The sequence below is a fragment of the Nonomuraea sp. NPDC001636 genome, assembly GCF_040298265.1.
In the GTDB taxonomy this organism is placed as follows: domain Bacteria; phylum Actinomycetota; class Actinomycetes; order Streptosporangiales; family Streptosporangiaceae; genus Nonomuraea.
In genome coordinates this window covers 227,946-340,104 of sequence record NZ_JBEOZT010000001.1, presented here as the reverse complement: position 1 = coordinate 340,104, position 112,159 = coordinate 227,946, and the positions used below count along the sequence as shown (strand labels likewise).

102 protein-coding genes and 1 tRNA gene (2 of these 103 only partly in view) are annotated in these 112,159 nt (G+C 72.6%); 45 read left to right on the top strand and 58 right to left on the bottom strand.

What is annotated here, in order from left to right:
* Positions 1-588 carry the 3' portion of a class I SAM-dependent methyltransferase gene (locus ABT158_RS01520; RefSeq protein ID WP_352349718.1) on the top strand. The gene continues 33 nt to the left of window position 1, outside the view, so 588 of the gene's 621 nt are visible here — the last part of the coding sequence; the start codon falls outside the window, past its left edge; its stop codon occupies positions 586-588.
* Here the strand turns inward: ABT158_RS01520 and ABT158_RS01515 are convergent.
* On the bottom strand, positions 548-2,791 hold the full coding sequence (locus ABT158_RS01515; protein ID WP_352349716.1) for a glycoside hydrolase family 95 protein: 2,244 nt from the start codon (positions 2,789-2,791) through the stop codon (positions 548-550). The genes ABT158_RS01520 and ABT158_RS01515 overlap by 41 nt on opposite strands.
* 59 nt (positions 2,792-2,850) lie before the next feature.
* Here ABT158_RS01515 and ABT158_RS01510 point away from each other — a divergent pair, with 59 nt between their 5' ends.
* Both ABT158_RS01510 and ABT158_RS01505 read left to right on the top strand, forming a co-directional pair.
* On the top strand, positions 2,851-3,201 hold the full coding sequence (locus tag ABT158_RS01510; RefSeq protein ID WP_352349714.1) for a hypothetical protein: 351 nt from the start codon (positions 2,851-2,853) through the stop codon (positions 3,199-3,201).
* A gap of 2 nt (positions 3,202-3,203) precedes the next feature.
* Entirely contained in the window at positions 3,204-4,040 is an 837-nt protein-coding gene (locus tag ABT158_RS01505; protein WP_352349712.1) for a universal stress protein, read from the top strand.
* A 155-nt stretch (positions 4,041-4,195) separates the two neighbouring features.
* On the opposite strand, the gene ABT158_RS01500 is transcribed toward ABT158_RS01505, so the two are convergent.
* From ABT158_RS01500 to ABT158_RS01485, 4 genes are all read right to left on the bottom strand, one after another.
* Positions 4,196-4,810, bottom strand: a complete 615-nt coding sequence (locus tag ABT158_RS01500; RefSeq protein WP_352349710.1) for a YbaK/prolyl-tRNA synthetase associated domain-containing protein — start codon at positions 4,808-4,810, stop codon at positions 4,196-4,198.
* A complete protein-coding gene (locus ABT158_RS01495; protein WP_352349708.1) occupies positions 4,800-5,099 on the bottom strand; it encodes an ArsR/SmtB family transcription factor in 300 nt (99 codons plus the stop codon). Before ABT158_RS01495 ends, ABT158_RS01500 begins: the two co-directional genes overlap by 11 nt.
* 72 nt (positions 5,100-5,171) lie before the next feature.
* Positions 5,172-5,834, bottom strand: coding sequence for an AIM24 family protein (locus tag ABT158_RS01490; RefSeq protein WP_352349706.1), 663 nt, complete (start codon positions 5,832-5,834; stop codon positions 5,172-5,174).
* Between the two features lie 122 nt (positions 5,835-5,956).
* The gene (locus ABT158_RS01485) at positions 5,957-6,343 is read right to left on the bottom strand and encodes a response regulator transcription factor (protein ID WP_352349704.1); all 387 of its coding nucleotides are present in this window, start codon (positions 6,341-6,343) and stop codon (positions 5,957-5,959) included.
* A 114-nt stretch (positions 6,344-6,457) separates the two neighbouring features.
* Between ABT158_RS01485 and ABT158_RS01480 the strand changes: the two genes are divergently transcribed.
* A tRNA-Arg gene (locus ABT158_RS01480) sits at positions 6,458-6,529 on the top strand.
* A gap of 567 nt (positions 6,530-7,096) precedes the next feature.
* Here ABT158_RS01480 and ABT158_RS01475 read toward each other — a convergent pair.
* Complete coding sequence (locus tag ABT158_RS01475) at positions 7,097-7,825, bottom strand: hypothetical protein (RefSeq protein WP_352349702.1); 729 nt, start codon at positions 7,823-7,825, stop codon at positions 7,097-7,099.
* An 843-nt stretch (positions 7,826-8,668) separates the two neighbouring features.
* On the opposite strand from ABT158_RS01475, the gene ABT158_RS01470 reads away from it, so the two are divergent.
* The 4 genes from ABT158_RS01470 (at position 8,669) to ABT158_RS01455 (ending at position 13,015) form a co-directional block, all read left to right on the top strand.
* Positions 8,669-9,328: a Crp/Fnr family transcriptional regulator gene (locus ABT158_RS01470; RefSeq protein WP_352349700.1), complete on the top strand. Its 660-nt coding sequence runs from the start codon at positions 8,669-8,671 to the stop codon at positions 9,326-9,328.
* 69 nt (positions 9,329-9,397) lie between these two features.
* On the top strand, positions 9,398-10,156 hold the full coding sequence (locus ABT158_RS01465; protein ID WP_352349698.1) for a hypothetical protein: 759 nt from the start codon (positions 9,398-9,400) through the stop codon (positions 10,154-10,156).
* On the top strand, positions 10,153-12,240 hold the full coding sequence (locus ABT158_RS01460; RefSeq protein ID WP_352349696.1) for a hypothetical protein: 2,088 nt from the start codon (positions 10,153-10,155) through the stop codon (positions 12,238-12,240). The genes ABT158_RS01465 and ABT158_RS01460 overlap by 4 nt, the downstream gene beginning before the upstream one ends.
* A 4-nt stretch (positions 12,241-12,244) precedes the next feature.
* Positions 12,245-13,015: a hypothetical protein gene (locus ABT158_RS01455; protein ID WP_352349694.1), complete on the top strand. Its 771-nt coding sequence runs from the start codon at positions 12,245-12,247 to the stop codon at positions 13,013-13,015.
* 38 nt (positions 13,016-13,053) lie between these two features.
* Here ABT158_RS01455 and ABT158_RS01450 read toward each other — a convergent pair whose 3' ends face one another.
* Positions 13,054-13,626, bottom strand: a complete 573-nt coding sequence (locus ABT158_RS01450) for a Pycsar system effector family protein (protein WP_352349692.1) — start codon at positions 13,624-13,626, stop codon at positions 13,054-13,056.
* A 429-nt stretch (positions 13,627-14,055) separates the two neighbouring features.
* Here ABT158_RS01450 and ABT158_RS01445 point away from each other — a divergent pair, with 429 nt between their 5' ends.
* The 4 genes from ABT158_RS01445 (at position 14,056) to ABT158_RS01430 (ending at position 18,178) form a co-directional block, all read left to right on the top strand.
* Complete coding sequence (locus tag ABT158_RS01445) at positions 14,056-14,469, top strand: hypothetical protein (protein ID WP_352349690.1); 414 nt, start codon at positions 14,056-14,058, stop codon at positions 14,467-14,469.
* A gap of 132 nt (positions 14,470-14,601) precedes the next feature.
* A complete protein-coding gene (locus ABT158_RS01440) occupies positions 14,602-17,076 on the top strand; it encodes an ATP-binding protein (protein ID WP_352350469.1) in 2,475 nt (824 codons plus the stop codon).
* Between the two features lie 384 nt (positions 17,077-17,460).
* Complete coding sequence (locus tag ABT158_RS01435; protein ID WP_352349688.1) at positions 17,461-17,592, top strand: hypothetical protein; 132 nt, start codon at positions 17,461-17,463, stop codon at positions 17,590-17,592.
* Between the two features lie 118 nt (positions 17,593-17,710).
* Positions 17,711-18,178, top strand: coding sequence for a hypothetical protein (locus tag ABT158_RS01430; RefSeq protein WP_352349686.1), 468 nt, complete (start codon positions 17,711-17,713; stop codon positions 18,176-18,178).
* 36 nt (positions 18,179-18,214) lie between these two features.
* On the opposite strand, the gene ABT158_RS01425 is transcribed toward ABT158_RS01430, so the two are convergent.
* The gene (locus tag ABT158_RS01425; protein ID WP_352349684.1) at positions 18,215-19,039 is read right to left on the bottom strand and encodes a hypothetical protein; all 825 of its coding nucleotides are present in this window, start codon (positions 19,037-19,039) and stop codon (positions 18,215-18,217) included.
* A gap of 194 nt (positions 19,040-19,233) precedes the next feature.
* Here ABT158_RS01425 and ABT158_RS01420 point away from each other — a divergent pair, with 194 nt between their 5' ends.
* Together ABT158_RS01420 and ABT158_RS01415 are read left to right on the top strand one after the other, a co-directional pair.
* The gene (locus ABT158_RS01420; RefSeq protein ID WP_352349682.1) at positions 19,234-21,249 is read left to right on the top strand and encodes a CehA/McbA family metallohydrolase; all 2,016 of its coding nucleotides are present in this window, start codon (positions 19,234-19,236) and stop codon (positions 21,247-21,249) included.
* Positions 21,250-21,347: 98 nt separating this feature from the next.
* Entirely contained in the window at positions 21,348-24,494 is a 3,147-nt protein-coding gene (locus tag ABT158_RS01415; protein WP_352349680.1) for an AfsR/SARP family transcriptional regulator, read from the top strand.
* A 19-nt stretch (positions 24,495-24,513) separates the two neighbouring features.
* On the opposite strand, the gene ABT158_RS01410 is transcribed toward ABT158_RS01415, so the two are convergent.
* The 3 genes from ABT158_RS01410 to ABT158_RS01400 form a co-directional block, all read right to left on the bottom strand.
* The gene (locus ABT158_RS01410) at positions 24,514-27,351 is read right to left on the bottom strand and encodes a M48 family metalloprotease (RefSeq protein ID WP_352349678.1); all 2,838 of its coding nucleotides are present in this window, start codon (positions 27,349-27,351) and stop codon (positions 24,514-24,516) included.
* On the bottom strand, positions 27,351-27,911 hold the full coding sequence (locus ABT158_RS01405) for a hypothetical protein (RefSeq protein WP_352349676.1): 561 nt from the start codon (positions 27,909-27,911) through the stop codon (positions 27,351-27,353). Before ABT158_RS01405 ends, ABT158_RS01410 begins: the two co-directional genes overlap by 1 nt.
* Before the next feature lie 143 nt (positions 27,912-28,054).
* A complete protein-coding gene (locus ABT158_RS01400) occupies positions 28,055-28,915 on the bottom strand; it encodes an alpha/beta fold hydrolase (protein ID WP_352349674.1) in 861 nt (286 codons plus the stop codon).
* An 88-nt stretch (positions 28,916-29,003) separates the two neighbouring features.
* Between ABT158_RS01400 and ABT158_RS01395 the strand changes: the two genes are divergently transcribed.
* Positions 29,004-29,948, top strand: coding sequence for an RNA polymerase sigma-70 factor (locus ABT158_RS01395; RefSeq protein ID WP_352349672.1), 945 nt, complete (start codon positions 29,004-29,006; stop codon positions 29,946-29,948).
* Positions 29,949-30,066: 118 nt separating this feature from the next.
* The gene (locus ABT158_RS01390) at positions 30,067-31,263 is read left to right on the top strand and encodes an NAD(P)/FAD-dependent oxidoreductase (RefSeq protein WP_352349670.1); all 1,197 of its coding nucleotides are present in this window, start codon (positions 30,067-30,069) and stop codon (positions 31,261-31,263) included.
* Positions 31,264-31,300: 37 nt separating this feature from the next.
* Here ABT158_RS01390 and helR read toward each other — a convergent pair whose 3' ends face one another.
* The 3 genes from helR to ABT158_RS01375 form a co-directional block, all read right to left on the bottom strand.
* Positions 31,301-33,496 carry an RNA polymerase recycling motor ATPase HelR gene (helR, locus tag ABT158_RS01385; protein ID WP_352349668.1) on the bottom strand — a complete coding sequence of 732 codons (2,196 nt, stop codon included), beginning with the start codon at positions 33,494-33,496 and terminating at the stop codon, positions 31,301-31,303.
* A 238-nt stretch (positions 33,497-33,734) separates the two neighbouring features.
* Complete coding sequence (locus ABT158_RS01380; RefSeq protein ID WP_352349666.1) at positions 33,735-34,730, bottom strand: sporulation protein; 996 nt, start codon at positions 34,728-34,730, stop codon at positions 33,735-33,737.
* A gap of 172 nt (positions 34,731-34,902) precedes the next feature.
* Complete coding sequence (locus tag ABT158_RS01375; RefSeq protein ID WP_352349664.1) at positions 34,903-35,175, bottom strand: GlsB/YeaQ/YmgE family stress response membrane protein; 273 nt, start codon at positions 35,173-35,175, stop codon at positions 34,903-34,905.
* A 266-nt stretch (positions 35,176-35,441) separates the two neighbouring features.
* On the opposite strand from ABT158_RS01375, the gene ABT158_RS01370 reads away from it, so the two are divergent.
* Entirely contained in the window at positions 35,442-36,029 is a 588-nt protein-coding gene (locus ABT158_RS01370; RefSeq protein WP_352349662.1) for a YbhB/YbcL family Raf kinase inhibitor-like protein, read from the top strand.
* An 18-nt stretch (positions 36,030-36,047) separates the two neighbouring features.
* Here ABT158_RS01370 and ABT158_RS01365 read toward each other — a convergent pair whose 3' ends face one another.
* The 3 genes from ABT158_RS01365 to ABT158_RS01355 are packed head-to-tail and all read right to left on the bottom strand — an operon-like array spanning position 36,048 to position 39,471.
* Positions 36,048-37,862 (bottom strand): glycoside hydrolase family 15 protein, encoded by a 1,815-nt coding sequence (locus ABT158_RS01365; RefSeq protein ID WP_352349660.1) that lies wholly within the window; start codon positions 37,860-37,862, stop codon positions 36,048-36,050.
* A 30-nt stretch (positions 37,863-37,892) separates the two neighbouring features.
* Complete coding sequence (locus ABT158_RS01360) at positions 37,893-39,137, bottom strand: RNA polymerase sigma factor (protein ID WP_352349658.1); 1,245 nt, start codon at positions 39,135-39,137, stop codon at positions 37,893-37,895.
* Positions 39,130-39,471 (bottom strand): YciI family protein, encoded by a 342-nt coding sequence (locus ABT158_RS01355; protein WP_352349656.1) that lies wholly within the window; start codon positions 39,469-39,471, stop codon positions 39,130-39,132. Before ABT158_RS01355 ends, ABT158_RS01360 begins: the two co-directional genes overlap by 8 nt.
* 144 nt (positions 39,472-39,615) lie before the next feature.
* Here ABT158_RS01355 and ABT158_RS01350 point away from each other — a divergent pair, with 144 nt between their 5' ends.
* Together ABT158_RS01350 and ABT158_RS01345 are read left to right on the top strand one after the other, a co-directional pair.
* Positions 39,616-39,762, top strand: a complete 147-nt coding sequence (locus ABT158_RS01350) for a hypothetical protein (protein ID WP_352349654.1) — start codon at positions 39,616-39,618, stop codon at positions 39,760-39,762.
* A 55-nt stretch (positions 39,763-39,817) separates the two neighbouring features.
* Positions 39,818-42,112 carry an ATP-binding protein gene (locus tag ABT158_RS01345; RefSeq protein ID WP_352349652.1) on the top strand — a complete coding sequence of 765 codons (2,295 nt, stop codon included), beginning with the start codon at positions 39,818-39,820 and terminating at the stop codon, positions 42,110-42,112.
* Positions 42,113-42,121: 9 nt separating this feature from the next.
* Here the strand turns inward: ABT158_RS01345 and ABT158_RS01340 are convergent, their stop codons facing one another.
* Positions 42,122-42,808, bottom strand: coding sequence for an alpha/beta hydrolase (locus tag ABT158_RS01340; protein WP_352349650.1), 687 nt, complete (start codon positions 42,806-42,808; stop codon positions 42,122-42,124).
* A gap of 11 nt (positions 42,809-42,819) precedes the next feature.
* On the bottom strand, positions 42,820-43,773 hold the full coding sequence (locus ABT158_RS01335) for an alpha/beta hydrolase (protein ID WP_352349648.1): 954 nt from the start codon (positions 43,771-43,773) through the stop codon (positions 42,820-42,822).
* 185 nt (positions 43,774-43,958) lie between these two features.
* On the opposite strand from ABT158_RS01335, the gene ABT158_RS01330 reads away from it, so the two are divergent.
* Positions 43,959-44,684, top strand: coding sequence for an alpha/beta fold hydrolase (locus ABT158_RS01330; RefSeq protein WP_352349646.1), 726 nt, complete (start codon positions 43,959-43,961; stop codon positions 44,682-44,684).
* 42 nt (positions 44,685-44,726) lie between these two features.
* Here the strand turns inward: ABT158_RS01330 and ABT158_RS01325 are convergent, their stop codons facing one another.
* The 11 genes from ABT158_RS01325 to hisG (ABT158_RS01275) form a co-directional block, all read right to left on the bottom strand.
* Complete coding sequence (locus tag ABT158_RS01325) at positions 44,727-45,659, bottom strand: 2OG-Fe(II) oxygenase family protein (protein WP_352349644.1); 933 nt, start codon at positions 45,657-45,659, stop codon at positions 44,727-44,729.
* Positions 45,660-45,707: 48 nt separating this feature from the next.
* On the bottom strand, positions 45,708-46,403 hold the full coding sequence (locus ABT158_RS01320) for a helix-turn-helix transcriptional regulator (protein ID WP_352349642.1): 696 nt from the start codon (positions 46,401-46,403) through the stop codon (positions 45,708-45,710).
* A 58-nt stretch (positions 46,404-46,461) separates the two neighbouring features.
* A complete protein-coding gene (locus tag ABT158_RS01315) occupies positions 46,462-47,187 on the bottom strand; it encodes a GntR family transcriptional regulator (RefSeq protein WP_352323225.1) in 726 nt (241 codons plus the stop codon).
* On the bottom strand, positions 47,184-48,113 hold the full coding sequence (locus tag ABT158_RS01310; RefSeq protein WP_352349640.1) for a PfkB family carbohydrate kinase: 930 nt from the start codon (positions 48,111-48,113) through the stop codon (positions 47,184-47,186). The genes ABT158_RS01315 and ABT158_RS01310 overlap by 4 nt, the downstream gene beginning before the upstream one ends.
* The gene (locus ABT158_RS01305) at positions 48,110-49,021 is read right to left on the bottom strand and encodes a 6-phosphogluconolactonase (RefSeq protein WP_352349638.1); all 912 of its coding nucleotides are present in this window, start codon (positions 49,019-49,021) and stop codon (positions 48,110-48,112) included. The genes ABT158_RS01310 and ABT158_RS01305 overlap by 4 nt, the downstream gene beginning before the upstream one ends.
* A 1-nt stretch (position 49,022) precedes the next feature.
* Entirely contained in the window at positions 49,023-51,125 is a 2,103-nt protein-coding gene (locus ABT158_RS01300) for a N,N-dimethylformamidase beta subunit family domain-containing protein (protein WP_352349636.1), read from the bottom strand.
* A complete protein-coding gene (locus ABT158_RS01295; protein ID WP_352349634.1) occupies positions 51,125-52,345 on the bottom strand; it encodes an ABC transporter permease in 1,221 nt (406 codons plus the stop codon). The genes ABT158_RS01300 and ABT158_RS01295 overlap by 1 nt, the downstream gene beginning before the upstream one ends.
* Positions 52,342-53,433 (bottom strand): ABC transporter permease, encoded by a 1,092-nt coding sequence (locus ABT158_RS01290; RefSeq protein ID WP_352349632.1) that lies wholly within the window; start codon positions 53,431-53,433, stop codon positions 52,342-52,344. The genes ABT158_RS01295 and ABT158_RS01290 overlap by 4 nt, the downstream gene beginning before the upstream one ends.
* Entirely contained in the window at positions 53,430-54,449 is a 1,020-nt protein-coding gene (locus tag ABT158_RS01285) for a BMP family lipoprotein (RefSeq protein WP_352349630.1), read from the bottom strand. The genes ABT158_RS01290 and ABT158_RS01285 overlap by 4 nt, the downstream gene beginning before the upstream one ends.
* Positions 54,450-54,597: 148 nt before the next feature.
* Entirely contained in the window at positions 54,598-55,404 is an 807-nt protein-coding gene (locus tag ABT158_RS01280; RefSeq protein ID WP_352349628.1) for an HAD family hydrolase, read from the bottom strand.
* Complete coding sequence (gene hisG, locus ABT158_RS01275) at positions 55,401-56,267, bottom strand: ATP phosphoribosyltransferase (RefSeq protein WP_352349626.1); 867 nt, start codon at positions 56,265-56,267, stop codon at positions 55,401-55,403. The genes ABT158_RS01280 and hisG (ABT158_RS01275) overlap by 4 nt, the downstream gene beginning before the upstream one ends.
* A 183-nt stretch (positions 56,268-56,450) precedes the next feature.
* Between hisG (ABT158_RS01275) and priA the strand changes: the two genes are divergently transcribed.
* The gene (gene priA, locus ABT158_RS01270; RefSeq protein ID WP_352349624.1) at positions 56,451-57,188 is read left to right on the top strand and encodes a bifunctional 1-(5-phosphoribosyl)-5-((5-phosphoribosylamino)methylideneamino)imidazole-4-carboxamide isomerase/phosphoribosylanthranilate isomerase PriA; all 738 of its coding nucleotides are present in this window, start codon (positions 56,451-56,453) and stop codon (positions 57,186-57,188) included.
* On the opposite strand, the gene ABT158_RS01265 is transcribed toward priA, so the two are convergent.
* Genes ABT158_RS01265 through ABT158_RS01245 form a run of 5 tightly spaced genes read right to left on the bottom strand, consistent with a single transcriptional unit; the run spans position 57,185 to position 63,662 of the window.
* Complete coding sequence (locus ABT158_RS01265) at positions 57,185-57,670, bottom strand: NUDIX domain-containing protein (protein WP_352349622.1); 486 nt, start codon at positions 57,668-57,670, stop codon at positions 57,185-57,187. The genes priA and ABT158_RS01265 overlap by 4 nt on opposite strands.
* Positions 57,667-59,445: an ABC transporter ATP-binding protein gene (locus ABT158_RS01260; protein WP_352349620.1), complete on the bottom strand. Its 1,779-nt coding sequence runs from the start codon at positions 59,443-59,445 to the stop codon at positions 57,667-57,669. The genes ABT158_RS01265 and ABT158_RS01260 overlap by 4 nt, the downstream gene beginning before the upstream one ends.
* A gap of 21 nt (positions 59,446-59,466) precedes the next feature.
* Positions 59,467-61,308, bottom strand: coding sequence for an ABC transporter ATP-binding protein (locus tag ABT158_RS01255; RefSeq protein ID WP_352349618.1), 1,842 nt, complete (start codon positions 61,306-61,308; stop codon positions 59,467-59,469).
* A 28-nt stretch (positions 61,309-61,336) separates the two neighbouring features.
* A complete protein-coding gene (locus ABT158_RS01250) occupies positions 61,337-62,392 on the bottom strand; it encodes a Gfo/Idh/MocA family protein (protein WP_352349616.1) in 1,056 nt (351 codons plus the stop codon).
* Positions 62,385-63,662 carry an aminotransferase class III-fold pyridoxal phosphate-dependent enzyme gene (locus ABT158_RS01245; RefSeq protein ID WP_352349614.1) on the bottom strand — a complete coding sequence of 426 codons (1,278 nt, stop codon included), beginning with the start codon at positions 63,660-63,662 and terminating at the stop codon, positions 62,385-62,387. The genes ABT158_RS01250 and ABT158_RS01245 overlap by 8 nt, the downstream gene beginning before the upstream one ends.
* A 224-nt stretch (positions 63,663-63,886) precedes the next feature.
* Here ABT158_RS01245 and ABT158_RS01240 point away from each other — a divergent pair, with 224 nt between their 5' ends.
* The 5 genes from ABT158_RS01240 to ABT158_RS01220 all read left to right on the top strand — a co-directional run bounded on the left by ABT158_RS01240 (position 63,887) and on the right by ABT158_RS01220 (position 68,997).
* The gene (locus tag ABT158_RS01240; protein ID WP_352349612.1) at positions 63,887-64,606 is read left to right on the top strand and encodes a phosphoribosylaminoimidazolesuccinocarboxamide synthase; all 720 of its coding nucleotides are present in this window, start codon (positions 63,887-63,889) and stop codon (positions 64,604-64,606) included.
* A complete protein-coding gene (locus tag ABT158_RS01235; protein WP_352349610.1) occupies positions 64,593-65,297 on the top strand; it encodes an SDR family oxidoreductase in 705 nt (234 codons plus the stop codon). The genes ABT158_RS01240 and ABT158_RS01235 overlap by 14 nt, the downstream gene beginning before the upstream one ends.
* 42 nt (positions 65,298-65,339) lie before the next feature.
* Positions 65,340-66,227, top strand: coding sequence for an ATP phosphoribosyltransferase (gene hisG, locus ABT158_RS01230; RefSeq protein ID WP_352349608.1), 888 nt, complete (start codon positions 65,340-65,342; stop codon positions 66,225-66,227).
* Positions 66,228-66,298: 71 nt separating this feature from the next.
* A complete protein-coding gene (locus ABT158_RS01225) occupies positions 66,299-67,507 on the top strand; it encodes an MFS transporter (RefSeq protein ID WP_352349606.1) in 1,209 nt (402 codons plus the stop codon).
* A gap of 50 nt (positions 67,508-67,557) precedes the next feature.
* The gene (locus ABT158_RS01220; protein ID WP_352349604.1) at positions 67,558-68,997 is read left to right on the top strand and encodes a cation:proton antiporter; all 1,440 of its coding nucleotides are present in this window, start codon (positions 67,558-67,560) and stop codon (positions 68,995-68,997) included.
* A gap of 8 nt (positions 68,998-69,005) precedes the next feature.
* Here ABT158_RS01220 and ABT158_RS01215 read toward each other — a convergent pair whose 3' ends face one another.
* Entirely contained in the window at positions 69,006-69,809 is an 804-nt protein-coding gene (locus ABT158_RS01215; RefSeq protein ID WP_352349602.1) for a class I SAM-dependent methyltransferase, read from the bottom strand.
* Positions 69,810-69,881: 72 nt separating this feature from the next.
* Here ABT158_RS01215 and ABT158_RS01210 point away from each other — a divergent pair, with 72 nt between their 5' ends.
* Positions 69,882-70,481, top strand: a complete 600-nt coding sequence (locus ABT158_RS01210) for a TetR/AcrR family transcriptional regulator (RefSeq protein ID WP_352349600.1) — start codon at positions 69,882-69,884, stop codon at positions 70,479-70,481.
* Between the two features lie 7 nt (positions 70,482-70,488).
* On the opposite strand, the gene ABT158_RS01205 is transcribed toward ABT158_RS01210, so the two are convergent.
* Positions 70,489-71,514 (bottom strand): hypothetical protein, encoded by a 1,026-nt coding sequence (locus tag ABT158_RS01205; RefSeq protein WP_352349598.1) that lies wholly within the window; start codon positions 71,512-71,514, stop codon positions 70,489-70,491.
* A gap of 98 nt (positions 71,515-71,612) precedes the next feature.
* Between ABT158_RS01205 and ABT158_RS01200 the strand changes: the two genes are divergently transcribed.
* From ABT158_RS01200 to ABT158_RS01180, 5 genes are all read left to right on the top strand, one after another.
* Positions 71,613-72,395: an SAM-dependent methyltransferase gene (locus tag ABT158_RS01200; RefSeq protein ID WP_352349596.1), complete on the top strand. Its 783-nt coding sequence runs from the start codon at positions 71,613-71,615 to the stop codon at positions 72,393-72,395.
* Positions 72,396-72,510: 115 nt separating this feature from the next.
* Positions 72,511-75,624 carry an nSTAND1 domain-containing NTPase gene (locus ABT158_RS01195; RefSeq protein ID WP_352349594.1) on the top strand — a complete coding sequence of 1,038 codons (3,114 nt, stop codon included), beginning with the start codon at positions 72,511-72,513 and terminating at the stop codon, positions 75,622-75,624.
* 54 nt (positions 75,625-75,678) lie between these two features.
* A complete protein-coding gene (locus tag ABT158_RS01190) occupies positions 75,679-77,058 on the top strand; it encodes an FAD-dependent monooxygenase (RefSeq protein WP_352349592.1) in 1,380 nt (459 codons plus the stop codon).
* A gap of 255 nt (positions 77,059-77,313) precedes the next feature.
* A complete protein-coding gene (locus tag ABT158_RS01185; RefSeq protein ID WP_352349590.1) occupies positions 77,314-78,714 on the top strand; it encodes a phenylacetate--CoA ligase family protein in 1,401 nt (466 codons plus the stop codon).
* Complete coding sequence (locus ABT158_RS01180; RefSeq protein ID WP_352349588.1) at positions 78,714-79,688, top strand: hypothetical protein; 975 nt, start codon at positions 78,714-78,716, stop codon at positions 79,686-79,688. Before ABT158_RS01185 ends, ABT158_RS01180 begins: the two co-directional genes overlap by 1 nt.
* 15 nt (positions 79,689-79,703) lie before the next feature.
* On the opposite strand, the gene ABT158_RS01175 is transcribed toward ABT158_RS01180, so the two are convergent.
* Together ABT158_RS01175 and ABT158_RS01170 are read right to left on the bottom strand one after the other, a co-directional pair.
* Positions 79,704-82,799, bottom strand: coding sequence for an AfsR/SARP family transcriptional regulator (locus tag ABT158_RS01175; RefSeq protein WP_352349586.1), 3,096 nt, complete (start codon positions 82,797-82,799; stop codon positions 79,704-79,706).
* Between the two features lie 112 nt (positions 82,800-82,911).
* Positions 82,912-86,250: a WD40 repeat domain-containing serine/threonine protein kinase gene (locus ABT158_RS01170; protein ID WP_352349584.1), complete on the bottom strand. Its 3,339-nt coding sequence runs from the start codon at positions 86,248-86,250 to the stop codon at positions 82,912-82,914.
* Between the two features lie 99 nt (positions 86,251-86,349).
* Here ABT158_RS01170 and ABT158_RS01165 point away from each other — a divergent pair, with 99 nt between their 5' ends.
* Positions 86,350-86,889, top strand: a complete 540-nt coding sequence (locus ABT158_RS01165) for a hypothetical protein (protein WP_352349582.1) — start codon at positions 86,350-86,352, stop codon at positions 86,887-86,889.
* Positions 86,890-86,926: 37 nt separating this feature from the next.
* A complete protein-coding gene (locus tag ABT158_RS01160) occupies positions 86,927-87,367 on the top strand; it encodes a PPC domain-containing DNA-binding protein (RefSeq protein ID WP_352349580.1) in 441 nt (146 codons plus the stop codon).
* A 99-nt stretch (positions 87,368-87,466) separates the two neighbouring features.
* Here the strand turns inward: ABT158_RS01160 and ABT158_RS01155 are convergent, their stop codons facing one another.
* Positions 87,467-87,601, bottom strand: a complete 135-nt coding sequence (locus ABT158_RS01155) for a hypothetical protein (protein WP_352349578.1) — start codon at positions 87,599-87,601, stop codon at positions 87,467-87,469.
* 190 nt (positions 87,602-87,791) lie between these two features.
* Here ABT158_RS01155 and ABT158_RS01150 point away from each other — a divergent pair, with 190 nt between their 5' ends.
* Together ABT158_RS01150 and ABT158_RS01145 are read left to right on the top strand one after the other, a co-directional pair.
* Complete coding sequence (locus ABT158_RS01150) at positions 87,792-88,394, top strand: Dps family protein (RefSeq protein WP_352349576.1); 603 nt, start codon at positions 87,792-87,794, stop codon at positions 88,392-88,394.
* A gap of 359 nt (positions 88,395-88,753) precedes the next feature.
* Entirely contained in the window at positions 88,754-89,041 is a 288-nt protein-coding gene (locus tag ABT158_RS01145; protein ID WP_352349574.1) for a DUF3040 domain-containing protein, read from the top strand.
* A gap of 15 nt (positions 89,042-89,056) precedes the next feature.
* Here ABT158_RS01145 and ABT158_RS01140 read toward each other — a convergent pair whose 3' ends face one another.
* The 3 genes from ABT158_RS01140 to ABT158_RS01130 all read right to left on the bottom strand — a co-directional run bounded on the left by ABT158_RS01140 (position 89,057) and on the right by ABT158_RS01130 (position 92,150).
* The gene (locus tag ABT158_RS01140; protein WP_352349572.1) at positions 89,057-90,145 is read right to left on the bottom strand and encodes a LacI family DNA-binding transcriptional regulator; all 1,089 of its coding nucleotides are present in this window, start codon (positions 90,143-90,145) and stop codon (positions 89,057-89,059) included.
* Positions 90,146-90,188: 43 nt separating this feature from the next.
* A complete protein-coding gene (locus ABT158_RS01135) occupies positions 90,189-91,061 on the bottom strand; it encodes a PfkB family carbohydrate kinase (protein WP_352349570.1) in 873 nt (290 codons plus the stop codon).
* Between the two features lie 87 nt (positions 91,062-91,148).
* Positions 91,149-92,150, bottom strand: coding sequence for an SIS domain-containing protein (locus tag ABT158_RS01130; RefSeq protein WP_352349568.1), 1,002 nt, complete (start codon positions 92,148-92,150; stop codon positions 91,149-91,151).
* A gap of 286 nt (positions 92,151-92,436) precedes the next feature.
* Here ABT158_RS01130 and ABT158_RS01125 point away from each other — a divergent pair, with 286 nt between their 5' ends.
* The 4 genes from ABT158_RS01125 to ABT158_RS01110 are packed head-to-tail and all read left to right on the top strand — an operon-like array spanning position 92,437 to position 96,353.
* Positions 92,437-93,759 carry an ABC transporter substrate-binding protein gene (locus ABT158_RS01125; RefSeq protein ID WP_352349566.1) on the top strand — a complete coding sequence of 441 codons (1,323 nt, stop codon included), beginning with the start codon at positions 92,437-92,439 and terminating at the stop codon, positions 93,757-93,759.
* Between the two features lie 28 nt (positions 93,760-93,787).
* Positions 93,788-94,675 (top strand): carbohydrate ABC transporter permease, encoded by an 888-nt coding sequence (locus tag ABT158_RS01120; RefSeq protein WP_352349564.1) that lies wholly within the window; start codon positions 93,788-93,790, stop codon positions 94,673-94,675.
* The gene (locus ABT158_RS01115) at positions 94,669-95,505 is read left to right on the top strand and encodes a carbohydrate ABC transporter permease (RefSeq protein ID WP_352349562.1); all 837 of its coding nucleotides are present in this window, start codon (positions 94,669-94,671) and stop codon (positions 95,503-95,505) included. Before ABT158_RS01120 ends, ABT158_RS01115 begins: the two co-directional genes overlap by 7 nt.
* 5 nt (positions 95,506-95,510) lie before the next feature.
* Positions 95,511-96,353: a TIM barrel protein gene (locus ABT158_RS01110; protein WP_352349560.1), complete on the top strand. Its 843-nt coding sequence runs from the start codon at positions 95,511-95,513 to the stop codon at positions 96,351-96,353.
* Here the strand turns inward: ABT158_RS01110 and ABT158_RS01105 are convergent.
* From ABT158_RS01105 to ABT158_RS01095, 3 genes are all read right to left on the bottom strand, one after another.
* A complete protein-coding gene (locus tag ABT158_RS01105) occupies positions 96,348-97,472 on the bottom strand; it encodes a hypothetical protein (RefSeq protein WP_352349558.1) in 1,125 nt (374 codons plus the stop codon). The two genes, ABT158_RS01110 and ABT158_RS01105, sit on opposite strands and share 6 nt — an antisense overlap.
* On the bottom strand, positions 97,469-97,978 hold the full coding sequence (locus ABT158_RS01100) for a SigE family RNA polymerase sigma factor (RefSeq protein ID WP_352349556.1): 510 nt from the start codon (positions 97,976-97,978) through the stop codon (positions 97,469-97,471). Before ABT158_RS01100 ends, ABT158_RS01105 begins: the two co-directional genes overlap by 4 nt.
* A gap of 81 nt (positions 97,979-98,059) precedes the next feature.
* Positions 98,060-99,094 (bottom strand): DUF418 domain-containing protein, encoded by a 1,035-nt coding sequence (locus tag ABT158_RS01095; protein ID WP_352349554.1) that lies wholly within the window; start codon positions 99,092-99,094, stop codon positions 98,060-98,062.
* A gap of 118 nt (positions 99,095-99,212) precedes the next feature.
* Between ABT158_RS01095 and ABT158_RS01090 the strand changes: the two genes are divergently transcribed.
* Both ABT158_RS01090 and ABT158_RS01085 read left to right on the top strand, forming a co-directional pair.
* Positions 99,213-100,373, top strand: a complete 1,161-nt coding sequence (locus tag ABT158_RS01090) for a sensor histidine kinase (protein ID WP_352349552.1) — start codon at positions 99,213-99,215, stop codon at positions 100,371-100,373.
* Positions 100,370-101,020 (top strand): response regulator, encoded by a 651-nt coding sequence (locus ABT158_RS01085; protein ID WP_352349550.1) that lies wholly within the window; start codon positions 100,370-100,372, stop codon positions 101,018-101,020. The genes ABT158_RS01090 and ABT158_RS01085 overlap by 4 nt, the downstream gene beginning before the upstream one ends.
* Positions 101,021-101,025: 5 nt before the next feature.
* Here ABT158_RS01085 and ABT158_RS01080 read toward each other — a convergent pair whose 3' ends face one another.
* The 9 genes from ABT158_RS01080 to ABT158_RS01040 form a co-directional block, all read right to left on the bottom strand.
* Positions 101,026-101,436 carry an RrF2 family transcriptional regulator gene (locus ABT158_RS01080; RefSeq protein ID WP_352349548.1) on the bottom strand — a complete coding sequence of 137 codons (411 nt, stop codon included), beginning with the start codon at positions 101,434-101,436 and terminating at the stop codon, positions 101,026-101,028.
* A gap of 13 nt (positions 101,437-101,449) precedes the next feature.
* Positions 101,450-102,313 carry an ABC transporter permease gene (locus ABT158_RS01075; RefSeq protein ID WP_352349546.1) on the bottom strand — a complete coding sequence of 288 codons (864 nt, stop codon included), beginning with the start codon at positions 102,311-102,313 and terminating at the stop codon, positions 101,450-101,452.
* Complete coding sequence (locus ABT158_RS01070; protein WP_352349544.1) at positions 102,310-103,116, bottom strand: ABC transporter ATP-binding protein; 807 nt, start codon at positions 103,114-103,116, stop codon at positions 102,310-102,312. The genes ABT158_RS01075 and ABT158_RS01070 overlap by 4 nt, the downstream gene beginning before the upstream one ends.
* A gap of 12 nt (positions 103,117-103,128) precedes the next feature.
* On the bottom strand, positions 103,129-104,193 hold the full coding sequence (locus ABT158_RS01065; RefSeq protein ID WP_352349542.1) for an ABC transporter substrate-binding protein: 1,065 nt from the start codon (positions 104,191-104,193) through the stop codon (positions 103,129-103,131).
* An 83-nt stretch (positions 104,194-104,276) separates the two neighbouring features.
* Complete coding sequence (locus ABT158_RS01060) at positions 104,277-104,741, bottom strand: GNAT family N-acetyltransferase (protein ID WP_352349540.1); 465 nt, start codon at positions 104,739-104,741, stop codon at positions 104,277-104,279.
* Entirely contained in the window at positions 104,738-105,721 is a 984-nt protein-coding gene (locus ABT158_RS01055; RefSeq protein WP_352349538.1) for an ABC transporter substrate-binding protein, read from the bottom strand. The genes ABT158_RS01060 and ABT158_RS01055 overlap by 4 nt, the downstream gene beginning before the upstream one ends.
* A 15-nt stretch (positions 105,722-105,736) precedes the next feature.
* Positions 105,737-106,489 carry an amino acid ABC transporter ATP-binding protein gene (locus ABT158_RS01050; protein ID WP_502911471.1) on the bottom strand — a complete coding sequence of 251 codons (753 nt, stop codon included), beginning with the start codon at positions 106,487-106,489 and terminating at the stop codon, positions 105,737-105,739.
* The gene (locus tag ABT158_RS01045) at positions 106,489-107,361 is read right to left on the bottom strand and encodes an amino acid ABC transporter permease (RefSeq protein WP_352349534.1); all 873 of its coding nucleotides are present in this window, start codon (positions 107,359-107,361) and stop codon (positions 106,489-106,491) included. Before ABT158_RS01045 ends, ABT158_RS01050 begins: the two co-directional genes overlap by 1 nt.
* A complete protein-coding gene (locus ABT158_RS01040; RefSeq protein WP_352349532.1) occupies positions 107,348-108,496 on the bottom strand; it encodes an LLM class flavin-dependent oxidoreductase in 1,149 nt (382 codons plus the stop codon). Before ABT158_RS01040 ends, ABT158_RS01045 begins: the two co-directional genes overlap by 14 nt.
* Before the next feature lie 120 nt (positions 108,497-108,616).
* Between ABT158_RS01040 and ABT158_RS01035 the strand changes: the two genes are divergently transcribed.
* The 3 genes from ABT158_RS01035 (at position 108,617) to ABT158_RS01025 (ending at position 110,874) form a co-directional block, all read left to right on the top strand.
* Entirely contained in the window at positions 108,617-109,513 is an 897-nt protein-coding gene (locus ABT158_RS01035) for a TauD/TfdA dioxygenase family protein (protein ID WP_352349530.1), read from the top strand.
* Positions 109,514-109,642: 129 nt separating this feature from the next.
* Positions 109,643-109,777 (top strand): hypothetical protein, encoded by a 135-nt coding sequence (locus ABT158_RS01030; protein WP_352330037.1) that lies wholly within the window; start codon positions 109,643-109,645, stop codon positions 109,775-109,777.
* A complete protein-coding gene (locus ABT158_RS01025; protein ID WP_352349528.1) occupies positions 109,777-110,874 on the top strand; it encodes a YeiH family protein in 1,098 nt (365 codons plus the stop codon). Before ABT158_RS01030 ends, ABT158_RS01025 begins: the two co-directional genes overlap by 1 nt.
* Before the next feature lie 32 nt (positions 110,875-110,906).
* Here the strand turns inward: ABT158_RS01025 and ABT158_RS01020 are convergent, their stop codons facing one another.
* The 3 genes in view from ABT158_RS01020 to ABT158_RS01010 are tightly spaced (at most 24 nt apart) and all read right to left on the bottom strand, a layout consistent with a single transcriptional unit that may run on beyond the window.
* On the bottom strand, positions 110,907-111,446 hold the full coding sequence (locus tag ABT158_RS01020) for an OsmC family protein (RefSeq protein ID WP_352349526.1): 540 nt from the start codon (positions 111,444-111,446) through the stop codon (positions 110,907-110,909).
* 24 nt (positions 111,447-111,470) lie between these two features.
* Positions 111,471-112,091: a VOC family protein gene (locus ABT158_RS01015; protein WP_352349524.1), complete on the bottom strand. Its 621-nt coding sequence runs from the start codon at positions 112,089-112,091 to the stop codon at positions 111,471-111,473.
* On the bottom strand, positions 112,088-112,159 hold the 3' portion of the coding sequence (locus ABT158_RS01010) for an alkylhydroperoxidase domain protein (RefSeq protein ID WP_352349522.1). 495 nt of this gene lie beyond the right edge of the window; 72 of the gene's 567 nt are visible here — the last part of the coding sequence; its start codon lies beyond the right edge, outside the window; the stop codon is at positions 112,088-112,090. The genes ABT158_RS01015 and ABT158_RS01010 overlap by 4 nt, the downstream gene beginning before the upstream one ends.

Genomic DNA, 112,159 nt, shown 5'->3' with positions numbered 1-112,159 from the left:
TACGACCGCATCGCGCGCCAGTTCGACGAGCAGGTCGCCAATCCGTCGCCCCCGTTCGCGGCCTTCCGCGACCGGTTCGCCTCAGCCCTGCCCGCCGGAGCCACGGTCGCCGACCTGGGATGCGGCCCGGGGCGCGAGTCGGCCTGGTTCGCCGGACGCGGCCTGACCACCGTGGGCGTGGACCTGTCGATCGAGATGGCCAGGCTCGCCGCCGGGCGCGGCGTTCCCACCGTTCTGGGCGATCTGCGACGCCCGCCGCTGTCGCCGGCGTCCCTGGACGGCGTCTGGTCGGCCGCCGCCCTCGTGCACGTGCCGTCCGAGCAGACCGAGCCGACGCTGCGCGCCTGGCACGCGGCGCTGCGCCCCGGCGGGGTGCTCGCGCTGGTCACCGCCCTGGGCGACAGCGAGGGCTGGGAGCCGGTGCCGTACCGGACGGAGTACGAGCGCTGGTTCGTCCACCGCGACGCGGGCGACCTGCTCGCGGTGCTGGACGCGGCCGGGTTCGCGGTCGCCTGGCACGAGACGAACGTCACCCACCGCACGTGGTTCAGCGTGCTGGCGACAGCGCGCAGCTCTCCCCTGCCCTAGTCTCCAGGTCGAGCGTGAACCCGGGGCCGCGCAGCCGGGCGGTCCCGCCGCGCGCCGACGACAGCCTGACCTCGACCGGCACACCGTCCGCCCAGGTGACCCCGACGGTGAAGCCGCCGCGGGCGCGCAGCCCGTCGAACGAGCCCGCGCGCCAGGCGGCCGGCAGCGCGGGCAGCAGCTCGATGACGCCGGCGTGGCTCTGGAGCAGCATCTCGGCCACCCCGGCGGTCGCGCCGAGGTTCCCGTCGATCTGGAACGGCGGATGCGTGTCCCACAGGTTGGGCAGGGTGCTGGCGCGCAGTTGCCCGCTCAGCATGCTCAGGGCGCGGTCGCCGTCCTTGAGCCGGGCCCAGAAGTTGACCTTCCAGGCCATGCTCCAGCCCGTGCCGCCGTCGCCGCGGGCTTCGAGGGTGGTGCGCGCCGCGGCCAGGTGCTCGGGGGCGGTGAGCTGCGTCCCGGGGTGTAAGGCGTAGAGCTGGGAGACGTGCCGGTGCCGGTCGGACGGGTCGTCGAGGTCGGCCTTCCACTCCTGGAGCTGCCCCCAGGAGCCGACCCGCAGCCCGGGGTCGAGCCGGTCGGCCGCCGCGCGCAGCCGTCCGGCGAACTCGGCGTCCACGCCGAGCGTGCGCGCGGCCGCGGCCGTGCAGGCGAACAGGTCCCGGACGATCTGCTGCGGCATGGCCGCGCCCGCGGTGAAGTCGCCGTGCTCGGGCGAGTAGGCGGGCGAGACGACGAGGCTGCCGTCGCGCGCGTCGGGACACAGGTTGGCCAGCCAGAACTCGGCGGCCTCGCGCATCGCCGGGTAGGCGTGCCCGCGCAGGTAGCGCTCGTCGCCGTCGAACAGGTAACGCTCGTAGAGCTGGCGCACCAGCCAGCCGGCGGCGTCCGGCATCCAGAACGACGTGGGCCAGTCGTGCACCCCCGTGAACCCGAACGGGTTGGTGTTGGAGTGCACCACCCACCCCGTGGAGCCGAACATCGACCGCGCGGTCTCGCGTCCGGGCGCGCGCAGCCCCGCCACGAACTCCTGGTACGGCACCGCCGTCTCGGCCAGGTTCGCCGGCTCGGCCGGCCAGTAGTTCATCTGCAGGTTGATGTTGGTGTGGTAGTCGGACTCCCACGGCGGCGAGTTGGACGCGTTCCACACCCCCTGGAGGTTGGCCGGCAGCGAGCCGGGGCGGGAGCAGGCGATCAGCAGGTACCGGCCGTACTGGAAGTACAGCGTCTCCAGGGCCCTGTCGGACGGGGTTCCGGCGCCTTCGTAGGCGGCCAGCAGGCGGTCGGTCGGCAGGTCGGGCATGCGCTGGCCGAGGTCGAGCCGGACCCGGCCGAACAGCGCCCGGTGGTCGGCCTCGTGCTCGGCCCGCAGCTCCGCGTACGGCCGCCGCGCCGCCGCGTCCACCGCCGCCGTGACCCGCGCCGCCGGGTCCGGGCCGCGGTAGCCGGGGTGGACGGGCGCGTAGTCGGTGGCCGCCGAGAAGACGAACACCGCGCTGTCGGCGCCCGTCACCACGACGCGGTCGCCCTCGTCCGTACGGGTGCCGCCCTCGGTCAGCACCTGGACCTGGCCCTCGTACACCAGGCCGTTGTCGGCCAGCACGCCCCGGACGCGCAGCCGTCCCGCCTCGGCGGTCACTTCCTCCCCGCCGTCATGCGCGGTGCCGAAACGCAACGTGAACCCCACCCGTCCCGGAGGTCCCGCCGTCAGCCTGCCGACGATGACGTGTGCCGGGTACGAGGCGAAATATTCCCTGGTGAGCACCACGCCGTCGGCGTCCTCGTACGTCACGGCGGCCACCGCCGTCTCCAGGTCGAGCGTGCGCCGGTAGCCGCCGGAGAAGCCGCCGGTCACGTCGAGCAGCAGCTCACCGAAGTTCTGGTACGCCCCGAAGCCGGGAATGTGCCCCACCGTGCTGTAGGACGGGTTCCCCAGGATCGCGGCCACCTCCTCCGGCGCCATCGAACCCCGCTCGTCGATGACCCGCCGCACCGCGTCCAGAGCACCCGGACGGTCCGCCGGCCAGTTGCCGGATCCGCCGGGATCCGCGCTGCCCGGACCGCCGGTCCACAACGACTTCTCGTTGAGCTGGACGCGCTCGGTCGCAAGCGTCCCGAACACGCAGGCGCCGAGCGCTCCGTTGCCGATCGGAAGGACGTGTCCTTCCCAACTGGGGGCGGGCTCGTCGTACCGGAGCGTCAGCATGGCGATCAGCCTAAGGTTTGGCGATCGCCCCTGGCGGTACGGACTCCCTCAGGGGAACTATGATGAAGATCGCCGCTGTGGCCGCGATCGTGGCTCTCGCCACGATCGGACCGGCTGCCGCCTCTGGGGACGGCATCGAGCAGCAGGAAGTGAGCAAGCAGCAATACCGGACGCTGACCGCCCAGTGCCGCTACGCCGACACACCGGCCCTGCGCCAGAAGTGCAGGCAGGCGGTCAAGGACAACTACCGCATCGGCCGGCGCAACCGTTCACTCGACTGTCGGACGTACTCCGGCGTGACGGTCTGCGGCGAACTGCTCCTCAGCAAGACCGAGCGCGCGTGCATCGACGAGTCCACCAGACAGGGCTTGGCCTATCGCCGCGCCGAAGTGGAATGTTACGTGGCCTGACCATGATCGTCGCAGGTGTCGACGGCTCGCCGACCGGACTGCTGTCCGTCGACTGGGCCGCCAAGGAGGCAGTGCTGCGCGGGGTGTCGCTGACCGTGGCCCACGTGGTGCCCGACTGGGTCTGCCGCCCGATCTCCGGCCGGTACGCGGAGGTCGGCAGGTGGATGCGCGACGGCGCCAAGGAGGTGCTCGCGGCCGCCGAACGGCGGGCCCGCGAACTGGGCGCCGAGGTGACCACGGAACTCGTGCCCGGCGATCCCCGCGCCGCGCTGATCAAGACCGCCGAGCAGGCCGACCTGCTCGTCGTCGGCAGTCGTGGCCTGGGCGGCGTACGCGGGCTGCTGCTCGGCTCGGTCGCCCACGGGGTGGCCGCGCACGCCCAGACGGACGTCGTCCTGGTCCGCGACCCGCCCGCCGTGCCGCGCGGTGAGCTGGTGGTCGGCGTCGACCGTTCCGAGGGCAGTCTCCGCGCGCTGAAGTTCGCCTTCGCCGAGGCCGAGCTGCGCGGCGCCAGGCTGCGCGCGGTGGAGGCGTTCGCCTGGCCGCGCCCCTCGGGCTTCGGGCCCGCCGATCCGGAGGCCGAACGCGAGACCCGCGAGGCTCTGCGGGTCTTCCTCGCCATACCCCGTCAATGCCATCCCGGGGTGGAGGTGATCGAGGACGTCGTGCACGGCCATCCCGTAGAGGTGCTGCGCGAGGCGGCGGCCGGGGCCGACCTGCTGGTCGTCGGCAGCCGGGGACACGGCACGCTGAAGGGCATGCTCATCGGCTCGGTCAGCCAGGCCATGCTGCACCACGCGCCAGGCCCGCTCGCGATCGTCAAAGCCACCTCCGCCTAGAGGCCGTCCCCCCAGACCACCGCCTCCCCTCCTGCCTCCGGAACGAGACCTGGACCGGCGCCATTCTCCAGAACGAGACCTATACCGGCGCCAATCCCCGCCGCGCCTCACCTGCACCTGACCTCCGGTCGCCCTGCCCCGGACGCCTGCCGGTGCTAACCGGCGGCCGGCACCGCCGCCGCGGCCACGATGCCGGCCACGCGCGGCGCGGCCAGCCGTACGTAGTCGTCGGTGGCGAGCGCCAGGGAGCGGTCGAGGCGTGCGGCGTTGAAGTAGATCTCCGGCAGCTCCAGCAGCGAAGGATCGACCACCAGCTCAAGGCGGGGGTCGTAGCTGAACGGCAACACCGTCCCGCTGACGCTGCCCGCCAGTTCCTCCGCCCGGTCCTTGTCGGCGAAGGCCACGTACGTGCCCTCCAGCAGCCCCTTGACCGCCTGCAGATCCAGCCGCGCGTCGCCCGGCACGACGGCCAGCACGTGCCGGGTGCGTTTCTTGCCGATCTTGACCATCACGATCAGGCACTTGGCCGCCTGCTCGACACCGTGCCCGCGCAGGGCACTCACCTGCTCGGTACGCCCCTCCGCCGGATGGTCGATCACCCGGTACCGCGCCCCGCCGGCATCGAGATCGGCGATCAGCCGCTCATAGGCATCCGTCCGCCGGCCGACGTCGGGACTTTCGGCGGCATCGGGACCTCGGTGGGCTCTGGGGCCTTCTTCGGCATCGGCGCCTTCGGAGCCGTCGGGACCTTCGTAGGCGTCACCAGTCACTGCTCAACATCTCCTTGGCCTTGGCGATCCGGCCCTCGTCGCGCTGGTAGAACACCCACTGCTTGATCTTCGTGCCCCGGATCAGCCCCGCCTGGGCCAGCACCTTGAGATGCTCACCGCAGGTGGGCCGGCTCACGCCCAGCTTCTCGGCGATGAACAACGAACAGACGCCGTCGCGTACGAGATCGCCGTCACGCTGCGGGCCGAAGTGCCGCTCGGGGTCGCGCAGCCACTCAAGGATGAGCAGCCGTTTGTCACTGGCCAGCGCCTTGACCAGATCCACATCCACCGAGCCAGTATGGCAATAAGCTAATTACCTGTCCACATCCGGCCAACCGCCCTGCCCTTGAACCGCAGGACTTCAGGACGCCTGCACCACCGGCGCCCCTTCGCTGGCCTGCACCAGGACGAACCCCTGCCCCCGGAACGCCAACTGCATGGCCTCGCCACTCCCCCGCCCGATCAAAGCCCCCACCTTCATCGTGCGGTTGACCCCGACCTGCAACCCCGTGCTCCAGCACACCGCCGCCTGCCCGTCCACGAACGTCGGCATCCGCGCCACGTCCAGCAGCACCGGCGTGCCGTGCGTGGTCACGGCCACCCACCCCGTGCCGGTCACCGTGGTGTTGAACAGCCCACCGGCCGCTACCCCGGCCCCCTGCACCCGCTGGATGTCCCACCTGAGCTCCGGCCCGAACGCCAGCAGGTTCCGCCCGTTGACCGTCAGCCCCTCGTTCTCCAGGTAGAAGAGGTGGATGTCGTCGGCATTGTCGGCCAGATAGAGCTGCCCCTGGCCGCGCACCCGCATCAGGGAGGCGCCCTCCCCCGTCACGGCCTTCTTCAGCAGCCTGCCGAGCCCGCCACCCTCGTAGTCGAAGTCCATCTGCCCCTGGAAGGCGACCATGGACCCCTGCTTGGCAAGCACCTCGTGCGGCAACTGGACCCGCAGCATCTTGTGGTTCTCCAGCGCGAACCCGCCGGGAAGCGGCTGGCCGGCCAGGTTGCCGAAGATCGAACTACGCACGTCGCGCCTCTCACGTCGATGGTCGTCGCCGCCGACGTGCCTCCGGAGCCAGCCCGAGCGGCGTCACCTCCGCCGCTCCCACCACCTCCGGCACACCACTCCGGCGCCGTTCTACAACCCCATCAACTCGGCGCCCCGGACGCGAGTTCCCGCACCACCTGAATGAGCTCGGCCGGATCGAACGGCTTGGTCAGGTACGCGTCGACCCCGATCCCCAGCCCCCGCCTCCGGTCGTCGTCCTGCGCCCGCGCCGTGATCAGGACGACCTTGATGTGACTGGTCGCCTCCTCCGTACGCAACTTCTCCGCCGTCGCCCACCCGTCGAGGCAGGGCATCATCACGTCCAGCGTGATCACATCCGGCATGACGTCCATCACGCGATCCAGACAGTCCTGCCCATCGGTGGCGGTCGACACCTCGAACCCCTCAAGGTTCAGGTTGACCGCGATGAGCTGCCGGATGACCTCGTCGTCATCCACGACCAGTACTTTGCCAAGAACGTCGCTCACGGGCGCAAAGCTAGCCCGTAGCGGGCCGGTCACGTGAGGTTTTCGCGGGATGCGTTCGAGGAGCGTTATCTGGTGCCGAGTGGTCCCCAGATGCTGATAGCCTTATCACTCGTCGCCCCCTTAGCTCAGGGGATAGAGCACCGGCCTCCGGAGCCGGGTGCGTAGGTTCGAATCCTACAGGGGGCACACAATCCTGATCAGCAGCTCAGACCGCTGACCAGGGCAAACATCGCAGGAACGGGCGGGCCTCCAGTCTCACGGAGTCCTGCCCGTTCTCGTTGACGCTGACTGGTTGTGGACCGTGATCCATGTGTGCGGAGCTTTCTGGACTGGGGCTCTGGCTGCACGAAACGTCCGTCGCGCGGCGCACTGGAGGGCAGGTGTCCAGTACGCCGCATTGAGGACGCCCCCGGCCGGTGGCTGACAAAGAGAGCACGGCCATCTCGCTGGTCGATCTCAATCGCGCTTCGCCGGGCTGCCCGGTCGCTCGCAGACAACGTCCAGCCATCGCGGCCGGTCGGAGTGCGCGCCAGGTAGGGGTTGCCAGGCTGGGTACGTCGCAACGCCCCGGTCATCGGCATTCGACTCCTCAAGAGACGATGACGCCTCAACTCGAGGGTGAGCGTGCACAGACCAGCAAGCAAGGACCACGGGCACCAGCCGGTACGACAGCCATCGCCCGGCTCACTGCGCCTGCAATGCGATCTTCACAGGAGACCTGTTCCCCACCGGCGCCCTCGTCCGTTACGAGAATCAACCTGTGTAATGAGGGACCACGGTAACGAACCGATAAATATCGCCGACGAGAAAGAGGAGCAGGAAGGCAACTGCTGTTTTGCTCCGCCAGAGGAATATCACAGCCAACATGAACAAGAGGATGGCGAAGCCGGATGCGGTCGTCGCTATCATCACCAGGTCCGGATCGCTATAATCCGGCATGGACGGATCCCAATTATGGTTGGTCGGCACCAGGCCGGCCAGAGATGCAAGCACCCCAAGCGACCCCGTCAGCACGCCCATGGCGATACGCGCCACTCGGGAGTTCTCGTGTGCCGCCGCCAAGCGACGCTGCTCTTGCATCCGCCGAACGACCGGGTCGGACACGCCGTCGAACGACTCCAAGCCTCCTCCTCGCATTTCGATCCGGCGCCATAGACTGCACGGAATGCCATCACGATTATCGGCATACACATTAGCATCCGCCCCTGAGCCACGGCATTCATAAGCAACTCTGCGCGGGAGTGCAGGCGAAGAGCAGGAAGCAGGGTAGCCAGCTCTATTATAGGCCATGTATGTCGCGGCCACATATATGGCAACCCTGTTGTCTTTGATGGCCGATCTGAGAACGCTGTATTGCTCGGCGGCCATCTCACTGGACTTGCAGCCGAGAGCCTTGGTAGTGTCTGTCATATTTATCGACACCGGACCAAAGTTGCCTTCCAGCCTCTCGTCCTGAACAGCTTGCCGACGCCATTCCGCCATGAGCTTAGCGTGTCATCCTACAGCGGAGGATTTCCAGCTATCCGACATAGACAATACCAGCAAGCAGGTATGCAGGCACATCTTCACAGTGGCCTTTACGGCGTTCTTGTAGGCGCCGATGAATGCCCTCTTGAATCATTTTCTCTATAAGCTTGAGCCTTTTTTTGGCATCTCGGTTTCAGATTGACATACTTGCAGCCATGTCATTGGTCTACGCAGGGGCCTTTCGCATTATCGCTCGATGTCGCTACAACGTCATTGCAGTGTCCCTTAGTTATACGTCCAGGGACACCTTTCCAAGTGGGGGCTGATCACTGATCGACCTTCACCAGCACCGTGAGATCACGGCTGGCTGACGAACCACACACGTCCTGTTGATCTCTGGGCCGTCAACGCCAGCCCAGGCTTGAGACACCGGTGGCGACACTCGACCGATGACCGACGTTAGGTCACGCCGGCCGACCCGCGCTGCCGCACCGTCGTGGCAGTCGATATGACCAGACCAACTACCCAGGAACCGGGCCCTGGTACATGACTGTGAAACAACAGCGACATCAGCGAGTACCGGACCTACCAACGTGAAGAAGAACACCGAGCGCGTCCGTGTCGTGCTCAAGCGCCTGGCGAACAGGGTTCTCGTCGAAACCGAGTCAGGACTGCCGGCCAGCCATGCCGGCAACGCCCTGACCAGCCCGTCTCCCCGAAGGCGAGGGACGAAAGGGACGTCAACGCGCGCAACGCCCTCTCGCGACTCCCTTGTCGAGGCAATCCGGTTGGCGTATGTGTGAGACGTTGCCTGTTGGAGGAATTGTGGCACCCAACCGATGGCCGACCGGCACCTTCATGCATCGGCTGACGGACGAGCTCCGCTCCGAGCTCCTTGGCCTCGGAACCTTGCGCTCGCTCCCGCCCGGACACGTGCTGATCAGGCAAGGAGATCGCGGCACATCGGTCTGGATCCTGTTGGACGCGCTGGTCAAAGTAACCGGCGGCGTTGAGAACGGGGTGGAGGCGACCCTGGCGATCCGGGTTTCGGGTGACATCGTGGGCGACATGGCAGCAATGGATGGGGCGCCGCGGTCGGCGACTGTGACCACCTGTGGGCGCGTCGTCTGTCAACAGATCAAGGGCCCGGTGTTCCGCTCTTTTGTGACTCGGCGCCCGGCCGCGGCTCTGGCGCTGACGCAGGTCGTGGCCGAGCGACTGCGTTGGGCCAATCAACGGCGCCTCGACTTCGCTGGATACGAGACGAAGATCTGCCTGGCACGCGTGCTGATCGCGCTAATCTCGCGACACGGCCGAACCACAGATGACGGAGTGAGCATCGGCATACCGCTCACCAGAGCCGAATTGGGGATGCTGGTGGGCGCCAAGGAGATCACGACGCAGAAGGCGTTGCGCGAACTGGCTGCGGAGGGGGTCATCCGGCGAGGGCACCGCGACGTGGTAGTGAAGGACCTGGCAGGACTGACTGCGCTTGCCGACCTCCCGTTCCTCGCTTAACCATATTTCTACGGCTTCTCCCGCCGGGTGGTACCTCACTGTAGAGCCCACCCGCTCATTGGAGATGCCATGGTCATGCACGATTACCGCGTCCTGCTCACAGCCGACATCGAGAACTACGGCGACCGCACCGACGCCCAGCAGCGCACCCTCCAGTCCGGTCTTATCGGCGCCATCGAGACGGCGGCGGACCGCGTTCATCTGAACCGGGAGTCATGGTCGCGCCAGGTAGGCGGTGATTCGCTGACCGTCGTCCTTCCCGCTGAACCAGGCCCTCTTGTCACGATTCCTCTTCTCCTCGACCAGTTCCTGACCGAGCTGGACATGGCCATCGCAGCGCACAACAGCCAGCGCGGCGATCCCACCTGGGCCCGGATGCGCATTCGGCTGGCCATCCACGTTGGACCACTGCAGTTGGACGGCGCGGCGGGGTGGCCCGGGCAACATGCCGTGCAGCCCGCGAGAATGCGTGATTCGGCACCGATACGGGCCGCGCTCGACACCTTCCGCGACGCGGACTTAGCGCTGATCATCTCGCGGGAAGTGTTCCGCGACTACGTGTCACAGGGACCTGGACGGCCGAGACCGTCGGAGTTCCTTGCGGTCGCGGTAGCGGAGAAGAGACAGGAATATCCGGCCTACCTGTACGTGCCGCACTTCGACGTCCACAACATGGAAGTTCCGGAGCGCCCGCCGTCCAGAGAGAACGATCCGTCACCACCTTCGTCGAGAAATGGGTCGATCACGAACAAGGCCAAGAGGGGCGACATTCTCTTCGCGCAAGGGGACATCAACGTCACACGTGACTCGAAGCGGAGAAAGAAATGAGCGACTCCCCGCCCGAGGGGTCGGGCCCTGAAGGCCCGCAGCCAGAGGAACCGCTGGTCGACGACATCTCGTCCGAGGAGGAGGACGAGACATTTCAGGAACCCGACAACCTACCAATCCGTCATGAAATGGCCGCCTCCCGGCAGGAGTGGGAGGAACGCCGGCAGAGCTTGGACGACCTGTACGCCGACGAACTGTCCAGCGCCGGCACCCGGGATCTGAGCGGCCGCGTGAGCAACCGCGTCAAGAAGGGAAACCTCTGGTTCGCCCAGGGAGACATCCACGTAGGCCAGGCGCGGCCACAACCGACAGCGACGGTCAATGAACTGACAGAAGCCGAGACCGCGGACCTACGGCGAACGCTGGTACCGACCCAGTCACAAACCGATATACGTAAGCTGCTCGACAGCCGGCGCCTGATCCTTCTCGGTGGAGCGGCAGAGACGGGAAAGGCGACCACAGCTCTGGCTGCGCTGCTCGAGTGGAGCGGCAGGGTGAGCTGGATCATGCCGCACGGAGCGAGCACGCCGAACCCCCGGGATTGGAAACTGGAATCGGGGCATGGCTATTTGCTGGACCTGGTTGATACGCCCAATGTGGTCGACAGGGTGACCACAAGCCTCAAACGTGCTGGCATCAACGCGGACTACAGGGTGATCGTCCTGGTGCCAGAGCACATCCAGTCATCCATCGCGCCCGTGATCGAACACGATCCACCGCCGAACCGCCGGGTCTTCACCAAGCATCTGTCCGTTCAGGCATCCGGCGCACGGCTTGCCGTAGACGATCAGAAGCTCTTGGACGAGGAGCTCCGCGCTCTCTCCGCGCCCTGGCAGGTGGTCGAACTGGTCAGGCAGGTGGTCGCCACGATGGAGGCCGGCAGTCCCATCGAGACCATGCTGAACCGGCGATTCCATCGAATGCGCGCGAAGGTGGGCGAGAACCTCGAGAGGCGCAGGCCGACTCTGGGCCGGTGCTTCATGACCAGCATCGCCGTACTCCACGGACTACCGGAGGCGGAAATCTCTGGCGCGGCCCTGGCCCTGGCCGAACGGCTTGACGAGAAGTGGCGTCGTGATCATTCGCCGAAATCGGTCCAGCTTTGGGAAAACCTGCCGGCCTGGCTGAAGTACGTGGATGCCGAGGTCGCACCCGCCGGGCCCGGCGGTGGGCGAAGCATCAGGCTGAGACGCCCCGAGTTGGCGGCCGTCATGCTACGCGTGATCTGGGAGGACCAGCCGACCATCCGTGACTCGCTGATCGACTGGTTGATCCGGCTCGGCGGCGAGGGATCCTGGCATACGAGGATCAAGGTCGGGCATGCGGTCGGAAAGCTCGCAACTTTCGACTTCTCCCTCGTCAACGAACGGTTTTTGGAGGTATGGAGCCGCTCTCGCCGACCTCGGGACCATCAACTCGCCGCCTTGGCACTGGAAGCCGCCGCCGAGAACCCATCGATGACCCGCCGCGTCCACCTCCATCTCGATTCGATGATCCATGGCAACGACGCGAAGAAGGCGATCGCGATCCGCGCCTACGCCTCGTCCGTCGGCCTCTCCGCACCCGACCAAGCACTCGCCGCGTTCAGGACTCTGGTCCTGAGCAGAGGCGTCAAGTTCCACCACGAAGTGGCCCAGTCCATCGCCTACCTCTATCGCCGGAACACCGCGCCTACCATCATGAACCATCTCGCTGACTGGGTCCGTGACGGAGGAGCGATCGGTCGTCACGGCGCCGCCCTCGCCTTCGGACGACTGGTCGCGCTACCCGTCTCGAGCCCCGAGCGGCCGCATCCCAGCGACCTCGATCCCCATCCCTCGCTGGTGATGCTCTGGCGCAACGCGCTCAGCTACGAGGAAGAGGGGCGCCTTGTCGTGCCCGACTCCTGGGACCTGCTGCTGAACGAATGGCTGCGGTACTACGGCGAGCGGCCGACCGTACGCGAGATCACGGACCAGATCTTCAGCCTGACCGACGTGCGGAGCGCCGAGCGAGCACTGCTCTACCTTCGGCTCTGGCGGCACCATGGCGAGATCTCCGCCGAACTTCACCATCACCTGCGTCAACTCGTTCACAGGAGCTGATCTCATGCGCAAATGGCTGGCCCCCATGCTCTACCGCATCCAGCAGAACCAGCCAGAGGCCGAACCGCCCATCGGCATCGAGCCGTTCGTGCTGTCCTCGCCCGCCAAGGGCGACGCCTACGACTTCTCCGTCACCGTGTTCCGTATCGCGACCTCGGGCGGGAAACGGACCTCAGCCCTGTTCAGTGATGAAGTGCCCGAAGCGGAGACGGTCCTCCAGCGCGCCTGTCAGGAGGTACGTTCGACTACCCGACAATTCGAGATCACCGCGCCGGGCGCGGCGGAGCAAGCCACGAACGAAAGACTCCAGGCGATCTCAGGCTCGATGACAGGTGTCTTCCGGTGGGCGATCAGAGCCGAGGTCAACGTTCCCGAGGAGATACGCCAGCTCAACCGTGCTGCCCACAAGAGACAGCATGACATCAGGGCCGACGCCGACGCCGCGCTGCTCCGGATCAAGAGCACCGACGAGGTCCGGCAGGAGTGGCAGGACTTTCTCACCACCGTGGTCGGAAGCGCCCAGGTGGAGCACGCGATCAAACTGGCTGTCTCCCCGGAACACCTACCGCAGATCATCGCGGAGCTCGTCGAACAGCGGCAGCAGGGAGCGCAACAACTGCTCGGCACCGTCGACTCGATCATGCAGCGCTACGAGACAGTGGACATGCTCAACTTCGTCGTCAGCAATGAAACTGTACTCCGCAGAACCCTGGAACTCCTTGGCCTGCCAGTTCCGCCGCTGGAGGACGACACGCTGCTGGTAGGCCGAGCGTGAGGTGCTCGCCGGAGCGGCGCCATCCAGCGACCGCGCTGTCACGGCGAAGATCCGGTGATCATGACGTTGATGAGCGCCGCGCTCACCGTAGCCGCCGTTCCACCGAGGAGCAGCCAGAACCCCCAGCGGATTAGGCGATACTTCCGCCCGACGATGTGGCTGACCCGGTACAGCTGATCAGCGACCCGCTCCAGGTCGAGCGCCGATGACCGCATGAGAGCGCTGGCGACGGCCGCCGTGGAGTCGAGACGATGGACATCGGCGTAGTACATGACGGCGCCGCTCCCCTTCCGCCGATCCAGGCGCGGATACACCGCGCCAGCGAGCACCACCACGGACGCCAGAGCTGCCGCTGCCCCTACCCACCACAGCCACTCGACGGCATTGGACATCTCGGAAGGTGACCAGCTGCCCGCCAGCAGGCCGCCTGCGACGGCGCCGAGGCCGATGCCGACGATGCCGAGGAGGACCTGGGCTTTGGCGTCCGCCCGGTTGAGCTCCTCACGCGCCTCTCTGAGTAACTGTGCTCCGTACTCGCACGCATCGTCCTCGGCTGCCTGCCGTCCGTCTGCAGGGGGCCGGGTGAAGGTTCGCACGATCTTGCGGAACATGAGAAACCTCCTGGCCGGGGGGCGATCACAACGCAGAGCATTCCACGACCGCCATAAGTTGAAGCCCGTGATGCGCTGCGCGCCTGCTGTACACCACCTCAGCAGGAAGCTCTCTGCGTGATCGTGGGCCACATGTGAGCCAACCGCGGCATTGATCAAGTGGCATTAATTAGATTGCCCCTGGTCAAGGGCATGGTTAGCAGCAAACCTCCAGCCTCTCCGGTGCCGATGACAGCTAAAGACCGGCTCTGGCACGAATTTCGTGATCGTCCGGCGGCGCGCTTCTGACGCAAGGATGAACGGGGTAGACATCGCTCAGGCGGCTTCTGTCGCTGCCCATTTCAGACCGTGTCTCAGTGATGCCTCCTTGCAAGCGACTCCGCCTGCCTACAGTGGATTTCTCGGAGTTTGTCCGCGAAGGAGTCTTGGATGGATCCGATCGTGCTGGCAGCGGCGACAGCCTTGGTGGGGGCGATGGCCACCGATGCGTGGCAACAGACCCGTACCGCAGTGGTGGCCTGGTGGTGCAAGGTCCGCTCCGACCAGGCCGAGACCGTGCAAGCTGAGCTGGAAGCGACGCAAATTCAGGTGCTCGCCGCCCGTGAGCGGGTGGATCCTGACACAGAGCAGGCCCTGGCAGGGATATGGCAGCTGCGGCTGCAGCAGATCCTCGATGAGGATCCGACCGCCGGACCGCAGCTACAGCGCCTGCTGGATGAGCATCTGACTCCCTCACTGCTCTCCGGCGAGCAGTCCCGCATCCAACAGATCATTAACGCCCATGCCCACGATCAGTCGCGGCAGTTCATCGCCGGCCGAGATCAGCACATCACCGGATCGTGAGCAAGCGGGATGGGTGAGTCGGAGCCCGCCCAAGTACGCATCGAAGCAGTCGCCGAGAGCCACGCCCGGCAGATCATTGCCGGTCGAGATCAAACGATCTACACCGGTCCCATACCGTCTCCTGCAGTGACGATGCGCACCCTGCCCCGGGACGTGGTGGGCTTCACCGGCCGCGACGCCGAGTTGCAATGGCTCATCGCTGCCGCATCGAGAACATCTGGCCTGCTGACCGTCTACACCATCGACGGCATGCCCGGCGTGGGGAAGACCGCACTGGTAACCCGTGCCGCGCACATGCTCGCTGACGCTTTTCCGGACGGGCAGTTGTTCGTCAACTTGCACGCCCACACCCCCGGTCAGCAGCCCGCCGACCCCCGTGACGTGCTCGGAGATTTGCTGGCCTGCACCGGCATGCCTCAGGGCGAGATCCCTGGAAGCGTGGAGGGGCGAGCGCAGCGGTGGCGCGGGCGTCTGGCCGGGAAGAAGGTGCTGCTGGTCTTGGACGACGCGGCCGACCACGCCCAGGTAGAACCGTTGTTGCCGGGAGCGGCGGCATGCGTGGTCCTGGTCACCAGCCGGCGACGTCTGATCGCGTTCCCTGGTGCCGAGCCGCTCTCGTTGGCCACGCTGCCGTCTGGTCAGGCACTTGAGCTATTCACTCGCATGGCCCGTCGGGCGCCTGTAAGGCAAGAGCGGGATGCTGTTGTCGATCTGGTTGAACGATGTGGCTTTCTACCGCTGGCCATTACGTTGCTCGCCGGCCGCCTGGCCCACCATCCCGCATGGGATGTCGCCGCCTTCGCGGATGCGTTCGCCGCTGCTCAGGATCGGCTGGGTGAACTCGAAGCAGACGACCGCGCGGTGACGGCAGCCTTTGACCTGTCATACCATGCCTTGTCTCCAGACCAGCAGCGCCTCTTCCGCCGTATAGGCCTGCACCCTGGCTCCACCTTCGATTCATATGCTGCTGCCGCCCTCGATGACATCTCTGTCGTCCAGGCCCGTCGCCAGCTTCATGCTCTGTATGCCAGCCACTTCATCGATGAACCGGCGCTTGGCCGCTACAGTCTGCACGACCTCCTGCGCGCATACGCCCAAGCCCTCGCAGCCCAGGATCCAGTTGGGGAACGCGAATACGCAACCGACCGCCTTTGTGCCTACTACCAGTGCACCGCCGAGGCCGCTGACCGCCTCATCAGGCATCCTCGCCCCGGTGCCGCAGCCCAAATCGATGCTTCTGTCATGACGCCAGAACTGGCTGACCGTGAACACGCGCTGACCTGGATGCGCACCGAACGTTCCAACCTACTCGCTTCTGCCAGCTTTGCTTCGATCAATGTGCGTGACTCCTACGTCATCCGTCTCGCCAAGGCCATGGCCTCCTTCCTCTCTCAGGAGGGCGTCTGGGACCAGGCCGCCGTTCTCCATGAGGCGGCCTTCACCGCCGCACAGCACACCGCCGATCCTCTCGCCCAGGCCGATGCCCTACAGAATCTGTCCTGGGCCCACAGCGGAATGGGGGCCTACTCGACAGCAGAAAACTTGGCGGAGCAAGCACTGGCCTCGTATCGCTCGCTCAGTGATCGGAACGGGGAGGCAAATGCCCTGCTGAACCTCAGTCAGGCACGGCGTATGAGAGGAAAATACGACCTGGCGGCTGTTCTGGCAGAGCAGGCTCTGGCCCTGTACCGCTCCCTCGGCAACCGACACGGCGAAGCCCGCGCTCTACAGGCCCAGAGCTGGATCCGGCGCGTAGCGTACGGAGATTTCGTGGGAGCAGCCGACCTGATCCAACAGGCGCTGTCCTTGAATCGTGCTCTCGGTGACCGCCTCGGCGAAGCCAATGCTCTGTCCGATCTCCGCGTGGTCCGGCATGCGCTTGGGGAGTACTCAACGGCAGCCGACCTGGCTGAGCAGACGATGGTGCTCTATCGCGTCCTCGGCAACCGGAAAGGTGAAGCGGACGCGCACCGAGGTTTGAGCCGAGCACGATGTTCGCTGGGGAATTACGAGGTGGCGACGGATCAGGCAGAGCAGGCTCTGGCCTTATATCGCTCCCTCGGCGCCCGGCATGGCGAAGCCGAAGCCTTGCTGGTTTTGGGTCAAGTACGGGTCAGGACCGGGGAGTTCCAAGCGGCAGCCAACCTGGGGCAGCAGGCCCTGACCCTCTACCAAGCCCTCGACTTCGGCCACGGCGAAGCCAACGCCCTCCGGCTTCTGGGGCAGGCACAACATCTGTCCGGGGAGTACTCGAAAGCGTCCGACGTACTGGCGGAGGCCTGGGCGCTGTTCCAGCATTTCGGTGATGACCAAGGCGAGGCGGAAGTCCTGAACTGCACCGGCGCTCTCCTAGCCGATTCCGCTGGAATACAGCCAGCACTTGTCGCATACCGGCGGGCTCTGCGGCTGGCACGTGAAGTGCAGAGCCCTCTGGACGAGGCGCATGCTCTCGAAGGAATAGCCCGATGCCACATACGCTGCGGCCACCAGCAAGGCGCACTTGTTTATCTACACGTGGCAGTAGCCATCTACCAACGCATTGGAGCTGCTGAGGCCATATTGGCTGCAGAGCAGCTGAAGGCCCTTCGGGTAAGCGTCCGCACATAACCGGTCTGATTACTTTGACACGAAACCCGTCTGTTTAGAAGGCGCACATGACCGTGGCCACCGTCCATCGGGACGTCGAAAGGCTCCGTGCTCACGCGGCACCATTCCGGGCCATCCATCTAACGAGAAGACATGGCCAGAACCCGCGGGCACTTCGCGGCCAAAGAGCGGCCGTGCCCAGGCAAGAGACCGGATGAGAGGCAGAGAGCGTACACCAGGCGGAGGAGAAGCGTGCCCTGACCCGCACCCCCACCAGGACGGTCAGCCGGACAAACCGGTTCCTCCGCTGAGGCTCTTCAGCGTGATCGTGGACCATTCGGGGACCATCCATCTCCCGATCAAGCGCCATCCACGCATAGCGCCTGGTCGGAAGCGTGAGCGATCATGAGCGTCTCCGACCCGCCGGACACCAAGTTCGTTGATTCCAGCCACAAGGAATGCAGTCTCGACGGGGCATTGAAGCTGTACCACTTGCCGGACAACGGCAAAAAATCGGACGACGTCGGCTACAATTGATCACCTTTGCCACGAATGTCACGCCCGTCGCGGAACCGGAAAACTCCGGGACGGGCGCGGCGCATTCTTCCCCGCGGCCGAAGACCCGGCCTGACAATGAGGTACGGAAAAGGGGCTCATGCGGTACGCCGGCACCGGCGCGACGGAGGCGCGGGCGCATTTTCGCCGGACCCTCGGCTGCGGGGGCGTTCTGGCGGCGGTCGTGCTGCTCGCCGCCGCGGTCGCGTGGGCGGACAGCCGGCTCGTCGACAGCGCGCTCTCGTACTGTTTCGGCGACCTCGACGCGGGCGAGGCACTGGCCGGCCTGATCTTTCTCGGCGGCAGGTGGCTGCTCTTCATGACCGTCTTTCTGTGCGGCGCGCTTTTCCTCACCGGGTTCCGCGCGCTCGGGCGGCGGGCCGACGGCAGAGCCGCCGTCGTGGCCTTCCGGATGGGCTTCTGGGTCACCGCCGCGCTTTTGGTGGTCGTCCCGGCTGGCCTGATCCTCTACGATTTCGCGACGACCGGCACCCCTACCGGCGCGACAGGGCTCAATTGCGGCGTGGGCAACGTGCCGCCCTGGTGGCCGGACTGGCTGCCGTCCTGAGGGCGGCCGGTGATTGCCGGGAAGCGCGGCGTGTTCTCAACTCGGAAGACGCCAGTGGCAGACCTCGCCGTTGATGCACAACTCAGTTGTGGTGTCGCGGGGGTTCGGCGGCTTGACGGACACTTTTTCACCCCACCCCTGGTAGTGGGTGTCGACGGAGAAGGTTCTGCCCACCAGTTCATCAAGGCCGCCGGCTAGGGTGTACCTGCTCTGCACTCTGCCGATCGATCCCGTCGGGGTTAGCGTGAGGGTGTAGGACACTTTCGTACCGACGAGGCCCCACGAACCCTGGGTGGAATGGCCGAACCAGGCGGAGGCAGCCTTGCCGAGCTGCTTGAAGGTGATCACGCCGGTGACGCTGTTCCCGTTCCTGTGGCCGTTCTTCAGCAGGGCCGCCACGGTGGCCGGCTCTGTCGGATTGAGAAGCTGCTCATCGTATCCGAGCAGCTCGGTGTGCCAGAGGTACAACTGGTGAGAGTTCTTCCACCAGACCTTGCCGTCTTTCAGCCACTTCCCGATGAGCCCACCGGACTGGTAGCTGGTGCCGCCGGGCTCGTGATTGAAACCAATGCCGCGTTCGGTTCCATGAGCACCTCCGGTCGTGATGACGTCCAACGCCTTGACGCCTCCATTGGGCGCGTTGAACTCGAAGGCGCCTTCACGTCGGCGTTCAGTGAGTTTCTTCGTGCCCTTCGAGACGATGGCAGTTTCGGTGAAACGTACGCCGTGTCCGCTTGCCAGAACGCTTTTCAGCGCCTGAACGGAATCTTGGGAGACTTCTCGCTCCGAGGAAGCCTGGGCTGGAGCAACCCCTGCCAGCAGAGCACCGCAGGCCACCAACGTCATGAGCGTGTTTCTCATGATGACGAGAATGCCTCCATCAGGACACGCGCGGAACACGGACCGGATGCGACTGCCGAAAGACGAGGGGGAGGCCGGTGGACGTGCTGGATTCGGCGCGTCGATCGCCTTGAGGCCCTGCCCTTCTCCGCAAAGCGGGACACAGCGGGAGGGTCATGTCAGTATGACCGTGGGTCCCCTCCGAGGAGTGTCCGATGTGTGACGATGCGTTGCTTCCTGGTCCCGTCTCCGCTGCCCTGGCTGATTACCGCGCGCTCCGTGACGCGCACGGTCCCTGTTGGGGTGAACCGTCGCTGTCCTACGTCGTCCAGGCATGGGCGACCGTCTTCCTCGACCGCCGGTACAACTTCTACACCACCGGACTGCGCCAACTGGCCGAGCACCACCCTGACCTGCCCGCGGCCGAGCTGGAGGATCATCTCGGCGAGGTGGACGCCGACCGGGTGGTGCGTGACGCGCTCGCCGGCGACGTCGTGGACAACCTGCCCGTGCTGCGCCTGACGCCCGGCGGGTGCGCGGTGGCGGCCGTCACGCGGATCGTGCTGGAGGAGGAGCCGTTTCGTACGGCGTTGCTGCTCGACTCCAGCAGGGACGAATCGGTCACCGTGCTCGTGGACGGCACCCGGTACACGGTAGCGGCGCGCGGGGCCAAGGTGGTCGAGGTCGCCGAGTCCGTCGTGGTCGACGGGCAGCCGGTCGACCTGGCGCCGCTGAGCAGGCGGGTGGCGGCGGCCGGCGTGCGGTTACGCGCGGGGTTCCCGTGCCGGTGGAGCGTGACGAGCGCGAACGGTCAGGGCTGGTACCCCGAAGGCGCGCCGCCCAAGCTGGACGCGCACCGCCGGCCGTTCTTCCACGGCGACGACCTCGTGGTCCGCGTCCCCGCCGAGCCCGTCACCGTGACCGTGGCCAGGGGGATGGAGTACGGCACCGCCGAAGTGACCGTCACGCCGCAGACCGGCGCGGAGACGCTGGTGGAGCTGGCGCCCGAACGGCTGTACGACGCGGCCGCCGGCGGCTGGTACGGCGGTGACCTGCACGTCCACCTCAACTGGATGGGCGAGGAGCCCGCCGCGCCCGAGCTGGCCGCCGCCGCGCAGCACGGCGAGGACCTGCACGTGCTCAACCTGGTGGCGGGCAACGTGGCGAGCGAGCGCGTCTACGACGCGGAGGCGCTGGAGCAGTGGGTGGGCAAGGACCTGCCGTGGTCCGACGACCGGCACGTGGCCAGGATCGGCGTCGAGTACCGCAACGACGTGCTCGGCCACTGCACGGCGTTCGGGCTGCGCGGGCTGCCGGGCCGCTACCACTCGGGCTTCGGCGGCACGGCGGACTGGCCGCCCAACGCGGCGGCGTGCGAGGAGCTGCGGGCACTCGGCGGGGTCGTCTCCTACGGTCACCCGTTCCACACCGCGTTCGGCGACGACGACCCGCCGGACGTCGTGCTCGATCGCGGGCGGTCCTGCGCGGCCAGGGAGATCGTGGCCGACGCCGCACTGGGCCTGATCGACTCGCTCGACGTGCTCAACCACTCCTCCGTCCTGGCCACGGCGGCCGTGTACCGCCGTCTGATCGGCGCGGGCAACAGGCTGGCGGTGACGGCGGGGACCGACGCCGTGCTGTCGTTCTGCCGCCGCGGCACCGCCTCCGCCCCGCCCGGCTGGGAGCGTGTGTACGCCAACGTCGCCGGTCCCCTCACCGCCGAGTCCTACGCCGAGGCGATCCTGCACGGGCGTACGTTCGCCACCACCGGGCCGTGGCTGGAGCTCACGGTGAACGGGCACGGTCCCGGCGACACGCTGGAGCTGCCGCCGGGCCAGGAGGTGGAGATCGTGGTCTCCACGATCGGGCCGGAGGTCGAGGAACTGGAGATCCGTACCGCTGCGGGCGTGCTCGCGCAGGGGCCTCCCGGGCGGCTGGTGGCCACGATGAGGGCGGACGAACCGACGTACGTGGTGGCCGTGGCAACCGGCGGGCCGCATCCGCGCTCCCAGCACCGGCGCGGCGCCTACGCCCACACCAGCCCCGTGTACCTCGACGTCGCGGGCGGCCACGTGGCCAGGGAGGCGGACGTGCGCTGGTGCCTGGCCTGGCTGGACCGGCTGGAATCGATCCTGCGCGAGTCCGGCCGCTTCGACACCCCCGCCCAGGTGGACGACCACCTGGCCCTGTACGAGCGAGCCAGGCAGGTCTACCGCGACCGCCTGCCCTGACCTCGGCCGGCAGGGCCGGTCGCGCAGCAGGGGGCGGGCGCGACGGAGTGGCGGGGTCCGGCGGGGGTGCGCGGAGGGATGGGTGGGAAGGTGGCTGCGTGCAGATCTCCCTTCTCGGGCCGGTCGCGGCCGCGGCCGACGACGCCTCTCCCATCGACATTCCCGGCGTGCGTCTGCGGGTGCTGCTGGCGCGGCTCGCGTTGGAGGCCGGTCGGCCGGTGTCGGCGGACGCGCTGATCGACTGCGTCTGGGGCGAGGAGCCGCCGGCCGGGGCCGTCAACGCGCTGCACGGGCTGGTCTCCCGGTTGCGCAGGACGCTGGGCGGGCCGGAGTCCGTGGAGCTGGTGGCCGGCGGTTACCGGCTGCCGCTGCGTCCCGAGGACGTGGACACCCACCGGTTCGAGCAGCTTGCCGGGCAGGCCAGGCGGGAGCTCGCGGCCGGCCGGCCGCGGGAGGCCTCCTCCCTGCTCCGCGCCGCCCTGGAGCAGTGGCGCGGCGACGCGCTGGCGGACGTGCTGGAGGCCGCGTTCGCCCGTAACGTGGCGGCGCGGCTGGAGGAGTTGCGCGCCACCGTCGCCGAGGACTTCTTCGACGCGGAGGTACGGCTCGGCCGCCACTCCGAGGTGCTGGCCGACCTGCGGGTCGCGGCCGTCGCGCGCCCGCTGAGCGAGCGCCTGGCCGAACTGCGGATCCGGGCCCTGTCGGCCGCCGGACGCCAGTCGGAGGCGCTGGCCGTGTACGACGAGGTCCGCGGAAGGCTCGGCGACGAGCTGGGCATCGACCCCTCGCCCGAGCTCCGCGCGGTCCACCTCGCCCTCCTGCGCGGGGAGCTGAGCCGGCCCGCCGTACGGCCGCAGGCCGCGTCCAGCACGCTTCCGGCCAGGCTGACCACCTTCGTCGGCCGGGAGCGTGAGCTCGGCGAGCTGGCCCGGCTGCTTGCCGAAGCGCGGCTGGTGACGATCGTCGGGCCGGGCGGCGCGGGCAAGACCAGGCTGGCGCTGGAGGCCGCCGAGCACGTCGGGGACCGGGCGTGGTTCGTCTCGCTCGCCGGGGTCACCCGTCAGGACCAGATCGCGGACGCGGTGCTCAGCGCCTGCGGCGGCCTGTTCGAGGGCGGGTTCAAGCCGCAGGCTCCCGCGCCCGCCCGGTTGGCGGCCCAGCTCGACGTCGGCCCCGCCGTGCTGGTGCTGGACAACTGCGAGCACCTGGTGGAGGCGGCCGCCGAGCTCGCCGAGCAGCTGCTCGGCCGGCTTCCGCAGCTGCGTGTCCTGGCCACCAGCAGGGAGGCTCTGGCGATCGACGGCGAGGCCCTGTGCCACCTCGGCCCGCTGGGCCTGCCCGTGCGGGACGCGGACCTGGCCGAGGCCGCCGAGTCGGACGCCGTGCGGCTGTTCGTGGAGCGGGCGGGCAGGGTGCGCCAGGGGTTCGCGCTCGACCGGGCCACCCTGGGGCCCACGGTGGAGATCTGCCGCCGGTTGGACGGCATGCCGCTGGCGCTCGAACTGGCCGCGGCCAAGCTGCGGGCGATGACCGTGACGCAGATCGCCGAGCGCCTGGACGACCGGTTCCGCCTGCTCACCTCGGGCAGCAGGACCGCGCTGCCGCGCCAGCGCACGCTGCTCGCGCTGGTGGAGTGGAGCTGGGACCTGCTGGAGGAGCCCGAGCGGGTGCTGGCCGCGCGCCTGGCCGCCTTCCCCGGCGGAGCCGACCTGGCCGCGCTGGAGGCGATCTGCTCCGACGCGTCCCTGCCCGCCGCCGACATGGTGTACGTCGCGGGGGCGCTGGTCGAGAAGTCCATGATCCAGCAGGTGGGCGACAGGTACCGGATGCTGGAGACCGTCCGCGCCTACGCGGCGGCCCGGCTCGACGAGCCGCCGGTCGGCGACCGTTTCCGCGCGTACTTCCTGGCGCTGGCCGAGGAGAACGAGCCGCTGCTGCGTACCCGGGACCAGCTGCGCGCCGTCGAGGTCTTCGACGCCGAGCACGACAACCTGGTCGCCGCGCTGCGGGCCGCCGTCGGGGCGGGCGACGCGGCCACGGCCGCCCGGTTCGTCCGGTCCATGATCTGGTATTGGGGCATGCGCGGGATGTCCACCGAGTCCGACGCGTTCCTGGGCGAGGTGCTGGCGTTCGGCGACGAGCTGCCCGACGACGTCCGCACCGCTTTCGAGGTGGTACGGGCGACGGCGGGCCGGCGGGGCGGGCCGGAGGTCCGGGAGAACCTCAGCCGTCCAGGGGTGACGAAGTTCCACAACGCGCTGCCGCTGCTCCGCCTGTCCAGGCTCACCAGTCAGGACGCCGGAGACCTGGAGGCCCTGGACTCCCCCGACCCGTGGGTGCGCGCCAGCGCCCGCTGGGCCTACGACTTCCTGCTCACGGAACAGGGCGACCAGGAGACCGGCGCCCGCCACAGGGACGAGGCGCTGCGCCTGTTCGAGCAGGTCGGTGACCGCTGGGGCCTGGTGATGAGCCTGGTACGGCACAGCCGCGTCCATGGCCTGCGCGGCGAGCACGAACGCGCGGTCGCGGCCTGCGAGCGCGCCGTCGCGATCGCCGCCGAGCTGGGCACCGAGGAACACCTGTTCATCACCAAGTCGCATCTCGCCCAGAACCGCATGCGCGGCGGCGACCTGGACGGCGCGCTGCACGACCTCCACGCCGCGCGCCGCGTGGGCCGCGAACACGGCCACCGGCGGCTGGCGGCCAGCATGCTGTTCCCGCTGGCCGAGGTGCACCGCCATGCCGGCGACCTGGGCCGGGCCCATGAGGTCGTGGACGAGCTGGAGACGGTCGTCCACCGGCTGCCCGGCCCGCCCGAGCTGAACGGCGACGTGATCGTGTCCTCCCGGATGGCCGTCCTGGTGACCGAGGGGGCGGCGGAGCGGGCGCGCGAGCTGCTGCCCCGCGCGATGCGCGGCGTGCTCGGGCACACCAACGCCAACGCCCTGGCGCGCGCCGCGGAGCTGCTGGCCAGGCTGCTCGGGCTGGAGGGCGACCCGGCGGGGGCCGCGACGGCGCTCGGCATGAGCCACGTGATCAGGGGCGTCTTCGACGAGGGCGATCCCGATCTGCGGCGGCTGGTGCCCGTCCTGGCGGGGCGGCTCGGCGACGCGGGTTACCGGGAGGCGTACCGGCGTGGCGCGGACCTGCCGCGGCAGGAGGCGATCGACCGGCTCATGACCCACTGCGCGGATCCGGCCGGGTCCGCTCCCCCGGGTGGCCTTCCGCGTCCCGGGCGGAGTTGACCGGGGCAAGGCGCGGCGGTCACCTCGGCATTCTGGCGGTGACCGCTTCGAGCGCCTTCCCGGCCTCGATGAGCTCGTTCATGGACGTGATGAAGAGGTCGCCGTTCTCGTCCGCCAGGCTTTTCCGGCAGTTAAGGCCGCCGTTGCCGGCCTGGGTGATGAACGTCCGCCAGAAGACCTGGGTCTCGTGGTCGGGGGCGTCGAAGTAGCGGCCCGCGTCCCGGGCGATCTCCCCCATGTGGGTGCACAGGGGGCCGAAGATCGCCGGCTCGACGGAGCCGCGCCCGGTCTGAGCGGCGTCGTTCAGGCTCTTGGAGAGACGTACGACGTCGGTCCGGTAGCGTTCGCGCAGATCCCAGCCGCCGTGTGCCCACCAGGCCTTCACCTGCAGCTGCCTGATCTCGGCGGACACCGCCGCACCTTCGGGGCCCACCACCCGCTGGACCTGGGAGAGGGTGGCGGACCCGGGCGATTCCTGCTGGGCGGCCGCCACGAGGGGCGCCGCCACCGCCGCCGCGCACAGCACAGCCGTGGCGGCTCGCCGCGCGGCGAGCCGGCCGCGCGGCGACGGGTCGGGAGGGAGCTCGCGGGTCGCGCGCCGGGTCGTGGGCCGCAGCTTCCGGGCCGCCGACACGATGCCGGCCGCCATGACGGCGGCGACCGCGGCGAGCACGAGAACGTAGCCCATGATGCTCTGTACGAGCGTCCACGCCGGATCCGGCAGCCAGTGGCAGCGGACCGCCAAGGTGTTGAGCGGCTGGAAGCAGCCGTCCGCGGCGGCGAACAGGAAGCGGCCGGCCAGGCCGCCCAACGCCACGACCTCGGCGGTGATCAGCGCGACGAGCAGCCGGTGACGGCTCGCCGGCACGCTCGCGACGGCGGCTGCCGCCGCGGCCGTCGTCACCAGGGCCACGAGCGTCCACGCCTGGTAGACCAGGGCGTAGAAGCCTCCTCGATCCGCGGGCGGGGGCTGCCAGGTGTGCATGTAGCCCATGACGACGGCGACGGCGGCCCAGCTCGCCGGTATCCCCAGCAGCACGGCCGGCAGCACCCGCCGGTGCAGCGGCACCCCGCTGTCCGGGGCCTCCCATCGGCCGGGCTCGGGCAAGGAGCCGAGCGTCCACGAGGGCGGAGCGGTGGCCGGGCGGAACGTCCAGGTGAGCAGCGGCACGACCCACAGGGCCATGACCGCGGAGAGGACGAGCGGCGTGTCGAGGCTGGTCAGGAACGGCCACACCGCGCCGATCGCGGACTGCACGGCCGGATGCTCCTCCGGCGAGGCGCCGTACAGGTCCCGCAGGATCAGGCGCATCCCGGCGGGGTCCACCGTTCCGGTGCTCGCCAGCAGCGCGCCTTCGCTCTGCCACCACACGAACCACGCGAACAGCACCAGCCACGCGGCGGTGAGCCCCAGCAGCATGGCCGGCCGGATCGTACGCCCCGGCCAGGCCCTGCCCCACAGTTCGGCGCACTGCGCGGTCCACCAGGCGAAGGCCACCCCGGCGAACAGCACCAGCGCCAGCACCACCGGGTGGTCCGGGAACCACCGCAGGACCGTCACCCGGTTCAGCACCAGTTCGCCGGCCACGCCGCCGGCTCCCAGCCACAGCCCCGCGCGCACACCGGACGGCGCCCGGCGCCCGGTCAGCACCGCATGGACCACGGCACGCCACAGCGCGATCCCGGCCACGCCGGTGACCAGCCCCGCCACCAGCAGGGCCGACAGCCGGCCCATCCAGGTGCCGCTGGCGACGAGGGGCAGGTAGTCCGCCACCTGGACGTCGATGAGCGGAGCGGCGGCCCCGGTCAGGAACATGGGCAGCGCCTGCACGCCGAACAGCGCGGCCGGGTCGGTGACGGCGTCCCGGCGCAGCGTCCAGCGCGGGTGCGTGCGCCACAGCTCGGCGAAGGAGCCGAGAGCCCGCCGCAGCCGGCCCGTGGCGGGGGCGGGCCTGGTGAACGCCAGAGAGCGCAGGTCGGCGCCCCAGCGCGCCGCGGCGAGGTCGGCGTGGATCTCCCGGCTGCGCAGGACGTCCGAGCGGGCGAGATAGACCAGGAGGATCATGCAGACCGGAAGCAGCAGGCCCCGCGTGGTGAACGCCGTCTCGCCGGGCCAGAACGGCGACCGCGCGGAGGTGGGGATCGCGGTGAGGTACCAGACGACGTACGGCAGGAGCACGAGGACGACGAACACCCGCCACACGACGACGGTGGCGTAGGTGATGGTGAGGTCGCGGTTGCGGATGTGGGCGAACTCGTGCATCGCCCGCGCGCGGAAGCCGTCGGGATCGGCGGTCCTGCGGGCGAGCAGCCCGCCGTGCAGGCACACGATCGGGCGGCGATCGCTGCCGAACACCACGGCGTCGGTGGTGACCGCCGTCAGGTCCACGACGATCCTGGGCACGCGGGCCAGGCCGGCCACGGCGGCGAGCTCCGCCATCCTGCGCCCGATCTCGCCGTCGTGGTCGATCACGTCCAGCGGCACGAGGCGGCCCCGCCGGATCTTCCAGTGCGGCAGGGCCAGGAACAGCGCCACGGCCGCCGCCGCCACCAGGACCAGCCCCAGGAGCGGCAGCCACCAGGGCGCCGCGGGCTCGTAGCGATCGACGCAGGCCCAGTAGGCGTCGTGGGAGGCGATGATCCGCGCGGAGACGCCCCGGTCGGTGCCCTGGGTGGGATCGCCGCCGGCGGCGAGCAGGCAGCCGTACCCGTAGCCGCCGTGGTATCCGCGGGCCACGACCTGCATCATCGAACCGCTGCTCACCAGCAGCAGAGTCAGCAGCAGCACGAAGCGCACGGTCGTGCCCGCGCCCATCGCGCGCTCGTCGATCCGCGGCGCGGAGGCCGTGGCCGTCATCACTGGTTCTTCGTCAGGGGGGCGCCGTCGTTCGGGCCGTCCGGTCTCCGCGCGTCGGGTTCCGGTGCGGCCAGCGCGAGCCGGCCCACCACGGCGTCGGCGATGAGCCGGGCGCGGCTGTCGCCGAGCCCGTGCTCCACAGCGGTCTCCAGCACCCGCCGGTGGACCTCGGCCAGCTCGTCACGGGTCAGGTCAGGGACGAGGACGGCCGCCGCCGGCCTTCTGAACACCTTGCGCAGCGCGGCCTTCGTGCGCGCCGCCGCGCCGTCCACGGCGGCGGTACCCACCCGGCGGGCGGCCTCGTCGACCATGAGCCACACCACCGGCGTCACCAGGGCCGCGATCTCGCCCAGGCCGAAACCCAACGGCTCACGCCTGGCGCCCCGCCGGCCCAGCCGCCGGATCACGACGTCGTCGTCGAGGCCGGCCAGCCCGTCCACGAGCAGGAGTTCCTCCGGCGCGGTCGCCGCCACCACATCGCGCACGACGTCGCGGACCCTGGTCGTCGCCGCCCTGCCCGCAGGACCGCCGCCGCTGGGCGAAGCTGCTCCGGAACTCATGACGCCCCTCTCCGCATCGCATTGTGTGACGAACTCGCCACGCTGTGCAGGATCTCCATCCTCACGGAAGGGGTCCGGCGATGGAGGCGAACGCGGAAAACGGCATGAATGACGTGTCCGGCACGGGCTCCCCCGTCAGGGCGTCATTCGCGCAGGAAGGCCAGCAGGGAGGCGGCGAGTTCGTCCGGGGCCTCTTCGGCCACGTGGTGGCCGCTGTCGATCGGGTGGCCGGTCACGTCGTCGGCCCAGGTGCGCCAGATCGCCAGCGGGTCGCCGTACAGGTCCTCCATGTCGTCCTTGGACGTCCAGAGGAACAGGGTGGGGCAGGTGAGGCGGCGGGCGGCGGCGCGGTCGGCGTCGTCGGCCGCGCGGTCCACGGTCAGGCCGGCCCGGTAGTCCTCGCACATCGCGTGGACGGTGTCCGGGTCGTGGATGGCCCGGCGGTAGTCCTCGTACGCCTCCTGACCCATCTGCTCGGCGTTGCCCTTGTACCAGGCGTCCGGGTCGGCGTTGATGACGCGTTCGGCGGGTTTGGCGGTCTGGCCGAGGAAGAACCAGTGCCACCAGGACGCCGCGAAGCGGGCGTCGGCCCTGGCCAGCGCCTCGCCGATGGGGATGCCGTCCATCACGGCCAGGCGGGTGACGGCGGCCGGGTGGTCGGCGGCCAGGCGGTGGGCGACGTAGGCGCCGCGGTCGTGGCCGGCGACGGCGAAGCGTTCGTGGCCCAGCGAACGCATGAGGGCGACCATGTCGCGGGCCATGGCGCGCTTGGAGTAGGGGGCGTGGTCGGGGGTGGCGGGCGGCTTGCCCGAGCGGCCGTACCCGCGCAGATCGGGGCAGACCACCGTGTGGTGGGGGGCGAGGAGGGGTGCGACGCGGTGCCAGGTCGCGTGGGTGCGGGGGTGGCCGTGGAGCAGCAGGACGGGCGTGCCGGAGCCGCCGTACCGGACGAACAGCTCGGTCTCACCGACGTCGATCAGGCCGGTCGCGAAGTCGTCGAACATCGGCCGCCTCTACCCGGGACCGTCATGGAACAACACCTACCCAAGAAGCGGAGTTCCGCCGCATAAGGGGACGTTCTAGGATCGGGCCATGCCTTTGACCGCGGACGACGTCGACCGATTCGTGGCCGCCAGACCCCGCCTGGAGGCCATCGCCTACCGCCTGCTCGGCTCCGCCGCGGAGGCCGAGGACGCCGTGCAGGAGACGTTCCTGCGCTGGCAGTCCGCCGACGCGGGCCGCGTCGAGGTGCCCGAGGCGTGGCTGACGAAGGTGCTCACCAACCTGTGCCTCAACCAGCTCGGCTCCGCGCGGGCCCGCCGCGAGACGTACGTCGGGGAGTGGCTGCCCGAGCCGTTGCTCGCCGGCGACCCGATGCTCGGCCCGGCCGAGACCGCCGAGCAGCGCGAGTCGGTGTCGTACGCCGTCCTCACGCTGATGGAACGCCTGTCCCCCAACGAGCGGGCGGTCTATGTGCTGCGGGCCGCCTTCGACCACTCCCACCGGGAGATCGCCGAGATCCTCGACATCACCGAGTCGGCCAGCCAGCAGATCTTCCACCGCGCCAAGAAGCACGTCGCCGACGGCCGGGCCCGTACCGAGGTCGACGAGGCCGCCGCCCGGCGGATCGTCGAGGAGTTCCTGGCCGCCGCCACCAGCGGGCAGACCGAGCCGCTCGTCCGCCTGCTCACCCAGGACGCCATCGCGGTCGGCGACGGCGGCGGCAAGGTCCCGGCCCGCGCCAAGGCGTTCGTGGGCGCCGTCGCGGTCGCGAAGTTCCTGTGGGGCCTGGTCAAGCCCGGCAAGGCCAAGCGGGCCATCATCGGCGGCTCGCCCGAGATCTACCCCTGGACCGCCAACGGGGAGCCGGCCGTCGTGGCGGTCCTGGACGGCCGGGTCGTCGGCGTCATGTGCCTGGAGGTCACCGCCGAGGGCATCGCCGCGTTCCGCAACCAGGTCAACCCCGACAAGCTGGACCGCGCGACCGCGCGCTGGGCGGCCACCGACCACGGGGAGCCGGTGTTCAGAGCCTTCTGAGACGCCTTCTGAGACGCCTTCTGAGACACGGTGTGACGCGCTTCACACCGTGATCCTGTCAGGAATGCGCGGGCCGTCCGGTTCAGGTGGCGAATCCGCGTCAGACAGGAGCGAGGAAATGCAGCACCGCATCATCGTCCTCGGAGCCGGCTACACCGGAGCCGTCGTCGCCGGCCGCCTGGCCAGGCGGCTGAGCCGCGAGGACGTCGCCATCACCCTCGTCAACGCCGAGCCCGACTTCGTGGAGCGCGTCCGCCTGCACCAGGTGGCGACCGGGCAGGACCTCAGGCCCCGGCCGTTCCGCGAGATGTTCGCCGGCACCGGCGTCGAGCTGCGGCTCGGGACGGTCACCGGCCTCGACGCCGACCGCGGGACCGTCACCGTCACCGGCGCGGGCGGCGCCGAAGAGCTGGCCTACGACACGCTGGTCTACGCGCTCGGCAGCGGCTGGAACGCCGAGGGCGTGCCCGGGACGGCCGAGCACGCCTACGACGTCGCCGGCCGGCCGGGGGCGCTGCGGCTGCGCGAGCGGCTGGCCCGGCTCGACGCCGGTCAGCGCGTGGTCGTCGTCGGCGGCGGGCTCACCGGGCTGGAGGCCGCGGCCGAGATCGCCGAGGCCCGTCCCGACCTCGACGTCGCCCTCGCCGCCCGCGGCGGTCTCGGTGACTGGCTCTCGCCGAAGGGCCGCGCGCACGTGCGGAAGGTCCTGGCCGGGCTCGGGGTGAGCGTGCACGAGCACACGGCCGTCACCGCCGTCGAGGCCGGCCGGGTCACCACCGAAGGCGGGCCCATCCCGGCCGACGTGACCGTCTGGACGGCCGGCTTCGCCGTGCACCCGATCGCGCGGGCGACCACCCTGGAGGTCACCGGCACCGGCCAGATCGTGGTCGACGGGACCATGCGCTCGGTCTCGCACCCGAACGTGTACGCCGTCGGCGACGCCGCCATGGCGATGGGCCCCGGCGGCAAGCCGCTGCGCATGTCGTGCGCGTCGGGCATCCCGACCGCCTGGCAGGCCGCCGACTCGATCGCGGCGCGGCTGACCGGCGGGAAACTGCCGAACACCTCGCCGCGCTACTTCAACCAATGCGTCTCGCTGGGCCGGGGCAACGGCCTGATCCAGTTCGTCACCGCCGACGACCGCGCCGTGCCCAAGGTGCTGACCGGGCGGGTGGCCGCCGTGTACAAGGAGCTGGTCTGCAAGAGCGCCGCCTGGGGCGTCGCCAACCCGATGCTGGGCCTGCCGGCCCGGCGCCGCCGCGTCACCAGCCCGAACGCCCCGGCCGGCCCCGCCGCCGCCAGGGCGCGTGCGTGACGACGGCCGGCGTGGCGCACCCGGCGGCGCGCCCCCGTCAGGGGGTCGTGAGGACGACGAGCTGCCGGGTCGCCCGGGTCATCGCCACGTAACGGTCGACCGCGCCCTCGACGCCCTCGACGCCCTCGACGCCCTCGCCGAACCGGTCCGGATCGACCAGGACGACCAGGTCGAACTCCAGCCCCTTCGACAGCTCCGGCGTCAGCGACCGGACCCGGGGCCGCTCACGGAAGGCCGGGTCCCCGATCACGCAGGCGATCCCCTCGGGGTTCGCGGCGAGCCAGGCGTCGAGGATCGCGTCCAGCTCGGCGACCGGCCCGCGGGTGACCGGGATGCCGCTCTCCCGGATGGAGACCGGCACGTTGGCGTCCGGCAGGGCGGCCCTGATGACCGGCTCGGCCTCGGCCATGATCTCCGCCGGGGTCCGGTAGTTGACGCTCAGGCCGGCCAGCTCGACGCGGTCGATGCCGACCCGGCCCAGCCGTTCCGCCCACGACTCGGTGAACCCGTGCCTGGCCTGGGCGCGGTCGCCGACGATGGTGAAGCTCCTGGACGGGCAGCGCAGCAGCAACATCTGCCATTCGGCGTCGGTCAGCTCCTGGGCCTCGTCCACGACGACGTGCGCGAACGGCCCGGCGAGCAGGTCCGGCTCCACGGTGGGCAGCTCCGACTCGTCCACCAGGTTGCGCTGGAGGTCCGCCCGGCGAAGCTGCGTCACCAGGCCCTCGCCGTCGTCGTCGGCCTCGATCAGGTTGTCCACGACCTGGGCCATGCGCTCGCGCTGGACGGCCAGGGCGGCCTCCTGCCTGCGCTGCCGGCGGGACGCCTCCGGGTCGCCGAGACGCTGGCGGGCCGCGTCCAGGAGCGGCAGGTCGGAGACCGTCCAGGACTGGGCGTCCGCGCGCTGGAGCCGCCGGATCTCGTCCGGGGCGAGCCAGGGGGCGCACAGCCGCAGGTAGGCGGGGACCGTCCACAGGTCGCCGACCAGGTCGGTGGGCTCGATCAGCGGCCAGGCGCGGTTGAAGGCGGCCAGCAGCTCCCGGTTCGCGCGCAGCGACCTGCGCAGCAGCTCCGGCGACACCTCGTGCTCGCCGTGCTCGCCGTGCCGGTCATGCGGGTCGTGCTTGTCGATGAGGATCGTGAGCAGTTCCTCCCAGATCTGGTCGCGGGCCTCGTTGTGCGGGGTGCCGGGGTCGGCGGCCTCGAACGCCTCGGCCCAGTCCTCGGCGCTCAGCCAGACGTCCGACCAGTGCGTGGTGACCGTCATGCCCTTGGCGGGCGGGTTCTCGTAGAACCTGACGGCCGGCTCGATCGCCTTCACCATGTCCGCGGACGCCTTCAGCCGCGCCACCTCCGGGTCCCGCTCGGGGGCCGCGGCCGCCCCCTCGGGCACGAGGTCGCGCAGGGTGCAGGTGCGCACGCCGTCCTCCCCCAGGCTGGGCAGCACGTCGGCGACGTAGGCCAGGTAGGGCTGGTGCGGGCCGACGAACAGCACGCCGCCCTTGTTGTGGCCGAGCCGGGGGTCGGAGTAGAGCAGGTAGGCCGAGCGGTGGAGGGCGACGACGGTCTTGCCGGTGCCGGGGCCGCCGTCCACGACGAGGGCGCCGCGGGAGCCGGCCCGGATGATGGCGTCCTGGTCGGCCTGGATGGTGCCGAGCACGTCGCGCATCCTGGGCGAACGGTTGCCGCCCAGGCTGGCGATGAAGGCGGACTGGTCGTCGAGCGCGGCGTGCCCTTCGAAGCCGTCGGCGGTGAACACCTCGTCCCAGTAGTCGCTGATCCGGCCGCGGGTCCAGCGGTACCGGCGGCGGCTGGCCAGGCCCATGGGGTTGGCGTGGGTGGCGCCGAAGAACGGCTCGGCCGCGGGCGAGCGCCAGTCGAGCAGCAGGCGGCGGCCGTCGCTGTCGGTGAGGCCGAGCCGTCCGATGTACACCGGTTCGGGGTGGTCGGCGGTGACCATGTGGCCGAGGCACAGGTCGAGGCCGAAGCGCCGCAGCGTCCGCAGGCGGGCGGACAGGCGGTGGATCTCCAGGTCGCGGTCGAGCGCCTGCCGGCCCTTGCCGCCGGGGGCCATGCGTTCGGCGTCGAGGCGGGCGGACAGGTCGGCGATCGACTGCTCCAGGCTCTGGGCGAGGGCCGCGAAGTGTCGCTCGTCGACGGCGATCAGCGCCGGATCCGCCTTGGCGGCGAGGTTGCCGGGCAGGTCGAACACGCCGGTGGTCAGGGGATTCATGTATGTGGCTCCGCTACGAGGTCGGTCTTCGCGTGGCAAGGCTTCTGGCCTCGGCGGACGATTCTGCGGCACGACGGGGGTCTTGCCGCAAGCCCCCCGGTGCGCTATACGTTAAGAGTGGAAAGGAGTAGAAGCTCCTTTTTCTGCCACTTTGCTCCGCGACACAGGCCCTGCCTCGCTTCACAGCACAGCGGAACCGGGGTGACCCGCCCGTGACGGGCGGATCACCGGTCGAGGGTCACCAGTCGCCGTCGCCGCCCTCGTCGTCGTCGCCTTCGAAGATCTCCTCGACGATCTCCCCCGCCACCAGGCCGCCGACCACGCCTGCGGCGCCGGCCGCGGCCACCGCGCCCCAGCCCGGCCCGCCGTGGTGCTGCTCGTGATGGCCGTAGCCGTGGTGACCGTGGTGGTCACCGTACCCGTGGTCGCCGTGGCCGTGGTGGTCGCCGTGCCCGAAGCCGCCGTGGGCGTGCGCGGCCAGGCCGGACAGCCAGCGGTCGAGCTCGGCGGCCCAGTCGGTCCGCAGGGCGTCGGCGTGGCTGACGGTGAAGCGGCCGATCGCGTCGCCGGAGTAGCGGCCGGCGCGCTTGTCGGCCTCCAGGACCACCTCCAGCCCCGCCGGGTCGGCCACGAAGGTCACTTCGAGCTCGCCGAGCACGCCGGCGTACCGGCCGGCCGGGTAGAACTCGATCTCCTGGTAGAACGGCAGCTCCTGGCGCACGCCGTACAGGCGGCCGGCCTCCAGGTCGGCGGACTTGAACGCGAAGCCGAGCTGCAGCAGCGCCTCCAGGATGCGCAGCTGGGAGGGCAGCGGCTCGACCGCGACCTCGTCGAGGTCGCCCTTGTCGACCGCCTTGGCGATGGCCAGCTCGGTGCGCACGCCCAGCGCCATGCCGTGCAGCGGCTGCCCGCCGATCTGGCTGATCGGCGCCTCCCACGGCACGCCGACCTGGAACGGGATCGTGCGCTCCTCGCCCTGGCGCAGCACGAACGGCCCCGACACCTGGACGCGGGAGAACTCCCCCGCCCCCGCGTGCTCGCCGTCGCCGTGCTCGAACTCCACGCGGGCGACCAGGCCGAGGGTGACGTGCTCGATCTCGGCGTCGAAGTCGCCGCCCTTGAGCCGCACCTCGCCGGACAGCGTGCCGCCCGGCTGGACGCGCGGCGTCGCCAGAACGGTGTCCACCGAGGGCGCGCCGACGCCGAAGGCACCCAGCATGCGTTTGAAGACCACGGCTTGTTCTCCCTGTCGAAGATCGAATGTGTGCAGCCGACCCGCACAACGATCTCCGTCCGGCCGCGGTTCCGGCCATGCCGAAAACGTCTGCCGGACAAAGGGGGCGGGAACGGCGGGATCCCGGGGTGCGGCGCGTTCGCCGCACCCCGGGATCCCGGCGCGTTCCGCTCTACCGGACGCCGCGTCTGCCGTAGAGGCCCGCCGCCAGGGCCACCCCCAGACCGGCGAGCACCACCTGGATGACCAGTTCTATCCAGTCGATGCCGCGGGTGTCCGCGACGCCGACCGCGGCGGCGATCGCGGTGCCGATGAGGGCGGCCACGATGCCGATCACGATGGTGAGCCAGATGGGGATGCTCTGACGGCCCGGCACGACCAGCCGGCCGAGGACGCCGATGACGAGCCCGATGATGAGGGCGGAGATGATGCCGGTGACTGCCACGCTTCACACTCCCGTTCTGCCGCGCCGGATGTCGCCACCCCTCGTGGGGGAGGAGTGCCCCCGGCCTGACAGCGCCATTGCTTCCCAGCAGCATCACAAAGAAACCGCACCACTCAGCCTGATATCGGTTCATGGCGGACAGGTTCCATGAGGATGTGCCGTTCGCGGTGGTGGCGGAGCCGGCCCCGCGGTGCCTACACTGCGGGCACACCCCACGAACAGCAGACGCGAACGAACGGCGCACCGAACCCCCTCAGGAGCCCTTTGTGACCGTCAGACGAATCGTGCTGCACGCCCTGCTCGCGGCGACGACCGCGACGACCGTGACGACCGCCGCCGTGACCGGCGCGGCGCCGGCGAACGCCACCGCCTTCACCCTCACCAGCACCGCCTTCACCGAGGGCGGGATCATCCCGAAGGTGCACGAGTGCACCAGCGGCGGCCAGACCGACCCCGGCCGGCGCAACGAGTCACCGCCCCTGGCCTGGAGCGGCGGCCCGGCCGGGACCCGCGGTTACGCCCTGGTGATGCGGGACCTGGACAACAACAACCTCATCCACTGGGTGATCTACGACATCCCGGCGGACGTGACCTCGCTGCCGCAGAACGTCGAGCACGCCTACCGTCCGACGGCCCCCGCCGGGGCCCGGCAGATCTACTACCGCGGCAGCGCCAGCCTGTACGGCTACCAGGGGCCCTGCTCCCCCTGGTCGGTCAACACCTACCAGTTCACCGTGCACGCCCTCGACCGGGCCGCCCTGACCGAACTGGGCTCCGGTTCGTCCACGACGACCGCGGCGAGGGTGATCTCCGGCGCGTCCCTGGGGACGGCCGTGCTGTCCGGCGAGTCCTGACCCCCGGGACTCCCGCGGTCAGCCGAGGGCGCGGTCGAGGTTGAAGGCGGCGCTGATCAGGGCCAGATGGGTGAACGCCTGCGGGAAGTTGCCCTGCTGCTCGCCCGTCCGGCCGATCTCCTCGGCGTACAGGCCGAGGTGGTTGGCGTAGGTCAGCATCTTCTCGAAGGCCAGGCGGGCCTCCTCCACCCGGCCGGCGCGGACCAGCGCCTCGACGTACCAGAAGGAGCAGATGGAGAACGTGCCCTCCTGGCCGCGCAGGCCGTCGGGGCTGGCGTCCGGGTCGTAGCGGTAGACCAGCGAGTCGGACACCAGGTCGGCGGTGAGCGCGTCGAGGGTGGACAGCCACTTCGGGTCGGTGGGCGAGACGAACTTGGCCAGCGGCATCATCAGCAGCGCCGCGTCGAGCACGTCGCCGTCCTCGTGCTGGACGAACGCCTGCCGCAGGTCGGACCAGCCGTGGGCCATGATCTGCCGGTAGAGGTCGTCGCGCGCGCCGCGCCAGTGGGGGATGTCGGCGGGCAGGCCGCGGCGGGCGGCCATGCGCATGGCGCGTTCGATGGCGACCCAGCACATCAGCCGGGAGTACAGGAACTTCTTGCGCCCGCCCCTGGTCTCCCAGACGCCCTCGTCGGGCTGGTCCCAGTTGTCGCAGACCCAGTCGACCAGGGCGCAGACGGCGTCCCAGTGGTCGCTGGAGATGGGCTTGCCCCATTTGTCGTAGAGGTAGACGGAGTCGAGCAGGGCGCCGTAGATGTCGAGCTGGAGCTGGCCGGCGGCGGCGTTGCCGACGCGTACCGGGGCCGAGCCGCGGTAGCCCTCCAGGTGGTCGAGCTGCCGTTCGGGCAGGTCGGTGCGGCCGTCGATGCCGTACATGATCTGGAGGGGGCCGTTGGGGCCGGCCGGGCGCAGGCTGACGTGCCGGGTCAGGAACGACATGAACGCCTCGGCCTCGCCGGTGAAGCCCAGCCGGAGCAGGGCGTAGACGCAGAAGGCGGCGTCGCGGACCCAGAGGTAGCGGTAGTCCCAGTTGCGCTCGCCGCCGATCAGCTCGGGCAGGCTGGTGGTCGGCGCGGCGACGATCGCGCCGGTCGGCGCGTACGTCAGCAGCTTGAGCGTCAGGGCCGAGCGGTGGACCATCTCCCGCCACCTGCCCCGGTAGCGGGAGGCCGACAGCCACGTGCGCCAGAACGCGACCGTGGCGGTCAGCGCCTCCTCCGCCTCGACGTGCGGGCAGCCGAGGGGCGGGATCTCGGCCTCGATCCGGTCGAGCGCGAACACCTCCGACTCGCCCTCCACGAGGGTGAAGCACGCCCGCACGTCGCGTCCGTCGCACTCGACCGGGACGGTGGCGCTCAGCCCGAGCGTCAGCTGGGCGGACTCGAAGACAGTCAGGCCGTCGACCTCGCGCACGACGTGCGGGTCGGCCCCGTAGCCGAAGCGGGGGGCCACCCGCGCGTGGAACGGCAGCGAGCCGCGCACGCAGAGCACCCGGCGGATCAGCCGCTGCCGGCCGCGGCCGCCCGGCTCGCCGATGATCGGCATGAAGTCCTGGATCTCGCCCACCCCGCTCTCGGTGAAGAAGCGGGTGATGAGCACGTTGGTGTCGGGGAAGTAGAACTGCTTGGTCCGCGCCGGCACGTCGGTGCCCAGCTCGAACGCCCCGCCGCGGTCGGCGTCGAGGATCGAGGCGAACACGCTGGGCGAGTCGAAGGCCGGGCAGCAGTACCAGTCGATGGTGCCGTTGGTGCCGACCAGGGCCACGCTGCGCAGATCGCCGATGAGGCCGTGCTCGGCGATCGGCAGGTAGCGGTCACCGTCTGCTCCACCCATCGCAGCAGTTCTCCCTGGTCAGGGCGGTGCTCAAACCTCGTGCCCGGCTTGCTCCAGCGCGGCCAGGCGACGGCGGAGGTGGGTGCGCTCGGGCTCGCTCCCGGCCGTCCGGAGCGCGGCGCGGTACGCCTCGGCGGCCTCGGGCAGCCGGCCGAGCCGGTGCAGCAGGTCGGCGCGGGCCAGCAGGTACGGGTGGTAGTCGCGCAGCCGCCGCGCCCCGGCCAGTTCGTCCAGCAGCGCCAGCCCGGCCTCGGGCCCGTCGCGCATGGCCACGGCCGCCGCCCGGTTCAGCGCCACCACCGGAGAGGGGTCGAGCGCGAGCAGCACGTCGTACAGGGCCACGACCTGCGGCCAGTCGGTCGCGGCCAGGTCCGGGGCCTCGTCGTGCAGCGCCGCGATCGCGGCCTGGACGGCGTACGGGCCGGGCGGGCCGCCGGTGAGCGCGGTCACCACCAGCGCCGAGCCCTCCTCGATCATGGCCCGGTCCCAGAGGCCGCGGTCCTGCTCGCCGAGCAGCACCGGCTCCCCCTCGGGCCCGGTACGGGCGTCGCGCCGGGCGTGCACCAGCAGCAGCAGCGCCAGCAGCCCGGCGACCTCCCGCTCGGCGGGCAGCAGCCGGCGCAGGATCCGGGCCAGCCTGATCGCCTCCTCGGCCAGGTCGAGCCGCTGGAGGAAGGGCCCGGAGCTGGCCGCGTAACCCTCGGTGAAGATCGAGTAGATCACCTGGAGCACGCCGGGCACCCGTTCCGGCAGCTCGTGGGCCTCGGGCACGCGGAACGGGACGCGCGCCTGCCTGATCTTCTTCTTGGCCCGGACGATGCGCTTGGCCATCGTCTGGGCCGGCACCAGGTAGGCCCGCGCCACCTCGGGGGTGGTCAGGCCGGCCAGGCAGCGCAACGTCAGCGCCCCGCGGTCCTCGGCCGGCAGGGCGGGGTGGGTGCAGGTGAAGAAGAGCCGCAGCCGTTCGTCGGGCAGGCCGCCGTCCTCGCCGGGGGGCGCTTCGGGGGCGGCCCGCTCGGCCTCCGCCGCCAGGACGGCCAGCCGGGTGGCGAGCGCCTGCTCGCGTCTGAGCCGGTCGACCGCCTTGCGCCGCGCGGTGGTCATCAGCCACGCGCCCGGATTGGGCGGCACGCCCTCGGCGGGCCAGTGCCGCAGCGCCGCCTCGACGGCGTCGGAGGTGACCTCCTCGGCGAGGTCGAGGTCGCCGAAGCGGCGGACGAGCGCGGCCAGCAGCCGGCCGCGCTCCTCACGGAAGACGGCCTCGATCTCACGCATCGAAGTCGGCGACCGGGCGGACCACCACCGAGCCGCCGCCGCGCGCACCCGGGCAGCGCACGGCCCAGTCGAGGGCGGCGTCGAGGTCCGGCACGTCGATCACGTAGAAGCCGCCCAGGACCTCGCGCGTCTCGGCGTACGGGCCGTCGGTGACGGTGGGCGTGCCGTCGGCGCTCACCCGTACGGTGGTGGCGGTCACCAGGTCGGCCAGCGACTCGCCGGAGACCAGGATGCCCGCCTCCCGGACGGCCTTGTCGTAGGCCATCCACTCCTGGAAGTCGCCCGGCTCCTGCTCGTCGGAGGTGCCGGCGTTGATCAGCAGCATGTACTTCATCGGTGTTCCCCTTGTCGGTCGGCGTACGGCGGGGCCGCCGTACGCCGTGTCCACGAACGGGACCCGCCCGGATGGACACGCCGTGACGATGAGTTTTCCGGGTCCGTCCGGTCATTGTCACGACACGTCACTTCAGGAGGACCGATGAGCGTACTGGAACAGCGGATGCGGGGCGTGCCGTTCACCCAGGTGGCGATGACGTCGCCGGTGGCGCCCAAGGTCTTCGAGGACTTCTGGACCGTGACGTACACCTCGATCGACCAGCACCTCACCCCGTTTTCCGGCAGATAAGGTTGGTATACGGCGTTTCGGGGGATTACGCCGCTCACGAGGCTGAGGGGGACGGGTGGCGGAGTCGTTCGGCACGATGCTGCGGAGCCTGAGACACGCCGCCGGGCTGACCATCGAGGAGCTCTCCCACGCCTCCGGCGTCAGCGTGCGCGCCATCGGCGACATGGAGCGCGGGGCCAGCCGGGGCCCGCAGCGGCGCACCGTCGAGGCCCTGGCCGGGGCGCTGCGGCTGGACGAGCCGCGGCGCACGGCGCTGTCCGACGCCGCCCGCGCCGGCCGCCCGCGCCAGGACGCCGCGCCCGGCGCCTGCGAGCCGCCCCGCGGCGTGGGCGACTTCACCGGCCGCGAACGGGAGCTGCGCCTGCTGCGCGACCTGGCCGCCCGCGCGGCCGAGGACGCGCCCGCCGTCGTCGCGGCGGTCTCCGGGGCCGCCGGCATCGGCAAGACCGCCCTGGCCGTGCGCGCCGCCGCCCACCTGGCCGACCTGTTCCCCGACGGCCGCTTCTACCTGGACCTGCGCGGCATGGACCCGGTCCCGCTGGACCCGGGCACGGGGCTGTCCCGGCTGCTCAACGCCCTGGGCGTGGCCGAGCGGCGCATCCCGGCCGACGAGGAGGACCGCGCCGGCCAGTACCGGGCCCTGCTGCGCGGCCGGCGCTGCCTGGTCATCCTGGACAACGCCGCGCACGAGGCCCAGGTGCGCCCGCTGCTGCCCGCCGAGGGCCCGGCGATGACGCTGGTCACCGGCCGCCGCCCGCTGGCCGGGCTGGAGGGCGTGCACCAAATGCCGCTGGCGCACCTGGCGGCCGGGGAGTCGGCCGCGCTGCTGCGCGCGATCGTCGGCGCCGAGCGCGCCGACGCCGACCCGGACGGGGTCGCGCGGGTGGCCGACCTGTGCGGGAACCTGCCGCTGGCGCTGCGCATCGCCGGCAACCGGCTGCAGAGCAGGCCCGGCTGGACCGCCGGGCACCTGGCCGCCCGCCTCGGCGACGAGGGACGCCGGGTGGAGTCGCTGGCCGCCGGCGACCTGTCGGTGGCGGCGGCCTTCGCGCTGTCGTACCGGCAGCTGTCGGCGCCCGCGCGGCGCGGCTTCCGGCGGCTGGCGCTGGCCGCCGCGCCGGACTTCGGGGTGCCGATGACGGCCGTCCTCGCCGAGCTCGGCCCGGACGAGGCCGAGGACGCCCTGGAGGAGCTGGTCGATCTCGGGCTGCTGCAGTCGCCGTACCCCGGCCGCTACCGCTTCCACGACCTGGTACGGCTGTTCGCCCGCGCCCGCCTGTCCGACGAGGAGCCCATGGCGGCGCAGCGGCAGGCGCGACGGCGGATGGACGACTGGCTGCTGGAGGTCGCGACCGTCGCCGGGCGCTGGTTCGAGCCCGCCTACGGCGCGCCGCCGTCCGGGTGGAGCTCGCTGGTCGAGCTGGACAGCGCGCGGCAGGCGCAGGAATGGCTCCAGGCCGAGGGCGCGGCGTGGCTGGCCGCGCTGCGGCAGGCGGCCCGCGCCGGCGAGCACGCGCGGGTCGTCGAGGTGGCCGAGGCCATGCACTGGTTCTCCGACCTGTGGATGCACTGGGGGCACTGGCCCGAGGTGTTCGAGCTGTCGTCCGGCGCGGCCCGCGAGGCGGGCGACCGCGTGCAGGAGGCGGTGCACCTCAACTACCTGTCCTGGGCGCGCACGTACTGCCAGGGCCGCCACGACGAGGGCGAGCGGACCGCGCTGCGCGCGCTGGAGCTGGCCCGCGAGGCCGGGGACGTGCGCCAGCAGGGCTGGGCCCTGACCTACGCCACCTGGGCGCTGTGGGGACGCGACGACCGGCGCGCCACGGAGACCGGCCTGGAGCACGCGCGGCGCGCGGCGGAGTGCTTCCGGCAGGCCGGCGACCCCGAGGGGTACGCCCAGGCCATGCTCAGCGTCGGCAACGGCCTGCGCCGGCTGGGCCGGATCGAGGAGGCCGTACGGCACGGGCTGGAGCTGCTGGAACGGCTGCGCGACCCGGCGTTCGGCGGCACGCCGGTCATCGTCGCCCACGCCGTCGGGGCGGCGCTGGACCTGCTGAGCGACGGCTACTTCGCGCTCGGCCGCTGGCAGGAGGCCGCCGACCACTACCGCGAGGCGCTGGTCGAGCTGCGCAAGCGCCCGATCAACCGGGCCACGGCCCAGACGCTGACGAACCTGGGCCGGGCGCTGGTCGAGCTGGGACGGCGGGAGGAGGCGCGCGAGGCGTTCCAGGAGGCCCTGGAGCTGTACGAAGCCTCCGCCGACGCCGTCCGGGCGGCCCGCGTGACCGCCGAGCTCACCCGCCTGGCCCCCGTCGAGACCACTGCGACGACCCCGGAAGGCGCTCGCTGAGCGGGCCGGTCAGGGGTCCACGAACCGTTCGACGAAGGTCAGGGCGGTGCCGCAGACCTCGCGCCACCCGCTGTCCACGGTCATCGAGTGCCCGCGTCCCGGCAGCTCGACGATCTCGGTCAGGTGGTGCCGGTTGCGGGCCTGCCACAGGTAGGAGGCGTGCGCGGCGGCCCACGGGACCGTGCGGTCCATCTCGCCGGCGATCAGCAGCAGCGGCCCCCGGTCCGGCGCGGCGCCGTCGAGGCCCCACGGGTCGCCCGCCTCCGCCGCCCGGACGGCGTACGTCTCGTACAGCCGCCTGGCCTCCTCCTCGCCGACGGCGTTGGCCACGGCGTGCCGGAACCGCCCGTACGTGAGCGCCCCGCGGAAGGGCGCCGGGCTGATCGCCACGCAGGCGCAGGCCAGCCCGCGCCCGGCCAGGATCTGCGCGACCAGGCCGCCGGCGGCGTGGCCGACCAGGGCGGGCCGGCGCGCAAGACCGCCGATCAGCCCGGCGAAATGACCGGCGGGATGCCCGGCGGCCTCGCCGTCCTCGGGCCAGGCCGGGATGACGGGGACGAACCCCGCCTGCCCGAACACCTCGGCCCAGGGCTCCCAGCTCTCGGCCAGCAACCACGGGTCGTGGACGAAGACGACCGGGACCCGCCCGCTGGCGTTGGCGTGCCGCACCTGGTCGAGGTCGTAGGCGGAGGGCATGGCGCGGGAGGTCAGCTCTCGTGCAGGGCCCGGCGCAGCGTGCCGGCGGCCAGCTCGATCGCCGACTCGGCCGCGTACGTGCCGCGCAGCGCGTTGAGCATGACGAAGTCGTGGATGATGCCCTGGTAGCGCACGGCGGTCACCGGCACCCCGGCCGCGCGCAGCTTGGCGGCGTACGCCTCGCCCTCGTCGCGCAGCACGTCCGCCTCGCCGGTGATGACCAGCGCCGGCGGCAGGCCGGCCAGCTCCTCCGCGGTGGCCCGCAGCGGGGACGCGGTGATCTCGGCGCGTTCGGCCTCCGAGGTCGTGTACTGGTCCCAGAACCACTGCATGCCGTCCCGGCGCAGGAAGTAGCCCTCGGCGAACTGCCGGTAGGAATCGGTGTCGAAGGACGCGTCGGTCACCGGGTAGAACAGCACCTGGCCGCGCAGCGTCAGCCCGCCGCGCTGCTTGGCCATGATGGTCAGCGCGGCGGTCATGTTGCCGCCCACGGAGTCGCCGGCCACCGCGACGCGCGTGGCGTCCAGGCCCTTGGCGGCGCCGTCGGTGACGATCCAGCGGGCGACCGTCCAGTTCTGCTCGATGGCGACCGGGTAGCGGTGCTCGGGCGACAGGTCGTACTCGGGGAAGACCACGGCGGCGCCGGCGCCGGTCGCCAGCTCGCGGACCAGCCGGTCGTGGGTGTGGGCGTTGCCGAAGACCCAGCCGGCGCCGTGGATGTAGACGATCACGGGCAGGGCGCCGGTGCTGCCGGCGGGCCGCACGATGCGGGCCCTGACCTCGCCGGTGGGTCCGCCGGGGACCGTCACCCACTCCTCGTCCACGGCGGGCAGCTCGGCCGGGCCGGACTGCACCTCGTTCACGGCCTTGCGGCCCTCCTCCGGCGGGAGCTGGAAGAGGTACGGCGGCTCGGCGGTGGCCTCGGCGAACGCCTGAGCGGCGGGTTCCAGGACGGGCTTGATCATGATCGCTCCAGGGAGAAGGGGTGGGAAGCAGGGGGGCCTTCACCCATCCAAGCGACCGGCCCGCGGAAAGACGAGGCGGAACCACAGGCAGAAGTACGTTTCCGCCTCGTGCGCGCGAGCGGCCCGGCGGTTGGATCGACTCCGGGGCCGACCGGTCCCCTTTCGCCCCGAGAAGGAGTTTTCCCATGACGGAGAGCACCACCCCGACGGTCGTCCTCGTGCACGGCGCGTTCGCCGACGCGGCGAGCTGGTCCGGCGTCATCGCCGAGCTGCAGCGGGACGGCATCCCCGTGGTGGCCCCGCCGAACCCGCTGCGCGGTCTGGCCTCGGACGCGGCGTACGTCGCCTCCGTCGCGGCCCAGATCGACGGCCCGGTCGTGCTGGCGGGCCACTCGTACGGCGGCGCGATCATCACCGTGGCCGGCGCGGCGGACAACGTCGTCGGCCTGGTCTACGTCGCCGCGTACGTCCCGGACGAGGGCGAGAGCCTGGGCGAGCTCCAGGGCCGCTTCCCCGAGCCGCCGCTCGGCGCGAGCCTGCGGCAGTCGTCCTACCCGCTGGCGGACGGCGGCTCCGCCGTCGAGTTCACCATCGCCGCCGACGCCTTCCCCCAGGTCTTCGCCGCCGACGTGCCGGCCGAGGTCACCCGGGTCCTCGCGGTGGCGCAGCGGCCCCTGGCGGCCGGGGCGTTCACCGAGGGGGCGGCCACGGCGGCCTGGCGGGCCAAGCCGTCGTGGGCCGTCATCGCCGACGCCGACCAGGCCATCAACCCCGACGTGCAGCGGTTCGGGGCCGAGCGGGCCGGCGCGACCGCCGTGGAGGTCGCCGGCGCCTCGCACGCGGTCGCGGTGTCGCGGCCGAAGGAGGTCGCCGACGTGATCCGGGCGGCCGTCCGGGCCAGTGCCTCCTGATCGCCTCCTGACGGCCTGCCCGGCCGCCAGGAGGCCGGGCGGTCAGGACTGCTTGCCGAGCCCCTGGAAGCGGCTGTCGATGAAGTCGCCCCAGGTGGCGTTCAGCGACATCAGCTCGCCGTCCACCATCTTCCACTGGCGGGCCTTGTGCTGCGGGTAGGCGAAGAGCACCGACGACAGGCGCTCGTAGCCGGCGGGCATCGGCTTGGTGTGCACCCGGTGCGTGGACGGCCGGAACCGCCCGTCGGAGGCGCTGGTGAGCATCCGGCCGATGTTGCACAGCACGACGTCGGTCCCGGCGATCACCGGCTCGACCCAGGTGCCGTCGTGCAGCACGTACTGCAGGCCCTGGTCGGACGGGGGAAGCTGGAGGCCGAGCATCTGGATGCCGGAGTGCTCGTGGGCCAGCACCTCGCGGTCGCCGACGTCCCGGTAGTGGATCACCCGCAGGTTCGTCGCGTCGTGCGAGAGGTCCAGCTCGGGCGTGCCGGGCGGCATCATGCCCCGGACGACCTCGCCGAAGAGCGAGATCAGCCGGAAGGCGATGTCGAACACCTCCGCGGCGCGGGCGCCGAACGCCGGGAAGGCCCGCAGCACGTCACCCGCCCCGGGCGGCTGGTCGCCGATCATGGCGCCGCTGACGTGGATGAACTCCTTCGGGTCGGGCACGCCGTTGGCCAGGCGCGGGATCTCCGAGTTGTACGGGAAGAACCCGTGCGTGCCGCCGACGGCGAGCTGCGGGACGACGTCGTAGGCGTAGTCGGACAGGCTCGGCCCGGTCGCCCGGCAGGCCGCGGCGAACTCGTTCATCATGGCCTCGACGCGCTCGCCGATGCCGGGCACCTCGGCGGCCATGAAGCCCCATCCGGTCAGCTGCGACCTGATGGCGTCGGTGGCGGCGGCCATGTCGGCCTCGATGTCGTGCAGCCTGACGACGGGGGCGCGGCCGCTGAGTTCCATGAGAGGGACGTCCATTGTCACTCCGTTTCTCGATGACCGTTCGGGGATGGTTCGTCGTACGTGCTACGTGCCGGTGCTGCTCAGGTGGCGCGGGGTGCGGGCGGCGGGGTCGAGGCCGAGCCGCTGGGCGACCAGGGCGACCTCGGTGCGGTTGGAGCAGTTGAACTTGACGAGCAGGTTCGAGATGTGGCGCTTGACGCCGTGGATGGAGATGCCCATCGAGCGGGCGATCTGGTGGTTGCTCATGCCGCGCAGCAGCAGCGCCAGCACCATGTGCTCGCGCTCGGTCAGGCGGCCGAGCAGGTCGGGCCCGCCCCTGGACGGGACGGGCGCGTCGCCGCGCAGCAGCCGATCGAAGGTGCCCGACAAGCCGGCGACATTGATCTCGTCCCACAGCAGGCGACCGGCCAGCCCGTACCGCTGGGCGACGCAGGGGGCGAGCTCCTCCCCCTGACGCACCATGGCCAGGATCTGCGGGCGGGCCCGGCGGGGGCGCCCGCCGAGCACGTCCGGCAGGACGGCGAGCGGGATCACCGCCACGTCGAAGTCCTCGCCGGCCAGCAGCAGCCGGGCCTCCGCGCAGCTGCGCACGACCGCGACCCCGGCCACGTTCGACACCTTCATCAGCAGCGGCGGGAGCCCGTAGAAGGAGACCTCGTCCTCGGCGAGCCAGAAGACGGACAGCCTGGTGCACCTCGCCCGGAGGCTGGAAGGGGAGGCCGGGATGGGATGGCCGGCCTCCAGCGTGATGGCACTCATCGCATGATCCTCTCTGCGTCGGCGAACGGCGGTCGGTCGGTACGCGGCGGCGGCTCACTCAGTCGCGGCGTCTCACCAGGTGGAAGGAGAAGTCGGTGCCCCTGTGGTAGTCCTGCGAATACAGCACCGGCCGTCCGGCGCTGTCGTGGTGGGTCTGGAGGAGCAGCAGCCAGGCGCCGCCGTCCTCGTGGGTGCCGATGCGCTCGGCCTGGGCGTGGCTGAGGGTCACCGCCCGGACCTGGGCGACGGCGTAGGCGATGGTGTGGCCGTGCTCGGTGAGGAGCTGGAACAGCGAGCCGGTCCAGTCCACCTCGTCCATGGGGCGGCCGATGAGCGAGCGCGGGAACAGGTCGATCGAGTACAGCAGGGCGTCGTCCCGGTGCCGGCGCAGGCGTTCCAGCCGGACGATGGCCTCGCCGGGCGGCAGTTGCAGCAGCTCGCGCTGGTGGCGGTCCGGCTCGGTGGCCACGACGTCGAGGACGGTGTTGTCGGCGGTGAACCCGCGGCTGGCCAGCATCTCGGTGACGCCTTCCAGGCGGGTCAGCGGCCGGTCCAGGCTGGGCTGCGAGGTGAGGTAGCGGCCGTCGCCGTGCCTGGCCTGGATGAGCCCTTCCTGCTCCAGGAGCTTGAACGCCTCCCTGATGCTGGTGCGCCCGACGTCGAACAGGGTCATGAGCTCGTTCTCGGACGGCAGCCTGTCACCGGGGCGCAGCCCCTGCTCGACGATCAGGGCGTGCAGCCGGTCACGGATCTGGATGGCCAGGGTGGGATGACGTCGTGTCACGCGGGTCTCTCCTGCACGGACGGACCGCGGAGCGGGGCGATGCCGAGCTCGGCGGCCGATGGGTAGCTGGGGGCACAGAACCGGCGCGTGACCGAGACGGTCGCCACCTGGCAGGCGAGCCGGACGCCGCGCACCAGGCCCGCGCCGGCGCAGAGGGCGGCCGCCAGGGCGCCGGTGAAGGCGTCACCCGCGCCGGTGGTGTCCACAACGCGCACGCTGGGGACGTCGATCAGCATAGTGCCGCCGTCGTCGGCGATCTCGGCGCCGTGCTCGCCGCGGGTGACGACGACGGTGCGTCCCCTGGTCCTGCCGCGCAGCTCGTCCAGGTCGCCGCGGGTCTCGCCGGCCAGCGCGGCCAGCTCGCCCTCGTTGAGCACCAGCACGTCGGCGCGGGCCAGCAGCTCCTTCCCGGTCCCCTCCAGGAACGGTCCCGCCGGGCTCGGATTGAGCAGGACGCGCACGCCCGGCGGGGCCGCCGTCGCGGCGGCGTACGAGATCTCCAGCGGGATCTCCCCCTGCAGCACGAGCACGGACCCGTCGGGCAGCCCGGCGGCGACGGCGGCCGCCTGGGCGGGCGGCAGCAGGCCGGCGGCCCCCGGCCAGGTCATCACCAGCTGCCCGCCGGCCGCGTCGACGTAGACGAAGCTGCGCCCGGTCGCGACGCCGACGGCCGTGGTGCACTCGCCGACCTCGATGCCCTCGGCGCGCAGCTCGGCCAGCGCCACCGGCCGGGCGGCGTCGTCGCCGAGGCAGCCGACGAACCGGGCGGCGGCGCCCAGCCGGGCCGCGGCGACCGCCACGTTCGCGGCCTTGCCGCCGTGCGCGGTGGCGTAGTCGGCGGCGTTGACGCTCTCGCCCGGCTCCGGCAGGTGGTCGCCGAACATGTAGAGGTCGACGATGTAGGCCCCGACGGCGGCGACGGTCACGAGCCCAGTCCCAGGGCGCAGGGCGCGATGCTGTCGGCGTCGACGGTCACCCGCACGTCGGGGTGGTCGTGCGCGAAGGTCACCGGGAGCAGCACGTCCGGCTCGGTGGTGAGCAGCAGCACCCGGACGATGTACCGCTTCCAGGCGCCGCCGTCGGTGATCAGGTGCAGCCGGCGGGCGGAGAGGATCTCCGACATGCCGACGGTGATCGCCATCCGCGGGATGGCCTGCGTGTAGCCGCCGGTCACCCGGTGGGAGTGGGCCACGATCGTGTCGTCGAGCAGCGGGACGACGCGCGTGGTCGAGGCGGCGAACTCCGCGGCGGTGTACTGGTGCCAGCGTGTGGACGGCGGCTCGTTGAAGGCCAGGTGCCCCCGGTAGCCGAAGCCCGCGTAGCAGGTGTCGGCCCCGCCCTCGCCGCGCAGGCGCGCGCCGAACGCGTCCGGGTCGAACACGTGGGGGAAGACGACGTTGCCGGGGTGGGGCCGCAGGTCGGGGTCGAGGAGCTGGTAGAGGTTGCGGTCGCAGTAGCCGCGGAAGCTGAAGGGGTGCGAGGGGTCCACCGGCCGGCCCTGCCAGTCGAGGAACTCGTCCATGTGGAAGGCGAACACGTCGGCCCAGCTGATGCGCTCCTCGTTGCAGATGCGCGCCAGGATCGGGTACTGCGCCTTCGGGCCCACGGGCAGGATCCAGCGGGTGGGCTCGCCGCGCATGTTGCGGGCGCGCAACTCGTCGGCCATCTCCCGGGCCAGCCGGTAGTAGAGCTCGGTGGTGTCGGGGTAGACGGTCAGCGGGTGGCGGGCGATGGCCGCCAGTTCCTCGGCCGGCATGGACAACATCTCGTCGGTCAGCTCGGCGGACGTGCGGGGATAGGGGTAGTCGAGGTGCCTCGCGCTCGCGGTGGTCACGTCACTCCTCCTCACAAGCTGCGGGTTGCAGGAATCGGGACAGGACGTTCCGGGTGATTCGCCTGATGTCACCGTCACAGCAGGCGAGGCTGGTCACCCAGTTGACGGATCCGGCGGCGAACACCGCGCCGCCGGATCCGAGCAGTCGCAGGGTCATGTCGGCGCGTACGGCCTGCGCGCCCGAACCGGCCTCCTCGGTGGGGGGCCGGTAGTGGTGGCCGTGGCCGCCCGCGGAGGTCGCGAGCACCAGGGTGTCCGGCGGGGTGCCGAGCTCGGGCGCGGCCCGGTCGATCTCGTCCCCCGCCGCGCCGCCGAGCGCGAGGCCGCAGCAGCCCACCGGGTCCGTCCCGACGCCCTCGAACACCCAGGACGCCTCCTCCCGGTGGCTGTCGGGCAGGCGGGTGTAGCCGGGGGCGGGCCCCCAGCCCTGGGCGGCGAAGCCGACGCCGAGCAGCTCCTGCGGCGCCAGGCCGCGGTGCCGCCAGAGGCCGCCGGGCTCGCCGGTGGAGGTCAGCACGTCCTCGCCGGGCTCGTCGTCCCACCAGTCGCCGACGTGGCCGCGGCGGACCTCGATGGCGTGCGGGTGCCTTGGGTCGACGCCGGTCACCCAGTAGAACCCGTTGCCGCCCAGGTACATGAGCCGGCCGCCGCCGGACACGTACGCGCAGAAGGCCGCGCGTTCGGGGGCGGTGACGTACTCGGGGTGGCTGCCGGTCAGCACGACGCGGTAGGCGGACAGCAGGTCGGCGCCGCCTTCGTGCACGTCCTCGTCGGCCAGCACGTCGAAGGCGAAGCCCGCCGAGCGCAGCCAGCGCAGCAGCAGCAGGTCGGCGGCGAAGTGGCGCGGCGCGCCGGTCATCCACCAGCGGTAGCCGGGGGTGAGGTTGAGCACCGGGCGGCGTCTGGAGGAGTGGGTGACGTGGCCGCCCTCGCGCCGCTGGTCGTACAGGGACAGGCCGAGCTCGCGGTGCTCGTTGAGGTAGGCGTCCACCGGGGAGAGCGTGATCACGCGGTCGGTGACCTGCCGGTAGTCGCCGAAGTACTCGGCCTCGCTGGACTGCCGGTGGTTGGCGTAGGCGAGGTAGGTGAAGGTGGGCAGGACGACCGCGACCGGGCTCCTGCGCGCCTCGTCCGGGCGCACCACCACCGGCAGCACGCACGACTGCCCCCGGGTCCGCAGGCGGACGCCGAGCACGGTCGAGCCGGCGTCCTGCGGGACGGTCAGCTCGCACGTCACCGGCCAGCGGGCGTCGTCGAGGTCCTCCGGGCTGACCTGGAGCGCGGTGCGGGCGTCGCCGCCCGGCCCGAGGAGCCCGGCCAGCGGCCGGTTGACGGCGCTCGCGTGGCGCCCGTTGCCGCTGACGTCCGGGACGACGGGCGCGCCGGGGCCGGCGGACGGGTCCCACAGGGCCAGCAGCTCGGGGCCGAGGTGTTTGACCAGCTCCGGACCGGTGGTCAGGTCGGTCAGCGGAACGCGGCCTGGCATGGCGAGCGGGCCTTCGGTCAGCATGGGCAGGGCGATCCGGCCCGCGTACGGATGCTCGTCGCCCGCCCCGATCAGCAGCTCGCCCGACGGGGACGGCAGCGGCAGGCGGGCCCGCCCGGCGCTCACGCCCGTGCCGCGGAAGTCGTTCAGATGCAGCACGGTCATCAGCGGCGCCGCCTCCCACGCCACGGCCAGCAGCGACCACTCCCCCGCCGGGACGGCCGAGCGCAGCCGGCAGCCCATGCTCCCCGACGGCGTCAGCACGGTCGCCTCGGGCCGGCCCTCCTCGTCGAGCGCGAGCAGCAGCCGCCAACCGGCGGCGCCCAGCCGGGCCACGACCTGGCGCGGCCCGAGCCGCTTCGGCCGGATCCAGAGGGCGAGGCCGCCCCTGGCGGGCGTCGGCACCGAGGCCGCCTCCAGCCGGGAGCCGGGCCGCAGGGGCCGCGGCGCGATCGTCACCGGCACGGCCGGGGTCAGGTCGCCCTCCCGGACGAGGTCCACCAGGGTGACGTCGGCGTCCCCGTCCGGGCCGGAGGCGTGCACGGCCAGCGGCTCCCCGGGCGCCGCGGACCAGCGGTCGGCGTACCCCATCAGGCGGGGTTCCCGGTCGACGGCCATCACGCGTCTCCTCGCCGGTAGGGGATGCCGACGTAGGCCGGCATGCGGAGCCGTTGGGCGACCGTGACCAGCACCAGCAGCGTGGTGAGGTACGGCGTGGCGTACACGAGCTGGGTGGGGACCGAGTCGGTGCCCTGGAAGACCGCGAAGGCGGCGGCGCCGAGCAGCGCCAGCGTCGCGGCCGGGCGCAGCCGCGTGCGGACGAGCGCGACCGCCGCGACCCAGGCCAGCACGGCCCCGAGCAGCAGCAGCACGTGCACCGCGCTCGCCTGGCGCAGTTGCAGCGCGTCGGCGTAGCCGAACAGCAGCGCCCCCGCCGCCGTGCCGGACGGCCGCCAGTTGCCGAAGATCATGGCGGCCAGCCCGATGAAGCCCCGGCCGCCGGTCTGGCCCTCGCGGTAGACGGTCGAGGAGACGGTGACCAGGTAGGCCCCGCCGAGCCCGGCCAGCCCGCCGGAGACCAGCACGCCGTAGTACCGCATCCGCAGCACCGGGACCCCGAGCGAGTCCGCCGCCGCCGGATGCTCGCCCGCCGACCGCAGCCGCAGCCCGAACGCGGTCCGCCAGAGCAGCACGAAGCTGACCGGGACCAGCGCGACGGCGACCACGGTGAGCAGCGAGACCTCGTGCAGGAAGCCCCGCACGATCCCGGCGAGGTCGGACACCAGGAAGAACCGGCCGCGCTCCAGCGCGCCGAGCAGGTCGGCCGTGCCCCCGCCGCCCGCGAGCACGGGCACGCTGACCGTGCCGATCGACCCGCTCACCGGCGGCGACTGGGTGGCCCCCGCCCCCGGCAGGCCGCTGAAGGCGATGACCGACATGAACCGGGCCACGCCCACCGCCAGGATGTTGATCGCGATGCCGCACACCACCTGGTCGACCCCGAAGGTGACGGTGACGACCGCGTGCAGCAGCCCCGCCGCGACCCCGCCGAGCGTGCCGGCCAGCACCCCGGCCCAGACGCCGAACCCGTACCCGGCCCAGGCCCCGCAGACCGTGCCGATGATCATCATGCCCTCGATGCCGAGGTTGGCGACGCCCGCGCGCTCGCTCCACAGGCCGCTCAGCCCGGCGAGCCCGATCGGCACCGCCAGCCGCAGCGCCGCCCCCACGACACCCGACCCGGTGAGCTCGTCGGCGCCGGTGAACACCCTGACCACCGACATCGCCAGCAGCAGGACGAGCGCGGCCCGCCACCACCGGTACCGTCCCGCGCTCATGCGGTCGGCTCCAGCGCCGGGGACGCCTGCTCCCGTACGAGCCGCTCGGCCCGCCGGCGTTCCATCCGCCGCGCCACCTCGTAGGCCACCACGACGCTGAGCACGATGACGCCCTGCATGATCGTGACGATCTCCTTGGGGATGCCCTCGATGTCGAGGATCAGCGCCGACCGTTCCAGGAACCCGAAGAGCAGGGCGGCCAGCGCGATGCCCGCGGGCGTGTTGCGGCCGAGCAGGGCCACGGCGATCCCGGTGAAGCCCGCGCCGGAGGGGAAGTCCATGCCGTACCGGTAGGTCTGGCCCAGCAGGTCGGGCAGCCCGGCCAGGCCCGCCAGGCCGCCGGACAGCAGCATCGTGACGAGGATCATCCGGCGCGGGTCGATGCCCTGGACCCGCGCCGCCACCGGGTTCAGGCCGCCGGCCCGCAGCTCGTAGCCGTAGCGGGTGCGGGTGAGCAGCACGTGCACCGCCACCCCCAGCACGACCGCGCCCAGCGTGGCCGAGCCGAGCTGGTCGCCCGACGGCAGCGTGAGCTGCGGCAGCCGGGCCGACGGCGGCAGCTCCCGCGTCGAGCCCGACGTGCTGCCGGCGGCGAACACCTCGGCCAGCAGGTAGGCGACGACGGCGGTGGCGACGTAGTTCAGCAGCAGCGTGGACAGCACCTCGGAGACCCCGCGCCACACCTTGAGCACCGCGGCGATCCCCGCCCACAGGGCTCCGGCCAGCACGGCGACCAGGCAGACGAACGCCAGGTGCAGCGGGCCCGGCAGCCGCACGGCCGCCCCGGCGACCGCCGCGAACAGCGCGGCCACGTGGTATTGGCCCTCGACCCCGATGTTGAACAGCTTCATCCGGAAGGTGACGGCCACGGCGAGGGCGGCGAAGAAGTAGCCGGCCGCCCGGTTCACCGCGGAGACGAGCGAGTCCGGCCGGACCCCGAACTCCAGCATCGTCAGGTACGTCCGCCCCGGCGCGGCCCCCACCGCGGCCAGCAGCGCGGTGGCGACCGTGAGCGCGATCAGCAGCGCGAGCGCCGGGACGGCGAGCACGCCCAGCGCTTCCCGGCCCGCCGCCCGCGCCCGGCTCACCGGCTCTCCGCCGGCCTGGCGGGCACCTTGATCTCGCCCGAGACGATCCGCTCGCGCAGCTGCTCCAGCCGCGGCTGGATGTCGGCCAGCTCGCCGCCGCTGGTGGCGTAGCCGACCCCGCCCTCCTTGAGCCCGAACTCGCGCACCCCGGCGATCGGCCGCCCCGCCACCGCGTCCTTGACGATGCTCAGCACCGCGACGTCGAGCTGCTTGGTGGCGCTGGTCAGGATCACCCCGGCGAGCCCGGGATCGACCGTCTTGCGCTGGTCCACGTCGACGCCGATCGCCCACTTGCCGGCCGCCTTGGCCGCCTGGAAGACGCCGAGCCCGGACGCCCCGGCGGCGTGGTAGACGACGTCGGCACCGCCGTCGTACATGCCGCGGGCCGCCTCCTGGGCCTTGTCGGGGGCGGAGAAGCCGCTGAAGTCGGGCGGCTGGGACATGAACACGCTGGAGAGCTGGATGCCGGGTTTCACCGCGCGGGCGCCGGCGGCGTACCCGGCGAGGAACTTCTCCTGCGGCGGCGTCTGCACCCCGCCGACGAAGCCGATCTTCCCGGTGGCGGACTTGAGCGCGGCCGCCGCGCCGACCAGGTAGCTGGCCTGCTCCTCGCGGAACACCACGTTGGTGACGTTGGGCAGCTTCACGGTGGCGTCGTCGATGATGACGAACTGGGTGCGGGGGAAGGCGGGGGCGACCTTGGCCAGCGGCTGGGCGTAGAAGAAGCCGACCGCCAGCACCGGGTTGTGGCCGGTCTGGGCCAGCAGCCGCAGGATCTCCTCCAGGTCGGACCCGGCGGCGTTGGGGCTGAGCTCCTTGGCCGCGACGCCCAGCTCGGCCTTCGCGCGGTCGACGCCGGCCCCCACCGAGTCGTTGAAGGATCTGTCGCCGCGCCCGCCGCGGCTGAAGGCCACGCCGACCGAGGTGGCGCCCTTCTTCCCGCCGGCGGGGCTGACGGCGGTGCAGGCGGCCAGCGAGCACAGCGCCGCGAGGAGTGCGAGGACGCGGACGAGCACAGGGGCAACGGCTAATCGGGGCACTGGGGCACCTCTCAGACGGGACGCCCGCGCCCGGCGCGGGCCCTGGCGGCCTGCCTCCGCAGGCCGATCCTGGCCGGTGCGTTCCCGGCTCCAGCGACCATCATGAATAGTCGTCAGACAAGCGTCAATACTTCTCTGAGAAATCGGCCGTGGCGTGCCGTTCGAGCCACGCGGCCACCCCGTCGTCGTCGTTGGAGGCGGTCACCTCGCCCACCGCGCCGAGCACGGCGGGATGGGCGTTGGCCACCGCCACCGCGGTTCCGGCCCAGGTCAGCATGGGGAGGTCGTTCGGCATGTCGCCGAAGGCGATCACGTCGGCGCTGCCCAGGCCGAGCCGGGACGCCATCGACTCCAGGGCCGCGGCCTTGGTCACGCCGGACCGCATGACCTCGCAGAACACGTCGGCCGAGATGGTCACCTCGCAGCCGGTCAGCAGCCCGCGCACGGTCTCGTAGTACTGGCGGGCGGCGCCTTCGAGCTGGACCATGAGCTTGCCGACGTCGTGCCGGTCGATCTCGTGCTCCAGGCGGGGCACCCGGCGCGCGTCGCGGGCCAGCGGCTCGGGCAGGTGGAAGGCGTCCTCCAGGAGCAGTTCGAGGCGGCACTCGGCGCCCAGGCGCACGCCGGGGAACCGGTCGCGCAGCAGCGCCAGCGTCGCGGCGAGCGGCTGCCGGTCCAGCGGGCGGTAGTCGACCACCTCCTCGCCGCCGAAGTCGTAGGTGATCGAGCCGTTCCCGCAGACGGCGACGGCCGCGTGGTCCAGGGCCGCGGCCACCGGACGGGTGTCGCGGACCGGCCGCGCGGTCGCGATGACGAACACGTGCCCGGCGGCGCGGGCCCGGCGCACGGCGGTCCTGGTGCGCTCGGAGACCTGGCCGCGGGAGTCCAGGAGCGTCCCGTCGAGGTCGCACACGATCATCCGGCGGCTCACGGCGTGACGTCCTTCCCGACGCGCGACTCGATGACGTCGAGCGCCCCGGCGGCCAGGATGCCGCCGATGGTCTCGGCCAGGCCGCGCCGGGCCGCCAGCCCCTGCACGACCACCAGGCTCTCCGTCAGCCCGGTGCCGGCCCGCCAGGACCGCACCGGCATCGACCCGGCCACCCGCGGCAGGTCGCGCGTGGTGGTGCGCACGGTCAGCAGCACGTGGGCCGCTCCCCCGTCGACCGAGGCCAGCAGCCGCGCGACCCGCTGGATCGTGGCGCGCCTGCGGGCGTCCCGCCAGGCGGCGGGGCTCGCGACGACCTGGGGGCAGCAGGTGCGCAGCGTGGCGACGACCCGCAGGTCGTGCTCGTCCAGGGCGGAGCCGGGGCCGTCGGTGTCGACGACGGCGTCGGCCAGCTCGGGGACCTTGGCCTCCGTGGCGCCGGACGACGGGACGATCCGTACCGGCAGCGGCACGCTCTGGAAGAACTGCCGGGAGATCTTCGGGAACCCGGTCGCGACCCGGGCCCCGGCGGGCAGCCCGGCGGCGTCCACTGCGGGATGCCCGGCGGGGACGGCGAGCACCAGCCGCCAGGGCGGCACGCACCCGCTCGCCTCGACCAGCTCGACCTTCGCGCCGGTCTCCTCGATCCAGTCGGTGCCGGTCACGCCGAAGTCGAAGACGCCTCGCTCCACGGCGAGCGGGATCTCGCGCGGCTTGAGGAAGGCCACCTCGACGCCGCCGTCGTAGGCGATGCTCGCCCGGTAGCTGCGCTCGGACGGCCGGCGCACCTCCAGCCCGGCCGCGGCGAACAGGTCGAGGACGGGACGCTCCAGGAACGTGCCCTTGGGCAGCGCGAGCGAGACCATGCAGTCCTCCTCGGAACAGGGGGACCGGCCCCCGGCGACTCGGCGTGCGGCGCGCACCGGCAAGCGTCGCCGTCCGGCCGGGCGACGGCAAGTGAACCATGGTGGTGGCCGAAGGTTGACTTCGATTCCTGACCAGTGTTCGCGATGATGGAAAAGGGGGGTTCACGGGAGAGGAAACGACGAGTGTCCACATGCCTGACCCTCCTGCCCGCCGTCGACGTGCGCGGCGGACGGGCCGTCCGCCTGCTGCGCGGCGAGTCCGGATCCGAGACCTGGTACGGCGACCCGCTCGACGCGGCGCTGGGCTGGCAGGACGCGGGCGCCGGCTGGGTGCACCTGGTGGACCTGGACGCCGCCTTCGGCACCGGCTCGAACCGGGCGCGGATCGCCGAGGTCGTCGGCGCCCTGGACATCCCGGTCGAGCTGTGCGGCGGCGTGCGCGACGACGCGAGCCTGGCGGCGGCGCTGGCCACCGGCTGCGGCCGGGTGGTGCTGGGCACCGGCGCGCTGGAGCGTCCGGCGTGGGTGGCGCAGGTCATCGCCCGGCACGGCGACCGGGTGGCCGTCGAGCTGGACGTCTGGGGCACCACCGTGCGCAGCCACGGCTGGACCCGCGACGCCGGCGAGCTGTACGAGACCCTGGCCCGCCTCGACGCGGCCGGCTGCGCCCGGTACGTCGTCACCGACATCGCCAGGGACGGCACCCTCGGCGGCCCCAACCTGAAGCTGCTGCGCGACGTCTGCGCCGCCACCGAGCGGCCCGTCGTGGCCTCCGGCGGCGTCTCCAGCCTGGACGACCTGCGCGCCGTCTCCTCCCTGACCTCGCTGGGCGTCGAGGGCGTGGTCGTGGGCAAGGCGCTGTACGCCGGCCGGTTCACCCTGCGCCAGGCCCTGGACGCGGTACGCAAGCCGGAGCCCTAGACCGGCCGCATGGCCAGCGCGCGCAGGGCCAGCTCGACCATGCCCGAGCCGGGCGACTCGGCGGCCAGGCGGCGCAGGGCGTCGCCGTCCAGCCAGCGGGCCTCGTCGAACTTGTCCTGCTCGATCGCGGGCCGGGTCAGGTCGCCCTCGACCGTGGCCAGCACGTCGATCTCGCGGCGCAGGCCGCCGTCGCCGCCGGTCCAGTCGAAGACGTCCACCAGGGCGCCCACCCGCAGCAGCCGCCAGCCGGTCTCCTCCTCGATCTCCCTGGCCAGCGCCGCGCACAACGTCTCGCCGCGCTCGACGTGCCCGCCGACGATGTCCCAGCAGCCGGGGAAGAGCCGCACGTGGGCCGCCCGCCGTTGCAGGAACACCTCGCCGAGCGGGTTGAACAGCACGGCGCCGACCACGCAGCGCACGCCCGTGGCGGACGCCTCCCGCTGGATCGGCTCGAACTCCGCCGGATGGGGGGCGCAGGTCATGCGGTCTCCTGGTGCGCGTAGTAGGTGGCGTAGAGCGCGGCGAACGGGCCGTCGCGGCGCAGCAGCTCGTCGAACCGGCCCTGCTCGGCGATCTCGCCGCCGTGCAGCACGAGGACGCGGTCGGCGCGCCGGATGGTGGACAGCCGGTGGGCGATCACCACGACCGTGCGGCCCGCGCACAGGCGGGCCAGCGCGTCCTGGATGCCGCGCTCGGTCAGCGGGTCGACGCTGGCGGTCGGCTCGTCCAGCAGCAGGATGTCCGGCTCGCGGACGAACATCCTGGCCAGGGCGATGAGCTGCCGCTGCCCGACCGACACGCCCTGACCGCCGGCGGCCAGGCGGTCGTCCAGGGACATCGGCATGCTGCGGTCCCACACGCGGTGGCCGATCCGCTCGACGGCCCGCACGACGTCGTCGCGGCCGGCGCCGGGGCGGCCGTAGGCGATGTTCTCGGCGAGCGTGCCGGCGAAGATGAACGGGTGCTGCGGGACGACGCCCACCCGCCGCCGGTAGGCCCGCAGGTCGAGGGCGCGGATGTCGCGGCCGTCGACCAGCAGCTCGCCGCCCTGGAAGTCGTAGGCGCGGGCGATCAGCTTGGCCAGCGTGGACTTGCCGCCGCCGGTGTGCCCGACGACCGCCACCGTCTCGCGGGCGGCGAGGCGCACGTCGAAGTCGCGGAACACGGCGGCGCCCGAGCCGTACCGGAAGTGCAGGCCGCGCGCCTCGATCGCGCCGGTCAGCCCGGTCACCGGCTCGTTGCCGCTCTGGACGACGGCGTGGTCGCTGTCGATCAGCGCGAACACCCGCTCGGCGGCGGCCAGCCCCTGCTGGAACAGGCTCCAGAACGAGGCGGCCTGGGTGACCGGCTGCCAGAGCATGCCGAGCGCCTGGAGGGCGAAGTACCACTCGCCCGCCGAGAGCCTGCCGATCGCCGCGAAGCGCCCGCCCTGGTACAGCACGACCGCCGTGGCCAGCCCCGCCAGCAGCGTCAGGACCGGCAGGATGACCGCGTAGATGAGGCCCTGCCGGACGTAGACCCGGTACGACAGCCGGTTGACGCCGTCGAAGTCGTCGTGGACGGCCCGCTCGCGGCCGAAGCTCTTGGCGACCGCGATGCCGAGCATGGTCTCGTGCACGTTGGCGTTGACCTTGGCCATCACCCGCCGGGTGGCGGCCGCCGCCGTGCGGGCCACCCGGCGGAAGGCCAGGGCGGTGCCCAGCAGGAACGGCAGCGCCGCCAGGATGACCAGGCCGAGGCCGGGGTCGATCCAGAACACCACGCCGCCGAGCAGCACCACCAGGAACAGCTGGCTGATCAGGTTCAGGGTGAGGGTGAGCACCGAGCCGAAGCCCTCGGTGTCGCCGGTGACCCGGCTGAGCACCTTGCCGACCGAGTTCTCGTCGTAGAAGGCGACGTCCTTGGCGAGCGCGGCGTCGGCGGCCTCGCACTGCAGCTGGTAGACCATGCCGCCCACCAGCCGCGCGGTGATCGCCTGGCGGGCCCAGTTCATCGCCCAGGCCAGCACCGCCGCCGCGACCACGAACAGGCACAGCAGCAGGCCGGGGCCGCTGCCGCCGCCGGCCTGGTCGATCAGGCGGGAGACGACGATCGGCACGGAGGCGGTCAGCAGCACCGAGCCCGCGACGAGCAGGGCCGAGCCGATCATGCCGGCGCGGTGGGCGCGCAGCTGCCGCAGGATGCGGGCCAGCAGGCGGCGGTTGCCGTACACGCGGTCGTAGGCGTCGGCGTGCAGGCCCGCGAACAGGTCGCTCACGGGCGCCGCCGATCCTGGGCGTCAGCCACTGTAGATCTCCCGGTAGAGCGCGCAGCGCGCCATCAGTTCGTCGTGCGAGCCCTGGTCGACGACCCGGCCGCCGTCCAGCAGCAGGATGAGGTCGGCGCGGCGGATCTGGCCGGGGCGGTGCGAGACCAGCACCGTCGTGCGGCCCGCCGTCGCGCGTTCGATCGCCTCGGTGATGGCCGATTCGGTACGGGCGTCCACGGCGCTGGTCGCGTCGTCGAGGGTGAGGATGCGCGGCTCGGTCAGCAGGGCCCTGGCGATGGCCAGCCGCTGCCGCTGCCCGCCGGACAGCGTCGTGCCGCCCTCGTTGAGCACGGTGGCGTAGCCGTCGGCCATCCCCTGGACGAACTCGTCCGCGCACGCCTGCTTGGCGACGCGCAGGACGTCCTCGTACCCGGCGGCGTGCGGGGCGCCGAAGGCGATGTTGTCCAGCACGCTCTTGGAGAACAGGAAGATCTCCTGGTCCACGTGGCCGATCTGGCGGCGCAGCGCGCCGGGCTCCCACTCGCGAACGTCCCGGCCGTCGATCAGCACCCGGCCCTCGGTGGCGTCGTACATGCGGTTGACCAGTTTGATCAGCATGCTCTTGCCGCTGCCGGTGGGGCCGACGACGGCGAGGGTGCGGCCGGCGGGGAGGTGGAAGGAGACCTCGCGCAGGATGTCGCGGCCCTCGTGGCGCAGCGACACCCGGTCGAAGGTGATCGCGCCCTCGACGGCGGCCGTGCCGCCGCGGGTGTCCTCGCGCTCGCCGGGGGCGCCGTCGATGATCTGCCGCATGCGCGCGGCGGCCGCGAAGCCCTCCTGGATGACCGGCACGGCCTGCTCGGACATGGTGACGGGCTGCGCGAACAGCAGCAGCCAGCCGAGGTAGGTCACCACCTGGGACAGCGCCAGCTCGCCCTGCGAGTAGAGGTAGAGGGAGTGCAGGGAGCCGGTCACCATGGCGAGGGCGAAGCTCAGCGCGGGCAGGTAGACCGCCTGCGCCCGGCCGCGCCGGACGAAGGCGTCCCGGTAGGCGGCGGCGGCCGATCTCAGGGCGTGCCGCTCGAAGTCCTCCTGCGTGGCGGCCTTGACCGTGGCGATGCCCGACAGCGTGGTGGAGAAGCGTTCGTTGAGGTCGGCGAAGGTCTCGCGGGTGCGCATGACCAGCGGGTAGAGCCGGCGCAGGTGGTAGCGCAGCGCGTAGGCGAACACCAGGACCAGCACGCCGGGGGCCAGCAGCAGCCGCGGGTCCAGCGAGGCGATGAACAGGATCGGCACCAGCAGGGCCAGCACGCCGTTGGCGGCGGTGGCGGCCCCTGGGCTGAGCATGTAGTCGACGAGCCTGGCGTCGTTGATGGCGCGGGCCAGGATGTCGCCGATGCGCTGCTGGTCGTGGAAGGCCATGCGCTTGGTCAGCAGGCTGCGGTACAGCTCGTCGCGCACGTCCCGCTTGACGCGCTGGGCGACGACCTCCATCGAGCCGTTCGACAGCAGGTCGGCGACGAACCGGCCGGCCGCCAGCAGCGCGGCCGCCAGCGCCGCCACCCCGACCGCGCCGAGGTCGTGGCGGGGGCCGGTGGCCTCGGCGAACGCCGCGCCGATCTGCACGGGGACGAGCGTGGAGCACAGGCTCGCCGCCGCGGCGGCCACGGTGAACAGCAGCAGCGACGGCCTGTGCCGGCGCAGGTGACCGGCGATCCACCGGCCCACCCCGCGCGTCGCGGCCGGCTCCCGTGCGGCGGCCGGATCCCGGGCGGCGGCCGGATCAGGTGACCCGGCCGGATCAGGTGACCCGGCCGGATCCCGCGACGCGACCGGCCGCCCGCCCGCGGCCGGTCGCGCCCGCTCGGTCATTCCTCCCCCTCCTCGTCGGCGGCCCGGCCTAGGCCGAGGCCCGGACGGACCCGGTCAGCAGGCCGAGGCCGTTCGTCGCGGCGGTGTTGAGCTCGGCCATCACCCGGTCGCACAGGGCGGAGGCGGCCAGCGCGTCGGAGACCGACGGCACGCCCTTGACCGGAGGACGGCCGCCCGTCTGGGGCTCGGCCGACCGCTGCGCGCAGGCGTCCACGAACGCCTGGAGCTCCGGCCCGAAGCCGCTGCGCCCCCACCCGTGGTCCAGGTTGCGGGTGGCGTGCAGCTCCTGGCCGTACGGCACGCCGTCGGACAGTTCGAGCGTCACCCGTTCCAGCGACGGCGCGCTGTACCGGCTGCCGTCCATGCCCTGGACGGTGACGCCCACCATGAACCGCTTGACGTGGTTGCCCATGCGCAGCGTGGACAGCGAGCCGTCGTGGTGCCGCAGGAACAGGTTGATCTGGAACCGGTCGGCGTCACTGGCGATGGCGTGCGCGTCCACCTGGACGACCGGCGACGGCACGAACCAGCGGGCCAGGTCGAGGGCGTGCACCCCGTTGTGCCGGATCCACGCCTCCAGGGTGGTGTCCACCCCCCACTGCGGCGCGGACGGGTGGCGGCTGTAGAAGTCGATGGTCACCGAGCACGGCGTGGCCCGGATCTCCTCGCTCAGCTCGTGCAGCCGCTGCAGGGTCTCGGCGTAGCGGAAGTTGAAGCCGACCTGGACGTGCCGCCCGCTGCGCCGCACCACGTGCTCCAGGTCCTGGAGCGCGGGCGTGGACGGCCCGGCCGGCTTCTCGACGAAGCAGTCCACCCCGCGCTCGGCGAGCTGCCGGACCAGCAGGTAGGACGGCTCCGGCGGGACCGCCAGCACGGCGGCGTCCACCATCTCCAGGTCGAGCTCGTCCACCGAGGAGACGCAGGTCGCGCCGCCGGCCAGCGACTGCACGTCGGCGGCCAGCGACAGGTCGGGGTCGACGCAGGCCACGACCTGGTGGCCGCGGATGCGTTGCAGGAACGGGAACAGGTTCTGCTGCATCTGGCGGCCGCAGCCGACCAGGGCGAGGCGCAGGAGGTCAGCCACGGCCGGCCCCCGCGGGCGCGCTCCACGCCTCGAACGCCTGCCGCACCCGGTCGCGCAGGTCACCCCAGTCGATGTCGCGGTGGGCCAGGCACACGAAGGACGGGTGCCCTTCGAGCAGAAGGATGCCGACCCCGGCCAGCTCGGCCAGCAGCGCCTCGCGCCGCTCCTTGTCGCCCAGCAGCCCCACGTCGTGGTAGACGAGCTCGAACATGCCGCCGCCGAGCACCGGACGGGCGCCCACCAGGGCCTCGACCCCGGCGTCCGCGGCGGCCGCGGTGAAGGCGGCGGCCACCTGCGTGCCGATCCGGCCGAGCTCGGTCCAGCCGTCCGGCGAGTCGCCGACGGGCTTCTCCAGGATGTCGCGGGTGGCCAGCGCCGCGTAGACGGCGATCATCTCCTTGGAGAACGTGCCGCTCAGCCGGGCCTTCTCGGCCAGCGCGAGCAGGTCGGCGTCGCCGGCCAGGATGCTCAGCGGGGCGCCGTTGGCCAGCGCCTTGCCGATCACGATCAGGTCGGAGCCGAGGGTGTTGTCGTGGTCGTAGCCGAGGGGCGAGATCCGGCCGCCGGTCTTGGTCTCGTCGAAGACGGTGAGCAGGCCGGCCTCGCGGCACATGGCGACGGCCTGGCGCAGCACGTCGGCCGTGGTGAAGGAGGCCAGGTAGGCGTCGAAGACGAAGCAGCCCAGCCGGCCGCGGTGCCGTTCCAGCAGCTCGGCGAGGGATTCCAGGCGCAGGTCCACCCAGTTGGCCACCGGCTCGGACTCGCCGACGCCGCGCATGCCGTCGGTGTAGCGCAGCTTCTCCCGCAGCGGGGAGTGCAGCGGCTCGTGCCACTTGAGCGAGTCGGCGATCTGGGAGTCGTGCCAGCCGACGTAGCCGCTGCGGATGATGCCGAGCCGGCCGGTGCGCATCGCGGCCAGCCGGAAGGCGGCGGTGACCGCCTCGGAGGCGGTCTTGAAGAACGCGCCGCGGTCGCCGGGCCGCTCGCCGAGCAGCCGGTCGAGGTATTCCTGGTGGAACGTGGTGTAGCCCGGCAGCATGACTCCGTTGCCGAGATAACCACAGAGAATTTCGTTGAACTGGGCGTCCGCGTGACCGATTATCACTGGGCCATAACCCATGACGAAATCGATGTACGGTACGCCGTTCGCGTCGGACACCTCGCCCCGCCGCCCCCGCGAGAACAAGAGCTGCTGCCCCGCGGACCTGAACTTACGCGTGATCTTCGAGTGAGCTATGCGCTCATATTCCGACAACGATCCTCCCCCCATTGGGATTCTAATTAGGCTCGGAATTTCAATTTCTGAAGACAGTACCGTCCGGCCGCCGGGACCCGTCAAGTACTCTTTCTTCCAGTGCTCCGGGCTAGGGCGGACGACATATCAAGACCGCGAGAGCCGCGTCAAGTGCTCCTTTTTCCAGGGTCACGCCGCCTTGACAGCGAGGTGCCCGCAATATCAAGTTGTGTGGGCCATTGTCGGCGGATGGAGGCGACGTGGATAACGGATCAGATCCGGGAACTCCGGCCGGCCGGGGCGAGCCGGATATCGTCGGGCGCAGTAAGCGCCTGTGGCTGCTGCCCGAGGGGCGGTGCCTGGTGCAGATAATCCCCAGCCTGCGCAGTTTCACGTACCACCGCGATGAAATCGTCGAGCGCACCGGGCCGCTCCGGCTCGATTTCTACGAAAGGGCGGCGGCCCGGCTGGCCGACGCCGGCGTGCCGTGCGCGTTCCGGGAACGGGTCTCGGCCGACTCGTACGTGGCCGACTACTGCCCGGCGCCGCCGTTCGAGGTGATTGTCAAGAACCGGGCCACGGGATCGACCACCCGCAAGTACCCCGGCCTGTTCGAGGACGGCGCCCCGCTGCCGCGCCCGGTCGTGAAGTTCGACTACCGGACCGACCCCGAGGACCAGCCGATCGGCGAGGACTACCTGCGGGCGCTCGGCCTGCCGGTGGAGGAGATGCGCGAGCTGTCCCTCGCCGTCAACGACGTGCTGCGGTCCTGGCTGCGCCCGCTGGAGGTGTGGGACTTCTGCCTCATCTTCGGCCGGACGGCCGACGGCGGGCTGACCGTCATCTCCGAGATCTCCCAGGACTGCATGCGCCTGCGCCACCAGGACGGCTCCCCGCTGGACAAGGACCTGTTCCGGGACGGCGTGGCGGGCGAGGAGATCGTGAACCAGTGGAGCCGCGTCCTCGATGTCATCACATGAGACCCCGGCCGCGCTGGTCACCGGCAGCAACCGGGGCAGCGGGCGGGCCATCGCCGAGGAGCTGCGCGAGCGCGGCTACCGCGTCTTCTCCCTGAACCGCTCGCTCGCGGGCGAGGACTGGCTCGGCGAGCACAGGTGCGACCTGGCGGACCCGGCGCAGATCGCGGAGGCGACCGCCCAGGTGCTCGGCGCGGCCGGCCGGCTCGACGTCTGCGTGTCCAACGCGGTGGACCGGGTGCTCGACCCGATCGCCGACCTGCGCGCCGAGGACTGGGAGCGGCTGGTCGCGATCAATTTGAGCGCCTGCTTCCACCTGCTCAAAGCCGTCCTGCCGGCGTTGCGGGCCGCCGGCGGGATGTTCGTCGCCATGGGCAGCCACGCCGGGACGCGGTACTTCGAGGGCGGGGCCGCCTACAGCGCCACCAAGGCCGGGCTGAAGGCGCTGGTCGAGACGCTGCTGCTGGAGGAGCGGCGCAACGGGGTGCGCGCCTGCCTGGTCTCGCCGGGCGCCATCGCCAACCTCGACGGCGACGGCTCGCCGCACAAGATGAGCACCCGGTCGGTGGCCCGCTGCGTGGCCACCATCGTCGACTCCTGGCCGGACGACCTCGTGGTGGGCGAGATCGAGGTGCGGCCGTCCTCCCTGCCCGAGCCGCCCGTCGTCGGCATCGACCGGCTGCTGCACGTGTGACCCCGCGCCCCGCCGTCCCCGCCGCGCCCGTCAGGAGGAATCATGATCTCGCTCGCCCTGCCGAAGGGCTCGCTGGAGCGGCGGGCCCTGGAGCTGTTCGCGACCGCGGGCCTGCCCGTACGGCGGCGCTCGGACCGCTCCTACCGCGGCACGGTGGACCACTCCGGCGTGTCGCACGTGGCCTTCTACAAGCCGCGCGAGATCCCCCTGGTCGTCGGCGACGGCACCTTCGACCTCGGGCTGACCGGCGCCGACTGGGTGGAGGAGACCGGGGCCGAGGTCGAGGTGGTGGAGTCGTTCGACTACTCCAGGAACACCGAGCGGCCGTGGCGGCTGGTGCTCGCGGTGCCGTCCGGCCACCCCGCCCGCAGCGCCGCCGACCTCGACGACGGGGTCAGGGTGGCCACCGAGTACCCGAACATCGGCCGCCGCTTCTTCCGCGAGGCGGGACGGCGGGCCGAGGTGGTCGTCTCCTACGGCGCGACCGAGGCCAAGATCCCCGAGCTGGCCGACGCCATGATGGACGTCGTGGAGACCGGCCACTCGCTGCGCCAGAACGACCTGCGCGTCATCGAGACCGTCCGGACCTGCGGCGCGCAGCTCGTCGCCAACCCGGCCGCCTACGCCGACCCGGCCAGGCGCGGCGTGATCAGGAACGTCGCCCTGCTGCTGCGCGCCGCCTGGGTGGGCCCGGCCCACGTGCTGCTGACCGTGCGCGCCCCCGCCGACCGGCTGGCCGAGGTGGTGCCCGCGATGCCGGGCCGGTCGTGGCGCGCGGGCGCCGACCTCGCGGACGGGACCATGGTCGTGCTCCAGGGCGTCCTGCCCAGGCGGGAGGTGCCCGAGACGATCGACGCGCTGCTGTCGGCCGGGGCCGTCAACGTCACCGAGTCGGGCATCGGCATCTTCGCCACGGGGGAAGCGGGTTGATCGGCGCCGCCGGCATGGCGAAGATCGGACGTGGGAACCCTGGCCCGCGGAGCGCAGTGCGAAGGAGACTCATGGACCCCCGGTCGGCGGCAAAGATCACGGAGGCGTCCCCGCGGCGCTCCCCCTGGCTGACGATCCTGCTCGTCTACGTCGGCGGGGTCGTCGGCGCGATGAGCCTCGGCAAGTTCTCCTCGGTCGGGCCCGCGATGGCGGCCCAGCTCGGGCTGTCGCTGCCGGAGCTGGGCTGGGTGATCTCGGCGGTGGTCGGCGTGGGGGCGGTGGTCGGCCTGCCGGCGGGCTATCTCGTCCGCCGCTTCGGCACCGGGCGGTCGCTGGTCACCGGGCTGGTCCTGATCGCGGCGGCGGGCGCGGCGAGCATGGCGGCGAACGACTTCGGCTGGCTGCTCGTGGCCCGCGGCGTCGAGGGCGTCGGCTACGTCCTGGTCACCATCTCCTGCCCGGCGCTGATCCTGCGTCTGGCCCACGAGCGCGACCGGGGCACCGCCCTGTCGGTCTGGGCGACGTTCGTCCCGGTCGGGCTGGGGGCCAGCACGCTGGCCGGCGGCGCGGCCGGCGACGCGCTGGGGTGGCGCGGCTGGACCGGCCTGATCGCCGGGCTGACGCTGCTGGTCGCCGCGGTGACCTGGGCGCGGCTGCCGCGCGGCGGCGCGGCGCAGGCGGCCGGGCCGGTGCCCAGGGCGCGGGCGCTGACCTGGCCGGGCGTGCTGGCCGCGGCCTTCTGCCTGACCGCGCTGGTGACCATCCCGGTGATCGTGCTGCTGCCCACGCTGCTCATCGAGCAGTACGGCCGCTCGGCCGCCGCCGCGGGCGCGCTCACCTCGGTGATCTCGCTGCTCGGCGTGGCCGGCGGGCTGGCGGTGGGCGTGCTGCTGCGCAGGGGCGTACGGGTGGGCGTGCTGGCCCTGTCCGGCTTCCTCGTCGTGCCGGCCGCCTGGATCCTGTACGCCGGCGGCTCCGCCGGGGGCGCGCTGACCGGCGCCGGCGTCATCTCCATGGAGAACGGCTTCCTCGGCGCCCTGGTCTTCGCCGCGCTCCCCCTCATCCTGGAGCGCCTCGACCACGCCGACGTCGGCAACGGCGTCATCGCCCAGGCCGGCAGCCTCGGCTCCCTGCTCGGTCCCCCGCTGTTCGGCCTGGTGGCCGGCGAGCTCGGCTATCGGGCCCTGATCCCCGTCATCGCCGTCGGCATCGTCGCCGCCGTCGGCGCCCTGCTGCTGATCGGCCGGCGGGCGGCCCGGCCGCTCCCGTCCGCCGACTGAACCGGCGAGGGGCCGGGAGCCCATCGCGGAGTACGCAGGAAGGTGCGACCATGCGCGGACACGACCCGCTCGACGACACCGAACAGGCCCTGCTGCCCGCCCCGGCCCGGGGCCTGGCGGTCGCGCTGCTGCTGATCGCCGTGGCGGGCGGGTCGATGTCGCTGGTGTTCGGGCCGGGCGCGCAGCAGCCGGGGCATCCGGCGGCGCCGGCCGCGCACGCCGGGGTGCCGCCCGCCCAGGCGCTCCTGCGGCTGTTCCTCGCCGTGGCGGTCATCGGCGGGCTGGCCTCGCTGGGCGGCGTCCTGGCGCGCCGGGCGGGCCAGCCGTCCGTGGTGGGGCAGATGGTGGCCGGGCTGCTGCTCGGGCCGTCCGCGCTGGGCTCGCTGGCGCCGGGGGTGTCCGCGCTGATCCTGCCCGGCTGGGTCGCGCCGCAGCTCGAACTGCTGGCCCAGGCCGGGCTGGCGGTCTTCATGTTCACGGTGGGCCGGGAGTTCGACCCGGCCGCCCTCGGCCGGCAGCGCGTGGTGGTGGGGGTCGCCGCGCTGGCGATGACGGCCGTGCCGTTCGCCCTGGGAGCGGTCGCGGCGGTCCCGTTCGCCGGCGCGCTCGCCGGGCCGTCGGCGTCGGGCACGGCGTTCGTCCTGTTCACCGGGACGGCGTTGAGCGTCACCGCGTTCCCCGTGCTGGCCAGGATCCTCCAGGAGGCCGGGCTGACCGGCACCCGGCTGGGCTCGCTGGCGATCCTGTGCGCGGGGCTGGCCGACGTGCTCGCCTGGTGCGCGCTGGCCGCGGTGATCGCCCTCGCGCACGCCGGCTCCCCGGCGGGCGTGCTGACCTCGCTCGGGCTGGCCGCCGCCCTGGTCCTCGCCGTGATCCTCGTCGTACGTCCCGCGCTCGCCGCCCTGGCGGCCCGGCACGCCGCCCGCCGGCTGCCCGCTCCGGCCGCGCTCGCGCTGGTCCTCGGCCTGATCTTCGCCCTGGCGGCGGCGACCGACGCCATCGGCGTGCACGCCATCTTCGGCGCCCTGCTGGCCGGGGTCGCCTTTCCGCGCGACGCCCCCGTGCTCGGCGCGGTGCCCGAACGTCTCGGCTCGCTCAACCGGGCGATGTTGCTGCCGGTGTTCTTCGCCTCGATCGGGCTGCGCACCGACGTGCACCTGGCGTTCGGTCATCCGGTGGTGCTGCTGGGCGGGGCGGTGCTGCTGGTGGCCGCCGTCCTCGGCAAGCTGGGCGCGGCGGGGGTGATCGCCTGGGCGGGCGGCATGCCGGGGCGCCTCGCGCTCGGGCTCGGCGTGCTCATGAACGCCCGCGGCGTCACCGAGATCGTCGTGCTCAGCACCGGGCTCGGCATGGGACTGATCGCACCCGGCACGTTCACGGTGCTCGTGCTGATGGCCCTGATCACCACCATGATGACCGCGCCGGCCCTGCGCCGCCTCGGCCTCTACGCCCCGGCCAGGGCCGAGCCGCGCACGCCGCAACCGGCCTGAGCCGGACGCTACTCGGCCCGCCGGACGGCGGTGAGCACCAGGACGTCGTAGTGGACGGTGAAGGCGCCGCCCACCGCGTCGATCGCGTCCCCGATGCCCGCCAGCAGCGCGCTGCGCCGCTCCGGCGGCAACCCGGTGACCGGGCCGTGCGTGGGCACCTGCGCCAGCCACTCGTCGCGGGTGTAGTCGCGCTCCCACACGTAGTCCCACCGCTCGGGCTCGCCGAACGCGCCCGCCGCCCGGACGCCGTCGGCGATCTTGTCGAGCAGCGACGTGTACATGCCCACGGCCGGGCCGGCCTGGCCGAGCGCCGGCAGGTCGGGCAGCACCCGGCGGTAGACCTCGGCGAAGGGCTCGGCCAGGGCGTCCGGCGTCTGGAAGACGTTCCAGAACAGCGCCAGCCTGCCGCCGGGCCGCAGCACCTGGGCCGCCTTGGCCGCGCCCGCGACCGGGTCGATCCAGTGCCAGGTCTGGCCAGCGACGACCGCGTCGAACGTGCGCCCGGCCGGGTCCCAGGACTCGAAGGGGGACACGTCCACCTCCATGCCGTCGCGCCGGGCCAGGTCGGCCATGCGCGGGTCCACGTCCACGCCGGACACCCGGCAGCCGGCCGCCTGGAACTGGCGGGCCGCGATGCCGGTGCCGATGCCGACGTCGAGCACGTCGGGGCCGGGGCTCGCGGCGGCGATCCGGGTCACCATCTCGTCGGGGTAGCGGGGGCGGGTGCGGTCGTAGCGGTCGGCGTCGGCGCCGAAGGACTCGGCCATCCGCCGGTGCAGGTGCGGCTCGTTTCCGGAGGGGTTAGTGGGCATGCGCCCACTCTAATGGGCACATGCCCACTCGTCTACCCTGAACGGGATTCGCCAGGAAAGGAGACCGCCCCGGTGCCCACCGGCATAGCCCTCCGCGACGTGCGCGAACAGCTCTTCGACGCCGCCGAACGCATCCTGCTCCGCGACGGGCCCAACGCCCTGACCAGCCGCGCGGTCACCACCGAGGCGGGCTGCGCCAAGGGCGTGCTCCACCGCCACTTCGCCGACTTCGACGCCTTCCTCGCCGAGCTGGTGACCGACCGCATCCGCCGCGTCGAGGCCCAGTCCGCCGCCCTGCGGGCGAGCGCGGGCACCGGCACCGTCGTGGGCAACCTCACCCTCGCGCTGCTGGAGCTGTTCGGCTCGGTCGCCGTGGCCGTCGTCAGCCTCGTCATCTCCCGCGACGGCCTGCGCGCCCGCCTGCGCCAGGCCGGATCGGCCGGCCTCCCGCTCCTCGGCGAGGCCACGACCATGATCGCCGCCTACCTCGCCGCCGAGCGCGAGATGGGCCGCATCGCGGCCGACGCCGACGTCGACGCCCTCGCGCTCACCCTGATCGGCAGCGCCCACCTGCTGTTCGCCGGCCGCGAGGACGACCCGCCCGACGCCGCCGTCGTCGAGTGGATCGTCACCACGGCCATGGCCGACGCCATCCAGCGCCGCCTGCTCTGAGCCCCCCTCAACAGGCCGCGGCCGCCCCCAGCGCGATGGGCCACACGACCAGCAGGTACGCCTCCGACGGCTGGTTCGACGGCGTCCGCCGGTCCCGGCCACGGCCGTGGACGCGCAGGCCGTACCGCCCGGCCCCCTGGGGCGTCAGGTCGATCGGCTCGTCGGCGACGCCCCCGACGCGCATCACGCCGGTGGTGGTGACGAACTCGGCCTCCTCGCTCCCCTCCCAGCCGCGGGCGGCCGACACCGGCGGGCCGTCCTGCCAGTTCACGTGCAGGCCGACGCGTCCCGCGCGCTTGGCCGTACGGATGAGCAGCGAGTCGGGGGCGGCGGCGACCAGCCCGTCCGGCAGCGGCGGCGGGACGGCGGTGTCCTGGAAGGGGTTGACGATCCGGATCCGATGGTCGGCGGTCCCCACCGTGACCCGGACCGGATGCGGCAGCGCGGGCCGCTCGTCCCGGCCCGACGCCAGGCGACCGCGCTCCGAGTACGGGTGGTTGTGCTCGCGCGCCCATCGCCGGATCTCGGCCGACTTGTCGGGCAGGCCCAGCTCCTCGGCGACCCCGATGCCGAGCCTCGCCGCCGCCTCCGGCCCGGTCTCCACCGGCCAGACGGTCACCAGGTAGAACTCGAACGGCACCGTCGGCACCGCGGCCGGGTCGATGTCGCGGCCGCGGGCCTGGACGCGCATGCCGTAACGGCCCGGCCCCTGGGGTGTCAGGAGGGGCAGGGCGTCCGGCGGGGAGTGCATCATGCCGGACAGGCGCACCTCGCCGGTGAAGGTGACGAGCTCCACCTCCTCGCTCTCGTCCCAGCCCTCGGGGTCGAGCGGCGGGGCGGTCTCGGCCAGCCGGACGGTCACGTCCACGACGCCGGTGTGGATGCCCGTCATGATCACGGCGGCGCCGGGCGCCGAGGCGGTCAGCCCGTTGGGGACGGTTCCCGGATGGGCGCGGCCCGGCTCGCCGACCACGATCTGGTGATAGGTGACGTGCACGTCGGCCCTGGCTCGGGCGGGAGGTAAGTGGATCATCCTCGGAAGCCTAGGCCCGGTCGCCCGGACGTGGCCCGGTTGGGGGATCTTGGGGCTACGATCTCCCCCGTAGCCCCTTTCGTCCGGAAGGCGTCGCGATGAGCGAACGTTCGCTGAACACCGATGTTCCGAGCCCCGCCCGTATCTACGACCTGTGGCTGGGCGGCAAGGACAACTACGAGATCGACCGGATGGTGAGCGAGCAGATCCTCGCCGCCGTGCCCGACCTGCCGGTGCTGGCCCGTACGAACAGGGAGTTCCTCGGGCGCGCGGTGCGGCACATGGCCGGGGAGGCGGGCATCCGGCAGTTCCTGGACATCGGCACCGGCATCCCCACGGCGGACAACACCCACCAGGTCGCCCAGTCGGTGGACCCGGACAGTCACGTCGTGTACGTCGACAACGATCCCATGGTCCTGGCCCACGCGCGGGCGCTGCTGCGGGCCGCGCCCGCGGGGACGACCGCCTTCGTGGACGCCGACCTGCGCGAGCCCGGCAAGATCCTGGCCGCCGCCGCCGAGCACCTCGACTTCGACCGGCCGATCGGGCTGACCCTGCTCGGCGTCGTGGACTTCCTCCCCGACACCGGCCAGGCCCGCTCGATCATCGCCGAGCTGCTGGAGCCCATGGCGCCGGGCAGCCACCTGGCCATCTCGCACGGCGTGGTCGGCAGGCAGCTCGAAGAGGGCGTCCGCCACTGGAACGAGAGCGGCGGCGCGCCCATGACGCTGCGCAGCCTTGAGGAGGTCACGAGCTTCTTCGACGGGCTGGAGCTGCTGGAGCCGGGCGTGGTGCCGCTGCCGCGCTGGCGTCCCGTCCCCGAGACGCTGTACGCCGACCGCGAGGCCGTCTACTGCGCGGGCGTCGGCCGCAAGCGCTGACCGTCCCCGGCTTCGCGCCGGTCCGGGCGAGGCCGCCTTGCCGACCGGCGTACGCCGCCTGGCGGGCCCGCGTACCCTGAGTCCCCGATCGACTTCGCTGAGTGACGGGAGCGGGATGGACGACGGGTTCGGCGCGGGGCTGGGGAGCGAGCGGGACCGGTGCGCGCGGGATCCGTGCCCCTGGCCGCCGGGGCCGTTCACGACCGGGGACGCCAGGTGGTTCTTCGGGCGCGAGCGGGTCGTGTCCGAGCTGGTGGGGCTGCTCGGGGCGCCGCGCGCCGCCCGTCCCGTGGTCCTGGCCGGGGCGGCGGGGTCGGGCAAGACGTCGGTGCTGGCCGCCGGGCTGGTGCCGGCCGTCCTGGCGGGTTCGCCGGCGGGGGCGACGGGGCGGGGTCGCGCCGGGGTGTTGTGGCGTACGCCCGGCTCGCCGGTCCGGGGCGGGGGGCGGCCGGTGGAGGAGTGCGCGCTGCTGGTGGTCGACCGGTTCGAGGAGCTGTTCACGGCTCGGGCGGGGTCCGGGCGCAAGGCGTACGTCGAGGAGCTGTGCGCGCTCGCGGCGGGCGGGCTGCCGGTGGTGATCGGGATGCGGGCCGGCTGCTACGAGCGGTGCCTGGGCTTTCCGCCGCTGGTCGAGGCGCTGCGGACGCGGTCGCTGCCGCTCGGCCCGATGACCGGCGACGAGCTGCGCCGCGCGATCACCGAACCGGCCCGGGTCGCCGGGCTGTCCCTGGAGCCGGGCCTGACCGAGACGATCCTGCACGACCTGGGCGTCCGCGACGACGCCCCGGCGGCGGCCGACGCGCTGCCGCGCCTGTCCCGCGCGATGCGCGCCACCTGGCACCGCCGCGACGGCGACACGCTCACCCACGCCGCCTACCGGCACGCCACCGCGCCACCCCTCACCCCCGGCCCCGCACCCGAACCCCCCTCCCCCGACCGGGAGAAGCCCGCCCCCCTCTCCTCCGGCCCGGAGGAACCCGCTCTCCTCGCCTCCGACCCGGAGGAAGCCCCTCTTCCGGAGGAGTCCGTCGGGTCAATTCCTGACCCGGAGGCCGCGGCGCCCTCCCCCGGCGGAGGGCGCGGGGCTCGTTCCTCCGGCGCCGGTGGGGGCGCCAGGGTGTGCCCGGTCGGGCGGAGGGTGCGGGGGCTGGTCGTGGCGCTGGTGGTGCTGGTGGTGGTCGCCGGGGTGGGCGCGGGGCTGGCGTGGCAGAAGAGCGGCCGGGCGAGCGCCGCCCGCGTCACCGCGCTCGCCGAGCGGGCCGCCGTCCAGGCGCGGGCGCTGCGGGCCACCGACCCGGCGCTGGCGATGCAGGTGGCGGTGGCCGCCCAGGGCCTGGCCGACACTCCGGGCACCCGCGGCACGCTGCTCGACACCGCCGAGCCGTACGCCACCCGCCTGCGCTCGGCCGGCGACCGGCTGCGGGCGATCGCCTACAGCCAGGACCACGCCCTGCTCGCGACCGGCGCCGACAACGGCGTGGTCGAGCTGTGGGACGCCACCGACGCGCGCCGCCGCACCCCGCTGGCCACCCTGCCGCGCGCCGCCGGGCCGGTCGGCGCGCTCGCCTTCCGGCCGTCCGGCGGGGACCGCGTCCTGCTCGCGGCCACCCGGCAAGGGGTCGAGGTGTGGAACGTCGTGGACCCCGCCCGTCCCCGGCACGTCGCCGCCCTGCCCGGCGCGGCGACGGCGGCGTTCACGCCGGACGGCCGCACGGTGCTGGCCGCCGCCGCGCACGGCGTCCGGCGCTGGCGGCTGGCCGGCCGTCCGGTCGCCCTGCCCCCGGTACGCGCCTCCGCCCAGGTCATCCGCTTCGCCGTCGGCGACGACACGGTGGTCACCGGCCACGACGACGGCAGCGTGCGCCTGTGGGACCCGGCGCGGCCCGCCTCCCCCGCGGACACGATCGCGACCGGCCTCCAGGACGGCCCCGCCGCGCTCGCGATCAGCCCGGACGGCGGCGCGCTGGCCTGGTCGTCGCCCGCCCGCGGCACCTGGCTCTGCCTCCTGCGCGCCCGCCGCTGCGCCCGGCCCGTCCGGTACGGCGATCCCGCCGGCGCCCTGGCGTTCAGCCCGGACGGCACCGTCCTGGCCGCCGCCGGCGACGACCGGGCGGTCCGGCTGTGGACCGTGGCCACCCGCGCGGAGGTCACCTCGTTCCCGCACCCCGACCGCGTGCTCGGCCTCGCCTTCACCGCCGACGGCCAGGCGCTGGCCACCGGGTCGGCGGCCGGCGCCTTCTACCAGTGGCGTCATCCGGTCCGCGTGCCCGACCCGGTGACCGGGCTGGTCCTGAGCCGGGACCGGACGCTCATGGCCACGACCGGCGCGCGCGGCGGCGCGCTGTGGGACGTCCGCGATCCCCGCCACCGCGTGCTGCTGTCGAGGTGGAACGTTCCAGCAGCCGCTGCTCCGGCGCTGAGCGGCGACGGCCGCCGCCTGGCCACCGTCGAGCGCGGCGTGGCCGTGACCGTGTGGGACATCCGCGACCCCTACCGCCCGGCCCGGCACGTCCGGCTGCCGGTGCGCGGCCTCGCGGTCGCCGCGCTCAGCCCCGACGGACGCGTCCTGGCCACCGGCGACCACGGCGGCCGGCTGCTGCTCTGGGACGTCACCGGCCCGCCGCGCCGCCTGGCCGCCCGCGACGGCTTCGGCGACGTCGGCGCGCTCGACTTCAGCCCCGGCGGCGGCCTGCTGGCCAGCGGCGGCGCCGACCGCGGCGTGCGGCTGTGGGACGTGCGCCGCCGCGCCCTCGACCAGGTCGCCCACCACGAGGAGCACGCCGACGCGGTGGCCGGTGTGCGCTTCGGCCCGAAGGGCGACGTGCTGGTCAGCACCGGCCACGACCGGACCGCCCGCGTCTGGAGCATCGCCGACCCGGGCCGCGCCCCCCGTCCGGCGGTGCTGCGCGGGCACGGCGGCACCGTCCTGGTCGCCGCGTTCAGCCCCGACGGCGCCGCCCTGGCCACCACGGACGCCTCCCGCACCACCCGCCTGTGGGACCTGCGCTCCCGCCGGCCGATCGCCGAGCTGTCCCACCCCGACCTCGGGACCGTCCTGTACGCCGACGACCACACCCTCGTCTCGGCCGCCGGGCACGACCTGCGGCTGTGGGACCTGCGGCCGGAGTCGGTGGCCGAGCGCGTCTGCGAGGCCGCCGGGATGCCGCTCACCCGGGCCGAGTGGCGGCGCTACTTCGACGACCTGCCCTACCGTCCGCCCTGCTCGTGACCACCGGCAGGGCGCTGACAGAGATCTGGCAGCGGCTCCTGGCACGGTCGCCCCATGACGGACAGGACGGACGTGCTCATCGTCGGCGCCGGGCCCACCGGCCTCACCCTCGCCGTGGAGCTGGCCCGGCGCGGGATCGCCCACCACGTCGTCGAGCGGGCGGCGGCGCCCTCGGCGGGCTCGAAGGGCAAGGGCCTCCAGCCGCGCACGCTGGAGATCTTCGACGACCTCGGGATCGTCGACCGGGTCCTGGCCGGGACGGCGCCGTACCCGCCGATCCGGGTCAGGATCGGGCGGCTGCCGGTCTACCAGGGCCGCATGCACCGGCCGGCTGCGGCGAGCGAGCAGGTGCCGTACCCGACGGTGCGGATGCACCCGCAGTGGCGCACCGAGGCGCTGCTGCGGGAACGGCTGGCCGAGCTCGGCGGCGCGGTCGAGCACGGCGCCGAGCTGACCGGCTTCGCGCAGGACGCGGACGGCGTGACGGCCCGGCTCGGCACCGGGACGACGCTGCGGGCCCGCTACCTGGTCGCCGCCGACGGCGGCAGGAGCACGGTGCGCAAGGCGCTCGGCATCGGGTTCACCGGCGAGACCCGCGAGGAGGAGCGCATGGTCCTCGGGGACGTGCGCGTCGTGGGGCTGGACCGCGAGCACATCCACGCCTGGGTGCGGCCGGGCAGGGGGATGGTCGCCCTCCATCCCATGGCCGGCACCGACGCCTTCCAGTTCATGGCCCCGCTCAGGCCGGGCGTGACCCCGGACCTGACCCTGGCCGGCTTCCAGCGCCTCTTCGCCGAACGCTCGATGCTGCGCGCGGCCCGCGTCACCGAGCTGCTGTGGTCCTCGCTCTACCGGGTCAACATCCGGCTGGCCGACGCCTACCGCGCCGGGCGCGTGCTGCTGGCCGGGGACGCCGCCCACGTGCACTCCCCGGCGGGCGGCCAGGGGCTCAACACCGGCGTCCAGGACGCCTACAACCTGGGCTGGAAGCTCGCCCGCGCGCTGACCGGCGGGCCGGCGTCGCTGCTGGACACCTACGAGGAGGAGCGCCGCCCGGTCGCCGCCCGCGTGCTCGGCCTCAGCACGGACCTGCACGACCGGAAGTCGTACCGGCGGGACGAGGAGACCTACCAGCTCCGGGTCGGCTACCGGGGCGGCTCGCTGGCCCGCGCGGGCGGCGAGCGGATGCCCGACGGGCCGCTGCGGCTGGCCGACGGCTCCCGGGCGCGCCTGTTCGACCTGCTGCGCGGCCCGCACTTCACGCTGCTGTCGCCGGACCCCGCGCCCCGCGTGCCGGGCGGCCCGCAGGTGCGGGCGTACGCGCCGGCCGAGCCGTACGGCGGGGTGCGGCACACGCTCGTGCGCCCGGACGGCCACGTCGGGATCGCCACGGACTCCGCCGCCGAGCTGGCCCACTACCTGACGCTGGTGTGAGGCCCCCTTTGTAGTGGACCTGTAGTGGCTCTCTTGCGCCCCCGCACATCCTTGGATCTCAGCGGGCGCCACCCCGTGCGCCCCGAGCAACCAGGGAGATCCTCATGGTCAAGACCGCTCGCCGTTACGCCAAGTACGCCGTCAGCGCCCTGTCCACCGCCATCTTCGTGCTGAACGGCTGATCACCCTCGCGTGCGCCCCCGGGGGACCGCGTCTCCCGGGGGGCCACCCCCCACAGGAGCGGAAGGACGAGGCGTGTTCGGCACCGCGGTACGCCAGCTCGGTTATGCCTGGTCGATGATGTCGGGCCGCAGGTTCCGCCTGCGGGACGTGAACGCGCTGGCCGACGACATGCGCGTGACCCTGGAGACGTTCGGGTCCCCGGGCGAGGGCGCCGACGACATGCTCGCGGGCAGCGACCCCGAGCTCCAGGAGGACCTGACCCGGCGGCGGCTGCGGCGCACGGTCCGCCACGCGGCCGCCGAGAGCCCCTACTACCGGCACTGGTTCGAGACGAACGGCGTGGACCCCGGCTCGATCACGCCCGCGACGCTGTCCACGATCCCGCCCACGTCCAAGGCCGACCTGCGCGGCATGCCCGCCGCGTTCGTCTCCGACCGCGCCCGCCCGGTCGTGCTCGCGCACACGACGGGGACGACCGGGACGCCGACCATGGTGTGGTTCTCGGCGTACGAGATCGAGCTGATGTCCTCGATGTCGGCGCTGGCGCTCATGCTCGCCGGCAACCTGCGCTCCGCCGACCTGTGGGCCAACGCGATCAGCTCGCGGTCCATCGCCCAGATCCTCACCGAGCGGGCCGTCACGCGGACCGGGGCCGCGTTCGTGCACCTGGGCGCGGTCGATCCGGCCGTCGCGCTCGACCGGCTGGCCACCCCGATGCACGTGCCGGGCAAACACCCGCAGATCACCCAGCTCAACGTGACCGCCTCCTACCTGGCGGCGCTGGTCCAGGAGGCCGAGCGGGGCGGCTGGCAGGCCGGCGACTTCGGCCTGAGCACGATCTGGTCCGGCGGCGAGGTGCTGACCGACGCGCTGCGCGTGCGCGCGGAGCACACGTTCGGCGCGCAGGTCCGCGACGGCTACTCCATGACCGAGATCGCCCCCGTGGGCGGCCGGGTCTGCGCCGACGGCCACCTGCACCTGCCGGCCGACCAGGGGCTGGTCGAGATCCTGGACCCCGTCACCCTGCGGCCCGCCGAGCCGGGGGCCGTCGGCACCATCGTGGTCACCCCGTACTCCACCTACCGCGACACCACCCTGCTGCTCCGGTACGTCACCGGCGACCTGGTCCGGGTCCTGCGCGCGGACGAGCAGCCGTCGTGCGCGCTGGCCGCGCTGCCCGCGACCTCGCGCGTGCTCGGGCGGGTGTCGCCCGGCGGGCTCACCACGCGCGACGTCCTGGACGTGCTGCAGGCCGAGCACGCGCTGCCGCTGCCCACGCGCTGGTCGCTGGAGGGCTCCCTGCTGTACGTCGTGGCCGGCAAGTCCGACGCGGGCCTGCTCGGCCGCCTGGAGGAGCGGGCGCACGGGCTGCCCCTGGACGGCATCGTCCTGGTCGAGACCGCCGACGACCTGCCCACCCCGTGCCGGCTCCGCGCCGACCTGCTGGAGCTCAGCTTCGAGCGAGGACTGTGATGACCCCGTACGTGCCGGCGCTGTACGCGCTCGTCGCCCTGACCGTCGCGCTGACCGCCGCCTACCTGGGCCGCTACGTCATGGCCAGGCCGCCGGTCGGCCGGATGGTGGGCTCCGACATCGCGGTCATGGTCGCCGCGCTGGTGGTGATGCCGTTCGCGTACCTGCACCTGCCGACCGGCGTCGTGGTGTCGGTCTTCGGGCTGGTGGTGCTGACGCTCGGGCAGCTCACGCTCGCGCCCGTGCTGGGCGGCCGGTGGGCGACGGCGGCGGTGCTGCTGCTGTGCGCCGCCGACGTGGCCGTCTACCTCGCCGGATGGCCGGCGGGGGTGCTGGTGGTCAACGACGTGCTGCTGATGCTGCTCGTCGTCGGCGCGGTGAACCTGTGGGTGCAGGCGGCGGTCACGCCCGGCCAGGTGGCCGCGCTGGCGGTGGCGCTCACCGTCTACGACACGCTGGCCACCGGGCTGTCGTCGCTGACCCTGGACTTCGTGCAGCGCATGCAGGGGCTGCCGTTCGCTCCCGTGCTGGCCACCTCCTACGGCGAGAACCCGTCACTGATCGGCCTCGGGGACTGCCTGATGTTGTCGATCTGGCCGGCGGTGGCGGTCAGGGCGTATGGGAGGGCGGCGGCCTGGTGGGCGGCGGGGCTGGAGGCGGTGCTGCTGGCGGTCTCCATCGCCGTCGTGCTGGGCGGCGGGCGGCCGATCCCGCTGCTGACCGCGCTCGGCCCGCTGATCTTCGTCCAGTGGCTGTACTGGCGGCGGTGGTCGGCCCGGCGCACGCCCGCGCCGGTCCGGCCCGAGGTGAACCGGGCGCTGGACGTCCCGGCCGGCGCGCCGGAGGGGGTGTGGGCCGCCCTGGACGACGGCGGCGCGCTCGTCGGCGAGGGCGCCACCCCGGGCCAGGCCCGCCGCGCGGCCCGGCTGGCGGGCGCGACCGGCACCCCGGTCGTGCGGTGGCTCCAGGACTGAGCCGACGGCCCGCCGTCACGGCTGTTCGCGGGGGTGGTCCGCCAGGTGGGCGGCGACCTGGCGGCCTTCCGGGGTGTCGCCGAACAGGGCGAGGGCGTGCCGCCAGGCCGCGGCCGCCTCCTCGTGCCGTCCGAGGCGGGCGTGGGCCCGGCCCATCTCCGTGAGCGTGCGGGCCCGCCACACCTGCGGGCCGTCGCCGCCGAGCCGGTCCAGCGCGGCGGACAGATGCCGCAGCGCCTCGCGCGGGTCGCCCTGGCGCAGCCGGACGACGCCGAGTGCGTGCCCGCTCAGCGCCTCGCCCAGGACGTCGCCGCACTCCACGAACAGCCGCAGGCTCGCCGCCAGCGTCTCGGCCGCCTCCTCGAACCGGCCGAGCGCGCCCAGCGCCTCGCCGAGCCTGCGCAGCACCTTGCTGATCTCGACCCGGTCGCCGACGGCCCGGGCGGTCAGCAGGCTCTCCCGGTAGCACGCGACCGCCTCGGCCGTCTCGCCCGCCTGGTAGCAGGCGGTGCCCAGGGCGCGCAGCAGGTTGCCGCGGGTGCCGTGGTCGTCCTCGCCGGTCTCCGCCAGCCGGGCACGGGCGATCTTGACGGCCTGGTCGTACTCGCCGTGTTCGATGTGGATCCAGATCGGCCACGTCCAGGCGTAGGCCAGGCCCGCGGCGTCGTCGTGCGCGGCCAGCAGCTCGATCGCCGCGTACGCGTCGGCCAGCGCCTCGTCCAGCCGGCCCGAGCCGTGACGGTCGGCGGCCCGGCTGATCAGCGCGTACGCGGCCCCGTGCCGGTCGCCGACCCGCTCGAAGGCGGCCAGCAGCTCCCCGCACGCCGCGTCGGCGGCCGGGAAGCGGCCCCGCTCGATGTCCATGTTGACCAGCAGCAGCCTGGACCGCAGGGCCGTGCGCTCGTCGCCCGCCACGGTGGCCGCCGCGATCACCGCGTGCTGGACGCGTTCAGCGTCGGCCAGGAAACGTTCCATCGTCAGGTAGCCGGTCAGGTGGTGGGCCAGCTCGGCGGCGGTGGCGACCTGCCCCAGCTCGGCGGCGGTGGTGACGGCGAGCACCAGCGTGCGCCGCTCGGCCGACAACCACACCGTGCCGGAAGCCGTGCCGGAAGCCGTGCCGGAAGCCGGGCCGGAAGCCGTACCGGAAGCCGTACCGGAAGCCGTACCGGAAGCCGGGCCGGTCGTCTGGCCGGGGCCGGGCTCGCCGCGTTCGTAGGGCGGGGACAGCGGGATGGGCAGGCCGCGGGCGGCGGCCCTGGTCCTGCGGAGGCTTTCCAGCGCGAGCCGGGTCAGCGCGGCGTGCCGCTGCCCGGCGGGCTCCTCCGCCTCGGCGCGCTCCCTGGCGTAGACGCGCAGCAGGTCGTGCAGCCGGTAGCGGGGCTGGCCGGCGGCGTCGATCTCGGTGGAGGTGAGCATGCCGCGCGCGACCAGCGTCTCCAGGACGGCGTCGGCCTCCCGCGCGGGCAGGCCGAGCAGGGCGGCGGTGGTCCACTCGGCGACGCTGTCCAGCCCGGCCAGCCCGAGCAGGCGGAAGGCGTGCCTGGCCCACTCCGGCAGCGCCGCGTAGCCGGGCTCGAACGTCGCCCGCACGTCGAGGCCGCCGACGACCAGCTCGTCCAGGTCGTGGCCGGCCAGGCGGGTGGCCAGCTCGCGGACCGGCCAGACCGGGCGGATGGCCAGGCGGGCGCCGGCGACCCTGAGCGCCAGCGGCAGCCGGCCGCAGGAGCGCAGGATCTCCTCGGCGGCGTCCGGCGCGGCGCCGATCCGGTCGCGGCCGGCCACGCGTTCGAGCAGCAGCCGGGCGTCCCGCTCGCCGGGCAGGTCGAGCGGGAGCCGGACGGCGCCCTCCAGCGCGGGCAGCGGCGAGCGGGAGGTCACCAGGACCGCGCCGCGCGGCGTGCCCGGCAGCAGGTGGCGGAGCTGCGCCTCGTCCACGGCGTCGTCGAGCACGAGCAGCACCGCCTGGTCGGCCAGCCGCTGGCGGAGCAGCCCGGCGCGTTCCTCGGCCGAGGCGGGGATCACGGCGCCGTCCAGGCCGAGGGAGCGCAGCAGCACGTCGAGCAGCTCACCGGGGTCACGCGGGCCGCGGGCGTCCTGGCCGAGCCGGACGAAGAGCTGGCCGCCCGGGTAGTCGGCGCGCAGCAGGTGGGCCAGGTGCACGGCGAGCGTGGTCTTGCCGATGCCGGGCAGTCCCGACAGGATCGCGATCGGCGGGCTGAGCCGGTCCGGCCGCGCCCGTAACAGCGGCAGCAGCTCGGCGATCTCCGGCTCCCGGCCGACGAAGTCCGCGGTGTCCGCCGGAAGCTGGCACAACGCCTGAAGCGGGACAACCGCCCCGGACCACTGGTCGGCCGCGGCGGTCGCCCACGGCTGCCGGTCGAGGTCGGGATCGCCGGCGAGCAGCGCGGCGTGCAGGCGGCGCAGCTCGGGGCCGGGTTCCAGGCCCAGCTCGGCGACCAGCAGCTCGCGGGCCTCGCGGAAGGCCTCCAGCGCCTCGTCCCGCCGCCCGCCGCGGTGCAGGGCGATCACGAGCTGCTCCCACAGCCGCTCGCGCAGCGGGTGGGCGGCGATGAGGGCGCGCAGCTCGGCGACGAGGTCGTCGTGCCGGAGGACGAGCCGGGCGTCGATCCACTCCGACCGGGCGACCGCGAGGCGTTCCTCCAGTTCGAGGAGCCGGGGGGCCATCGCGCCGGTGAGCGGCACGTCCTCGGCGGGCGCGCCGCGCCACAGGGCGACGGCCCCGGCGTAGGCGCGCTCGGCCGCGGCCAGGTCGCCCGCCGCCCGCTCCCGCCGCGCCAGCCGCAGGGTGTCCTCGAACACCAGCAGGTCCAGGCTGTCCGGCGGGACCTCGCAGGCGTAGCCCGAGCCCTCGGTGCGCACCAGCAGGCCGCTGCCCGCCAGGGACCGCCGGAGCTGGTGGACGTAGGTCTGGATGTTGGCCAGGGCCGAGCGCGGCGGATCGTCCCAGACGGCGGAGATCAGGCGCTCCCTGGAGACGGTCGCGTTCGGGTGAAGCAGCAGGACGCCGAGCACGGCCCGCTGCTTGCGGCTCAGGTGCACCCGCCCGCCGGGGCCGTTGACCCGGATCGTGCCGAGGATCGCGAAGTCCACCGTGCCTCCCTCGTGAGCCGTCCGGAAAGATCGGCTTTCCGGACGGCAGTACATCCCCCGCGACGGCGTTTTGACAATCCCGGGTGAGGGACCCTGACCTGATCCGGCGCGGTCAGCCGCAGACGGGCCGGTAGGGCAGCGCGGGCACGTACGTCCGCCACTCCCGCTCGGTCAGCGCCCGCCCGGCGCGCCCGCAGACCGTCTTCGCCACCAGTTCGGCGGCGGCCGGGACGCGCCCGACGGTCCCGCCGGCGTCCACCGTCAGGACGTGCGAGCCGTCCGGGGCGAAGGCGATCGACAGCAGCTCGCCCTCGTCGCGGTCGAGGCCGCCGCCCGGGTCGGCGGACAGGCCGAGGTCGCCGCCCGTCGTGGGGTCGATCAGGCGGACGCGGCCCTGCCCCGCGTTGACCGCGACGAGGTCCTCGACCGGCGAGTACGCCGGCGTGCCGATGACGGGAAAGCTCTCGGTCCCCTCGGTCAGCCGCCGGCCGCCCGCGTCCCACGTGCTCAGCCGGCCGCGCGAGTCGAACACGACCAGCCCGTCCCCCGCGTGGGTGAAACGCACCCAGGAGCCCAGGACGTCCTGGCCGAAGACGCTGAACGGCGAGCCCGCGACGCGGCCGTCGGCCGCCCGCAACACGCGCACGTCCAGGCCGGTCACCGCCAGCCGCCCGCCGTCGGGCGCGAACGCCAGGTCCACGACCTGGCTCAGCGGCGTGCTCCACAGGCGGCGGCGGGCCCGCCAGTCCCACAGCTCGACCGCGTCCTCGCCGCTTCCCGGGCCGTCGAGCACGAGCGCGAGCCGGGCGCCGTCCGGGCTGAAGCGGACGAGCTCGGGCCGCGCCCGCCCCGCGCCCGCCGTGAACCCGCCCGCGGGCTTCCTGGTCGCGGTGTCCAGGACGCTGACGTCGTGGCCGGACAGCAGCGCGAGGCTCCGGCCGTCGCGGCTGAAGGCGAGCGCGTTCGCGGTGGGCAGGCGGCCGGACGTCCCGCCCCCGACCTGGCGGAGCGTGCCGTCCACGACGAGGTGCAGCCCGTCCTCGCCGAGGTCGGCCCGCTCGTACGGCGGGCCCTCGACCGGCTCGTTCACCAGGTCGGCGACGTCCACGGCGAACACCTGGTCGCCGACGAGGTAGCGGAAGGTCGTGCCGTCGAAGGCGGCGGCCGGGCGGGTTCCGGCGTCCACGTCCCCGCGCACCGGGACGGCGCTCAGCAGGTGGCTGTCGGGCAGCCGCCAGAACTGGACGGTGGCGTCGGTGACGGTGGCCAGCAGCCGGCCCGTGTGGTCGAAGACGGCATCGCCCTTGTTCCAGACGCCTTCCGTGCCCTCGCCGACCTCCTCGGTCCAGCCCTCCTCCGTCTGCCTCAGGGTCAGGGTCCCGTCGCCGGACGTGGCCAGCCACCGGCCGTCGGGGCTCAGCGTGCCGCGCCGGGCGGCGGTGACGTCCCACTGCACGCTGTCGTCCGGCTTGACGATCACCTTGCGGCCCTCGTGCCGGCGGACGGCGTCCTGCCAGCCCTCGACCAGGTCCCTGATCCGGCGGACCGGCCAGGCGCCGACCGGGCGGCCGGTGCCGGCGTCCCAGGCGCGGGCGCGGCGCCGGGTGGCGGCGACCAGCGTGCGGCCCGAGGGGGACAGCCCGATGTCGGTCACCCGGTCGCGGCCGAGGCCCAGGCCGGAGATCAGCGTGACGCGCCGGCCCGTGCGCACGTCCCACAGCCGCGCCTGGTCCTGGCCGACGCTGAGCAGCGTGCGCCCGTCGGCGCCCAGCGCCCGCAGGGTGCTGCGGGCGGCGGCCGGGTCGCGGAACATGCCGCGCTCGCGCTGCGCGAGCGCGGCGGTCAGCGCCGCCCTGGCCTGCGGCGTGGGCCGCAGCCGCCAGGCGGCCACGGCGAGCAGCCCGGCGAGCACCGGATCGCTCCGCCGGGTCGCCTCGGCGCGCGCGGCCAGGCGCGTGGACTCCGACGTCGTCAGGCGGTCCTGCAGCTCGTCGGCGCGGGCGGCGGCGAGCCTGCTCTGCTGGACCGCCAGGCCGCCCGCGGCCAGCGCGACGACCAGCAGCCCCGCCAGGCTCAGCGTCAGCAGTCGGGCGCGGCGGGCCCGGCGTTTGGCCAGCCGCGCCGACGACTCCAGGAAGTCGCGCTCAGCCTGGGACAGCCTGATGTCGCGGCGGGCGGTCGCCGCCCAGCTCAGGGCCTCCTCCAGCATCGTGCCGTGGAACAGGCCGCCGTCCCTGCGACCGCCGTCGTCCCAGCGCCGGACGGCGGCCAGGATCGGGCCGTGGACGGCCAGCCCCTCCTTGTTGGCCTCGATCCAGCGGCGCAGCCGCGGCCAGGCGTGCGGCAGGGCCGGACGGGCCAGCCAGACCTCGCGGCCGTCGCGGCCCAGCAGGTACGCGAACACCTCCAGGATCCTGGTGACCGCCGGGATCTCGGCCGCCGATCGGCCGGCCACCAGCTCGTCCAGGGCGGCCTTCCTGGTGGCCAGCTCGCCCATGCCGTCCACGGTGAACAGGCGCAGGAACACCTCGGGCGCCAGCTCCCGCTCCGCCGGGGCCAGCAGGGTGTAGGAGTCCTCGGCCAGCGTGCCGAGCGCCGGGTCGGCGACCGTCCCGGCGACGTGGGCGGCCTGTCGCCCGCGTTCGAGCAGCCGCGCGGTGTCGAGCCCGCCGTCCCCGCTGACCAGCGCGAGCAGCAGCTGGCGGGCCTCGGGACGCCGGCCGGGCTCCTTGCTCAGCGCCGCCGACACCAGCGGGCGCAGCGAGCCGGGCAGCGCGGCCAGGTCGGGCGTGGCCGACAACACCCGGTGCATCACCCCGCCCAGGCTCTCGGCCTCGAACGGGTCGGCGCCCGTGGCCGCGTACAGCACGACGCAGCCCCAGGCGAACACGTCCGCGGGGGCGCCGGCCCGCTGGCCGCCGAACACCTCGGGCGCCATGTACGTCGGCGTGCCGGTCACCAGGCCGGTCGCGGTCAGCGACATCTCTGCGGTCCGCGCGATGCCGAAGTCGATGACCCGCGGGCCGTCCGGGCCGAGCAGCACGTTGTCCGGTTTGAGGTCGCGGTGCACCACGCCGGCCTCGTGGATGGCGGTGAGCGCCGTCGCCACCGCCGTGGCCAGGCGGTGCAGGTCGCCGCCGAGGAAGCGGCGTCCGCCGGCGACCGCCTGGCGCAGGCTCGGCCCGGCGACGTACTCGCTGACGATGTAGGGGCGCGGGCCGTCCAGCTCGGCGGCGAGCACGCGGGCGGTGCAGAACGAGGCGACCCGCCGCGCCGCCTCGGCCTCCCTGGCCAGCCCGCCGGCCTCGTCGCCGTGCAGCACCTTGATCGCCACCCGGGCGCCGTCCTCGGCGTAGGCCTCGTAGACGACGCCCTGACCGCCGGCGCCCAGCCGTCCGGCGAGCCAGTAGCCGCCCAGGCGTTGCGGGTCGTCGGGGGTCAACGCGTTCACGGCTGGTTGGATGCGATGATCGCCGGCAAAGTTGCGGTCATTTTTCCCGATTTATCGGTGCTTGACATTCTCTCGGCGTCAGGACCTAGGATCGCCGCCGTGCTCATGACCTTGACGCTCAGCGCGGCGCTCGTTCTGACCGGGACGCCCGCGCAGGCCACCAAACCCGTGTCGTTCCGGGGCTTCACCCTCCAGATACCGGTCTCCTGGAAGGTGAAGAAGGACCCGATCGGCGGGCTCGACGTGGTCACCGGGGCCTGCTCCAAGCGGGCGACGGAATGCCCCGGCTTCTCCCTCGGCGGGCCGCGGGCCATCGCCTACGCCTCCGAGGGCGGCACGTACCGGCCGGGCCAGCCGTACCACCCCAGCAGCGGGGTCGTGGAGTGCGTCCCGGACCGGCGCTACCTGGAGGGCGTGCCGCCCGTCCGGCCGTCCCGCGCCGCGACCGTGCAGGTGGGGGCGGGGCACCAGGCCCGCTTCACCGAGTGGAGATTGGGCTGCCAGACGAAGACCAGCAAGCCGGTCCCGGTGTCCTTCACCCAGCGCATCTGGTACCTGCGCAAGGAGAAGGTGCTGGTCGTCGACCAGTGGAAGACCCCGGGGCTGGGGGACATCCTGGCCAAGGCCGTCTGGAAGTGACCGGGTTGCCCGCGCGCCCTGCGGGCAGGAGATCGTCATGCGCAGCAAGCGGCTCTCCACCGTCGAGGAGCAGACGTACGCGGTGGTCCTCGACCCCGGTGACGAGGTGGTCGAGAGCCTGACGGCGTGGGCCGCCGACAACGGCGTCCGCGCCGCCCGGCTGACCGGCATCGGCGGGTTCCGGCAGGTCACGCTGGGCTTCTTCGACCCGGAGGCGCTCCGCTACGACCCGATCCCGGTCGACCGCCAGACCGAAGTGCTCTCTTTGATCGGCGACTTCGCCATGCCCGACGACGACGTGCGGCCCACCCTGCACGCCCATGCGGTCGTGGGCCTGCCCGACGGCACGACCCGCGGCGGCCACCTGCTGGCCGGCCAGGTGTGGCCGACGCTGGAGGTGATCGTCACGCAGTCCCCCAGCTACCTGCGGCGCCGCCACGACCCCGCCACCGGCCTGGCCCTCATCGACCTGCGCTGACCCCTCGGCCCGCGCCGCCGCCGACCTCTCCCCCTGCGCTGTCCTCGCCCGGTCGCCGGCCCGGCCCGCTCCCGCCCAGTCGCCGGGTGGCGGCGGCGGTCACTCGAAGTCGTCCGGGTTCAGTTCCTTCATGTGCTCGAAGCGCTCGCGTTCCTCGTCGTAGTCTTCCTCGCCTGCGGGGCCTTCGAGGTCGGCCGCGGGTGTCTCTTCGTCCTCGGGCTCTTTGCGTCGCATGCTCATCCCCCTCCCGGCGGACCGGGCACGGGGCTCCCCCGCGCCCATCGCTCCGGCTACCCCTCCGACCTGCGGGCAAACGATCGCGGGCGCCGGATGTTGACCGGCTCTTGTGCGGGCTCGTGGGGGCGCTTGGCGCGCCGGAGGGGAGGTTTCCGGGCGATTGTTCCGACTATCTGAGGAGATGTACGTGCCCACCAAACGTTCCGCCAAGCCGACCCGGTCGAAGCCCGACAGCCAGCCGTGGCTGCACGTGAACGGCGTGGAGATCCAGGAGTACGGCACCGTGCGGATGTTCCCGCTCGGCCTCTCCCGTGACGCGCGCGAGTACTCCTGCCAGCGCCTCAACCAGATCCTGGCCGACACCCAGATCCTCCACAGCCTGTACAAGAAGCACCACTGGCTGATGCGCGGCCCGACCTTCTACCAGCTCCACCTGCTGCTGGACAAGCACGCCTCGGAGCAGCTCGCGCTGGTGGACGAGATGGCCGAGCGCGTGCAGACCCTCGGCGGCGTCGCGGTGGGCGACCCGCGGCACGTGGCCGAGATCACCGTGATCCCGCGCCCGCCGAACGGCTGCGAGGAGGTGCCCGCCATGCTCTCGCGCCTGATCGAGGCGCACGAGACCATCCTCGTGGCCGCCCACGACGCGGCCGCCAGGGCGCAGGAGATGGGCGACGACGGCACCAACGACCTGCTGGTCTCCGACGTCATCAGGACGAACGAGCTCCAGACCTGGTTCCTGATCGAGCACCTGGTGGACACCCCGCTGGTGGAGAAGCCGGACCGCTGACCGGCCGCCCGATGTCCGGTAAGCCGGAAATCGACGCCAGGTGAAGGAAATGTCTGGATTTAGGCGGACATCGCACACCGGGCGTAACGGTTCATACCGGGCGCAGTAAGGCACCGCATCGAGCCCGCACCGCCGGGTACGGAGGAATCGCGGGCCTTCGGGGCCGCCGGCGACCCGCCAGAGCGCGCCGCCACGAAGGCGTGCCTCACCAGCGGGACGCCCTCTGACCAGGGCCGGCCCCGACCGGGCCGCCCTGACGGGGGCTACTTCTGACCGGGAGCGACGGAGAACGACATGACCGAACCGCTGACCTCACCGCCCGCCCCCGCCCACGGCGTCGCGGGACGGGAGCGGCGGCCATGAGCCTGTCGGACCGCGAACGCCGCATCCTGGCCGAGATCGAGCAGGACCTGCGCTGGCAGGACCGCGACTTCGCCTGCCGCATCGACGCGCTCAACGCCAAGCCGGCCCGGCGCCGCCGCTGCCCGGTGACCCGCAGGGAGATGGCGTTCATCCTGGTCATCGTGGTCGCGATGACCCTGCTGTCGGCGGTCGTGTTCGTGGCGGCGGGCCGTCCGCGCACCCCGCCCGCGCCGCGCCCCACCCGCGAGGTGGTGACCACCTCGCCCCAGGTCACTCGTCCATGACCGCCGGCCGCCCGCTCAGGACGGCGGCGGGGCGACCGAGGCGCGGGTGACCAGGCGCGAGCGCAGCGTGTGCACGTCGTGCCGCGGCTCGGCCCCGTCGAGCACGTCGAGCAGCACCTCGGCGGCCTTCGCGCCGAGCTGGTGGACCGGCTGCTCGATCATCGTCAGCGGCGGGTCCATGACGGCCGCCCAGGCGCTGTCGTCGAAGCCGATGAGCGAGATGTCGGCCGGGTAGGACAGCCCGGCGGCGCGCACGGCCCGCAGCGCCCCGGTCACGGCGTCGGTCTCGGTGCAGAACAGGGCGGTGGTGCGGTCGGGCAGCGCCAGCATGCGGGCCACCTCCTGGGTGGCCCACTCCTCGGTCTTCGGGCCGGTCATGACCAGCTCGGGATCGAAGGGGATGCGGGCGTCGTCGAGCGCGTCGAGGTAGCCGCGCAGGCGCTCGCCGTCGGTCCACACGTTGCGCGCCTTCTCCAGCAGCGCCCGCCTGGTCACGGGCGGATCGACCGAGGACGGCCCCCACACGAACCCGATGCGCCGGTGACCGGCCGCGATCATCACCTCGACCGCCTCGCGGGCCGCGCCGCGGTTGTCGATGACGACCGTGTCGAGGTCGAGCGGCGCGACCGCGCGGTCGACCAGCACGATCGGGATGCCCCGGCCCATGGCCGCCCTGATGTGCTTGACCTCGTCGCGCCCCACGGCCGCCGAGGCGATGATGACGCCGTCGACCCGCTTGTCGATGAGCACGTCGGTGGCCGCCACCTCCTCGTCGAGCCGCTCGTACGTGCTCAGCACGATCGTGTCGAACCCGCGGGCGCGCGAGGCGTCGGAGATGCCGCGCATGACGCCCGCGAAGAACGGGTTGCCGATGTCGGCCAGGATCACGCCGAGCGTGTGGCTGACCCCGGTGGACATGCTGCGGGCCAGGGCGTTGGTGCGGTAGCCGAGCTTCTCGGCCGCCGCCAGCACCCGTTCGCGCAGCTCCGGGCTGACATAGCCGTAGCCGCCGAGGGTGCGGGCCGCGGTGGCGCGGCCGACGCCGGCCTCGGCGGCCACCTCCGAGATCGTCGGCCGGCCCGACTGGCTCCGGTCGGCTGCCATCGAACGGGTTCCTCGTTTCTGGGGGGTCGCGGGCACGCCCATGCTAGCCGCGCGGGGCGGGCCTGCCGAAGCCGAAGGCGCCTTCGACGAAGCACTGGTCGTAGGCGGTCTCCGCGCCGGCCAGCAGCGCCCGCAGGACCGCCCCGCGGCCGGGCGCGGCGCCCTTGCGCCAGCCGTCGCGCAGCAGGGAGACGGCGAACCCGGCCAGGAACGCGTCCCCGCAGCCCATGGTGTCGACGATCTTGCCCGGGTCCTCGACCAGCCGGGCGGGGGCGGCGACCAGGTCGTGGCCGTCGTAGGCCATCGCGCCGTCCACGCCCCTGGTGCCGAGGGCCAGGCGGGCGCCGCTCGCCACGGCGCGGGCCAGCAGGTCGCGGGTGCCCGCCGCGTCCAGGTGGGAGCAGGACAGGAGCACCAGGTCGGCGTGCGGGCAGACGCGGTCCAGGTAGGCGGGGACGCGGTAGTCGTCCTCGCTGGACAGGTCGAAGCTGACCAGGGGACGCAGGCCGGCCAGCGCGGGCAGCTCGTCCTCGCTGCCGGAGTAGACGCTGGAGTGCACCAGGTCGAACGAGCCGGCGTAGGCGAGCAGGTCGCCGGTCAGCGCCAGCGGCTCCCGCACGGTGACGCCGCCGCCGTTCCAGCCCAGGAAGACCCGGTCGCCGTCGTCCACGCGCAGCCGGGACACGCCGCTCTCGCCGGGGCGCACCACGCAGCGGTCGACCGCGACGCCCTGCGCGGCGACGGCCTCGCGCAGGAAGCCGCCGAGGTCGTCGTCGCCGAAGACCCCGAGGTAGGCGGCCTCGACGCCGAGGCGGCCAGCGTAGACGGCGACGTTCACGCTGTTGCCGCCCGGATAGTCGATGCCCCGATCGACGAACCGGTCGACGATGTTGTCGCCGAAGCCGAGGACTCTCATGTTTCTCCTGTGCCGAGGGGGTTCGGGGTGGGCAGGCCGGGGCCGCTCCCGTCCGGCGGACGGGAGCGGGAGCGGGGTGGCGGCGGCCTAGTAGTCCATGACCCGGTAGTAGCGGCGCAGGTCGAGCGAGTGGTCGCGGACGCGTTCCAGGTGCTTGCTGACCCGGCCCAGCACCGTGTCGAGCACGAGCGGCGCGAGCAGGCCGCGGAACTCGGGGCTGATGCCGTCGAGCGGGTAGTCGCGGGTGTCGAAGACGGTGACGTCCTTGGAGATGCGCCGGGCGAAGGCCTCGGCGCGGTCGGTGAGCGGGCGCGTCTCGTCCTCGCCCTGGAAGATCAGCACGCTCGTGTCCTCCTCCAGCAGCTCCAGCGAGCCGTGGAAGAACTCGGCGCTGTGCACCCTGGTGGTGCGCAGCCACTGCATCTCCTCAAGAATGCACATCGAGTACAGGTAGGTGAATCCCCACAGGTTCCCGCCGCCGATGAGGAAGTGGTAGTCGGTGTCCTTGTGGGCCTCGGCGAACGCGGCGGCCACCGGCTCGGCCTGCCGGGCGACCTCCAGCAGCACGCCGGGCAGCCCGGCCAGCTCGCCGGCCAGCTTCTCGTAGCCCTCGAACTCGCCGCGGCGGGACAGCAGGCGGCCCATGAACAGCAACATCTGCTGGTCGAACGGCCACGCCTTCGGCTCCGACACCAGCACGGCGTCCACGGCCTTGGCGATCGGCGAGTCGGGGTAGCCGGTGAACCCGACCGTGTACGCGCCCCTGTCCTTGACGTACTCGATCGCGCGCAGGCTGTCCTCGGTGGTGCCGGAGACCGAGGTGAAGATCGCGACCGTGCGCTCGCCGAGCCGGGCGTCGCCCGAGACGACCAGCTCGGCCGCGATCGCGGCGCGCACGTCGAGCGTCGAGCTGCGCCTGGCCAGGTGCTCGTAGGGCCACATCTGGGCGTACGTGCCGCCGGCGCCGACGAGCAGGAGGGTGTCGAACCCCTGGTCCACGAGCCGATCGACGAGCTCCTCGATCTGGGGGCGCAGGGCCACGGTGCTGGCCAGCTGCGACAGGAATTCCGGCTCGTTGAATCCGAGCATCTTCGCGTCCTTTCGGGAAAGCTTGCGGGCCGGCGGCGTCCAGCGGCCTGATACCGGTATCACGCGGAGGTCACGCTGACACAGGATCCGGCCGCGCGTCAACACCCCACCTGCGAGAACCAACATCTTGCTGCTGTTTCGTCGCGGAAAAAGGCCCGCGGGAAGGCGCTCGGGAAGAAAATCTTGCTTCGCACTCTGGTACCGGTATCAGTTCATCTGTACAGTCAGCCAACACCCCCACCGCGGACCGGCAGGTCCCCCTCTCCCTCCGAGAGAAAGGAAGCCCATGCGCCCTCGCGCAATGACGTCGTTCGCGGCGCTCCTCGGGACGCTCGCCCTGGCCGGCTGTTCCGGCGGCGGCGACGGAGCGGCCAAGGCCCCCGCCGCCGACCTGTCCGCCACGCCCGACTTCTCCGGCACGCTGAGCATCCTCACCAAGTTCGCCGGCGACCCGCTGCAGCCGTACTTCGAGGACCTGGCCGCGGCGTACCAGAAGCAGCACCCGGGTGTGAAGGTCGAGCTCATCCAGGAGACCGACCAGAGCATCAAGGACAAGACCAAGACGCTGACCGCCTCCGACGCGCTGCCCGACGTCTTCTTCACCTGGAGCGGCAACTGGGCGGAGAACTTCGTGCGCGGCGGCCGGGCCGCCGACCTGAGCAAGGTGATCGGCCCGGACACCGAGTGGGGCAAGACGTTCAGCCCCGGCTCGCTGTCGGCCTTCGCCTACGACGGCAAGTACTACGGCATCCCGCTGTACGGCAACGGCAAGTTCATGGGCTACAACAAGACCGCCTTCGACAAGGCCGGCGTCAAGGTGCCCGGCACGTTCGAGGAACTGGTCGGGAGCTGCGCGGCGCTGCGCAAGGCGGGCTACGAGCCCATCGCCTTCGGCAACAAGGACGGCTGGCCCGCCCTGCACTACCTCCAGCAGCTCTTCGCCTACGACGTGCCGGCCGACGTCCTGCAGGCCGACTTCAGCCCGAAGACGGCCAAGCTCGACAACCCGGGCTACGTGACCGCGCTCAACCGGTTCAAGACCCTGGTCGACACCTGCACCGACACCGGCAAGGGCACCAACGGCGTGCTCTACAGCTCGGCGCAGCAGGCTTTCCACGACGGCAAGGCGGCCATGTACTACCAGGAGGTCCTGGAGTTCGACAACGCCATCGACAAGAACGGCCTCAAGCCGGACGACTTCGGCATCTTCCAGCTCCCCGTCCCCCAGAACGCGGCCGGCGACCCCAAGACCATCGAGGGCGCGCCCGAGGGTTACCTGATCAACGCCAGGTCGCCGCGGGCCGCGCTGGCCGTCGACTTCATGAAGTTCGTGACCTCCACGCAGAACGCCAAGACCCTGTCGGCGCCCCCGTACGGGCAGCCCAGCACGGTCGTCGGCGCGGTCAGCCCCGAGACCTCCAGCAAGGCCGTCTACGAGGGCATGGAGCAGGTCAACAAGGCGCCGCGGCTGGCCGCGTGGCTCGACACCGTCACCGTGCCCGAGGTCGCCGACGCCTGGCTGGCCGGCGGCGAGGCGCTGATCAGCGGCGGCTCGACCCCCGACAAGGTGCTGGCGAGCGTCCGCGCGGCGTCGGAGTCGGCGAAGTAGGCCGGGCGGCCGGAGGGAGAGCATGCCGGTGCGTGCCATACGTCAACGGGCGCTCGGCCTGGCGTGGGTGGCTCCCGCGCTCGCGCTGGTCGTGGTGTTCGTCTACCTGCCGCTGGTGCAGAACTTCCAGTTCAGCACCCTCAAGTGGGACATCTACAGCGGCACCCAGGAGTACGTCGGGCTCGACAACTACCGCAAGCTGATCGACGACCCGGTCTTCTGGTCCTCGCTGGGCAACAACGTCCTGTACGCGGTGGTCTCGATCGTCTTCCAGGTGTTCGGCGCGCTGCTGCTGGCCGCGCTGATCGAGGGCGTACGCAGTGAGCGGTGGCAGCGCGGCCTGCGGGCGGTGTACTTCATCCCGTCGGCGATCTCGATGACCGTCGCCGGCCTGCTCTTCTACTTCATCTACGAGCCCAACCTGGGCCCGCTCAACCACCTGCTCAGGGCGATCGGCCTGGACGGCCTGGCCCAGGCGTGGCTGGGCCAGGAGAGCACCGCCATGTCGGCGATCATCGCGATGAGCCAGTGGCAGGGCTTCGGCTACTCGACGCTGCTGTTCGCGGTCGCGATCCAGCGCATCCCGCGCGAGATCTACGGCGCCGCCGCCATCGACGGCACCGGCCCGGTCCGCCGCTTCTTCCACGTGACCGTGCCGCTCGTGCGCGAGATGACCGGGCTGATGATGATGGTCACGATCTCGGGCGCCTTCCAGGTGTTCAACGAGGTCATGGTGATGACCAGCGGCGGCCCCGACAACTCCAGCCAGGTCCTGGGCACCTGGCTCTACCGCAGCGGCTTCGTGCGCAACAACTTCGGCTACGCCGCCGCCATCGCGACGGTGATCTTCGTCATCACGCTCGGCATCGCCGTGGGACAGATGTGGGTCACCCGTAAGAGAAGGGTGGAATGGTGAGTCGCCGCGGCTTCCTCGGCGTGATCGCGCGCGTGTTCCTCTGGGCGTTCCTGCTCTGCCTCGCGGTGGTCGTGCTCTATCCCCTGCTGTGGATGGTGCTCAACGGGTTCAAGTCCAACAGCGAGCTGTTCGGCAACCCGTTCGCGCTGCCGTCGAGCTGGAGCTTCGAGAGCTACCAGAAGGCGTGGAACCGGGGGGTGAGCGACTACCTGACGACGAGCGTGCTGGTCACGCTCACCTCCACGGTCGCCACCGTGTTCGTCAGCGCGTGGGCGGCCTACGGGCTGACCCGGGTGAACATCCCGTTCAACCGGTTCGTCACGATGGGCATCCTGGGCGGGCTCATGCTCGCGCCGACCGTGGCGCTCGTGCCGCTGGTCAAGATGTTCCAGGCCATGGGGTTGTACAACAGCTTCTGGGCGCTGCTGATCCTCTACACCGCGTTCCGGATCCCGTTCACGACGTTCCTCATCCGGGCGTACATGATCGACCTGCCGCGCGAGGTGGACGAGGCCGCCGAGATGGACGGGTGCGGCCGCTGGACCGCGTTCTGGCGGATCATCCTGCCGATGTGCAAGCCGATCCTCACCTCGACCGTGCTGCTGCACATCCTGTTCGCCTGGAACGAGTACCTGTTCGCGATGGTCTTCACCAGCGGCGCCGGCGTCCAGACGCTGCCGGTCGGCCTGACCAGCCTGATGAGCAAGCACGGCACGGACTTCCCGGTCGTCTTCGCCGGGATGGTGATCGCGGCGCTGCCCGTGGTGCTGCTGTTCTTCCTCGGCCAGCGCTACATCGTCAAGGGCCTCGCCGACGGGGTCGGGAAGTGAGTCTGATGTCGTTGTCACTGCGGCAGATCACCGGTTCGAACTTCGCCTACCAGCACCTGCCACTCGACCGTTTCCTCGACGACGCCGCCGCGCTCGGGCGCGAGCACCTGGAGCTGTGGGGCGTCGCGCCGCAGCTGCACGTGCCGTGGCTGAGCGACGCCGAGGCACGGGCGATCCGCCGGCGCGCCGCCGGGCGGGGGCTCACCGTCCGCTGCCTGACGCCCGAGCAGGTGGCCTACCCCGTCAACCTGGCCTCGCCGGACAGCCGGCTGCGGGCCGCGAGCGTGGCGATGTTCCGCCGGGCCGCCGAACTGGCCGCCGAGCTGGGGGCCGAGCTGCTGCTGCTGACCCCGGGCCGGGGCTTCGAGGACGAGCCGGTCGCCGCCGCCTGGCGGCGCTCGGCCGACGCGATCGGCGAGATCTGCGCGTACGCCGGCACGCTCGGCGTGTCGTGCGTGCTGGAGGCGTTGCAGCGGGTGGAGTCCAACCTGGTCAACGACGCGCCCACGCTGGCCCGCATGATCGACGAGGTGGGCGCCCCGAACCTGGGCGCGGTGCTGGACACCGTGGCCATGGCGGCGGCCGGGGAGGGCGTGGACGACTACTTCGACGCCCTCGGCGACCGGGTCAGGCACGTGCACCTGATCGACGGCTCCCCCACCGGGCACCTGGCCTGGGGCGACGGCGAGCTGCCGCTCACGGAGTACCTGGCCGCGCTGGACCGCAGGGGCTACCGGGGGGCGATGACGTTCGAGCTGTTCGGCGCCGGGGACTACGCCTTCGACCCGCGTCCCGTGGTGGAGCGCTGCCTGGCCTCCGTACAGGCAGCGCTCCCGGGAGCCTCATAGCCCGCCGGCGGCTCCGGGCGTGACCAGCCCCCCGCCCCGGCCGGGATACCTGGCCACCAGCCTGGACCTGCCGGTGCGGACGTCCACCGCGTAGGCCCGGGCGCCCTTCCCGACCTCGACGGTGAGCGTGACCTCCGACGGGCTCCGCCAGATCGTGACGCCGTCGATGCCCGCCCTCTTCGGCAGGCCCTTGACCGAGACCTTCCGCACGGTGCGGCCGGTCCTGGTGTCGAGCAGGGTGAGCCGGCGGGTCATGTACTCGGGCGGGACCTTCTTGCCGGGCGGGAACTCGAAGGCGGCCACCGTGCGGCCGTCCGGGGCGAGCTCGCTGAACATGATGAAGACGCCGTCGAAGCGCACCGGCCGGCCGCCGCCGGTGACCGGCATGAACAGCAGGTCGGTCTTGCGGTAGCGGACCAGCTCGGCGACGCCGTCCTTGATGGCGACCGGCTCGTACACGCCGGGGACGGACACCGTCGCGCCGGTCCGCACGTCGATCAGCAGGCCGGGGTCTCTGGTGCCCTCGCGCGGGTCGAACGCCAGGTGGCGGCCGTCGTCGGAGACCACCAGCATGGAGCCCATGCCGAGGCGCTCCTCCTTCACCTCCGCGGCGGAGATCGTCTCCGCGCCGGTCACCATGTCCCGGACGACGTGCGCCCCCGCGTCCTTGTCGTAGTAGGCGAACATGCGCCCGTCGCGGCTGACGGCGACGGGCACGCGGTCGTTCCTGGCGGTCCTCGCGAGCGCCTGGGGCACCCGGTACGTCCTGCCGTCGGCGGTGACCACTCGCCATTCGCCGTCCAGGCAGCCGGCTGACGCGCTCTCCCCCTTGGCGGCCGGGCAGCTCTGCCGGTAGGCGTGGCTGAGCGTCCCCACCTTCCCCGCGGGCAGGACCGGCACGGCCGCGGCCGCGGCCTGCGGCGCGGCGGCGGGCACCCGCCGCGGCCCGGCCACCAGCACGGCCGCCGTCACCCCGGCCAGCACCGCGATCGTCGCGGCGGCCGCCAGCGTCGCCGACGCCCGGCGTCTGCGCCGGTACCCCGCCACCGCCAGGTCGGCCAGGTTCACCGGGGGCGCCTCCTCGGCGATGCCGTTCAGCGCGTCACGCAGTCTGGTCATCGGGCCGCCTCCTGAGGGGTTCGCGAGTCCACGAGGTCGGGGGCCAGCGCGCGCAGGCGCGCCAGCGCGTGATGGGTCTGGCTCTTCACCGTGCCGACCGCGCAGCCGAGCGCGTCGGCGGTCTGGGCCTCGGTGAGGTCCTCCCAGAACCGCAGGACGATCACCGCGCGCTGCTTGCGCGTCAGCTTGTCCAGCGCCTGGCGCAGCACGATCCGGTCGAGCGCGTCGTCGTCGTAGGTGACCGCGCGCTCGGGCGGGTCGGCGCTGGGCAGCTCGGGGTTCGGCCGGCGCCGCCACGAGATGTACTGGTTGACCAGCGCCTTACGCGTGTACGCCTCCGGGTTGCCGTCCCGCGCCAGCTTGTGCCAGTGCCGGACGACCTTGACCAGCACGCTCTGGAGCAGGTCCTCGGCCTGGTGAGGGTCGCCCACGAGCAGGTAGGCGGTCCGCATCAGCGCCTGTTGCCGGGCGATGACGAACTCGCGGAAGCCGTCATGAGCGTCCAATGTGGTGATCTCCCTTCGCCCGTTCCCAACGCGGCCGGCCGGGCGGAGGGTTGCAGGTTCGCCGCAGATTTCCCTACGGTCTCACCGGGCCCGCCGGGCGGGACGGCGGCCCCAGGTGGCCCAGCGCCACAACCATTCCAGCGGGCCGAAGCGGTACCGGCGCAGCCAGAGGGTGGACCACACCCACTGCAGAGCCAGGATGACGGCGGCGATCCCCGCGATCGTGGTCAGCGTCCAGCCCTCCGGCGGGCCGCCGGCCAGCTTGCCGAGGACCAGGACCAGGGCGGTGGCGCTCAGGTAGTTGGTCAGCGCCATGCGGCCCAGCGGGGCGAAGACGGCCCGCAACACCGGGCGCAGCGGGCTCCTGAGCAGCACGAGCAGGACGCACACGTACAGACCGGCCATGAGCAGCCCGGACGCGGCCATCGGCAGGGGGGTGCCCGTGGTTCCGGCCTGCCACACGAGCGCCGGGACGGTGGCCGCGGCGAGGCCGAGGGCCAGCAGCGCCGGGACGCGGGTGGAGCTCTCGATCCGGTCGATCACGCCGTACCTGGTGAGGGCGGAGCCCAGCAGGAACAGGCCGGGCACCAGCATCGTGCCGCCCCCGAAGACGACCAGCGCCGCGACGACGAGCACGGCGGCGAGCCCGGCCACGGCCCAGCGCGGCAACCACGTCGAGGGCAGCAGCACCACCAGGCCGACGACCGCGTAGACGGTCAGGATGTCGCCGCGCCACAGCAGGAACATGTGCGCCAGGCCCATGCAGCCCAGCAGGAGGAGCCTGCGCAGCAGCAACGCCCGCGGATTCGGCACGCGGGCGGCGGCGGAGTCGAGCAGCAGCGAGAAGCCGACGCCGAACAGCAGCGAGAAGATCGGGAAGAAGCGCTGCTCGACGAGCAGGCCCAGCCAGCGGGCGGTGTCGTCGAGCGTCGCCTGCTGCGCGGTGACCGGGTCGGTGCCGATGTGCGAGATCGGCTGGACGTTGGCCAGCAGGATCCCGCACAGGGCGAAACCGCGCACGACGTCGAGCGCGATGATGCGCGACCGCCCGGGGGCGGCGGGCGGTGTGTGGTCCTGGGGCAGGGCGCGGGCGGGCCGCGGGTCGTCATAGGGCATGGAACCTCATCGTGCGGTGGGCGGCGGGCCGCGGGGAGGGTCCGAAGCAGGGTTCGGGCCGCGGCGACCGTACTTTCGGCCGGTGTGCCGGGCGGGCCCGCCTCCCTAGCCTGGGTGCGTGAACGTGCGGAACCGGCCGGAGCTCGCCTGGCCCTTCGGGCGGCGGGCCGCGGCCGTGACGGCGGAGGCCGCGCTGGCGGTGGCGGCCGTCGCCGTGCTGGTCTTCTGGGCCGGTCTGATCGCCGGCAGCTGGGGCGGCGGCTACTGGGTGTTCGACTGCGCGGCGGGGGCGGCGGTGTGCGCGCTGGCCCTGGCGCGCCGCCTGGCCCCGGTGTGGACGGCCGTGGCCGGGCTGGCGGTGGCGGCCGTGGCCGTCCTGGTCGCCGCGTGGGCCGGGCTGCCGAACGAACCGGGACCGGCCATGGCGCTGGGCCTGTCCGTGCTGGTCGGGTCGGCGGTCAGGACGCTTCCCGTACGGCCCGCCTGCGCCGTCGCGGCCGGTGGGCTCGCGGTCGCCGCGGCGAGCGTGCCCGGCGCGCACAACGGGGCCACGGTGACGCTCAACGTGGCCGCGTGGCTGGCCGCCGTGGGCGTCGGCGGCGGCCTGCGGCTGCTGGCTGCGCGCCGTATGTCGGCCGCCGATCGCGTCCGGTACGACGAGCGCCGCAGGCTGGCCAGGGAACTGCACGACGTGGCCGCCCACCACCTGACCGGCATCGTCCTGCAGGCCCAGGCCGCCCGGCTGCTGGCCCGCAGGGGGTCGGGCCCGCTGGAGGAGTCGCTGGAGGACATCGAGGACGCCGGCGCCGGAGCACTGGCCGCGCTGCGCCGCGTCGTGGGCCTGCTGCGCGAGGCTGCCGACGACGTGCCCGGCCCGCCCGGCCGGCTCACCGACCTGGTCGGCGGCTTCGACGGCCCGCCCGTGACCCTGCGCGTCCACGGCGAGGCCGAGAGCTGGCCGCCGGAGGTGGCCGGCACCGTCTACCGGATCGTCCAGGAGTCGCTGACGAACGTCGCCCGCCACGCGGCCCGCGCCCGCGCGGTCACCGTCGAGGTCACGGTCGAGGTCACCGGGCGGGACGGCGCGGTCGTGGTCGAGGTCGCCGACGACGCGCCGCCCGCGCCGCCGTCCCGGAGCCGCGGCGGCTACGGCCTGCTCGGCATGCGCGAACGCGTCGAGGCCCTCGACGGCACCCTGCGCGCGGGCCCCCGGCCGGAGGGCGGCTGGACGGTCCACGCGACCCTGCCTCTCACGGGGCCGCTCGGGAGGCGGCGATGACGATCGGCGTGCTGCTGGCCGACGACCAGGCGATGGTCCGCCGGGGCCTGCGGCTGATCCTGGAGGACCAGCCCGACATCCGCGTGGTGGCCGAGGCCAGGGACGGCGCGGAGGCCGTGGAGCTGGCCCGGCGGGTACGTCCCGACGTCTGCCTGGTGGACATCCTCATGCCCGGCATGGACGGCATCGCGGTCACCCGCGCCCTGGCCGGCGCCGGCGTGCCCGACCCGCTGCCGGTGGTCGTGGTCACCACCTTCGACCTGGACGAGTACGTCTACGACGCGCTGCGCTGCGGCGCGGCCGGGTTCGTGCTGAAGGACGCCGGTCCGGCCCTGCTAGCCGAGGCCGTACGGGCGGCCAGCACCGGGGACGCCCTGATCTCGCCGTCGATCACGCCGCGCCTGCTGGGCCGCCTGGCCAGGCGGGCGCCGCGCGCGACGGGAGCGGTGCACCCGCTGTCGGAGCGGGAGACCGACGTGGTGCGCGCCGTGGCCGCCGGACGCACCAACCAGGAGATCGCCGCCGCCCTGCACATCTCGCTGAGCACCGTGAAAGGCCACATCTCCGCCATCCTCGACAAGCTGGGCATACGCAACCGGGTCGAGATCATCGTGTGGGCCTGGGAGAACGGGGTGGCGGGCCAGTGACGTCCTCAGCGGGACTCGTCGCCCAGGCGCACGCTCGCGCGGGCGATGTCGGCCAGCGTGATGTCGGCCAGCATCATCTCCTCGTGGTCGCGCAGCGCGCTCCACACCTCGGCGAGCGGGCTGGCCACACCGGGATAGCCGCCGTGGTCGCCGCCCTCGGAGACGCCTTCGACGATCAGCACGATGTCGGCGAGGGTGATCTCGGCGGCGGGCCTGGCCAGCCAGTAGCCGCCCTCGGGGCCGCGCTGGCTGTGCAGCAGGCCCGCCCGGCGCAGCTGCAGCAGGATGTTGTCGAGGAACTTGCGGGGGATGCCCTGGGCCGTGGCGATCTTCTCGGCGGGCATGGGGCCCGGCGGCGCCGCGGCCAGCTCGGCCGCGGCGCGCAGGGCGTACTGGGTTCTGGCGGAGATCCGCATGACCGTCTACTGCTCAGGTGCTCACCTGGTGCAGGCCCCAGCGGCGGCGCAGCGCGTCGTCCGCCAGGCCGAAGACGCGGTCCACCACGATGCCGATGACCAGAATGACGATCATGGTGGCGAGCAGGCCGGGCGAGTCGGCCAGCTCGCGGGCGTAGTGGAGCTGCTCGCCCAGCGAGGCCTGGTTGGCGATGATGACCAGCAGCTCACCGGCCATCAGCGAGCGCCAGGCGAACGCCCAGCCCTGCTTGAGCCCGGCCAGGAACGACGGCAGCGAGGCCGGCAGGATGACGTGCCGGTAGAGCGCGATCCGGCGGAAGCCGAGCATGTGCCCGGCGCGCAGCAGGATCGGCGGCGTGTAGTCCACCCCGGTGATCAGGCCGTTGGCGATGGACGGCGCCGCGCCCAGCACCACCACGAACAGGATCGCGCTCTCCGTCAGCCCGAACAGCAGGATGGCCAGCGGGAACCAGGCGATGGACGGCATCGTCTGGAGCCCGGTGATCAGCGAGCCCGTGGCGCGGCGCAGCGGCCCGATCCGCGAGACCAGCGCGCCGACGACCAGCCCGACGGCGATCGCCAGGGCGAACCCGGTGACCGCGCGGCGCATGGTGACCGTCAGCGCGGTGTAGAACTCGGGGTCGCCGAGCCGGTGCCCGAGCTCGGCGAGCGTGGTGACCGGCCCGGCGAAGACGTACTCGGGCCACCAGCCCGCCCACACCACGGCCTGCCAGACGGCCAGCACGATGAGCACGGCCGTGGCGATCGGCCACAACCCCGCCCACAGCCGGGAGGCCAGGCCCGCGCGGTGGCCGGTGCCCAGCTCCAGCGCGTCGAGCCCGGCCAGCTGCTGGGCGTGGGTGTCCGTCGTCGTCATGCGGGCTCCTCCTGACGGGCGTGGCGCAGGACCTCCTGGCGGAGGCGGCCGGTGATCTCCCCCGCCAGCTCGGCCACCTCGCCCGAGTCGGTACGGCGGGGCCGCGGCAGCGCGACGGGGAAGTCCTCGACCACCCGCCCCGGCCTGCTGGACAGCAGCACGACCCGGTCGCCGAGCCGGACGGCCTCGCGCACGTTGTGGGTGACGAACAGGACCGACAGGGCGCGTTCCCGCCAGATGCGTTCGAGCTCGTCGTGCAGCAGGTCGCGGGTCATGGCGTCCAGGGCGCCGAAGGGCTCGTCCATCAGCAGCACGTCGGCGTCCTGGGCGAGCGCCCTGGCCAGGGCGACGCGCTGGCGCATGCCGCCGGACAGCTCGTGCGGCCGTTTCCTGCCGAACCCGCCCAGGTGGACGATGTCGAGGAACTCGGCGGCCCGATCCCGGCGCTCCTGCTTGCTGACGCCCTTGGCGCGCAGCGCCATCTCGACGTTGGCCGAGACGGTCAGCCAGGGGAACAGCGCGGGTTCCTGGAACATGAGCGCGACGCGGGCGTCGTCCACGTCGATCCGGCCGGCCGTGGGCCGGTCGAGCCCGGCGACCAGCGACAGCAACGTGCTCTTGCCACAGCCGGACGCGCCGAGCAGGCAGACGAACTCGCCGGGCGCCACCGACAGCGAGACCTGGTCGAGGGCTTGCAGGGCCGTCCGGCCCTGACCGTAGAGCTTGGAGACGGCCTCCAGCCGGATCGCGGGGCTCTGCCCGTCGACCCGGCCGGTGGCCTGCTCCGTGAGCGGAGCGGACATCGCGTGCGCCTCCTACTTGTCGGAGATGGCCTGCTGGCCCTTGGCGGCGAGGACCTCGTTGAGGACCGTGAGGTCGTAGATGCCGTTCAGGTCGACCGGGTCGAGGAGGCCGACCTTCGTCGCGTGCTCGGCGCTGCCCACCAGCGACGAGGCGATCGGGTCGTTGGTGAAGGTGATGTTCTTGAACGCGCTGTCCAGCACCTCGGGCTTGAGCGCCTTGCCGGTCAGCTTCTGCAGGGCGGCGTTGGCGGTCTGCGCGGCACCCGCCGGGTCCTTGGCGATGACGTCGTTGGCCTCGACGTGCGCCTCGATCAGCTTCTTGAGCAGGTCGGGGTGCTCCTTGGCCCACTGCTGGCGGACGATGAGGTGGGTGATCACGAACTGCTTGTTCGGCCACAGGTCGCGCTCGTCGACCAGCACCTTGCCGCCGCTCTCCTTGATCAGGCGGCTGGCGAACGGCTCGGGCACCCAGGCGCCGTCGATGTCGCCGGTGGCGAAGGTCTGGATGGTCTGGGAGTTCTCCTGGGGCACGATCGAGACCTCGCCGCCGCCCTTGGTGTCGGTCTTGATGCCCTTCTCGGTCAGCCAGTAGCGCAGCGCGACGTCCTGGGTGTTGCCGAGCTGCGGGGTGGCGATCTTCTTGCCCTTGAGGTCCTCCACCGAGTTGATCCCGGGCTTGACCACGAGGAACACGCCGCCGGACGCCGCCCCGGCGACGATCTTGATGGCCTGGCCCTTCGACTTCGACCAGGCGTTGATGGCCGGGTTGGGGCCGACGTAGGTGGCGTCGATGGCGCCGGAGAACACGGCCTCGATCGCGGCCGGTCCGGCGTTGAACGTGCTGGTCTTGGGCGCGACGCCGAGGTGCTTGGCGTAGATGCCCTTCTCCACGCCGACCAGCGCGGTGGCGTGGGTGATGTTGGGGAAGAAGCCCAGACGCACCTGCGTGGCGCCGGCTCCCCCGCTCTTCGCGCCGCTGTCCGCAGGGCTGCCGCTGCCCCCACAGGCGGCCGCCATGGTCGTGAGCGCCAGGGCGGCCAGGGTGGCCACCGTTACGCGAACCCTGCGAGCGTTCATCTCTTCTCCCTATTTCCCACTTTTTTAGTGGCTTTAGAGTGTTTATAGGAGGAAGAGAGGGCGCTCGTCAATCCCACTCTGGGTCACAGACTCTTCACGAAAGGCAACGGCCCGCGCGCCGGACGGTCGTCCGGGTCGAAGCGCGGGGTGTAACCGCCGGCCAGGTACAGGGCGACGGCCTCGGGCTGGCGGGGGCCGGTGGTCAGGTGGATCCGCAGGTAGCCGCGGCGGGCGGCCTCGCGTTCCAGCTCCCGTACGACGACCGCGCCCAGGCCGCGCCTGCGGTGGCCGGGATGCGTCCACACCCGCTTCAGCTCGGCCGTGTCGGCGTCGTAGCGGCGGAAGGCCCCGCCCGCCACGGTCTCGCCGTCCAGCACCAGGACGAGGAAGGCCCCGTCCGGCGGCGCGAACTCCTCGGCCGGGTACCGGTTCAGCTCGTCGTTGGCGCCGTACCGGCTGGCGTACTCCAGCGCGAGGTCCGCCAGCAGCGGCCGGACGGCGGGATCGTCCGGCGCGACCAGGCGGACCTCGAAGGCGGGCGCGCTCAACCGCTCTGCCTCGGCAGGCCCGGCGGGTTGACCCTGGACTCGGGGACCGCCTCGTTGCCCAGCCCCCAGCGGTCGAGCACCTGCCGGTACGTCCCGTTCCCGATCACCGTGGCCAGCGCGTCGTGCACCGGCCCGACCAGGCCGTTGCCCTTCTTCGTCATCGCCGCGATGAGCCCCTGCAGGCCCGGCCCGGCGCCCGAGGCGGTGCCCACGATCCTGGAGCCGCCGCTGACCGCGACGTTGTAGGCGACGGTCGGGTTGGGGCCGAAGTACGCCTGCACGCGCCCCGACTTCAGGGCGAGCAGCACGTCGCCGTACTTCTGGTAGTAGAGGATCTCGACCGGTTTCCGGCCGGCCTTCCGGTTCTGTGCGTCCCAGTCGAGCAGGATCTTCTCCTGGTTGGTGCCCGAGCCGACCGAGACGCGTAGCCCGGCCACGTCGGCGGGCCCGGAGATCTGTTTGATCGGGCTGGAGCCGGGAACCTGCCAGGCGAGCTGGTCGATCCGGTACGTCGCGAAGTCGTAGACGTCCTTGCGCTCCTCGGTGACGGTGACGTTGTTGAACACGGCCTCGTACTTGCCGGATCTGGCGCCCAGGAACAGGTTCTCCCAGGAGGAGCTCTCCGGCTCCAGGTCCAGGCCGAGCACGTCCGCCACGAGCTGGGCGAGGTCGGTCTCCACGCCGATCGGCGTGACGTTGTCGCCGGCCGGGAAGACCAGCGGCGGCGAGCTCTGGACGCTGAAGCCGACGGTGAGCCGGCCGTCCCGGGCGATCTCGGCGGGCACCCGGGCGGCGATGCTCGCGACCTTGCCGGTGCGCACCCGTTTCTGGTCGGGGCCGGTGTCGACGGCGCGGCCGGCGACCGCGCCGTCGGCACCGGTCCCCTCGCCGGCTCTCTGGACGAGCGCGGGTTCGGCCGCGCAGGCGGTGACGGTGGCGGACAGGATCAGCAGGAGTGCGGGCACGGCGGTGAGACGCATGGGGGTTCCTTGTGATCAGAGGACCTTGCCGAGGAAGGCGCGGGTGCGCTCGTGGCGCGGGGCGTCGAGGACCTGCGCGGCCGGGCCGCGCTCGACGATGCGGCCGTCGTCCATGAACACGACGGTGTCGGCCACCTCCCGGGCGAAGCCGATCTCGTGCGTGACGACGATCATGGTCGTGCCGCTGCGGGCCAGGTCCTTCATGACCTCCAGCACCTCGCCGACGAGCTCGGGGTCGAGGGCGGAGGTGGGCTCGTCGAACAGCACCACCTTGGGCTCCAGGGCCAGCGCCCTGGCGATGGCGACGCGCTGCTGCTGGCCGCCGGAGAGCGTGCGCGGGTAGGCCGCCGCCTTGCCGGCCAGCCCGACCCGGTCGAGCAGGCGGGCGGTCAGCTCGGCCACCTCGGCGCGCGGCCGGCGCTGGGCCGACAGCGGGGCCTCGGCGATGTTCTGGCTGACGGTGAGGTGCGGGAAGAGGTTGAAGTTCTGGAAGACGAAGCCGATGCTGGTGCGCTGGCGGAGGATCTCGCGTTCGGGCAGCTCGTACAGGTGGTCGCCGGCGCGCCGGTAGCCCAGCAGCTCGCCGTCGACCGTGACCGTCCCGCGTTCCACCTTCTCCAGGTGGTTGATCACGCGCAGCAGGGTGGACTTGCCCGAGCCGGACGGCCCGAGCACCACCGCCACCTCCCCCTGGCGTACGCGCAGGTCGATGCCCTTGAGCACGTGCAGCGGGCCGAAGCTCTTGTGCACGCCGGCCAGTTCCACCATCATGAGCGGCCCCTGCCGTAGTACCGCTCCAGGAAGTGCTGGCCGACCGAGAGCGTGGTCGTCAGGACGAGGTACCAGACGGTCGCGACCAGCAGCAGCGCCATCACCCTGCCGTTGCGGTTGTAGATCACCTGCACCTGGTAGAACAGCTCGGGCAGGGCCATGATGTAGACCACCGAGGTGCCCTTGACCAGGCTGACGATCTCGTTGCCGGCGTTCGGCACGATCGTCCGCATGGCCTGCGGCAGGATGATCCGGAAGAACCGGCGGGCCCGCGGCACGCCCAGCGCCGCCGCGGCCAGGCGCTGCCCCGGATCGACCGACAGCAGGCCGCCGCGGACGATCTCGGCGGCGTAGGCCGCCTGGTGCAGCGCGAGCCCGAGCGCGGCGGCGGTGACCGGCCCGATCAGGTCCATCGTGCCGACGTCGAAGAAGGCGGGCCCGAACGGCACCCCGAACGACAACCTCGGGTACAGCAGCGCCAGGTTGTACCAGAACAGCAGTTGCAGGATCAGCGGCACCGAGCGGAACAGCCACACGTACCCCCAGGCCACCGAGGCCAGCAGCCGGTTGGCCGACAGGCGCATGAGGGCCAGCAGGGTGCCGAGCGCGAACCCGAGCCCGATGCCCAGCGCGGTCAGCTCCAGCGTGAGCAGCACCGAACGCAGGACGGAGGGCGCGAACAGGTACATGCCGACGACGTCCCACTCCCAGGCGGGGTTGGTGACCAGGGCGTTGGCCGCCATCGCCAGCAGCACCAGCACGGCGAGCGCGGCCACCGCCCGTGACGGGCGGCGGGCGGTCACGACCTTCGGCGCGGGCTCCTCCTGCCCGGCGGCGGGCACCGCCGCAGCCGTGTCACGCAGCGCCATGGCCCGCACGCACGCCGTCGCCACGACCCGGACCAGCGGCGTCGGCGGCCTTGTCGCGGGCGGCGTCGCGCCGGGCCACTTCCGCGCGGACGAGCGGGATGACGTGCCGGCCGAAGTCGACGGCGTCCTCCAGGATCGCGTAGCCGCGCGCCGAGAGGATCTCCACGCCCAGGTCGTAGTAGTCGAGCAGGGCCTGCGCGACCGTCTCCGGGGTGCCGACCAGGGCGGTGGAGTTGCCGGCGGCGCCGGTGGCCGCCGCGGTGGGCGTCCACAGGGCGCGGTCGTGCCGCTCTCCCCTGGCGGCCACCTCCAGCAGCCGCAGCGACCCGGCGTTCTGCGGCGGGCCCCCGGGACGCCGCCGCGGGTTCGCCCGGCCCTGTCGCAGTTCGCCCAGGATCCGGTGCGCCTTCTCCCAGGCCAGCTCCTCGGTGGGCGCGATGATCGGCCGGAAGGCCACCTGGATGCGCGGCACGTCGGCCCGCCCGGCCGCGCGGGCCGCCTCCTTGACCGAGGCGATCTGCTGCGCCGTCTCGGCCAGCGGCTCGCCCCACAGGCAGTAGACGTCGGCCTCGGCCCCGCCGGCCGCGTACGCCGCGGGCGACGAGCCGCCGAAGGAGACCTGGGGCCGCGGCCGCTGGACCGGGAAGACGTCGGAGACGAAGTCCCTGAAGGAGTAGTAAGCGCCCTCGTGGTCGAACGGCTCCCTGGAGGTCCACCCCTTCTTGACGATCCGGATGTACTCCCGGGTCCTGGCGTACCGCTCGTCCTTGGTCAGGACGTCGCCCTCCCTGCCCTGCTCGTGGTCGTTGCCGCCGGTGATGAAGTGCACGGTCAGGCGGCCGTCGCTGATCTGGTCGAGCGTGGCGAACGTCTTGAGCGCGTACGTCGGGTACGACACGTTCGGTCGGTGGGCCAGCAGGATCCCCAGGCCCTCGACCCGCCCGGCGACGAACGCCGCCACCTGGGCCGGGTCGGGCGAGCCTGAGCCGTAGGCGAACAGCACCCGGTCCCAGCCGTGCTCCTGGTGGGCCCGCGCGAGCCGGAGCGTGTACTGCTTGTCGAAGGAGGGGCCCGAGCGGGGCGAGGTCTCCGAGCCGTCGTTGGTGCCACCGATACCGAGGAACTCCACAGGCATGTCGCGGCCTTTCTGGCGTCGTGAACGCCTTTCACCCCAGCACGGCGATCTTATTCCGTCAAGCCCTACCAATTTAGTTGGTTTTTATTTACGGTGGAGGCGTACGGAAGGAAGGACACCATGCCATCCCTGACCATCACCCCCGTCGCCGGCCGTATAGGAGCCGAGATCACCGGGGTGCGGCTCGCGCCCGATCTGCACCCCGACGTCGTGGCCGAGCTCCGCCAGGCCCTCCTCACCCACAAAGTGATCTTCCTGCGCGGTCAGGAGCACCTCGACGAGCAGAGCCAGGTGGGCTTCGCCCGGCTGCTCGGCGAGCCGACCGCCGCCCACCCGACCGTGCCCGCGCTGCACGGCAACGCCCACATCCTGGACCTCGACTACAGCAACGGCCACAAGGTCGACCGCTGGCACACCGACGTGACCTTCGTGGACCGGCCGCCGCTGGCCTCGGTGCTGCGCGCGGTCGTCGTGCCGGAGGCGGGCGGCGACACGTTGTGGGCCAACACCGTCAGCGCGTACCAGAACCTGCCCGCCGAGCTGCGCGACCTGCTCGACCGGCTGCGCGCCGTGCACACCAACCAGTACGACTACGTCCACACCGCCACGATCGACGAGCGGGCCCGCGAGCACGCCGAGGTGTTCGCCTCCACCCTGTTCGAGACCGAGCACCCGGTCGTGCGCGTGCACCCGGAGACCGGCGAGCGCTCGATCCTGCTCGGCGACTTCGCCAAGCGGCTGAGCGGCCTGTCGGGGCACACCTCCGGGTCGATCATCCGGCTGGTCCAGGAGCACGTCACCGAGGTGGAGAACACCGTCCGCTGGCGCTGGTCGCCCGGCGACGTGGCGATCTGGGACAACCGGGCCACCCAGCACCGCGTGGTGCACGACTTCGGCGACCGTCCCCGCCGCCTGCACCGGGTCACGATCGCCGGGGACGTGCCGGTCGGCGTGGACGGCCGCACCAGCACCGCCCTCAGCGGCGACGCCGCGACCTACTCGCCGATCGCCGCCTGACCCTCCCCGGGGCCGCCCCGGCCACGAACGTCGCCGTGGCCGGGGCCTCGCGGAGCGGCCGAAGCCAGTGCGGGCGGGGTTGGCTGGGCCCCGCCCGCACCTCTCATCCCCCACCTGAAAGGCACGCCCATGAGCACCGGCGAATCCCCCACCGGACGCGAGAGCCGCGTCGCGATCAACGAGGACTGGGCCGCCACGGCCGTCGGCCTGGTCCTGCTCGTCCTCGTCCTCACCGGCGTCATCCCCGTCGGGCTGGTGCCCTGATGAGCGCCGCGACCGTCACCGCCGACCGCGCGACCTGGCGCGGGGCGGCGCTCGGCGTCCTGGTCGTCCTCGTGCTGGCCGCCGCGACCCGGTTCCTGGAGAAGGGCGTGCCCGGCTGGCTCCCCGACTCCGGGCTCGCCAAGGCCGTCGAGTTCCCGGTCTACGCGATCGCCCTCGGGCTGCTCGGCAACGCGCTGCTGACCGCGGCCGGGCTGCGGGAGCGGCTGGCCGGCGGATTCCGCACCGAGTTCTTCATCAAGACCGGGCTGGTGCTGCTCGGCGCCTCCATCAACCTCAAGGTGATCGTCACCGCCGCCGGGCCGGCCGTGCTCCAGGCGATCGTGCTGATCAGCACGGTGTTCCTGTTCACCTGGTGGCTCGGCGGGCGGCTCGGGCTCGACGACCGGCTGCGCGCGCTGCTGTCGTCGGCCGTGTCGATCTGCGGGGTCAGCGCGGCCATCGCGGCGGCGGGGGCCGTCCAGGCCAGGAAGGAGCAGCTCGCCTACAGCGCGAGCCTGGTGATCGCGTTCGCGCTGCCGTCGATCTTCGTCCTGCCCGCCCTGGCCTCGGCGTTCGGGCTTCCGCCCGAGGTGGCGGGGGCCTGGATCGGCGGCAACATCGACACCACCGCCGCCGTCACCGCCGCCGGCACGATCGCGGGCGAGGAGGCCCTGGCCATCGCCACGATCGTCAAGGTCACCCAGAACGCGCTCATCGGCGTCGTCGTGGTCGCGCTGACCGCCTGGTTCGCCTTCCGGGTCGAGCGGCGGGCGGACGCCGAGCGGCCGGGGGCGGCCGAGCTGTGGCGGCGCTTCCCGAAGTTCGTGCTCGGGTTCGTCGCCGCGTCCGTGATCGCCACCTGGTGGCTCACGACGGTCCCCGCGGCCGAGGGCAAGGCGGTCGTCGGGGTCGCCAACGACCTGCGGACCTGGTTCCTGATCCTGGCGTTCGTCAGCATCGGGCTGGAGTTCCGGGTGGCGGCGCTGCGGGCGGCCGGCTGGCGGCCGGTCGCCGTGTTCGCCGCCGCGACGGTGGTGAACGTGGTCGTCGCCCTGGCCCTGGCCCTGGCCCTGTTCTCCGGCTTCAAGGCCGGCTGACCGGCCCCGCCTCGGGGGGCGGGGCCGTCCCGCTACGCGACGGGCAGCTGGGCGGGATCCGCCACCCGGACGATCGAGCCGCTGATCTGCTGCGGGTTGCGGATCAGGTTGAGGATCGGGCACACCCGCTCGACCTCGGCGTGCAGTTCGGCCAGCTGCTCGTCCGAGGCGGGCGAGCCGATCTGCACCTCGTAGCGGAAGTTGTGCGGGTACACCGGGACGCCCTGGTCGCCCGGGAGCTGGGCCCTCGGGTCGTACTCGGCGCGGACGTCCACCTCCAGGGAGTCGATCGGCACCTCCAGCTCGGCCGCCTTGATCAGGAAGATGTGCGTCACGCAGCTGCCCAGGACGCCGGCCTGCAGCTCGGGCGAGCCGGGGCCGAGGTCGTAGCCGGCGAAGTCGGGGCCGCTGTCGCTGATGATCTGGAAGTCCCTGATCCTGATGCGCCGGATCCCGCTGCGGCCCTCGGCCGTGACGTGGGCGTGCAGCGGCACCGGGCCGCCCGCCGGGGCCTCCCGGCGGGCCAGCAGGGCGGCGCGCTTGTGCGACAGGTACTCGCGAAGGGTGCTCATGGGTCTTTCTCTCTCGAACGGGGTTCAGCTCAGGGTCACGTGGCCGAGCGGGGTGTCGACGACGGCCCGCAGGCCGGGCTCCGGCCCCTCGGTGACGTCGAGCGTCACGTCGAGGGCGGCCAGGTCGCGGCGGAGCGCGCCGGGGTCGGGGTGGACGGCGGCGAAGGAGACCAGGCCGAGCTGCGGCAGGTCCGTGGCGGCCGGGTGGGTGGTCGTCCCCCAGTCGATGAGGAAGGGCACCGGACGGACCGCGGCGGGGTCCTCGCGCCGGGTGAGCCGCCACTCCAGCAGCTCGCCGGACGGGGTGCGCCGGGACAGCGGCTGCACGTCGCCGGGGTCGTAGCCGCGCTCACGGGCCAGCTCCACGGTCTTGTCCAGGTCCTGCGGATGCACAGCCCAGGCGGCCAGGCGCGGCTCGGTCAGCGTCGCCAGCCCGAACGCCCGCGGCCGCACCTCCGACTCGGGGTCCGGCCCGATGATCTCCAGGTACGCGGTCGGCCCGAAGCGCACCAGGTAGTTCGCGGTGCCACCGGGATGGCTGCCGCCCCGGACGGGCCGCACGCCGGTGCGCGCGGCGAAGTCCTCGACCCCCGTGAGCAGGTCGGGAACGGCATAGACGAGGTGGTCGAGGTGACGGTCGGTCATCGGTGGTCCTCCGGTTCGCCGAGTGAGAGCATGAGCCGGTTCGCCCAGTTGAAGAAGGCGGCGGCGTG

What these genes read in the sequence shown, in the direction of transcription:
- ABT158_RS01515 (WP_352349716.1), bottom strand. Translation starts at nt 2,791, where the DNA reads ATGCTGACGCTCCGGTACGACGAGCCCGCCCCCAGTTGGGAAGGACAC.
- ABT158_RS01510 (WP_352349714.1), top strand. Translation starts at nt 2,851, where the DNA reads ATGATGAAGATCGCCGCTGTGGCCGCGATCGTGGCTCTCGCCACGATC.
- ABT158_RS01505 (WP_352349712.1), top strand. Translation starts at nt 3,204, where the DNA reads ATGATCGTCGCAGGTGTCGACGGCTCGCCGACCGGACTGCTGTCCGTC.
- ABT158_RS01475 (WP_352349702.1), bottom strand. Translation starts at nt 7,825, where the DNA reads ATGGCGGAATGGCGTCGGCAAGCTGTTCAGGACGAGAGGCTGGAAGGC.
- ABT158_RS01470 (WP_352349700.1), top strand. Translation starts at nt 8,669, where the DNA reads ATGCATCGGCTGACGGACGAGCTCCGCTCCGAGCTCCTTGGCCTCGGA.
- ABT158_RS01465 (WP_352349698.1), top strand. Translation starts at nt 9,398, where the DNA reads ATGGTCATGCACGATTACCGCGTCCTGCTCACAGCCGACATCGAGAAC.
- ABT158_RS01460 (WP_352349696.1), top strand. Translation starts at nt 10,153, where the DNA reads ATGAGCGACTCCCCGCCCGAGGGGTCGGGCCCTGAAGGCCCGCAGCCA.
- ABT158_RS01455 (WP_352349694.1), top strand. Translation starts at nt 12,245, where the DNA reads ATGCGCAAATGGCTGGCCCCCATGCTCTACCGCATCCAGCAGAACCAG.
- ABT158_RS01450 (WP_352349692.1), bottom strand. Translation starts at nt 13,626, where the DNA reads ATGTTCCGCAAGATCGTGCGAACCTTCACCCGGCCCCCTGCAGACGGA.
- ABT158_RS01445 (WP_352349690.1), top strand. Translation starts at nt 14,056, where the DNA reads ATGGATCCGATCGTGCTGGCAGCGGCGACAGCCTTGGTGGGGGCGATG.
- ABT158_RS01440 (WP_352350469.1), top strand. Translation starts at nt 14,602, where the DNA reads ATGCGCACCCTGCCCCGGGACGTGGTGGGCTTCACCGGCCGCGACGCC.
- ABT158_RS01435 (WP_352349688.1), top strand. Translation starts at nt 17,461, where the DNA reads ATGAGCGTCTCCGACCCGCCGGACACCAAGTTCGTTGATTCCAGCCAC.
- ABT158_RS01430 (WP_352349686.1), top strand. Translation starts at nt 17,711, where the DNA reads ATGCGGTACGCCGGCACCGGCGCGACGGAGGCGCGGGCGCATTTTCGC.
- ABT158_RS01425 (WP_352349684.1), bottom strand. Translation starts at nt 19,039, where the DNA reads ATGAGAAACACGCTCATGACGTTGGTGGCCTGCGGTGCTCTGCTGGCA.
- ABT158_RS01420 (WP_352349682.1), top strand. Translation starts at nt 19,234, where the DNA reads ATGTGTGACGATGCGTTGCTTCCTGGTCCCGTCTCCGCTGCCCTGGCT.
- ABT158_RS01410 (WP_352349678.1), bottom strand. Translation starts at nt 27,351, where the DNA reads ATGACGGCCACGGCCTCCGCGCCGCGGATCGACGAGCGCGCGATGGGC.
- ABT158_RS01405 (WP_352349676.1), bottom strand. Translation starts at nt 27,911, where the DNA reads ATGAGTTCCGGAGCAGCTTCGCCCAGCGGCGGCGGTCCTGCGGGCAGG.
- ABT158_RS01400 (WP_352349674.1), bottom strand. Translation starts at nt 28,915, where the DNA reads ATGTTCGACGACTTCGCGACCGGCCTGATCGACGTCGGTGAGACCGAG.
- ABT158_RS01395 (WP_352349672.1), top strand. Translation starts at nt 29,004, where the DNA reads ATGCCTTTGACCGCGGACGACGTCGACCGATTCGTGGCCGCCAGACCC.
- ABT158_RS01390 (WP_352349670.1), top strand. Translation starts at nt 30,067, where the DNA reads ATGCAGCACCGCATCATCGTCCTCGGAGCCGGCTACACCGGAGCCGTC.
- helR (WP_352349668.1), bottom strand. Translation starts at nt 33,496, where the DNA reads ATGAATCCCCTGACCACCGGCGTGTTCGACCTGCCCGGCAACCTCGCC.
- ABT158_RS01365 (WP_352349660.1), bottom strand. Translation starts at nt 37,862, where the DNA reads ATGGGTGGAGCAGACGGTGACCGCTACCTGCCGATCGCCGAGCACGGC.
- ABT158_RS01360 (WP_352349658.1), bottom strand. Translation starts at nt 39,137, where the DNA reads ATGCGTGAGATCGAGGCCGTCTTCCGTGAGGAGCGCGGCCGGCTGCTG.
- ABT158_RS01355 (WP_352349656.1), bottom strand. Translation starts at nt 39,471, where the DNA reads ATGAAGTACATGCTGCTGATCAACGCCGGCACCTCCGACGAGCAGGAG.
- ABT158_RS01350 (WP_352349654.1), top strand. Translation starts at nt 39,616, where the DNA reads ATGAGCGTACTGGAACAGCGGATGCGGGGCGTGCCGTTCACCCAGGTG.
- ABT158_RS01340 (WP_352349650.1), bottom strand. Translation starts at nt 42,808, where the DNA reads ATGCCCTCCGCCTACGACCTCGACCAGGTGCGGCACGCCAACGCCAGC.
- ABT158_RS01335 (WP_352349648.1), bottom strand. Translation starts at nt 43,773, where the DNA reads ATGATCAAGCCCGTCCTGGAACCCGCCGCTCAGGCGTTCGCCGAGGCC.
- ABT158_RS01330 (WP_352349646.1), top strand. Translation starts at nt 43,959, where the DNA reads ATGACGGAGAGCACCACCCCGACGGTCGTCCTCGTGCACGGCGCGTTC.
- ABT158_RS01325 (WP_352349644.1), bottom strand. Translation starts at nt 45,659, where the DNA reads ATGGACGTCCCTCTCATGGAACTCAGCGGCCGCGCCCCCGTCGTCAGG.
- ABT158_RS01320 (WP_352349642.1), bottom strand. Translation starts at nt 46,403, where the DNA reads ATGAGTGCCATCACGCTGGAGGCCGGCCATCCCATCCCGGCCTCCCCT.
- ABT158_RS01300 (WP_352349636.1), bottom strand. Translation starts at nt 51,125, where the DNA reads ATGGCCGTCGACCGGGAACCCCGCCTGATGGGGTACGCCGACCGCTGG.
- ABT158_RS01295 (WP_352349634.1), bottom strand. Translation starts at nt 52,345, where the DNA reads ATGAGCGCGGGACGGTACCGGTGGTGGCGGGCCGCGCTCGTCCTGCTG.
- hisG (WP_352349626.1), bottom strand. Translation starts at nt 56,267, where the DNA reads ATGGTCTCGCTCGCGCTGCCCAAGGGCACGTTCCTGGAGCGTCCCGTC.
- ABT158_RS01265 (WP_352349622.1), bottom strand. Translation starts at nt 57,670, where the DNA reads ATGACCTGCGCCCCCCATCCGGCGGAGTTCGAGCCGATCCAGCGGGAG.
- ABT158_RS01255 (WP_352349618.1), bottom strand. Translation starts at nt 61,308, where the DNA reads ATGACCGAGCGGGCGCGACCGGCCGCGGGCGGGCGGCCGGTCGCGTCG.
- ABT158_RS01245 (WP_352349614.1), bottom strand. Translation starts at nt 63,662, where the DNA reads ATGGGGGGAGGATCGTTGTCGGAATATGAGCGCATAGCTCACTCGAAG.
- ABT158_RS01235 (WP_352349610.1), top strand. Translation starts at nt 64,593, where the DNA reads ATGTCATCACATGAGACCCCGGCCGCGCTGGTCACCGGCAGCAACCGG.
- hisG (WP_352349608.1), top strand. Translation starts at nt 65,340, where the DNA reads ATGATCTCGCTCGCCCTGCCGAAGGGCTCGCTGGAGCGGCGGGCCCTG.
- ABT158_RS01225 (WP_352349606.1), top strand. Translation starts at nt 66,299, where the DNA reads ATGGACCCCCGGTCGGCGGCAAAGATCACGGAGGCGTCCCCGCGGCGC.
- ABT158_RS01220 (WP_352349604.1), top strand. Translation starts at nt 67,558, where the DNA reads ATGCGCGGACACGACCCGCTCGACGACACCGAACAGGCCCTGCTGCCC.
- ABT158_RS01215 (WP_352349602.1), bottom strand. Translation starts at nt 69,809, where the DNA reads ATGCCCACTAACCCCTCCGGAAACGAGCCGCACCTGCACCGGCGGATG.
- ABT158_RS01205 (WP_352349598.1), bottom strand. Translation starts at nt 71,514, where the DNA reads ATGATCCACTTACCTCCCGCCCGAGCCAGGGCCGACGTGCACGTCACC.
- ABT158_RS01200 (WP_352349596.1), top strand. Translation starts at nt 71,613, where the DNA reads ATGAGCGAACGTTCGCTGAACACCGATGTTCCGAGCCCCGCCCGTATC.
- ABT158_RS01195 (WP_352349594.1), top strand. Translation starts at nt 72,511, where the DNA reads ATGGACGACGGGTTCGGCGCGGGGCTGGGGAGCGAGCGGGACCGGTGC.
- ABT158_RS01190 (WP_352349592.1), top strand. Translation starts at nt 75,679, where the DNA reads ATGACGGACAGGACGGACGTGCTCATCGTCGGCGCCGGGCCCACCGGC.
- ABT158_RS01180 (WP_352349588.1), top strand. Translation starts at nt 78,714, where the DNA reads ATGACCCCGTACGTGCCGGCGCTGTACGCGCTCGTCGCCCTGACCGTC.
- ABT158_RS01160 (WP_352349580.1), top strand. Translation starts at nt 86,927, where the DNA reads ATGCGCAGCAAGCGGCTCTCCACCGTCGAGGAGCAGACGTACGCGGTG.
- ABT158_RS01155 (WP_352349578.1), bottom strand. Translation starts at nt 87,601, where the DNA reads ATGCGACGCAAAGAGCCCGAGGACGAAGAGACACCCGCGGCCGACCTC.
- ABT158_RS01145 (WP_352349574.1), top strand. Translation starts at nt 88,754, where the DNA reads ATGAGCCTGTCGGACCGCGAACGCCGCATCCTGGCCGAGATCGAGCAG.
- ABT158_RS01140 (WP_352349572.1), bottom strand. Translation starts at nt 90,145, where the DNA reads ATGGCAGCCGACCGGAGCCAGTCGGGCCGGCCGACGATCTCGGAGGTG.
- ABT158_RS01135 (WP_352349570.1), bottom strand. Translation starts at nt 91,061, where the DNA reads ATGAGAGTCCTCGGCTTCGGCGACAACATCGTCGACCGGTTCGTCGAT.
- ABT158_RS01130 (WP_352349568.1), bottom strand. Translation starts at nt 92,150, where the DNA reads ATGCTCGGATTCAACGAGCCGGAATTCCTGTCGCAGCTGGCCAGCACC.
- ABT158_RS01125 (WP_352349566.1), top strand. Translation starts at nt 92,437, where the DNA reads ATGCGCCCTCGCGCAATGACGTCGTTCGCGGCGCTCCTCGGGACGCTC.
- ABT158_RS01115 (WP_352349562.1), top strand. Translation starts at nt 94,669, where the DNA reads ATGGTGAGTCGCCGCGGCTTCCTCGGCGTGATCGCGCGCGTGTTCCTC.
- ABT158_RS01110 (WP_352349560.1), top strand. Translation starts at nt 95,511, where the DNA reads ATGTCGTTGTCACTGCGGCAGATCACCGGTTCGAACTTCGCCTACCAG.
- ABT158_RS01105 (WP_352349558.1), bottom strand. Translation starts at nt 97,472, where the DNA reads ATGACCAGACTGCGTGACGCGCTGAACGGCATCGCCGAGGAGGCGCCC.
- ABT158_RS01095 (WP_352349554.1), bottom strand. Translation starts at nt 99,094, where the DNA reads ATGCCCTATGACGACCCGCGGCCCGCCCGCGCCCTGCCCCAGGACCAC.
- ABT158_RS01085 (WP_352349550.1), top strand. Translation starts at nt 100,370, where the DNA reads ATGACGATCGGCGTGCTGCTGGCCGACGACCAGGCGATGGTCCGCCGG.
- ABT158_RS01080 (WP_352349548.1), bottom strand. Translation starts at nt 101,436, where the DNA reads ATGCGGATCTCCGCCAGAACCCAGTACGCCCTGCGCGCCGCGGCCGAG.
- ABT158_RS01075 (WP_352349546.1), bottom strand. Translation starts at nt 102,313, where the DNA reads ATGACGACGACGGACACCCACGCCCAGCAGCTGGCCGGGCTCGACGCG.
- ABT158_RS01070 (WP_352349544.1), bottom strand. Translation starts at nt 103,116, where the DNA reads ATGTCCGCTCCGCTCACGGAGCAGGCCACCGGCCGGGTCGACGGGCAG.
- ABT158_RS01065 (WP_352349542.1), bottom strand. Translation starts at nt 104,193, where the DNA reads ATGAACGCTCGCAGGGTTCGCGTAACGGTGGCCACCCTGGCCGCCCTG.
- ABT158_RS01055 (WP_352349538.1), bottom strand. Translation starts at nt 105,721, where the DNA reads ATGCGTCTCACCGCCGTGCCCGCACTCCTGCTGATCCTGTCCGCCACC.
- ABT158_RS01050 (WP_502911471.1), bottom strand. Translation starts at nt 106,489, where the DNA reads ATGGTGGAACTGGCCGGCGTGCACAAGAGCTTCGGCCCGCTGCACGTG.
- ABT158_RS01045 (WP_352349534.1), bottom strand. Translation starts at nt 107,361, where the DNA reads ATGGCGCTGCGTGACACGGCTGCGGCGGTGCCCGCCGCCGGGCAGGAG.
- ABT158_RS01040 (WP_352349532.1), bottom strand. Translation starts at nt 108,496, where the DNA reads ATGCCTGTGGAGTTCCTCGGTATCGGTGGCACCAACGACGGCTCGGAG.
- ABT158_RS01035 (WP_352349530.1), top strand. Translation starts at nt 108,617, where the DNA reads ATGCCATCCCTGACCATCACCCCCGTCGCCGGCCGTATAGGAGCCGAG.
- ABT158_RS01030 (WP_352330037.1), top strand. Translation starts at nt 109,643, where the DNA reads ATGAGCACCGGCGAATCCCCCACCGGACGCGAGAGCCGCGTCGCGATC.
- ABT158_RS01025 (WP_352349528.1), top strand. Translation starts at nt 109,777, where the DNA reads ATGAGCGCCGCGACCGTCACCGCCGACCGCGCGACCTGGCGCGGGGCG.
- ABT158_RS01020 (WP_352349526.1), bottom strand. Translation starts at nt 111,446, where the DNA reads ATGAGCACCCTTCGCGAGTACCTGTCGCACAAGCGCGCCGCCCTGCTG.
- ABT158_RS01015 (WP_352349524.1), bottom strand. Translation starts at nt 112,091, where the DNA reads ATGACCGACCGTCACCTCGACCACCTCGTCTATGCCGTTCCCGACCTG.